This window comes from Brevibacillus sp. HB1.4B (genome assembly GCF_013284285.1).
GTDB lineage: Bacteria > Bacillota > Bacilli > Brevibacillales > Brevibacillaceae > Brevibacillus > Brevibacillus porteri.
Genome location: NZ_JABSUT010000003.1, coordinates 173,014 through 288,356 on the forward strand (window position 1 = coordinate 173,014; position 115,343 = coordinate 288,356).

Annotated in this window: 106 protein-coding genes (2 of these 106 only partly in view); 72 read left to right on the forward strand and 34 right to left on the reverse strand. The window is 47.2% G+C overall.

Going from position 1 to position 115,343, the window contains the following annotated elements:
- Positions 1 to 362 carry the final stretch of a succinate dehydrogenase iron-sulfur subunit gene (sdhB, locus tag HP398_RS08730; protein WP_007722466.1) on the forward strand. Its footprint begins 388 nt before the window's first position, so 362 of the gene's 750 nt are visible here — the last part of the coding sequence; the start codon falls outside the window, past its left edge; the stop codon is at positions 360 to 362.
- A 598-nt stretch (positions 363 to 960) separates the two neighbouring features.
- Here the strand turns inward: sdhB and HP398_RS08735 are convergent.
- Entirely contained in the window at positions 961 to 1,404 is a 444-nt protein-coding gene (locus HP398_RS08735; protein ID WP_017251095.1) for a MarR family winged helix-turn-helix transcriptional regulator, read from the reverse strand.
- A 189-nt stretch (positions 1,405 to 1,593) separates the two neighbouring features.
- Here HP398_RS08735 and HP398_RS31280 point away from each other — a divergent pair, with 189 nt between their 5' ends.
- The 10 genes from HP398_RS31280 to HP398_RS08785 all read left to right on the forward strand — a co-directional run bounded on the left by HP398_RS31280 (position 1,594) and on the right by HP398_RS08785 (position 13,484).
- Positions 1,594 to 5,325: a S8 family serine peptidase gene (locus tag HP398_RS31280; RefSeq protein ID WP_173622396.1), complete on the forward strand. Its 3,732-nt coding sequence runs from the start codon at positions 1,594 to 1,596 to the stop codon at positions 5,323 to 5,325.
- A 70-nt stretch (positions 5,326 to 5,395) separates the two neighbouring features.
- Positions 5,396 to 5,794 carry a hypothetical protein gene (locus HP398_RS08745; RefSeq protein WP_173622397.1) on the forward strand — a complete coding sequence of 133 codons (399 nt, stop codon included), beginning with the start codon at positions 5,396 to 5,398 and terminating at the stop codon, positions 5,792 to 5,794.
- A 177-nt stretch (positions 5,795 to 5,971) separates the two neighbouring features.
- The gene (locus HP398_RS08750) at positions 5,972 to 6,430 is read left to right on the forward strand and encodes a chemotaxis protein CheX (RefSeq protein ID WP_017251098.1); all 459 of its coding nucleotides are present in this window, start codon (positions 5,972 to 5,974) and stop codon (positions 6,428 to 6,430) included.
- 107 nt (positions 6,431 to 6,537) lie between these two features.
- Complete coding sequence (locus HP398_RS08755) at positions 6,538 to 7,029, forward strand: hypothetical protein (protein ID WP_254475980.1); 492 nt, start codon at positions 6,538 to 6,540, stop codon at positions 7,027 to 7,029.
- 20 nt (positions 7,030 to 7,049) lie between these two features.
- Entirely contained in the window at positions 7,050 to 9,143 is a 2,094-nt protein-coding gene (locus HP398_RS08760; protein ID WP_173622398.1) for an ABC transporter transmembrane domain-containing protein, read from the forward strand.
- Between the two features lie 31 nt (positions 9,144 to 9,174).
- On the forward strand, positions 9,175 to 9,696 hold the full coding sequence (locus HP398_RS08765; RefSeq protein ID WP_100169666.1) for a GNAT family N-acetyltransferase: 522 nt from the start codon (positions 9,175 to 9,177) through the stop codon (positions 9,694 to 9,696).
- 355 nt (positions 9,697 to 10,051) lie between these two features.
- Positions 10,052 to 10,915 carry an ABC transporter permease subunit gene (locus HP398_RS08770; protein WP_017251103.1) on the forward strand — a complete coding sequence of 288 codons (864 nt, stop codon included), beginning with the start codon at positions 10,052 to 10,054 and terminating at the stop codon, positions 10,913 to 10,915.
- Positions 10,916 to 10,949: 34 nt separating this feature from the next.
- Positions 10,950 to 11,873 (forward strand): ABC transporter permease, encoded by a 924-nt coding sequence (locus HP398_RS08775; RefSeq protein WP_017251104.1) that lies wholly within the window; start codon positions 10,950 to 10,952, stop codon positions 11,871 to 11,873.
- 44 nt (positions 11,874 to 11,917) lie between these two features.
- Entirely contained in the window at positions 11,918 to 12,841 is a 924-nt protein-coding gene (locus tag HP398_RS08780; protein WP_017251105.1) for an ABC transporter permease, read from the forward strand.
- A gap of 421 nt (positions 12,842 to 13,262) precedes the next feature.
- Positions 13,263 to 13,484, forward strand: coding sequence for a helix-turn-helix domain-containing protein (locus tag HP398_RS08785; protein WP_003387736.1), 222 nt, complete (start codon positions 13,263 to 13,265; stop codon positions 13,482 to 13,484).
- Between the two features lie 1,020 nt (positions 13,485 to 14,504).
- Here the strand turns inward: HP398_RS08785 and HP398_RS08790 are convergent.
- Positions 14,505 to 15,026: a M23 family metallopeptidase gene (locus HP398_RS08790; protein WP_017251108.1), complete on the reverse strand. Its 522-nt coding sequence runs from the start codon at positions 15,024 to 15,026 to the stop codon at positions 14,505 to 14,507.
- Positions 15,027 to 15,106: 80 nt separating this feature from the next.
- Here HP398_RS08790 and HP398_RS08795 point away from each other — a divergent pair, with 80 nt between their 5' ends.
- Positions 15,107 to 15,283, forward strand: a complete 177-nt coding sequence (locus HP398_RS08795; RefSeq protein WP_483297071.1) for a DUF3850 domain-containing protein — start codon at positions 15,107 to 15,109, stop codon at positions 15,281 to 15,283.
- A gap of 113 nt (positions 15,284 to 15,396) precedes the next feature.
- Here HP398_RS08795 and HP398_RS08800 read toward each other — a convergent pair whose 3' ends face one another.
- Positions 15,397 to 15,732, reverse strand: coding sequence for a DeoR family transcriptional regulator (locus HP398_RS08800; protein WP_173622400.1), 336 nt, complete (start codon positions 15,730 to 15,732; stop codon positions 15,397 to 15,399).
- A 140-nt stretch (positions 15,733 to 15,872) separates the two neighbouring features.
- Between HP398_RS08800 and HP398_RS08805 the strand changes: the two genes are divergently transcribed.
- From HP398_RS08805 to HP398_RS08815, 3 genes are all read left to right on the forward strand, one after another.
- The gene (locus tag HP398_RS08805) at positions 15,873 to 16,106 is read left to right on the forward strand and encodes a hypothetical protein (RefSeq protein WP_254475982.1); all 234 of its coding nucleotides are present in this window, start codon (positions 15,873 to 15,875) and stop codon (positions 16,104 to 16,106) included.
- Positions 16,107 to 16,386: 280 nt separating this feature from the next.
- Positions 16,387 to 16,818: a hypothetical protein gene (locus HP398_RS08810; protein ID WP_173622401.1), complete on the forward strand. Its 432-nt coding sequence runs from the start codon at positions 16,387 to 16,389 to the stop codon at positions 16,816 to 16,818.
- Between the two features lie 381 nt (positions 16,819 to 17,199).
- Positions 17,200 to 17,607: a dATP/dGTP diphosphohydrolase domain-containing protein gene (locus HP398_RS08815; RefSeq protein ID WP_254476011.1), complete on the forward strand. Its 408-nt coding sequence runs from the start codon at positions 17,200 to 17,202 to the stop codon at positions 17,605 to 17,607.
- Here HP398_RS08815 and HP398_RS31360 read toward each other — a convergent pair.
- Positions 17,516 to 17,785 carry a DUF1871 family protein gene (locus HP398_RS31360; protein WP_173622402.1) on the reverse strand — a complete coding sequence of 90 codons (270 nt, stop codon included), beginning with the start codon at positions 17,783 to 17,785 and terminating at the stop codon, positions 17,516 to 17,518. The two genes, HP398_RS08815 and HP398_RS31360, sit on opposite strands and share 92 nt — an antisense overlap.
- A gap of 73 nt (positions 17,786 to 17,858) precedes the next feature.
- On the opposite strand from HP398_RS31360, the gene HP398_RS08825 reads away from it, so the two are divergent.
- The gene (locus HP398_RS08825; protein WP_017251113.1) at positions 17,859 to 18,011 is read left to right on the forward strand and encodes a hypothetical protein; all 153 of its coding nucleotides are present in this window, start codon (positions 17,859 to 17,861) and stop codon (positions 18,009 to 18,011) included.
- A gap of 67 nt (positions 18,012 to 18,078) precedes the next feature.
- Here the strand turns inward: HP398_RS08825 and HP398_RS08830 are convergent, their stop codons facing one another.
- The 3 genes from HP398_RS08830 to HP398_RS08840 all read right to left on the reverse strand — a co-directional run bounded on the left by HP398_RS08830 (position 18,079) and on the right by HP398_RS08840 (position 20,950).
- The gene (locus HP398_RS08830) at positions 18,079 to 18,477 is read right to left on the reverse strand and encodes a hypothetical protein (protein ID WP_173622403.1); all 399 of its coding nucleotides are present in this window, start codon (positions 18,475 to 18,477) and stop codon (positions 18,079 to 18,081) included.
- A gap of 376 nt (positions 18,478 to 18,853) precedes the next feature.
- Positions 18,854 to 19,240 (reverse strand): hypothetical protein, encoded by a 387-nt coding sequence (locus HP398_RS08835; RefSeq protein ID WP_017251115.1) that lies wholly within the window; start codon positions 19,238 to 19,240, stop codon positions 18,854 to 18,856.
- Between the two features lie 1,191 nt (positions 19,241 to 20,431).
- Positions 20,432 to 20,950, reverse strand: a complete 519-nt coding sequence (locus HP398_RS08840) for a hypothetical protein (protein ID WP_017251117.1) — start codon at positions 20,948 to 20,950, stop codon at positions 20,432 to 20,434.
- A 326-nt stretch (positions 20,951 to 21,276) separates the two neighbouring features.
- Between HP398_RS08840 and HP398_RS08845 the strand changes: the two genes are divergently transcribed.
- Positions 21,277 to 23,394, forward strand: a complete 2,118-nt coding sequence (locus HP398_RS08845) for a glycosyl hydrolase family 18 protein (protein WP_371736725.1) — start codon at positions 21,277 to 21,279, stop codon at positions 23,392 to 23,394.
- Positions 23,395 to 23,741: 347 nt separating this feature from the next.
- Here HP398_RS08845 and HP398_RS08850 read toward each other — a convergent pair whose 3' ends face one another.
- Positions 23,742 to 23,984, reverse strand: a complete 243-nt coding sequence (locus HP398_RS08850) for a hypothetical protein (protein WP_026043289.1) — start codon at positions 23,982 to 23,984, stop codon at positions 23,742 to 23,744.
- A 220-nt stretch (positions 23,985 to 24,204) separates the two neighbouring features.
- On the opposite strand from HP398_RS08850, the gene HP398_RS08855 reads away from it, so the two are divergent.
- From HP398_RS08855 to HP398_RS08915, 13 genes are all read left to right on the forward strand, one after another.
- Complete coding sequence (locus tag HP398_RS08855) at positions 24,205 to 25,410, forward strand: ROK family transcriptional regulator (RefSeq protein WP_173622404.1); 1,206 nt, start codon at positions 24,205 to 24,207, stop codon at positions 25,408 to 25,410.
- A 152-nt stretch (positions 25,411 to 25,562) separates the two neighbouring features.
- Positions 25,563 to 26,843 carry an ABC transporter substrate-binding protein gene (locus HP398_RS08860; RefSeq protein ID WP_173622405.1) on the forward strand — a complete coding sequence of 427 codons (1,281 nt, stop codon included), beginning with the start codon at positions 25,563 to 25,565 and terminating at the stop codon, positions 26,841 to 26,843.
- Between the two features lie 71 nt (positions 26,844 to 26,914).
- The gene (locus tag HP398_RS08865) at positions 26,915 to 27,874 is read left to right on the forward strand and encodes a carbohydrate ABC transporter permease (protein WP_173622406.1); all 960 of its coding nucleotides are present in this window, start codon (positions 26,915 to 26,917) and stop codon (positions 27,872 to 27,874) included.
- A gap of 30 nt (positions 27,875 to 27,904) precedes the next feature.
- A complete protein-coding gene (locus HP398_RS08870) occupies positions 27,905 to 28,747 on the forward strand; it encodes a carbohydrate ABC transporter permease (RefSeq protein ID WP_017251123.1) in 843 nt (280 codons plus the stop codon).
- A gap of 70 nt (positions 28,748 to 28,817) precedes the next feature.
- Positions 28,818 to 29,807, forward strand: coding sequence for a Gfo/Idh/MocA family protein (locus HP398_RS08875; protein ID WP_173622407.1), 990 nt, complete (start codon positions 28,818 to 28,820; stop codon positions 29,805 to 29,807).
- A gap of 13 nt (positions 29,808 to 29,820) precedes the next feature.
- The gene (locus HP398_RS08880) at positions 29,821 to 30,795 is read left to right on the forward strand and encodes a Gfo/Idh/MocA family protein (RefSeq protein ID WP_173622408.1); all 975 of its coding nucleotides are present in this window, start codon (positions 29,821 to 29,823) and stop codon (positions 30,793 to 30,795) included.
- A 15-nt stretch (positions 30,796 to 30,810) separates the two neighbouring features.
- Positions 30,811 to 31,785, forward strand: a complete 975-nt coding sequence (locus HP398_RS08885) for a Gfo/Idh/MocA family protein (RefSeq protein ID WP_173622409.1) — start codon at positions 30,811 to 30,813, stop codon at positions 31,783 to 31,785.
- 5 nt (positions 31,786 to 31,790) lie between these two features.
- Positions 31,791 to 32,615 carry a sugar phosphate isomerase/epimerase family protein gene (locus HP398_RS08890; protein ID WP_017251127.1) on the forward strand — a complete coding sequence of 275 codons (825 nt, stop codon included), beginning with the start codon at positions 31,791 to 31,793 and terminating at the stop codon, positions 32,613 to 32,615.
- 27 nt (positions 32,616 to 32,642) lie between these two features.
- Entirely contained in the window at positions 32,643 to 33,629 is a 987-nt protein-coding gene (locus HP398_RS08895) for an ROK family protein (protein ID WP_173622410.1), read from the forward strand.
- 152 nt (positions 33,630 to 33,781) lie between these two features.
- A complete protein-coding gene (locus HP398_RS08900) occupies positions 33,782 to 34,612 on the forward strand; it encodes a hypothetical protein (protein WP_173622411.1) in 831 nt (276 codons plus the stop codon).
- A gap of 124 nt (positions 34,613 to 34,736) precedes the next feature.
- The gene (locus HP398_RS08905; RefSeq protein WP_173622412.1) at positions 34,737 to 35,789 is read left to right on the forward strand and encodes a hypothetical protein; all 1,053 of its coding nucleotides are present in this window, start codon (positions 34,737 to 34,739) and stop codon (positions 35,787 to 35,789) included.
- A gap of 133 nt (positions 35,790 to 35,922) precedes the next feature.
- Positions 35,923 to 36,837, forward strand: coding sequence for a cysteine synthase A (gene cysK, locus HP398_RS08910; RefSeq protein WP_017251131.1), 915 nt, complete (start codon positions 35,923 to 35,925; stop codon positions 36,835 to 36,837).
- A gap of 15 nt (positions 36,838 to 36,852) precedes the next feature.
- Positions 36,853 to 38,022 carry an FAD-dependent monooxygenase gene (locus tag HP398_RS08915; RefSeq protein WP_017251132.1) on the forward strand — a complete coding sequence of 390 codons (1,170 nt, stop codon included), beginning with the start codon at positions 36,853 to 36,855 and terminating at the stop codon, positions 38,020 to 38,022.
- 58 nt (positions 38,023 to 38,080) lie between these two features.
- On the opposite strand, the gene HP398_RS08920 is transcribed toward HP398_RS08915, so the two are convergent.
- Complete coding sequence (locus tag HP398_RS08920) at positions 38,081 to 39,265, reverse strand: amidohydrolase (protein WP_069845512.1); 1,185 nt, start codon at positions 39,263 to 39,265, stop codon at positions 38,081 to 38,083.
- A 283-nt stretch (positions 39,266 to 39,548) separates the two neighbouring features.
- Between HP398_RS08920 and HP398_RS08925 the strand changes: the two genes are divergently transcribed.
- Complete coding sequence (locus HP398_RS08925) at positions 39,549 to 40,835, forward strand: ATP-binding protein (RefSeq protein ID WP_238144698.1); 1,287 nt, start codon at positions 39,549 to 39,551, stop codon at positions 40,833 to 40,835.
- A gap of 77 nt (positions 40,836 to 40,912) precedes the next feature.
- Here HP398_RS08925 and HP398_RS08930 read toward each other — a convergent pair whose 3' ends face one another.
- Both HP398_RS08930 and HP398_RS08935 read right to left on the reverse strand, forming a co-directional pair.
- Positions 40,913 to 42,100: an MFS transporter gene (locus HP398_RS08930; protein ID WP_173622413.1), complete on the reverse strand. Its 1,188-nt coding sequence runs from the start codon at positions 42,098 to 42,100 to the stop codon at positions 40,913 to 40,915.
- Positions 42,101 to 42,224: 124 nt separating this feature from the next.
- Positions 42,225 to 42,983 carry a TrmB family transcriptional regulator gene (locus HP398_RS08935; protein WP_017251135.1) on the reverse strand — a complete coding sequence of 253 codons (759 nt, stop codon included), beginning with the start codon at positions 42,981 to 42,983 and terminating at the stop codon, positions 42,225 to 42,227.
- A gap of 397 nt (positions 42,984 to 43,380) precedes the next feature.
- Here HP398_RS08935 and HP398_RS08940 point away from each other — a divergent pair, with 397 nt between their 5' ends.
- From HP398_RS08940 to HP398_RS08965, 6 genes are all read left to right on the forward strand, one after another.
- Entirely contained in the window at positions 43,381 to 45,642 is a 2,262-nt protein-coding gene (locus HP398_RS08940) for an immune inhibitor A domain-containing protein (RefSeq protein ID WP_173622414.1), read from the forward strand.
- 233 nt (positions 45,643 to 45,875) lie between these two features.
- Entirely contained in the window at positions 45,876 to 46,706 is an 831-nt protein-coding gene (locus HP398_RS08945; protein ID WP_069845507.1) for an electron transfer flavoprotein subunit beta/FixA family protein, read from the forward strand.
- Positions 46,703 to 47,725, forward strand: a complete 1,023-nt coding sequence (locus tag HP398_RS08950; RefSeq protein ID WP_173622415.1) for an electron transfer flavoprotein subunit alpha/FixB family protein — start codon at positions 46,703 to 46,705, stop codon at positions 47,723 to 47,725. Before HP398_RS08945 ends, HP398_RS08950 begins: the two co-directional genes overlap by 4 nt.
- Positions 47,718 to 49,013 (forward strand): FAD-dependent oxidoreductase, encoded by a 1,296-nt coding sequence (locus tag HP398_RS08955; RefSeq protein ID WP_017251139.1) that lies wholly within the window; start codon positions 47,718 to 47,720, stop codon positions 49,011 to 49,013. Before HP398_RS08950 ends, HP398_RS08955 begins: the two co-directional genes overlap by 8 nt.
- A complete protein-coding gene (locus tag HP398_RS08960) occupies positions 49,013 to 49,309 on the forward strand; it encodes a ferredoxin family protein (RefSeq protein ID WP_007726971.1) in 297 nt (98 codons plus the stop codon). The genes HP398_RS08955 and HP398_RS08960 overlap by 1 nt, the downstream gene beginning before the upstream one ends.
- Positions 49,310 to 49,325: 16 nt before the next feature.
- On the forward strand, positions 49,326 to 49,514 hold the full coding sequence (locus HP398_RS08965; protein WP_017251140.1) for a hypothetical protein: 189 nt from the start codon (positions 49,326 to 49,328) through the stop codon (positions 49,512 to 49,514).
- Between the two features lie 36 nt (positions 49,515 to 49,550).
- Here HP398_RS08965 and HP398_RS08970 read toward each other — a convergent pair whose 3' ends face one another.
- From HP398_RS08970 to HP398_RS08985, 4 genes are all read right to left on the reverse strand, one after another.
- A complete protein-coding gene (locus HP398_RS08970; protein WP_017251141.1) occupies positions 49,551 to 50,132 on the reverse strand; it encodes a M67 family metallopeptidase in 582 nt (193 codons plus the stop codon).
- A 102-nt stretch (positions 50,133 to 50,234) separates the two neighbouring features.
- The gene (locus HP398_RS08975) at positions 50,235 to 55,640 is read right to left on the reverse strand and encodes a hypothetical protein (protein WP_173622416.1); all 5,406 of its coding nucleotides are present in this window, start codon (positions 55,638 to 55,640) and stop codon (positions 50,235 to 50,237) included.
- A 152-nt stretch (positions 55,641 to 55,792) separates the two neighbouring features.
- Entirely contained in the window at positions 55,793 to 56,983 is a 1,191-nt protein-coding gene (locus tag HP398_RS08980) for a BMQ_0737 family morphogenetic spore coat protein (RefSeq protein ID WP_371736726.1), read from the reverse strand.
- Between the two features lie 120 nt (positions 56,984 to 57,103).
- Entirely contained in the window at positions 57,104 to 57,988 is an 885-nt protein-coding gene (locus HP398_RS08985) for a glycosyltransferase family 2 protein (protein ID WP_017247444.1), read from the reverse strand.
- Between the two features lie 135 nt (positions 57,989 to 58,123).
- On the opposite strand from HP398_RS08985, the gene HP398_RS08990 reads away from it, so the two are divergent.
- Positions 58,124 to 59,509 (forward strand): hypothetical protein, encoded by a 1,386-nt coding sequence (locus tag HP398_RS08990; RefSeq protein ID WP_017247445.1) that lies wholly within the window; start codon positions 58,124 to 58,126, stop codon positions 59,507 to 59,509.
- A gap of 55 nt (positions 59,510 to 59,564) precedes the next feature.
- Here HP398_RS08990 and HP398_RS08995 read toward each other — a convergent pair whose 3' ends face one another.
- Positions 59,565 to 60,641, reverse strand: a complete 1,077-nt coding sequence (locus HP398_RS08995; RefSeq protein ID WP_254475984.1) for a peptidoglycan-binding protein — start codon at positions 60,639 to 60,641, stop codon at positions 59,565 to 59,567.
- Between the two features lie 116 nt (positions 60,642 to 60,757).
- Between HP398_RS08995 and HP398_RS09000 the strand changes: the two genes are divergently transcribed.
- Positions 60,758 to 61,105, forward strand: a complete 348-nt coding sequence (locus HP398_RS09000) for a DUF1360 domain-containing protein (protein WP_017247447.1) — start codon at positions 60,758 to 60,760, stop codon at positions 61,103 to 61,105.
- A gap of 4 nt (positions 61,106 to 61,109) precedes the next feature.
- Here HP398_RS09000 and HP398_RS09005 read toward each other — a convergent pair whose 3' ends face one another.
- A complete protein-coding gene (locus tag HP398_RS09005; RefSeq protein ID WP_017247448.1) occupies positions 61,110 to 62,297 on the reverse strand; it encodes a glycosyltransferase family 2 protein in 1,188 nt (395 codons plus the stop codon).
- Positions 62,298 to 62,420: 123 nt separating this feature from the next.
- Positions 62,421 to 63,269, reverse strand: coding sequence for a DUF1698 domain-containing protein (locus HP398_RS09010; RefSeq protein WP_106836735.1), 849 nt, complete (start codon positions 63,267 to 63,269; stop codon positions 62,421 to 62,423).
- Between the two features lie 207 nt (positions 63,270 to 63,476).
- Here HP398_RS09010 and HP398_RS09015 point away from each other — a divergent pair, with 207 nt between their 5' ends.
- The 6 genes from HP398_RS09015 to HP398_RS09040 all read left to right on the forward strand — a co-directional run bounded on the left by HP398_RS09015 (position 63,477) and on the right by HP398_RS09040 (position 69,248).
- Positions 63,477 to 64,322: a hypothetical protein gene (locus tag HP398_RS09015; RefSeq protein WP_017247450.1), complete on the forward strand. Its 846-nt coding sequence runs from the start codon at positions 63,477 to 63,479 to the stop codon at positions 64,320 to 64,322.
- Between the two features lie 113 nt (positions 64,323 to 64,435).
- Positions 64,436 to 65,839, forward strand: a complete 1,404-nt coding sequence (locus HP398_RS09020; protein ID WP_173622418.1) for a sugar phosphate nucleotidyltransferase — start codon at positions 64,436 to 64,438, stop codon at positions 65,837 to 65,839.
- Positions 65,832 to 66,923 carry a CDP-glucose 4,6-dehydratase gene (rfbG, locus tag HP398_RS09025; protein ID WP_173622540.1) on the forward strand — a complete coding sequence of 364 codons (1,092 nt, stop codon included), beginning with the start codon at positions 65,832 to 65,834 and terminating at the stop codon, positions 66,921 to 66,923. The genes HP398_RS09020 and rfbG overlap by 8 nt, the downstream gene beginning before the upstream one ends.
- A 24-nt stretch (positions 66,924 to 66,947) precedes the next feature.
- Entirely contained in the window at positions 66,948 to 67,727 is a 780-nt protein-coding gene (rfbF, locus tag HP398_RS09030; RefSeq protein WP_173622419.1) for a glucose-1-phosphate cytidylyltransferase, read from the forward strand.
- Positions 67,728 to 67,741: 14 nt separating this feature from the next.
- The gene (locus tag HP398_RS09035) at positions 67,742 to 68,335 is read left to right on the forward strand and encodes an FkbM family methyltransferase (protein WP_017247454.1); all 594 of its coding nucleotides are present in this window, start codon (positions 67,742 to 67,744) and stop codon (positions 68,333 to 68,335) included.
- Positions 68,336 to 68,360: 25 nt separating this feature from the next.
- A complete protein-coding gene (locus tag HP398_RS09040) occupies positions 68,361 to 69,248 on the forward strand; it encodes an NAD-dependent epimerase/dehydratase family protein (protein WP_173622420.1) in 888 nt (295 codons plus the stop codon).
- A 51-nt stretch (positions 69,249 to 69,299) separates the two neighbouring features.
- Here the strand turns inward: HP398_RS09040 and HP398_RS09045 are convergent, their stop codons facing one another.
- The 6 genes from HP398_RS09045 to HP398_RS09070 form a co-directional block, all read right to left on the reverse strand.
- Positions 69,300 to 70,739 (reverse strand): FkbM family methyltransferase, encoded by a 1,440-nt coding sequence (locus tag HP398_RS09045; RefSeq protein ID WP_173622421.1) that lies wholly within the window; start codon positions 70,737 to 70,739, stop codon positions 69,300 to 69,302.
- Between the two features lie 27 nt (positions 70,740 to 70,766).
- Entirely contained in the window at positions 70,767 to 71,873 is a 1,107-nt protein-coding gene (locus tag HP398_RS09050) for a glycosyltransferase family 4 protein (RefSeq protein WP_173622422.1), read from the reverse strand.
- Positions 71,870 to 72,826, reverse strand: coding sequence for a GDP-L-fucose synthase family protein (locus tag HP398_RS09055; RefSeq protein ID WP_173622423.1), 957 nt, complete (start codon positions 72,824 to 72,826; stop codon positions 71,870 to 71,872). The genes HP398_RS09050 and HP398_RS09055 overlap by 4 nt, the downstream gene beginning before the upstream one ends.
- A gap of 30 nt (positions 72,827 to 72,856) precedes the next feature.
- Complete coding sequence (locus HP398_RS09060; RefSeq protein WP_017247459.1) at positions 72,857 to 74,092, reverse strand: glycosyltransferase family 2 protein; 1,236 nt, start codon at positions 74,090 to 74,092, stop codon at positions 72,857 to 72,859.
- Positions 74,093 to 74,134: 42 nt separating this feature from the next.
- Positions 74,135 to 75,106, reverse strand: a complete 972-nt coding sequence (locus HP398_RS09065) for a GDP-mannose 4,6-dehydratase (RefSeq protein WP_017247460.1) — start codon at positions 75,104 to 75,106, stop codon at positions 74,135 to 74,137.
- 125 nt (positions 75,107 to 75,231) lie between these two features.
- The gene (locus HP398_RS09070) at positions 75,232 to 76,098 is read right to left on the reverse strand and encodes a hypothetical protein (RefSeq protein ID WP_254475986.1); all 867 of its coding nucleotides are present in this window, start codon (positions 76,096 to 76,098) and stop codon (positions 75,232 to 75,234) included.
- Positions 76,099 to 76,325: 227 nt separating this feature from the next.
- Here HP398_RS09070 and HP398_RS09075 point away from each other — a divergent pair, with 227 nt between their 5' ends.
- Positions 76,326 to 77,033, forward strand: a complete 708-nt coding sequence (locus HP398_RS09075; RefSeq protein ID WP_017247462.1) for an FkbM family methyltransferase — start codon at positions 76,326 to 76,328, stop codon at positions 77,031 to 77,033.
- 6 nt (positions 77,034 to 77,039) lie between these two features.
- Here HP398_RS09075 and HP398_RS09080 read toward each other — a convergent pair whose 3' ends face one another.
- Complete coding sequence (locus HP398_RS09080; protein WP_173622425.1) at positions 77,040 to 78,776, reverse strand: phospho-sugar mutase; 1,737 nt, start codon at positions 78,774 to 78,776, stop codon at positions 77,040 to 77,042.
- Between the two features lie 76 nt (positions 78,777 to 78,852).
- On the opposite strand from HP398_RS09080, the gene glf reads away from it, so the two are divergent.
- A complete protein-coding gene (gene glf / locus HP398_RS09085) occupies positions 78,853 to 80,004 on the forward strand; it encodes a UDP-galactopyranose mutase (protein ID WP_371736727.1) in 1,152 nt (383 codons plus the stop codon).
- Here glf and HP398_RS09090 read toward each other — a convergent pair whose 3' ends face one another.
- The gene (locus tag HP398_RS09090) at positions 80,005 to 80,826 is read right to left on the reverse strand and encodes a glycosyltransferase family 2 protein (RefSeq protein WP_254475988.1); all 822 of its coding nucleotides are present in this window, start codon (positions 80,824 to 80,826) and stop codon (positions 80,005 to 80,007) included.
- A 202-nt stretch (positions 80,827 to 81,028) separates the two neighbouring features.
- Here HP398_RS09090 and gmd point away from each other — a divergent pair, with 202 nt between their 5' ends.
- The 10 genes from gmd to HP398_RS09140 all read left to right on the forward strand — a co-directional run bounded on the left by gmd (position 81,029) and on the right by HP398_RS09140 (position 95,213).
- Positions 81,029 to 81,997 carry a GDP-mannose 4,6-dehydratase gene (gene gmd / locus HP398_RS09095; RefSeq protein ID WP_017247466.1) on the forward strand — a complete coding sequence of 323 codons (969 nt, stop codon included), beginning with the start codon at positions 81,029 to 81,031 and terminating at the stop codon, positions 81,995 to 81,997.
- A gap of 153 nt (positions 81,998 to 82,150) precedes the next feature.
- Entirely contained in the window at positions 82,151 to 84,619 is a 2,469-nt protein-coding gene (locus HP398_RS31285) for a BMQ_0737 family morphogenetic spore coat protein (RefSeq protein ID WP_173622426.1), read from the forward strand.
- A gap of 358 nt (positions 84,620 to 84,977) precedes the next feature.
- Positions 84,978 to 86,003 carry an asparaginase gene (locus HP398_RS09105; RefSeq protein ID WP_017247470.1) on the forward strand — a complete coding sequence of 342 codons (1,026 nt, stop codon included), beginning with the start codon at positions 84,978 to 84,980 and terminating at the stop codon, positions 86,001 to 86,003.
- Between the two features lie 81 nt (positions 86,004 to 86,084).
- A complete protein-coding gene (locus tag HP398_RS09110) occupies positions 86,085 to 87,749 on the forward strand; it encodes a peptide ABC transporter substrate-binding protein (RefSeq protein ID WP_017247471.1) in 1,665 nt (554 codons plus the stop codon).
- 75 nt (positions 87,750 to 87,824) lie between these two features.
- On the forward strand, positions 87,825 to 89,900 hold the full coding sequence (locus HP398_RS09115) for a sigma-54 interaction domain-containing protein (protein ID WP_173622427.1): 2,076 nt from the start codon (positions 87,825 to 87,827) through the stop codon (positions 89,898 to 89,900).
- Entirely contained in the window at positions 89,897 to 91,330 is a 1,434-nt protein-coding gene (pepV, locus tag HP398_RS09120) for a dipeptidase PepV (protein WP_173622428.1), read from the forward strand. Before HP398_RS09115 ends, pepV begins: the two co-directional genes overlap by 4 nt.
- A 15-nt stretch (positions 91,331 to 91,345) precedes the next feature.
- Complete coding sequence (locus HP398_RS09125; protein ID WP_017247474.1) at positions 91,346 to 92,278, forward strand: ABC transporter permease; 933 nt, start codon at positions 91,346 to 91,348, stop codon at positions 92,276 to 92,278.
- 9 nt (positions 92,279 to 92,287) lie between these two features.
- The gene (locus HP398_RS09130) at positions 92,288 to 93,223 is read left to right on the forward strand and encodes an ABC transporter permease (RefSeq protein ID WP_173622542.1); all 936 of its coding nucleotides are present in this window, start codon (positions 92,288 to 92,290) and stop codon (positions 93,221 to 93,223) included.
- A gap of 20 nt (positions 93,224 to 93,243) precedes the next feature.
- Positions 93,244 to 94,266 (forward strand): ABC transporter ATP-binding protein, encoded by a 1,023-nt coding sequence (locus tag HP398_RS09135; RefSeq protein ID WP_026042967.1) that lies wholly within the window; start codon positions 93,244 to 93,246, stop codon positions 94,264 to 94,266.
- On the forward strand, positions 94,263 to 95,213 hold the full coding sequence (locus HP398_RS09140) for an ABC transporter ATP-binding protein (protein ID WP_026042968.1): 951 nt from the start codon (positions 94,263 to 94,265) through the stop codon (positions 95,211 to 95,213). Before HP398_RS09135 ends, HP398_RS09140 begins: the two co-directional genes overlap by 4 nt.
- A gap of 51 nt (positions 95,214 to 95,264) precedes the next feature.
- On the opposite strand, the gene HP398_RS09145 is transcribed toward HP398_RS09140, so the two are convergent.
- Together HP398_RS09145 and HP398_RS09150 are read right to left on the reverse strand one after the other, a co-directional pair.
- Entirely contained in the window at positions 95,265 to 95,642 is a 378-nt protein-coding gene (locus tag HP398_RS09145) for a DUF3899 domain-containing protein (RefSeq protein ID WP_017247476.1), read from the reverse strand.
- A gap of 18 nt (positions 95,643 to 95,660) precedes the next feature.
- A complete protein-coding gene (locus HP398_RS09150; protein ID WP_173622429.1) occupies positions 95,661 to 96,530 on the reverse strand; it encodes a LysR family transcriptional regulator in 870 nt (289 codons plus the stop codon).
- A gap of 127 nt (positions 96,531 to 96,657) precedes the next feature.
- Between HP398_RS09150 and HP398_RS09155 the strand changes: the two genes are divergently transcribed.
- The 5 genes from HP398_RS09155 (at position 96,658) to HP398_RS09175 (ending at position 100,840) form a co-directional block, all read left to right on the forward strand.
- Positions 96,658 to 97,575 (forward strand): PhzF family phenazine biosynthesis protein, encoded by a 918-nt coding sequence (locus tag HP398_RS09155; RefSeq protein ID WP_173622430.1) that lies wholly within the window; start codon positions 96,658 to 96,660, stop codon positions 97,573 to 97,575.
- Positions 97,576 to 97,785: 210 nt separating this feature from the next.
- Positions 97,786 to 98,319 (forward strand): TlpA family protein disulfide reductase, encoded by a 534-nt coding sequence (locus tag HP398_RS09160; protein WP_017247479.1) that lies wholly within the window; start codon positions 97,786 to 97,788, stop codon positions 98,317 to 98,319.
- Positions 98,316 to 100,100, forward strand: coding sequence for an ABC transporter ATP-binding protein (locus HP398_RS09165; RefSeq protein WP_017247480.1), 1,785 nt, complete (start codon positions 98,316 to 98,318; stop codon positions 100,098 to 100,100). Before HP398_RS09160 ends, HP398_RS09165 begins: the two co-directional genes overlap by 4 nt.
- 15 nt (positions 100,101 to 100,115) lie before the next feature.
- The gene (locus tag HP398_RS09170; RefSeq protein ID WP_173622431.1) at positions 100,116 to 100,676 is read left to right on the forward strand and encodes a MauE/DoxX family redox-associated membrane protein; all 561 of its coding nucleotides are present in this window, start codon (positions 100,116 to 100,118) and stop codon (positions 100,674 to 100,676) included.
- A gap of 2 nt (positions 100,677 to 100,678) precedes the next feature.
- Positions 100,679 to 100,840, forward strand: coding sequence for a hypothetical protein (locus tag HP398_RS09175; RefSeq protein WP_167403182.1), 162 nt, complete (start codon positions 100,679 to 100,681; stop codon positions 100,838 to 100,840).
- 273 nt (positions 100,841 to 101,113) lie between these two features.
- Here HP398_RS09175 and HP398_RS09180 read toward each other — a convergent pair whose 3' ends face one another.
- From HP398_RS09180 to HP398_RS09200, 5 genes are all read right to left on the reverse strand, one after another.
- A complete protein-coding gene (locus HP398_RS09180) occupies positions 101,114 to 101,560 on the reverse strand; it encodes an acetyltransferase (RefSeq protein WP_173622432.1) in 447 nt (148 codons plus the stop codon).
- A 153-nt stretch (positions 101,561 to 101,713) separates the two neighbouring features.
- The gene (locus HP398_RS09185) at positions 101,714 to 102,655 is read right to left on the reverse strand and encodes a DUF4179 domain-containing protein (protein ID WP_371736728.1); all 942 of its coding nucleotides are present in this window, start codon (positions 102,653 to 102,655) and stop codon (positions 101,714 to 101,716) included.
- Positions 102,639 to 103,157, reverse strand: a complete 519-nt coding sequence (locus HP398_RS09190; protein ID WP_048032061.1) for a sigma-70 family RNA polymerase sigma factor — start codon at positions 103,155 to 103,157, stop codon at positions 102,639 to 102,641. Before HP398_RS09190 ends, HP398_RS09185 begins: the two co-directional genes overlap by 17 nt.
- 98 nt (positions 103,158 to 103,255) lie before the next feature.
- Complete coding sequence (locus tag HP398_RS09195) at positions 103,256 to 104,011, reverse strand: Gmad2 immunoglobulin-like domain-containing protein (RefSeq protein WP_173622433.1); 756 nt, start codon at positions 104,009 to 104,011, stop codon at positions 103,256 to 103,258.
- A gap of 213 nt (positions 104,012 to 104,224) precedes the next feature.
- Positions 104,225 to 104,656: a hypothetical protein gene (locus tag HP398_RS09200; RefSeq protein WP_017247487.1), complete on the reverse strand. Its 432-nt coding sequence runs from the start codon at positions 104,654 to 104,656 to the stop codon at positions 104,225 to 104,227.
- Between the two features lie 112 nt (positions 104,657 to 104,768).
- On the opposite strand from HP398_RS09200, the gene HP398_RS09205 reads away from it, so the two are divergent.
- Entirely contained in the window at positions 104,769 to 105,875 is a 1,107-nt protein-coding gene (locus HP398_RS09205; RefSeq protein WP_173622434.1) for a peptidylprolyl isomerase, read from the forward strand.
- 78 nt (positions 105,876 to 105,953) lie between these two features.
- On the opposite strand, the gene HP398_RS09210 is transcribed toward HP398_RS09205, so the two are convergent.
- Positions 105,954 to 106,985 (reverse strand): superoxide dismutase, encoded by a 1,032-nt coding sequence (locus tag HP398_RS09210; RefSeq protein WP_106833333.1) that lies wholly within the window; start codon positions 106,983 to 106,985, stop codon positions 105,954 to 105,956.
- 170 nt (positions 106,986 to 107,155) lie between these two features.
- Here HP398_RS09210 and racE point away from each other — a divergent pair, with 170 nt between their 5' ends.
- The 9 genes from racE to lonB form a co-directional block, all read left to right on the forward strand.
- On the forward strand, positions 107,156 to 107,968 hold the full coding sequence (racE, locus tag HP398_RS09215; RefSeq protein ID WP_173622435.1) for a glutamate racemase: 813 nt from the start codon (positions 107,156 to 107,158) through the stop codon (positions 107,966 to 107,968).
- A gap of 96 nt (positions 107,969 to 108,064) precedes the next feature.
- Positions 108,065 to 109,117 carry a GerMN domain-containing protein gene (locus HP398_RS09220; protein WP_173622436.1) on the forward strand — a complete coding sequence of 351 codons (1,053 nt, stop codon included), beginning with the start codon at positions 108,065 to 108,067 and terminating at the stop codon, positions 109,115 to 109,117.
- A 235-nt stretch (positions 109,118 to 109,352) separates the two neighbouring features.
- Positions 109,353 to 110,114, forward strand: coding sequence for a ribonuclease PH (gene rph, locus HP398_RS09225; protein ID WP_017247492.1), 762 nt, complete (start codon positions 109,353 to 109,355; stop codon positions 110,112 to 110,114).
- Positions 110,107 to 110,700, forward strand: coding sequence for an XTP/dITP diphosphatase (locus tag HP398_RS09230; RefSeq protein ID WP_017247493.1), 594 nt, complete (start codon positions 110,107 to 110,109; stop codon positions 110,698 to 110,700). The genes rph and HP398_RS09230 overlap by 8 nt, the downstream gene beginning before the upstream one ends.
- 30 nt (positions 110,701 to 110,730) lie before the next feature.
- Positions 110,731 to 111,270 carry a metallophosphoesterase family protein gene (locus tag HP398_RS09235; protein WP_017247494.1) on the forward strand — a complete coding sequence of 180 codons (540 nt, stop codon included), beginning with the start codon at positions 110,731 to 110,733 and terminating at the stop codon, positions 111,268 to 111,270.
- 125 nt (positions 111,271 to 111,395) lie between these two features.
- Complete coding sequence (gene tig, locus HP398_RS09240) at positions 111,396 to 112,688, forward strand: trigger factor (RefSeq protein ID WP_017247495.1); 1,293 nt, start codon at positions 111,396 to 111,398, stop codon at positions 112,686 to 112,688.
- A gap of 132 nt (positions 112,689 to 112,820) precedes the next feature.
- A complete protein-coding gene (clpP, locus tag HP398_RS09245; protein WP_007722241.1) occupies positions 112,821 to 113,402 on the forward strand; it encodes an ATP-dependent Clp endopeptidase proteolytic subunit ClpP in 582 nt (193 codons plus the stop codon).
- 20 nt (positions 113,403 to 113,422) lie between these two features.
- Positions 113,423 to 114,688, forward strand: coding sequence for an ATP-dependent protease ATP-binding subunit ClpX (gene clpX / locus HP398_RS09250; RefSeq protein WP_007722243.1), 1,266 nt, complete (start codon positions 113,423 to 113,425; stop codon positions 114,686 to 114,688).
- Between the two features lie 197 nt (positions 114,689 to 114,885).
- Positions 114,886 to 115,343, forward strand: the 5' end (the start) of a protein-coding gene (lonB, locus tag HP398_RS09255; protein WP_173622437.1) for an ATP-dependent protease LonB. 1,240 nt of this gene lie beyond the right edge of the window; the window shows 458 of its 1,698 coding nt (coding positions 1-458); the start codon lies at positions 114,886 to 114,888; the stop codon falls past the right edge of the window.

A 115,343-nucleotide genomic window follows, 5' to 3' on the forward strand; every position in this document is an offset into this window, starting at 1 on the left:
GTACGCATGATCTGGGACCAGGTCCTCGCATGCCGGAAGTTGAGCGTCAATGGGCGTACGAGCTTTCGAAGTGCATGACGTGCGGTGTTTGCTTGGAAGCATGCCCGAACGTGAATGCGAAGGCTGAGTTCATCGGTCCGTTCGCGATTTCGCAGGTTCGTCTGTTCAACCAGCATCCAACGGGTATGATGAACAAGCATGAGCGTCTGGAAGCCCTGATGGAAGATGGCGGTATCGGTGATTGCGGTAACTCGCAAAACTGCGTACAAGCATGTCCAAAAGGTATTCCGCTCACAACTTCGATCGCTCACATGAACAAAGAAACAACCAAACATGCAGTGAAGAAGTTCTTCTTCTCCTAATTGTTTGCAATAGAAAAGGCGTGCACCGGTGATCCGGAATGCACGCCTTTTTTTAGTTTAGGAAAGTTTGTTTAAGTGCTTACTGTATATGTCGCTGTAGTGGAGAGAAGAATATTTCCAGGCTAGGCTCCAGGCTCCGTCCTGCTGGGGGATAAGACTGTCCGCTCCGAAGGGATTTGCGGGGAAACGCAAAAGTGGTAGCCGCTTCGTAGCACGGGCACGTTGCGTTTCTTTTGCCCGCAAATCCCTTCTCCGCTCGGTAGGACTCCACAAGTCGCTACGTCTGGAAATATTCTTCTCTGTTGTAACAGATGAGGTATTTCATTCTTTGAAGGATTTAAAAAAGCGGATCACATGGAAAGATCGTAGAGGAAACAGGAGAAATAAGCGAAGATCTTAGGGACACCGACCGAGACGCAATGCAAAAAGCGAAACACGCTCTTAAGCGTCCACCTCTGAAATACATCCTGAGAGGACAACTTTGGACGCGGTTTCGCTTTTTGCATGGAGTCGTGCAGTCAATCCCCGAGGGGGTGGCCCTAGAAGCAGAGCGTTTTCTCCTGTTTTCTCCCCACCACAACAGCAACGTACAAGGAGTTTATTCACTCGCCTCGATGACCGCCGCCATCGCCAGCTTTTCAAAAAGGAGGACGAAGTGCTGGAGTTCATCTTCGCTGAGGTGAGAGAACATTTTATTTAGTTTTTCTCTTCGATTCTGCTTGGCTACTTGCAGAATTTTTTTGCCAGAATCGCGCAAGCTGATGTAAACCACTCGGCGATCTTCCTCATCACGATCACGGGCGACGAAACCGTGTTTATCCAAACGGTCGACCATTGCTGTGATGGCGCTTGGTTTTACCCCCATTGATTCAGCCAATTCTCCGACTGTGCATTTTTCCTTCTGTTCCAACTGATGAAGAATGTAGAATTGCGGGCCAGTTAAACCAGAGACAGGTTCGGCTAATTGCGTTCCCATCGTGCGCATAATGGTACGAAACGCCTCCTGCAGGCGCTCAAGCGTATCTGTTAAGGGGGAGGGCATGCTCGTATCGTCTCCTTATTTGATCTATTTCTTCGTTATCGGGAATATTTGATATGTAATATTTAACGCACTTAAATATAGGCTGAAAGTACTTCGTTTGTCAACCTTCGCGAAAAGAAGGGAATACCCAAGCGATTCCTAGTGAAAACTGAAAACATAATGGAATGACTTCCAGCAAGGGGGCAAACGATGAAGAAAAAGGTATGCAGCATTGGATTGATATTGGCTTTGCTTCCCGCAACGACTGTCAGCACAACAGCGTTTGAAGGAACAGCGACCATTCGTACGCAGATTTTGCAGGATCTCGCGGAAATGCACGAGCCATTACATACAGGCAACGCGGACAAGGAATATAAAACGAAGGCAGATGAATGGCAACGACAAGAACTGCTACTGCGAGGTGAGCAATTAAAATCTGCGCCTGTCGATTCGCTGGAAATGATTGAGGCAACGAAGGCTTGGGAGGAAGCGGGGGTAAAAGGGGAAGGGATGCTCGTTTCCGTGATCGATACGGGAGTCAATCCGCGCCATCCCGATTTCCCTGTCCCACATGATAAGCGTTCAGCCATGCAAAAGTCAGGCTCTTCCCAGAAGGTGATCCCTGGCTTTAACTGGGCTGACCGTACGCAAACAACGGAAGACGTATCGGAATCTCAGCATGGTATCCATGTGGCGGGAATTATTGGGGCGAACGGAAAAGTAAAAGGAGTTGCTCCTGAAGCCCAGCTCATCAGCCAAAAAGTATTTTCCAATTATCAAAGCGAGGTTCCTGGGCTAGGTGAATCGATTTTATTTGCGATCAATGATTCCATTACGAAAAAAGCAGATGTCATCAACCTGAGTCTCGGTTCCTCAGCGGGCTATGTGGATGAAACAAATGTGGAGCAAATGGCTGTGAAGCGAGCAGTCGATAATGGGATCGTAGTTGTGGCAGCCGCCGGCAATGATGCGTATTTCGGCAGTGATAAGGTACGAGCACAGAATCCAGATATCGCCATGATCGGTTCTCCAGGCTTGAGTCCTGATGCGTTTTCGGTTGCTTCTGTCAACGCTACAGCACTAGCTGGCTATAGCTTCACGGTGCAAGGGGTACCCGGTATGGAGAAAGTCGTGTATTTATCGGGCTATGTGGAAGGCGGGGGTGCGATAAACCCGGTCATGACATTGATGAAGCCGTATCCGCTTGTCTATATGGGGAAAGGGAAGAAGGAAGACTACAATGTTTCCGTAAAAGATAAGGTGGTATTGCTCGAGCGAGGCGACATTTCATTCGACGATAAGCTACGCCTCGCCAAAGAAGCAGGAGCAGTTGGTGCTGTTATCTACAACAATGAAATGGGACCACTCATTATCAGTGCGGAGCATGCCAAGCAAATCCCGGCTGTTTCTGTCTTGAAGCACATGGGCGAGCAAATGGCGCAAGCGATTAAAAAAGGCAAGAAAGTGACGGTCTCATTTAACGGTGAATATGGCCAAAATCCAATGCCTTATCCAGACGGAGGAACGATCTCGGCTTTTTCATCATGGGGACCAACACCCGATTTGCAGTTCAAACCGGAGATTGCTGCTCCAGGTGGAGGCATCTTGTCACTCACGCGAGAGTCTGAATATGCCGTGAAAAGTGGTACGTCAATGGCAACGCCCCATGTGGCGGGCGGGATGGCTTTGCTGAAACAAGGTTATCTCAAGCAAGGGCGGAACCTGCAAGGCAAATCGCTTGTCGATACGTTGAAGGCTGCGGCGATGAATACAGCAGAACCGATTATCGATCCGCAAATCAGCATACCCGCAGCGGATAAAGAGAAAGCAAAAAAAGTTCCTTACAGCCCACGGGTTCAAGGGGCAGGCCTGATGCAAATCGCAAAAGCGATCAAGACGCCAGCCATTGTTGTGAATGCAAAAGGAAAAGCAGGTGTCTCGTTAGGAGAGATTGGGAATTCAACGACCTTTTCTCTATTTATTAATAACAAGTTTGGTAAAAAGCCAATTACGTATCAGCTACAAAATGAGTTTGGTGTCATGACTGACTTACGCAAAAACGGGATCAACATGCTGACAGATACCCTTTTGGAGGGGGCAGAACTACAATTTTCCGCTCCTAAGATTACCGTTGCGCCGGGGAAGTTAGAGGAAGTGAAGGTAACGCTCACGATTCCGACAGGTTCTCCACGTAATCAATTTGCAGAAGGATTTATTTCCTTTCAACCAGATGATAAAGAGCTGCCTACTTTGCGCACGCCGTTTTATGGCTTCTACGGGGACTGGGATGAACCAAAGATAATGGATCAGCCCGTATGGGAGGCAGAAAGTCAGGAAAAACGAACAGGTGTCAAGACGAGCTGGTATCACGATAAACGCAATGACAAATGGCGCTATCGGGATTATCTAGGTGTTACAGGTGTCAAAGCCGATGGCGGTGCGAAAATCGATCCCAATCATATTGCCTTTTCGCCAAACGGGGATGGGCATTACGATGTCGCTGCTCCTTCGATTACTTTTTTGCGCAATGCCCGTCATATTATCGTCGAAGTAACAGATCAGTCAGGCAAGCCGATTCGCACTCTTGTGCGTGATGAAAAGGTGAGCAAGTACGACCAATCCAAGCTGGGGACGCCATACTATTATACAGAAAAGGAAGCGTGGAGCTGGGACGGAAAGATCTTTTCACCACAAAAAGGCGCCTATATACAGGCACCTGATGGACAGTACCAATTCTCTATTAAGGCCAAAATAGACGACCGCAATGCCAATTGGCAAACGATGACACTCCCCATCCGCGTGGATACAAAAGCTCCTGTGATTACAGCTTCTGTGTCAGGAAACCGGGTTCAGTGGAGCAGCCGCGATAAAGATATCCAAGCCTATTTCCTTTATGTAAACGGCAAGAGGGTAGGAGGCCCCTATTCTCCAAAAGTGTCCAGCACACTTATTAATCAGCCAGATAAAAAAATGAGTGTAGTCGCGTATGATTATGCAGGGAATATCAGCGTGGCGCATATTAACGGGAAAAGTGACAGTACTCCGCCATTTGTGGAGTTTCCGGATGATTTGTTTCCTTATCTGAAAATATCCAAGCAGCCGGATGTAGCCTTCAGGGGCAAAGTAACAGGCGAGGATATGATGGACAGAGTCCGCTTATCGATTAACAAAACGCCTGTAAAGCTGGCGACGGATGGATCATTTGAAACCATCCTGCGATTAACGGAAGGTCTCAATTATGTGATGTACAGTGCAATGGATATGTATGGAAACAAGCGCCAATTCACGCAACGGGTCATCGTCGATACGAGTCCTCCGACACTGCAATTGATCAACGATGGCAGTGAAGACGTACAATTCGATGCAGCAACCAAGAACATGCTGGTTCCAGTCCGCTTCATGTACAGAGATCAAACCTATAAAGGTCAGGTAAGTATCAATGGGCAAATCGTGTCCTACTTTGAAGAAGAGCAATTGGAAATCCCTGCGCAAAAATACGTAACGCAAATTTTGAGTATGAAGCAGGGAGAGAATCGCATTTTGCTTGAAGGCAAAGACGGTGCAGGCAATCAAAGCATGTTGCTGGTGTATGCGTATGTCGATGCCAATGCAGGGTCGGTCGTCATAAGTAATGGAGAGCAGCGTATATCCTACAAGGCGCGAACAGTGCCAGCTCCGACGATCCAGCTGCCGAACAAACGGCTAGAAGGGCAGGAAGGTGAAGCGCTGCCCATCGAAGGGAAGGTGACAGGTGCTGGTGCTGTTAACCTCCAAATCAACTATGGATCAAAAAGCTTTCAGACCAACGCGAATGATCGTGGGCTATTTCGCCTGGTGCTTCATGAGGTAGAGGAAGGCAAGCAAAAACTGACGGTTGTTGCGACTGATGCACTGGGTAGGGAAGCCCGAGCGGAGATGAATGTCGTCGGAAAGAAAAAATAGGATAGCGGGCCCGTCAGTAGCAGATAGAAGGCTATTGCCGGGCCAAATTTTTGTGGGAGGATTCTATTTGATGTTTTACCACGGGATCATGTGGGAATATGTTACGAGAGAGTACCCTGTGCTATCACCGAGAAGGACCGCCAGAAGGAAGCGTGTGGCAGAGCAATTGTGGGATCGCATTCATCTGATCGAACAATTCGGTTTGGAGCCCGTTCATTTGCTTGAGGCCGACGAACATTACGATGCTGTCCGCTGTATACAAGAGTGCTTGGCATTTGGAGATACTGTTTTTGCCTTTGATCGCGTCCAGCTTCCGATGTGGCAATTGAGTAAGCATGAGATCGGTGTAGAAATATTAGACTTGCGAACGTGCACGGCCATCTATACCATTCGTCATGAGACAAAAGTAGAGGATTATTTTCCCAGTACTCCCTATTTTCGTGACCTTATGCCTATGAAGTTTTCGTAATCCTATTGCATCTGCCAAAAGTCGACATTATGATAGTCCTATACGAGTACGTCAAAAAGTCGTCTTTTCAGCACCTCTTTCGATGTCGAATAGGCTTCCAGTACTACTACGTGATCAAAAGACGACTTTTTGAACAACCTCTAAGAGTGAATTGCCCGGGAAAGGAAGAGAATGCAGATGATAGTCCAGTACCTTGATCCATTTCTTGAATCAGCTTCGTCCGTGATTCAACAAGTATGCAATGTCGACATTTCGCGTGGAGAGTTAGCTGAAAGAGAATGGAGCCATGTAGAAGGCCATACATGGATTCGAATCGGAATGACAGGTCAATTACAGGGTGAGGTCTTTTTCGGTCTGCAAGAGGAATTGGCTTTGCGCATTGTCTCGGCCATGATGGGCGGCTATCCCGTGCAAGAGATGGATGAGCTCGGAAAAAGTGCCATTTCTGAGTTGGGGAACATGATTTCCGGGAATGCGAGTACGCTTTTGTCCAATCGAGGTGTTCTTGTAGACATTACCCCGCCCTTATTTTTACACCAGCATGACTTGAAAGGCATGGCAGGGACAGCATTGACTGCACCGCTCGATCTCCATGACATGGGCAGACTGGATATTCAAATTATTGTGATAAGATAGAGGCGGCTAATGGCCGTCTTTTTTGTGAAGGATACGTAGCTACACATCATCATTCAAAGGAGGGATGGAAAGAGATGGATCATTACTTCTCGATTTGTTCAGCTGAGATGTATTATGAGAAATACATGGCCTTTTTATTGGAAAACTACGACCAGCTCCGCATGCCATATTCCTTTCCTGTGGCGCTCAGTTTTCTGGCGAGTCCCGTTTTAATGGAGGGGAAAGCATTTCTTTGCTTCAACGATGCCGATGAAGTGATCGGTGCTTTTTCGTACATTTACGGGACAGGTGAAAATCAGTACGAAGACAAGCATATCGTTCAAATTCAGGTGGTCTATTTTTTAGAACAGTATCGCAGCAGTCGCCTTTTTTTACACGCTCTTCAGTATGTAACCGAATATATCGCCTATATGGAGGAGGACGTGAAGGAGTTTCGATTCTGGACTTCCTCGGAAGACTCTTTACGCAAATTGTTTACCAAGATTGCAGAACGAGTAGCTTCTGTGGAAACGGCAAACGGTCCATTGGATGAATATCGCGCATCGTTTTTGGCTTGGCAATCCTATGCAGCCAGGTTTCAACATGAACCATTTTTCTAATCCAAGAAGGAGACGTTACGATGCTGTTCGTCATCAAAAAACTGTTTGGCTACATACGCCCCTATAAGCTCCTGAGTTTCCTTTTTTTCCTCACGCTTGCACTCGATCTGCTTTTTTTATCCTTGGCACCTCTTAGTTTCCAGATGATCATTGACAAAGCGATTGTTCCTAAAAATATGCACATTTTCACAGTCATCATGATCGTATTGGCGATTAGCGGGTTTATCTGTGTCAGTGCTGGAATAATCAGTGATTATGTGCTGGCAAAACTAAATGCACGTGTGCAAAATGATTTGCGGCAAAAACTGTTTGCGCATATGCAGCATTTGCCGGTCAGCTACTTCCACAAAACGCGTTCTGGCGATCTGGTCTCTTCCTTTTCAGTGGATTTGCCTGTCATTGATAGATCGTTGGCCATTCTCTTCACGACGGGTATTCAGTCATTGGTGGTCGTGTCGATTAGTACGATGGTGTTGTTTTACTTGGAATGGGTGATGACACTGTGTATTTTGGTGGGAGCAATCTTGATCTTTACAGGTCCTTATTTGCTTGGCCAACGTGCACACGCAGTCAATGCTGCATACAAAGAACAGCTCGCAGCTATGACGAACGATGTTCAGGAAAATACGAAAGCGCAAATGGTCATCAAGGGATTCAACCTGCAAGATGTCATGATCGATAAATTTAATGGAAGACTCAAATTGCTGTTGATCAGCAACTATCGCAAAAATCTGATGGCAGCGAAGCTGGAACGAATTCCTGCGCTATGCCTACTACTCATCAACTTTACGATCATTGGCTTTGGTTCCTATCTGGCACTCACCGGGCGAATCTCTGTCGGTTCGCTTGTCGCCTTTTTCACCATGTATACGTCGATGGGGAATGCAGTGTTTAATCTGACCTTTACGCTCCCTCTGATTACAGATGCACAAGTCAGTATGGAACGAATCCACAAGGTACTGGATGAACCTAGTGAAAAAGTCGACCATTCTACAGCGGATCCGCTCGATTTGCGTATGACTGAAGTGTCCGTAAAAAATGTTACGTTTGGTTATCAGGAAAATCAGTTGTCTATCAATCAGGTCAGCATGCAGATTCCGGCTCGGACAAAAGTTGCCATTGTTGGCTCCAGCGGGTCTGGAAAAAGCACGATCGTTCAGCTGATAGTAGGCTTTTATGAACCTCGTTCTGGTCATATCGAGATAAACGGCACAAAACTCGATGAATATAATCGGGGAGCCTTCCGCAACCATGTAGGGGTCGTCTTTCAAGATAACTTTCTTTTTCACGGAACCATAGCCGAAAACATCCGGCTCGGCAAACTCGATGCGACCAACGATGAGCTGAGGATGGCTGCACAGCAAGCGGAGATCCATGACTATATCATGAGTCTACCAGACAAGTACGAAACACTTGTTTTGGATGGGGGCAGCAACCTCTCAGGGGGACAAAGGCAGCGCCTTGCCATTGCTCGAGCGATTCTGCGTAATCCTTCTCTACTCATTCTAGATGAAGCAACTTCTGCTCTCGATCCCATTTCAGAGGCTTCTATTAACAAGACCTTTGCGAAGCTTTCCAGCGATCGGACTGTCATTACGGTGACACATCGTTTGTCGACGATAACGGACATGGATCAAATCTTTGTGTTGGAGCACGGGGAACTAGTGGAGCAAGGGACACACTCTCAACTGTTGCAAAAGCGGGGTTATTACAAAAGGCTATGGGAGAAACAAAGTGTGTTGGCCAGCCCAGAAGGTGTTATGGATGTTCTAGGTGTCGACGTGTCTGATATTTTGCATCTTTTCCATACCGAGACGTTTACTGCTGGACAGACGATCATTCGGGAAGGAGAAGCAGCAGAAAAGTTTCATATCCTCGCACGCGGAAAGGTAGAAGTTTCCCAATCATCTGCTGAATTTGAGGAGCCGATTCGACTTGCGATTCTGGAGGACGGCGATCACTTTGGAGAAACAGACCTAGCGGGTGCTTTACAGACAACAACGGTGACGGCTCTCACCTCTTGTGTTGTTTTGACCTTGCCTTTAAAGGTATACCAGTACATCACGTCCCAACACTCGACGATTGGCAAAAACGCCCAACAGCTAATACGCTAACGAACAGAAAAAGAAAGGCAGTGTGCAAAGGATGCATGTCCAATTTAGAAGTTGTACCAGTGACAATGATTTTGCCCAGTTCACGCTATTCTTTATGCGCAATCGATTGGAATTTAGTCGTATGTTTTCCCTTAGTGACACGCTCATTCATATTTTGACGTTCCTCCCGGATTCTCATTTGATCCTGATAGAGGACGAGCGCGGTAAAGTGGTCGGATGGGGCCACTATCAATACATGACAGCAGAAAGGCAACCAAACCCAGAGGGAGAAATTTGCTATATTCATTCTGTCATCGTCGAAGAAAAATATCGAAGGAGCAGGGTATTTCTGAAAGGCTTTCGCCATCTAATCAGACAGGTTCACGCAGAAAATGCACAAGTGAAACAGGTGACCTTTTGCGCTGATGCTGATCATGCCTATCTGAACCGGCTCTATTCGAAATTTGCACAGGTTGCAGGGGAGCAGGAGGGCTATTACGGACAAGAAAACATCTATATGGCCGAAATCAATCAACTAGCTTCCTATCTGGGAGCCGTAATTGACGCTAAATAAGGAAAAATGCTATTCTTAAGAAGATATTGTCAGAAAGGAGGACTATCAGATGATTCCAATGGTACCACGTTTGAAAGACGGAGTAAGAAAACCGTTCACTGCTTCGATTCAAAATCTTCTCATGAAAAATGAGCAGCTGCGTGTAGCTACTTCTTCTGCGAAGTAGTCGATCAGCTATCATCTTTTTCGAATCAACTGTCCCAAGAATGGAGAAGTGGTTGACAGGCTATCCTGCTCAGCCACTTTTTATTTTGTCATTCTATTTGAATAGAATAAAAAAATAAAATATTTTCTATTGTCTGGATGATTTTTAATAGATAGTGTATTGTTGGAAATAGTAAGGGGGTATGAGAGCTTGACCTATGTAAAACAATTAATTGGGATGTTTTTCCTAGTTATCGTCGTTTGCGGTGGGCCGTTCATGCTATATACGCAAAAGGAAGAAATCGTGTTCGAACCGGGAAATATCGTAGTTCATACGGTATATCTGATTCAGCAGATTGCAGAGGGCTCCCTCGGAACCTATTATTCGGGGCAAACGGAAAGGAGCATCGCTGAGGATATCCTCCCATTTGCAATTAGCTCCTTTGAACTACTGTTCGCAAGTGTTGGTGTCGCAGTCCTTGCTAGTATTATTTTTGGATTGCTATTGCAGCGCTTTCGGATTGTACGTCAATTTCAAAAGGTTTTGAATCTGCTTGCCACGATTCCTGACTTTATCCTAATTGTTGTTTCGATTGTGGGTGCTGTCGGATTTTACAAGCTGACGAACATTCGAATTATCACCCTGTCACCTATAAGTGACTCTGAGAGTACATGGTTTCCGATCACGTTACTGTCAATTGGACCAACGATTTTCCTCATGAAGGTTGTCAGCCTGAAGTATGTACAAATCGGCGGCGAAGACTACATTAAAACAGCACTTGCCAAGGGGATGGGGATTTGGCATGTTCTCATTCACCATGTCTATAAAAATATCAAGCCGTTTCTCATTGCTGATTTAAAGAAGACGATTGCCATTACAGTAGCCAACTTGTTTATTGTTGAGTACTTATTAAACGTCGTAGGATTGACTCGCTTTATTTTTAGTAAAGATGGCGGTTACGAATTCAATGCTGCTGTCATGGGACTTTTAGGTATTATTTTGCTATCCATTTTAGTCTATGTATTGATTCGTCTCATTCTGTATGTGATTGAACGCGCGGTTGTGTATAAATAGCCCAGACTTCTTATGGAATGAGTGAGGGTATGGTATGAGGAAACGGTTCAATTGGGCTTTATGGCTAGGTTGTATCTTGGTATTTTTTCTAATAATTATCGGTGTAGCCGGACCTTATTTGGCCCCCTATGACATCGATTACCAGGTGAAAGTTCGCAATGAGATGGTAAACGGGAAGCAAGTGATCATTTCGCCTCCTTTGGCACCTTCAGGCGAGTATTTGTTGGGTACGGATAAATGGGGCTATGATTTGCTTACAAAACTGCTCCACGGGGCACCTTACACCATTTTTATTACGCTCTTGATTGCGTTATTGCGATTATTGCTTGGAGCATGGATCGGTCTGTATATTGGGATATTGGACAAGCAGCAGCGTTGGTGGATTGCGATAGAGAACGCCTGGGGGTACATGCCCATATTTATTCCTGTCTATTTTTTATTGAAAGGAATCAATATCAATCCCGAATTGCCAACGTTTACGCTCGTGTTGTTTTTCGTAGTGGTAGTGGCAGTGCTTGGGACGCCTTCGGTAGCTGCGTCCATCCGTCAAAAAACGGAGCAAATCAAGGAATCCCAGTACGTTTTGGCTGCGACTTCGCTGGGGGCTGGGCGGGATCAGATCATCTTTCGCCACATCCTGCCGCATTTGAAGGAGCATCTGGTCATTGTCCTGGTGACAGAGATGATCGCCACCATGACGTTGATGGGGCTTCTCGGGATTTTTGGTCTGTTTGTAGGCGGCACGACTATGTACTATGACCCTGTTGAGTATCACTCGACCACACATGAATGGGCAGGACTGCTCGGGACTTACCGAAGCTTTGTCTACACGAATTACACGTGGATTTTCCTGATTCCACTTGCTGCTTATATGCTTGCAATCGGTTCCTTTAGTCTATTGGCCAAAGGATTGCGTGATAAATTCGAACAGACGTATAGTCGTACCCCATTTATTTAAGCAGCTGGTCACTTTTCAGCATGAGGGATAAGTGAGGTTTTTTGATGAAAAAACGATTCCATTTTTCTTTATGGCTAGGCAGTATTTTCGTGTTCCTTCTGATCGTGATCGCTGTGGCGGGGCCTTACTTGGCTCCCTATGATCTGGAATATCAAGCGAAGATGCGTCACGAGGTTGTGAACGGTAAACAAGTCATGGTCTCACCGCCCTTTCCGCCGTCAGAGGAACATTTACTCGGCACGGACAAATGGGGGTATGATTTACTGACCCTCTTGCTCCATGGAGCGCCATACACCGTTTTTATTACCCTTGCGATCGCATTTATTCGCGTGTTACTTGGTACATGGATTGGACTCTATATCGGCATCCAAGATAAAGAACAGCGTTGGTGGATGGCGATTGAAAATGCATGGAGCTATATGCCTGTGTTTATTCCCGTGTATTTTCTTTTGCGAGGAATCAATGTGAATTCCGAGCTGCCGACGTTCACGCTCGTACTGATTTTCATTGGGCTTGTCTCTGTTCTTGGAACCCCTTCTGTAGCCTCTTCTGTGCGTCAAATGACCGAACAAATTAAAGAATCACAATACGTTTTGGCTGCCATTGCACTGGGAGCTGGCCGGAATCAAATCGTCTTTCGCCACATCTTGCCACATTTGAAGGAACAGCTCATTATCATCTTGGTGACAGAAATGATCGCCGTCATGACCTTGATGGGGCTTCTCGGTATATTTGACCTGTTTGTAGGTGGTACGAAAATGACCTTTGACCCGGTTCTGTATCATTCTATTACACACGAATGGGCAGGACTGCTCGGGTCTTATCGAGGCTTTATTTACAGTAACTATACGTGGATTTTTCTCGTACCATTGGGGGCATTCATGATCGCCATTGGATCATTTAGCTTGTTGGCCAAAGGCTTGCGTGATAAGTTCGAGCAAACGTATAATCGTACACCATTTATTTAAGTTGTGGTGCCTTTGATTTTTACGAATCAAGGGCATTTTTGGTTGATCCGATTAAAAATAATGGAATGGAAGTCGAATTGTAGGGAGCAGTATATGTGTCGGGTGAATAGACTGGAGTGTCGGGGGCGGTGTTGGCCTTGGGTTCCGATGGCAATCTCATCAGGCGAGGCGAACTCGTCGCGATCTGAACGGGGGACAACTGGCGGCCATCGTCGTCTCGAACGGAAAAATTCACGGCGGATGTCGAAGAGGTTTCTCTGCGGTGTTCGGAACCCATTGCCCATTTTCTGAATAGGATGTAAGGCAAAAGCCTAAAATCCTTGAAATTCCGGCACCATCACCCACCCCCCATCATAGGATAAGGTGACTCTGTAATCCCTCAACCTTGTTCCTGTAGAGCCCACAAGGAGGGGTGGCACGATTGAAGGGTAGCGACCAAACCAAGCCGTTGTTAACGAATCGCGAAAGAGAAGTGTTTGAACTCTTGGTCCAAGATAAGACAACCAAAGAGATTGCCGGACAACTCTTCATCAGCGAAAAGACTGTGCGCAATCACATTAGTAATGTCATGCAAAAATTAGGTGTCAAAGGTCGATCTCAGGCAGTAGTCGAACTCGTTCGACTTGGTGAACTAGAGATTTGAACCCAGTCCACCCAGCCTCCCTTTTCTTCCCTTGGTCGGAAGGGAGGGTTTTTTATGTTCATTTGCGTTTAAATGCCCTTTTAATTACTTTTGTATAAATAGCAAACAAGAAAGAAGTAGAGAAGGCGATGGTCGAAGGGTATAGGATCTGAACGGAGCTTGAATCTCTTCGGCTGTTGGGATGTAATCGGTAATGGCGGGCTGGAGGCTTCGGCCACCACATTATCGGAACCATTCAAAGTTAGATGCCCTAATTGCCAAGGGTGCAGAATTAAAAATGATGAAACGTACAGTGCAGTACATAGGGACGATATACGAAATGAAGATGCACACATGGGGAGAAGAAAAACGTTTTGAAGATACTTTCTACATGGAAACAAAGGATTTTAAATCAGATGTTCCTTTGAAGCGAGACTACATGGAAATCTTCCATACAGAAGAATACCAGCAATTGGTGGGAACACAACGCCTTTCGAGTATGGGGCACAAGCAAGAAGATGTAGTTTGTTCCCGAAGGAGATACTTTTTGTACTAACTAAAATGGCGCTACTTGAAACATTCCTGTTAAAGCAGGATACTTACAACGAATTTTCAAGTGAGTCTTTGATCACTTTGAAATTCATCATCTTTTCCCAACCAACCGAAACGCACAATTGATGAAACTCTTCAAGAGTAGGGGTGCGTTCTATAATCTCAAATGACATATAACTCCTCGCTTTCAAATTTTCTATGTTTGAGGATATAACTTCATTTGAGACACCCCCTGAATGTTGATTAGAAAAAATATTACCATTTTTGGCTTTAAAACCTCAAGTATATGGACTTTCTTAAAGAGCAATTTATCAAAATGTGTACTTTGTTATTATTGGTCTTCGCCAACATAACGACTTTCTCCAGAAATGAATTTATTTAATGAGATCCACCATTTTAGGGAAATGGGCATCAGAAAACAATCAATTGAGATAGTTATTGTGTGGAATTGAAAAAGCCACCAATCCTTGCGGAAGGTGACTAAAATCCTCATTGAGTACTTTGTGGTAAATAATGGGTAGGATTCACTGGAGTTCCTTGTTTGATAACAGAAAAATGCAACATATCTCCTGTTTCGGACGATCCTACTTCTGCTATTTTTTGCCCTTTTTTTACGGTATCTCCGGCCTTCACAAGAAATGAACCAAGGAGAATGTGACCATAGAGAGTACTGAATTCGGAATTGTGCTTGATTATTATAGTTTCTCCAAATCCTTTTAAGCTTTGAGCGAAAAGAATGACACCATCATTTGCTGCAAAGATAGCTGTACCTTTAGCGGTTGCATAGTCCAATCCGTTATGACCTTTTGATTCCTTAGTTTCAGGATTAATTTGCAAGCCGAAATCAGAGGAAATTACATAGGTATCATGAATGGGGGCTTCTAAAAAAAAGTGTGTTTCGTTAATTTTACTAGGCTGACTCGAATTACTTGCCTCCGCTGCGAAAGCTGTTGGGGTTAAAGTAACTGCTAAAGTTAATAGATTCAAAATAACAATATTTCTGATTTTCATATTTCCTCCTACTTCATATAAAGTTGGTTTTATTATGAAATACGAGGATTATGGAAAAATGTAACTGCTAATCAAACTTTATTTTTCTTAAGGTCATGTACGGCACCAAAAAGGCAGAGATACGAAAAAATGATAGAGGCTATAAGGCAGGAGACACACTTTTGCTTCGAGAGTGGGAACCAGAAGAAGAAGAGTACACCGGTCGGATTGTAAGGCGGGTTATCACCCACGTACTGGCAGATGAGCAATTTCTGTAGCCAGGAAAGGTCATGCTGTCAATGGCACTGATTTATCACAACGGTAATGCAAGATAGTCATTTGCAAATAACAAAGAAGTGTCCCAAAGGACACCCTAATTGAACAGCATTATTTATGATCTTGAAAGTGCATAGATTTCAACCAAAAAGTTTTCTTGTGCACCCTTGGGACTCCCAATGTAAAGAGAGCGAGTAGAAACAACATCTGTGATTTTCTCGTTAACTACTCCAGTAAAATGAGTAGGATCATTGCCTCCACTAACATCTTGACTGACAGAAAAACTAATTTGATTAGGATTGGAAACTCCACTTATTACCCATTGAAAATTAACTGTGTCTGGCGGAAGGACTTCCGTACCAATATTTGAGCTAGAACGATGCGATTGACCAGGCAATGGGGAAGGAGCGGAATAAATAGCGCCGATAAACGTCGACTTAAGTGCACTCATGAAAAAACACCCTCTCAGGAAAGTAACTACATGAAGATCATATTTCAAGAAAATGGTAAATATGCAATCGATTTTAAACAACTTACTAGAAGTACAGGGGCATTTTACAAAACACACATTTGTTAAATGGAGGGTTTAGCATGATTAACCTAATCAAGATCGAGAAATTGGAGGAAGTGACAAAGTACGAAGACCCGAAAACGTCTCACATACATCATGGCGGAAAGGATTGGACAAACGGGGTTCCGCTTATTTTGATCAAACGCGAAGGCGGCGTGGTAGTGACTGACCAATGGGTATTTATCAACAATAACGGAGAGTTGGTATACGAAAAGAAAAATAACAAGTGGGCGCGAGTGAATATTACGATGTGAATAAGTCGCACATAAAAGAAGTGTATGTGGTTCGAGTGAGTTAACACAACATTACGGGAGTTAAGAATAAAGCGGAGTTTATCTAGGGATAAGGATTAGGAGTAATTAAATTACCTTCGGTGATTAATTCTTCCGACTGCCTCATCTTTAGAAATCCAAGACCAAATTCATTACAATTACAATCAGTTATCTACTTAGAATGTGCTTAAATAAGATATCTGGTGAAGGAGTTATTTATGGAAGCAATCATTTCAGATGTTAAAACAGAAAGGGGCTCGCTATGATCTGGATTAATCCACCTTATGAAGTAGAAGAAGTATCGATTATTACTGTAACGGAATGGGTTGAAAAACAAGCTAGATATATTAGACAGGCAGGGCCAGACCATTATGCCATCGTTGATTTCGTAATCGAACCATGTCAAGGTCTTATTGGCTTTAAGAATGAAGCATTGATTCAAGATGATTTGAAAGGAAATACAGAGTGGGAACGACTGTTTCCTATATTGATATGTTGCATCTATGACGCTTTAAAAGAGTATATACAATATCAATATCACGAACGAAATCTGGCAATTGGCAATTTCATGTTCAAGCTCATAAGTCTTGAAATCCGTCCTGGAAGTACCAGATTGACAGATTTCAAAATAGCAACACTTATCGGTCTGAAAGAGGTATTTGAAAATAATGAAGCAAAGAGAAGTACAACTTAGCGGTCGGTATTTCGCTTTACAGATGATGAAATGAATAGCTGAATTTGTTAATGATTTTGTGAAGGCTCCAATCATTGGCAGAACATGCCAAGAAACAGTGCGATCAAAACTTCGATTGCGAGGACTGTCCCACACATGGTTAGTCTATTGTTACTTAACAAAAGAGAAAGTAAGAAAACGAGAGCATGATCGCCCTCGTTCACTATGAAAATAGCAATTATCCTCTACTGCAAAGATGAATCCACGGAGGGCAACCCCCCAATTGTGTTCGAGCACATGTGGTGGATGGACGGAGAAGAAAAGCTGTTTTGGGTTAAGTGTGGGTAGGCAGCGGAGCCAAAGTATTTAACACAATATTTCGGGAGTGAAGGTGTGGGAACGATGGTGCCTGCTGGAATCCGAGATAACGGAAAACATAAGACGTTTGAAACTGGAGCAAAACGAGATCGAGCGCTAGGGAAAGGCAGATATGATGTGCTCTCTCCTGTAGCAATGCGCCGAATAGCACAGAGAAGTGAGCTAGGTGAAATCAAATACGGCGATGGACGCAATTGGGAAAAAGGGATGCCGATCAGTGAGTTTATGGATAGCGCTCTGAGGCACATTTTTCAATATATGACTGGCGAAGAGCAATTTATCAAAAAGTGTATGAAGAGAATGGGGGAAAAGGTAGATGTAGCACTTAAAAGGGGCATTGTTAATCGATATCGATTGTTATTAGAATGTGAGCGACATCCAGGCATTCTGCGAACGGACGATCATAAATTTCGTCATCGAAATATTCGATGAAAATGGTTTCTACATGTTTGGCCAACTCTTCAGGGGTGCTGTAGCTAGATTGAAGCAGTGTAATAATCTCATTTATTTCAAATCGGTAATGATCGTGTTCGGGATCTATACTAACTAACCCAATCGGGTCCCATCTATCAATAATGTTTTTTACTTTAGCATAAATCAATTGTTTCACCTCGAATTTGGTCAGTCTAAGTATATTACCATAAAAAAGCGGACGTTAACTGATTAGTTAGGGAGGGGAGGGTATGTTAGATTGCACAAAGATTAAGACGTTTACATCATATTCCTGCTGGTATGGGATCGACGGAACGAACACGATTTTCGAGGACTATCAGATCGTAGTAGAGACCATGCAACAGTGGCAACTCCATCAAATGCCTGAGTTCAATGGTTATTAACAAAACGGTAATTATGAAAATTAAAAAAACACTTCTCACCGAGAAGTGTAAGAAGAGACATTGATTCTTACTCTGTTACATCAATTTCCCAATCTTCTGATCCTATAATATTTCCTTTCTCTACAGAAAATCGAAGGGTATATTTTCCTGATTCTTGGAAGAAAACTGTCCCTTCATATCCATCCTCATAAGGTTGCATTACAATGCTCACATTTTGGTTATTGTCAAAGTAAGTTACTTTTACAAGTGCATTCCGTAACGGCCTATCATTGTAAAACAAATTGCTCGCTACATCAATTGGAGTTTTGGCTACAATTCCATTGGCAGAACCGGCTTGTAAGTTCCATCCAAATTCATTTCTTTGGGCTGATAATGGGTCAAGTAAGAAACTTGCAGGAATTAAAAGTGCAAATAAGAGAGGCAGAACAACTAGTAAGTTTCCGGATTTAAAAAGTTTTTTGTTCAAAATGAATTACCTCCGATTCTAATACTGATCTTGCTTACATTTTAAGGACGAAGTTAATGGTAATTTGTTACAACTTATTTCGATTTTTTTTACAAAACACACGATTAGTTAAATGGAGAGGCTCTGAATACTCTTGAACTGGCCAAAGAGACCTTTCGCGAGTTTGTCCAGAAACAATGAAAACGGTGTGCCCTTTGAACTAAGACACACCGGATGCTGTTTGGCGAATAAAGATATACGGTTTCACTTATTACTGATTGGAATGATCTTATGTGTTTTGAAATCCCATTTGTATAAATCGGTATGAGGCAGAGGCGGCAGGGGGAGGGGAACAAAAAAGTCCTTCTAGATTACTGAAGGACTCTGGTTTCATTTCTTATCGAACACTAAAATAGATTGTCTTTTCTACGCCACCGTACTCAACAGTAAACCATCCAACATCCGATCCTGTAGAATGTGTCGCTTTAACCATGGCATATACAGTTCTAGGCTGTTTAATGTACTCGCATGCTGCTTCCTCAAGTATGTTAACTTCATTTGACACAACCTTAGATGTGCCGTCTGAAAAAAATGCAGTTACCCAAATCGGAGCATAGTCACCAGGATAGAAGTAACGAGGGATATCTTCTTCAATAACAAGCTTCGTGACAGTGACTGGAGCTGTAACATTTGATTGTACGGGATGAGGTGATGCGGCACTCGCTGATGAAACAATGGCAAAGAGTGAAAAAATTGATAAAGCTACAGATGCTAATCTTTTCATTTTCTATCATCTCCTAATATTTCGGTTTATTTAGAGGTTACCTTTATATGACAAAAAATACAATATTTTAAAACTCGAAATATTCTTTCCTTTCGAATGGAGAACAAGTATTAACATATGAGAAATAGGAAAGTAGAAAGACGACCCTATTTTACAAAGGTCGTCTACTGAATTCCTTATATCTGGTGAATATGTATAAGCCCCGTTGGACTGGGGCCTTGAACCTAGCAATTGCAATTGCAAGGGAAAGGAAAGAGGTTTATAACGAAATTTAATGGAATGGTGATGATGGTGAACGTTTCATTGCTACCAGTGTAGACCCGAACGCGAAAACCATTTGGTCCGACACTGAGCAGACAGCCTGTAAATGTATCAAATATTGTTCTTACTACAACAATTCTGTTGATTAATCGGACTGCTTTTCTACGATTCTTTCTTTGTACTTCTAAGGACACTTTTCTCGACGAAGTTGTAACACCTTTTTGTGCTGCCAATTCTGGCACCTCCTTTTAAACGATCTTTAATACTAAATTTGATGTTTTTGTGAGAGAGATTTGCGTATAATTGGCCTCCGTACGCCAGCCACTCTGATACGTTTGAATGGAATGACCACCACGCCAGTTCTCGACATATTAATCAGCTCGTTTCTCTCACATGGTATAGAGAATGCAAATGAGGGAAGCTTGGCAACTGATACGAACCTATGGTAAACGCAAATGTGCTAATTGATTCGCAAATTCATTGAATAAAGGCTTATCCAAATGAACGACAAAGTGTAAAGGGCAGTTATGTAAAAAGGGCAGCTAATAAAGCCGCCCATAAACATTGAAAATTACTCGAAACTGCAAGCAACAATTACACTCATTAATGTCACTCCTTAATTGTGATTGCGGACAAGCCCAAAAGTAAGGTATGTCATATAACGAACTATATAATGGTGTAACTTGTTTTCAAATTTTTGTAAAATATTGATCTATCAACCATTGGAATGATTGCATATGGGAACTTAGCACACGATTTGATAAATGTAAGGGGGGATATGTCATGAAATACGGAATGAAAGCTGGCAAAATATGTACTTATGAAGGAACAGAAGTATTTCATGAAGGGGAAAGACGCAAGAAACGTCAACACACCTCTTAACCAAATGTAAGAGGTGTGTCTATTATCAAACTTTGTTAAAACGTAAATTTAGTTGTCTAGTAGGGAACCATCGGGAAATGCATTCTTTAGAGAGTCAGCAAGTACAATAATTTTACTCCAATCAAAATTGTACTTGTTAAAAACAGATGCGCTTGTGATGCCGCGCTTCACGACTCTTCCATTTTCTTCATCCAAAAGGTAGACCGTTGCACTATTTTGGAACTTTATCAGTTGAGCATTTTCACCAATGACTGGCCCATCGGGAATACTGCTTAGAGACGAATATTCCCGAATACCATCCCAATTATTAAATAATTTAAAATAAACTTCGGCACTAACAATGCCTCTTTTTTTACCATCCATGACCAAATATACAGTTGCACTGTTAGTTTCTTTCACCCGAAAACCATTCAATAGATGTGGATCTATTGCTTTTGCTTGAATGGACTGATTTGATTTTGAAGAATGAGAGGTGGCAGTCGTCTTATTTGATTCAGCATACGATGGTGTAGCCAACATACTAGCTAAAAGTAATGTAGCAGATAGGCAAGACAAAGTTCGCTTCATAAAAAACAGCTCCTTAATTGTAATTTTTTTCCAATTCAATATGAATTTCTTGACTATCAATTGTTTTCCTTTTGATGTATGGAAGGATTTGTTACAAAAATGTGAATACTGAAATTTCGAGGAGTTTTTTCAATACATGGCTGGCGGTAATCTCTAGTGACCCAGCCGCCCTTTTCTTCCCTTGGCCGGAAGGGAGGGGTTTTTTTATGTTCAATTGCGCTCAATAACCCTTTTATTACCATTTATGTAAATGTATTAGCATATCGTGATATAAGTCGTAATAAGATGGATTTGTAACATAATCCATGAAGATCGAGAGGGATACTATGAAATTCAAGAAATGTGTTAGGAATGTACTAATGGTAGGTGCCCTGCTTGTCACTTCCGTATTGCCCATGGCGGCACAGGCGGCGCAAGCAGAGGAAAATCAAGCGGAGGCGACAGCGGTATCCAATTCCAAAATTATTGGCTACTATCCCTCATGGGGAGCTTATGGACGAAACTACAATGTAACGGATATCGATCCCAATAAAGTAACGCATATTAACTACGCATTTGCGGATATTTGCTGGAATGGCAGACACGGCAACCCAGATCCAACGGGGCCCAACCCACAAACATGGGCTTGCCAGGATGAAGTAGGCAATATTAACGCCCCGAATGGTACAGTTGTTCTCGGAGATCCATGGATTGATGTGCAAAAGTCCTTTCCAGGAGATACGTGGGATCAGCCGATCCGCGGAAATTTGAATCAATTGGCAAAATTAAAGCAAAAAAACCCTCAATTAAAGACATTAATATCGATCGGGGGCTGGACGTGGTCCAATCGCTTCTCTGATGTAGCGGCAGATCCGGCTGCACGCCAAGTATTTGCACAGTCCTCGGTAGATTTTATCCGGAAATATCAGATGGATGGGGTCGATCTCGATTGGGAGTACCCGGTTAGTGGAGGGTTGCCTGGAAACAGCACACGTCCAGAAGATAAACAAAATTACACGCTATTGCTACAGGCTGTCAGAGACAAACTCGATGCGGCTGAGGTAACGGATGGCAAACAGTACTATTTGACGATTGCCTCTGGTGCCAGCCCTAGTTATGCCGCAAATACAGAGCTTGGAAACATTGCCCGGGTTGTGGATTGGATCAATATTATGACCTACGACTTCTATGGAGCCTTCCAAAAGCAGAGCGGACATAATGCGCCGTTGGCCTATGATCCGGCAGCAGGAGCAGCTGGTTTGCCAAATGCTCAAACCTATAATATCCAAACAGCTGTAGAGGGTCATCTCCGTGACGGTGTTCCGGCCAGCAAGCTCGTTCTCGGACTTCCGTTTTACGGAAGGGGCTGGTCGGGTTGCGCAACGGCTAACAATGGAGAATATCAAAATTGCACGGGGCCGTCAGTCGGAACATGGGAACCTGGCATGCTTGACTTCACGGATATCCAAAATAATTATGTGAACAAAAATGGCTTCACACGCCACTGGAATGACGCGGCAAAAGTGCCCTATCTCTTCAACCCGGCTTCGAAAACATATATTAGCTATGACGATGTGACTTCAATCGGACACAAAACTTCTTATATTACATCCAAAGGTTTGGCAGGCGCGATGTTCTGGGAATTTAGCGGAGACCGTAACAAAGCACTGCTAGATAAAGTGTATGGCGATCTTCTGGGCGGGCCAGCTCCAGTCGACAACGTACCGCCGACAGCACCAGCCACTCTCCAATCGACTGCAAAAACAGCGACAAGTGTTAGCCTGAGTTGGGGAGCTGCTACCGACAATGTAGGGGTTACTGGCTATGAGGTATACAATGGCACTCAGCTTGCAAAAACGGTAACCGGTACAACTACTACAATTAGCGGGCTTACTGCTGGAACCGCTTACCAGTTCACTGTGAAGGCGAAAGATGCAGCAGGTAATTCCTCCGTAGCAAGCAATGAGGTAACGGTTACGACGGATACAATTCAGCCAGATAATCAACCTCCAAGCACACCAAGCAATCTGGTTATTACAGGGAAAACAGGAACGAGTATCAGTCTGAGCTGGGCTGCTTCTACGGACAATATCGCGGTGACGAATTACGAGGTTTACAACGGAACAGCATTAGCTGCGGATGTAACAACTACGACTGCAACTGTCACAGGACTCACACCTAACACTTCTTATACCTTCTCTGTGGTAGCGAAGGATGCGGCAGGTAATTCTTCACAGAAGAGCGTCGAGGTAGTAGGTGTAACAGATGCTGCAAATCCGGGAACCCCAGCGTGGGCACCAAATGTAAGCTACGTGCCTGGTGATCTGGTCAGCTATCAAGGCAAGGTATACAAATGTTTGCAACCACACACTTCACTCGTGGGATGGGAGCCACCAAATGTAGCAGCTCTCTGGCAAGTTCAACAACAAGCGGCAGTTGAAGGCGTCGAAGGGTTACGTAGATGAGCCAATTGTGGAGGAAACAGACGGTACTGAAGGAACAGAAGGTACTGAAGAAACAGAACAAACACCAGAAACAGAAGGAAATGTAGATACCCAATAAGTAGGGAAGGGGCTGTCCCTCCAGTCATGAAAATGACGGAAGAACAGCCCCTATTTGTTCGTTTGGAAATTAAGCAAAGGCTTTTAACAGTTGGAGGACTAATGGAATAAGATCTCCAATAAAAGTAAGAATCGCAATTGCAGTATTCATAGAAGCCCCTCCTTAAAATTCCAAATTCACTATTATTATATTAATGTTCATAATAGTAATCAAGAAATATTTTCCACTCATGTTGAATTAACTAAGTGGCTTATGTAAAAAAGCGATAGAATGCCTTGATAAAAATAGCGATTTGTAGTGCAACTAGACCAAAAATAATAACAGCCCAGTCTCTGTTCTTTTTCCATTCCAATACACCTTTCGAGGCACAGATAACGACAAGGCCTACCAATGCGAATAGCTGAAAGAAAGCGACACTTGTCAGTAGTGCTAAAATTCCAATGACAATAACAACAGTTGCGGTCGCTTTAAACCAAAAGGGCTGCTCACTCATACTAACGCCCCATTTCCCTTTTTTGTAAATTTTAACATACATAAGAAATAAGCCAAGCCATAAGCAAGAAGAACCTCCTTTGCCAGCAGGTTAAGGGAGGTTCTTTTTCAATCAGAAAAAGTTGATCGAAATATAAGAAAAAACGAAATTGACACAAAATACAAATTTCAGTATGATCACTTTATAAAGTCATTGGAAAAATAAAGGATGAACGAATACGATGCGCAGAACTGGAGATCTGAAACTAATCCAAGAGCTCAATCGCTTTATTATACTCGACACCATTCGCCAGTTTGGGCCCATCTCGCGAAGTGATATCGCCAAAAAGCAGGGCATCAGTCCAACTACAGTCACCTCGGCAGTCAATGAGCTGATCCGTGACGGAATGGTTGCAGAAGATGGAACAGGTGAGTCAAAGGGTGGCCGTAAGCCGATTATGGTTCGCTTCTGTCCAGACGGGAAGTTTTTGATTGGCGTCTCTATTACGAATACAGCGATTACGATTGCCGAAATGAATTTGGAAGCGGCTACAAAGCAAAAGAAAATCTATCCGGTAAAAGCTGGTCTAGTGAGTGAGCTGATCATCCAGTATGTGCTGGATTCGATCGAGGACTTTCTCCAGTCGGTGGATGATGTCAGCCGTTGTCTTGGCATTTCCATCATCGCACCAGGGATTGTCGATGCAGCGAGTGGGGTCATCCGATTCAACTCCAAGCTGCGCTTGCATGATGTTCCGTTAAAAGACATGGCAGAAGAGCGTTTTGGGCTAAAAACTTGGCTCGACAATGATGCCAATGCAATCGCCCTGGCAGAAAAAAACTTCGGTGGTGGACTAAATGCTAATAATCTCCTGTTTGTCACCGTAGGAGAAGGGGTTGGTTCGGGTCTCGTTGTAAACGGTTCCATCTTCCGTGGAAGTCGTGGTGGAGCAGGTGAATTCGGACATACGACAGTCGATCGAAGCGGGATGCGCTGTGACTGCGGCAACGTTGGTTGTTTGGAAAACTACGTGGCGTGGCCAGCCATTTACTCAGGTATACTGTCCGCCGTTACACGCGGAAAAGAAACGCTCGTCATGGATTTGGCAGACGGAGATATGACAAAAATCACATTTGATGTTTTTCGCCAAGCACTGCATCAGGGGGATCAAGTATGCCAAGACATCGTCGACGAAATCGCTTCGTACATGTCGATCGGTATTGTGAATCTGGTGAATTTGTTCAACCCGAGCCTGATCATACTGGGTGGAGAAATGATCCGGGACAATCAAGTGTTGTTTGAGCGCATCCAAAAACAAGTAATGGCTCAAGCGATGGGGACGATGGTCGAAGGGCTGGAATTCCGTCCAACGGTATTGGGGGCTGATTTCGAGGTCAAGGCTGCTGCTGCTGTTTTGTTACAAGATGTTTTTCACTTCAGCTTGTAACATCTTTTTTGCAAACTTAATTTGGTCATTGGAAAAAGAAAGTCAACCCATCAAAAATCGTTGAAAGGGGGCGAGTCGAAAAGGGGAGCGTGTCGTGTTTGGCTATATTTTGGGGGTAAAAGAGGAGAACGTAAATCGAGGAGGGATTTCTGATGAAGAAGTTGGTTTCGATTGCAATGGCTGCTCTCTTGGTAGCAGTGGCAGGATGTTCGGGCGGCGGACAGAGCTCCGCACCAGCTGGAACGACTGGCAGTGCTGCTTCAGGTGAAAAGGTAACGCTCACATATGCGCTGTGGGACAAAAACCAATTGCCTGCGATGGAGGAAATGGCAAAAAAGTTTAACGAAAAGAACCCGAACGTGGACATCAAAATAGAGCTAACGCCTAACAAGCAATACTGGACAAAGATGGAGGCAGCCGCAACGGGTGGCACCTTGCCGGACATTTTTTGGATTAATGGTCCACGTATCATAAAATACGCAGCGAATGACATGCTCATGCCGCTTACAGATCAAATGAAGGCAGATGGCATCGATCTGAACAATTATCCGAAAGCTCTCGTTGATCTTTACACCTACGATGGACAAAACTACGCGCTACCGAAAGATTTCGACACCATTGGCCTTTGGTACAACAAGAAGCTGTTTGACGACGCAAAAGTACCGTATCCAGACGAAACTTGGGATTGGAACAAGCTGAAGGAAGTAGCAAAGCAACTGACTGATGAGAAAAAAGGCGTTTGGGGAATTGCAGCACCTCCTTATGGACAGGACGGCTTCTATAACACGATCTATCAAAACGGTGGCTATATTATTTCGGAAGACAAGAAAACGTCCGGCTATGACAAACCGGAAACGATCGATGGCCTCAAGTTTTGGACAGACCTGATCAACGAAAAAGCATCGCCAACAGCAGCGCAATTGTCCGAAACAGAGGCAACACAGCTGTTTGAATCAGGCAAGATCGCGATGATGTACAACGGATCATGGATGGCATCCGCTTTTAATAAGAATGAGTATACAAAGGACAAAGTGGACGTGACGTATCTTCCAAAAGGGAAAGAGAACACAAGCGTCATTCACGGCCTGGGCAACGTGATTTCGGCTAATACCAAACATCCGAAGGAAGCATGGGAATTCGTGAAATTCTTGGGCTCGAAAGAAGGGGCAGAAATCCTGGCAAAATCGGGTGCTGCGATTCCGGCATTTAACGGAACACAGGATACATGGATACAATCCATGCCGAACTTTAATCTGAAAATTTTTATTGATCAGGCAGCTGTAGCGAAACCGTATCCGATCTCGAAGGACACGGCAAAATGGGCCAAGCTGGAAACAGAACTCATGACCAAGGCTTGGGCTGGACAAATGAGCGTAGAGGATGCATCCAAAGAGCTCGCGCAAAAAATGAACGAAATGCTTAGCCAAGAATAAAAGGTCCATGATGGATGGCTTCGTATCATGGACGAGGCCATCCTTTTTTGAAAAGCTTATGTAAGGAGGGAATGAATGCGATGAGCAGCCAGTTGCAGCCTGAAATGCACGCCGCCGTCCAGCAAAAAACGAAAAAATCGTTGAATCATATGAAGAGAAATGATTGGTTCTGGGCGTATCTCATGATTGCTCCGACACTGATCGGGTTGAGTGTCTTCTACTTATGGCCGATTGTACAAACCATTTATTTGAGCTTTACCAAATGGGGAGGATTCGGCAAGTACAAGTGGGCTGGCTTACATAATTACGAGTTGTTGTTCAAGGACCCTTACTTGTGGATCGCGCTGAAAAACACGCTGATTTATACAGTGATCGCAGTTCCTGTCGGTATCGCTATCTCCATTTTTATCGCTGTGCTGCTTAATCAGAAAATTAAGGGGATTACGATTTATCGCACCCTGTACTTCCTGCCCGTTGTGACGATGGCGGCAGCGGTGGCGATGGTGTGGAGATGGTTGTACAACGCTGATTACGGTCTGATCAATTATTTACTGGGCTTGGTAGGCATTGAGGGGCCACGCTGGATATCTGATCCCGCTATTGCTTTGTATGCGGTGATTATCGTTGCCGTTTGGAGCTCCATCGGATACAACATGGTGATTTTCCTGGCCGGACTGCAAGGCATCCCGAGAAGCTATTACGAAGCAGCAGAAATTGACGGCGCAGGACCGGTTCGCATGTTTTTCAAGATTACGTTGCCGCTGTTGACTCCTTCCATCTTTTTCGTCAGTATCACTTCCTTGATTGGGGCTTTTCAGGTATTTGACCTGATTTATCTGATGCTTGGAAGCAAAATGGGCAATCCAGCTACTGAGCAAACGCAAACGATGGCGTACTTGTTCTTTACCAATGGATTTGAATCAGGGAACGGTGGCTATGCGGCCGCGGTTGCCGTCGTGCTTCTGGTGATGATCCTGATTGTCACGGCTATTCAAATGAAATTGCAGAAAAAATGGGTTCACTATGATTAATCAAAGCTGAACAGACGGGAGGGATATGGAATGAGTGTTTATACGAGTCGGAACAAAATGGGCAAGAAGTTGTTCATTCATCTGCTGTTGATTGCAGGTGCTCTCGTGATGATTGCGCCATTCATCTGGATGGTTCTCACTTCGCTCAAGTCACTGGGCGAATCGACACAGGTGCCTCCGGTCATTTTGCCGACCAAGTATCAATGGGAGAACTACACCCATATTTTTGAGATGCTGCCGTTCTTGGATTTTTATTGGAATACCGTGATCACAACCTTGGCGAAGGTAGTCGGGCAAGTATTCCTTTGCTCACTTGCGGCGTACGCATTCGCGCGAATTGAATTTCCAGGGCGAAACGCCTTGTTCATCCTGTTCTTGACCGTTTTGATGGTGCCAGGTCAGGTGTTTCTGCTCCCGCAATTTATGATTATGAAAGAGCTCGGCTGGCTGAATACGTTGACAGCATTGATTGTACCGGGCTTGTTCAGTGCATTCGGCACGTTTCTACTGCGTCAGTTTTTCATGTCGCTGCCAAAAGAACTGGAAGAAGCGGCGAAGCTCGATGGCTGCAACCATTTTCAGATTTACTGGAGAATTATGCTACCGCTGGCGAAGCCCGGCTTGATCGCACTCGCCATTTTCGTAGCGCTGTGGTCTTGGAACGACCTGATGTGGCCGCTGATCGTCAACAGCACGCCTGATAAAATGCCGCTCTCTGCTGGCTTGGCGTACTTGACAGGCGAGCACACCAATTTGACGAACTACCCGATATTGATGGCGGGCTCCGTTCTTGCCATTTGGCCGATGATTATCGTCTTTATTTTCTTGCAGAAGCATTTTGTCGAGGGAATTACCCTAACTGGGTCCAAATAGTCCAAGTTCAAAAAGTTGGCTTTTTGAACAACCGCAAATAGTCATTTTCGAAAAAAGGAGTGAAACCATTATGCATCATGTTCTGGTAATCGGAGCAGGCACCATGGGGACTGTTCACGCGAAATCGTATGCTGCCATGGAAAACGTCAAGCTGGTCGGGATCGTCGATATCCGCAGCGAGAGAGGAAAAGAGCTAGCAGCCGAGACAAAAACGGAATGGTTTGAGAGTTATGAAGAAGCTATGGAAAAACTGGCGCAGGTCGACATCATAGATGTGTGTTTGCCTACGTACCTGCATAAAACCTATGTAAAAAAGGCAGCGGATGCAGGCAAGCATGTCATTTGCGAAAAGCCGTTGGCTCGTGATAAGGAAGAAGCTCGTTTTATCGTTGATTATTGCCGGGAGAAGAACGTCAAGCTGTTCGTCGGACACGTCCTCCGCTTTTTCCCAGAGTACGAGAAGTCCCGTCAGCTGGTTAATGACGGCGCGATTGGCAACGTTGGTGTGGCACGTACGTTCCGTGGTGGTATCTTCCCGATAGCGTGGAACGACTGGTACGCGGACTACAAAAACAGTGGCAGCCTTGTTTTAGATATGATCATTCACGATTTTGACTTTTTGCGTTGGTGCTTCGGGGATGTGGAGCGTGTGTACGCGAAAGGCTTGCTTGGCCGAGGTTTTGCCCGGATGGATTACGCACTGGTTACGCTTCGCTTCAAGAACGGCATGATCGCACATGTGGAAGGCTCGTGGGCACATGAAGGCTTCGCGATGAAAATGGAGCTGGCAGGCAAGGAAGGCATCATTTCCTACGACAGTTCGAAGGAAAAACCGTTAGTGGCGGTTAATCGCTCGAAGCAAGCGGGTATGAGCGGAGTCGCAGTTCCGGAGAGTCCGTTGCGTGAAAACCCGTATTTCAGAGAATTGAAGCATTTCATCGAATGCATCGACCGTGATCTGGAGCCACTCGTGACGGCAGAAGATGCCGTGAAAGCGGTAGAAATCGCTCGTGCTGCGCTTGTGTCAATCGAAACGGGTAAACCCGTAACTTTGGTGTAGGAGGGGACTGGACATGAAACTCGGAATCATCAGTGTTGCACATATGCATGCATACAGCTACGCAAATGCGGTTGCGAAATTAGATGGGGTTCAATTGGTCGGGGTAGCAGACGAGGATGAAGTGCGCGGAAAGGCGGCGGCTGAAACGTTTGGCGTTCCGTTCTTCTCCGATTATCATGAGCTGCTCGCAACGGATATCGATGCGGTCATCGTCACCTCGGAAAATGCCAAGCACCAAGAGCATACGTTAGCGGCAGCGAAGGCTGGCAAGCACATCTTGTGCGAAAAACCGCTGGCGACAACAGCAGAGGCTGCTCAAGAGATGATTGACTTTTGCCGCGAACAGGGCGTCATTTTGCAGACGGCATTCCCAGTCCGATTCCATCCGGCTGTCGTGCGAGCAAAGCAATTGGTGGAGCAAGGCAAGGTCGGACGTATCATGGCGATCCGGGGTACGAACCGTGGACAAAATCCTGGTGGCTGGTTCGTCGATCCGGAAAAATCCGGCGGAGGTGCAGTGATCGATCACACGGTTCACGTTGTTGATTTGATGCGCTGGTTCATGGACTCTGAAGTGCGTGAGGTTTATGCGGAGGTAGACAGCAAGTTTTCCAATACACCGATTGATGATTGCGGCATTTTGACCATGGAATTTGAGAACGGAGTTTTTGCCACACTCGATTGCAGCTGGTCTCGCAACAAGGCCTTCCCGACATGGGGAGACGTGACGATGGAAATTATCGGGACAGAAGGCACGATCTCGCTCGATGCTTTTTCTCAAAAGCTGGATGTCTATTCCAATGAAAAAGGCTTGAAGTGGGTCAACTGGGGCGATGACATGGACAGTCAATTGGTCAAAGATTTCGTCACCAGCGTGCGTGAAAAGAAAGCACCGTCGATTACCGGTGAAGACGGCTTGCGAGCGGTGGAAGTAGCACTCGCAGCTTATCAATCTGCTGAACAGAAGCAACCAGTCGTATTACGCTAGGGCGGTGAATAACGCATGAGTGTACGTGTAGGCATGATCGGCGTAGGTGGAATCGGGCAGCATCATTTGAAAGGCTTGTTGACGGACGAAAGGGTAAAGGTCGTTGCAGTGTGCGACGTGAACCATGAGGCGGCTGCAGAGACTGCTGAGCGCATTGGTGCGCATGGCTACACCTCTTGGCGTGAGCTATTGGAGGTAGAAAAGCTGGATGCTTTGTTTGTGTGCGTCCCTCCTTTTGCACATGAAGAGATTGAGGAAACGGCGGCGGCGAAAGGCATTCATCTGTTTGTGGAAAAGCCAATTGGGCTGGACATACAGAAAGTGAACGAAAAGCAAGCAGCGATTGAAAAGGCAGGGATTATGACTGCAACTGGCTATTGCCTGCGCTATCTCGATATCGTGCAGGAAGCGAAAGCGTACTTGGAGGGCAAGTCGATTGCACTCGTCCGCGGCCATTATTTGACCAAGTTCGTCACGACGCCTTGGTGGAGGGAAATGGGCAAGTCAGGTGGACAGCTTGTCGAGCAGGCGACACATACGCTTGACATGATGCGGTATTTGGCAGGAGATATCGAGAAGGTCTATGCGCAGATGGCCTTACTCGTCTCGCGTGACATTCCAAACATCGATATTCCGGACGTGACTTCCATCAGTATGGTGTTTCAGTCAGGGGCGCTAGGACATCTGGATACGTGTTTCATCCAGCAGGATCACCGTACGAATGTAGAAATCTTGGGCAAAGATTTCCGCGTCATGATCGACGGAAAGAAAGTAGTGATCTTGGATGAGCAGGGAACACGTACAAAAGAGAGCACGGTGGATATGTACATGGAGCAAGATCGGGCGTTTATCACAGCGATTTTGACAGGGGATCGCAGCTTGATTCTGTCGCCGTATGAATCAGCGAGAAAGACGCTAGAAGTAACGTTGGCAGCGAATCAATCGGCACAAGAAGGGAAGCCTGTCACTATTTTGAGAAAAGGGGAGTGAGCAACATGGCTTTTCAAAAGGGGATCAATGCGTGGTGCTTCCCAAAGGAAACGAGCGTGCAAGAAATGTTTCGCCAGGCGAAAGCACATGGCTATCAAGGGGTAGAACTGAATTTGGACGAGGGAGATGCTCCCTTTCATCTAGAAATGACAGAGCAGGAATTAAAGGGCTTGGCGGATGAGGCTCGCGAGCTCGGTTTGGAGCTGCCAAGCGTCTCTACGGCTCTTTTATGGAAATATCCGTTGACACACAATGAGGAAGCGATCCGCGAGCAAGGCATTCGAGTTGTCGAGAAAATGATAGAGGCGGCAAGCATTTTTGGCTCACGGACCGTTCTCGTCGTCCCAGGTCTCGTAACGGCTGAGGTGTCGTATGATACGGCCTACGAGCGGGCGCGTGAAGCATTGCAGCGCTTGGCAAAAAAGGCAGAGCAGCATCAGGTATACATTGGGGTAGAAAACGTGTGGAACAAGTTTTTGCTCAGTCCACTGGAGATGGCCCGCTTGATCGATGAAGTAGACAGTCCTTGGGTAGGCGCTTATTTTGATGTAGGCAACGTGCTGCAATTCGGTTTTCCTGAGCAATGGATTCGCATTTTGGGCAAGAGAATCCAAGCTATTCACGTCAAAGATTTCAAGACGTCGACTGGCAACATCACAGGTTTCGTGCCGCTGCTTGCTGGCGATATTCCATGGAACCGTGTGGTGGAAGCATTGCGTGAGATCGGGTACGACGGCTACATCATCCCGGAAATCTCGCCTTACAGCCAGTTGCCTGAGCAATTGATCGCGCATACGTCCCAAGCGTTGGACGCCATTTTTCAATCGTGAATGGACAGCAAGGATGTGAAGCGTAAGATGAATCAAGACAAACCATATGCCATCGGGATTGATCTGGGTGGTACCAAGATCATAGCCGCGATCGTCGACCAGCATGGCAACATCCTCAGTCAGGCGAACGCAGCGACCCAAACAGAAGAGGCAGCGCAGACAGTCATCGGTTGTATCGGTGATTTGGTGCAGACTGTCTTAGACGATAGCGGCATCCTTCTCTCTTGCATTCGCGGGATCGGGATTGCAACTGCGGGAATTATTGATACACAGCGCCAAATGGTCATTTTTGCGAGCAATCTAAACTGGAGCGATGTGCCGATTGGTGCGATGCTTCAGGAGCGGTTTGGCGTAGCCGTGCACTTAATCAATGATGCCAATGCAGCAGCGGTAGCAGAATGGGCGTTTGGAAGTGCACGAGGCACGAAAGACTTGATCTATGTAACGGTTAGTACGGGTGTTGGTGCTGGCATTATTAGTGGAGGACGGCTGATGACAGGTGTTGGCGATAGTGCCGGGGAGTTCGGGCATATTTCGCTTGATCCCGAAGGACCGTTGTGCGTGTGCGGGAATAGAGGATGTCTGGAAAATTACACGTCTGGGCTGGCTTTGGCAAGTAGAGCTAGGGAACAGCTTCTACAGGGTGTTACCAGCTCGTTGCTCGTTGAAAATGGGAATGACCTGAGCAGGATAACGGCGAGAGAGGTCGGAGAGGCAGCGGTTCGGGGAGATTTACTCAGCATGACCTTGATGAAGGAAGCTGGTTATTATCTCGGGGTCGGGCTGACTAATCTGATCCATCTGTTCAATCCGCAGGTGATTGTCATTGGTGGCGGTGTGATGAAGAACGGACAGCTGCTGCTTGCGGAAGCGAAGAACGTCATTCGCGAGCGCTCTATCTCCCGGATGGCAAACCAAGCGAACATCCAGTTGACGACGATCGGAGCGGAAGCAGGTGTGCTCGGTGCAGCAGGCATGTATTATCCGTCCGAGCGTGAAATGGTTGAGGTTTAATAGAATGAGAGTTGTGGGGGCCGATGTTTGAATACATCGGCTTTTTCCTATGAAAGCGGACATAGAAGCCTAGACCTAGATTCTTTTCATTTGGTAAAATATAGATTGGAAAAATTTTCGCATGAATAGAGAGAAATAGACGGAGGGGTACCATGGCAGAAGCCAAAACAGCAAAAGCAGCGAAGAAGCCAGGATTTTTCAAAGAACTCATTACTTTTTTGTTTGTAGTTGCCTTAATCCTCGGAATTGCCAGCGGTGCTATTTTCTATTTATCTGGGAAAAATCTTGATGATTTACTAGGTGCTCGACCTGTAGCGAAAAAGGAAGTGAATCAGCCTGCAACTACTCCTGCACCCAAAAGTCCGGCGTCGACAGATCAAGAAGCGGGCACAAATCAGCATTCAAACGCTGTAGCTGTTTCCTCTGAGGGAACTGGTGCAACGGACGTGGCAATGCCAGCGGCCTATCCCGTCGAAACGCCAGGCCAACAAAGTAATGAGCGAGGACAGGTAGCACGAACCGAACTTCCTACTGAAAAGGGAGCACTCAAGGGCACGATTACGTGGCAATATAACGATTTTGTTGGGACGAAGCCGGATGTGAATGCAAGGATTTACCTCATTCCTACTGACTTTGATAAAAATACGATTACAGATCTGGAAGAGGGTATGTTTGCGTATGATACCATTGCTCCAAAAGGCTCGGGATTGTATGCTGCAAAAGCAAATGGGTATGGAAATTACGAGATCGGCAACGTGCCTGCTGGGGAGTATCATATCTTAGTAGTGTCAAAACAAACCATTCGAAATGTGCAGGAACCTGTAGATGACCTTACTGCCTATACGTTAAATCCGTACGTTAGGGATTGGGAAAATTTCGAAGCCGCTACGTTTTTGTTGTATAAACATGAACTTTCAAAAATTACGATTGAAGAAAACCAAACGCTCGATTTTAGCCACGATTTTGGTAATACCTATATTTAAGCTTGTTTTGGCCTTTAGACTCATAGGGTTTTCCCCCGCGATTCATGTATCATAAAACTATGGCACGTTTTGGCAGGAAAAACAGGTCAAACGTAATAGAAATTGTGGGTAAAGGGGTCGCAGCATGAAGGGAAAAAACACAAGCATCATGATCGTCATGGCTCTGGTCATCGTCGCATTGCTGGGATACGCAGGCTATCGATTCTTTGGTCCTGTGACACTGGCGGAAGGGTATTTGTACGAAGACGATACACGCATGCTATACACGAGTGTCACGGTGAATAACGAGAAAGTAAGCGTTGAAATGACGGATTCCATCGTCGAAACAGAAGACAGCATCCCTGTTCTGAAAACTGAGTCGATCTTGCTGGAGGGAACGTTGGAGGGTGAGAAGCTGACTCTCAAAAATCCGGCAACTGGTCAGGATATCATCGGCACAGTGAAGGGTGATGAGCTCCAATTTGACGGTCTGCTTATGGAAGAGAATAAGAGATCGACAAGTCTGGTTGCCACAAACAAAAGCGCGTATGAAAGTAAATTGGCGACATTAACCAAGCGGACCAACGAGGAAGCGGAAGTAAAAAAGAAAGAAGTAGCAGAACAAAGAGTCAAAGAAGCAGCACGTGTCGACTTCGCCAAAAAAGTAGAACAGACAGGAAAGCTAGAGGCTGATCTGATTGAAACGGCAAAGTATTTGGACGAGCTGCAATTTACGGATGAAGCGCAGTTTTCAAACGATCAAATAGCGGAGCTGCAAAGACTGTTGGAAGAGATTCGTACCTATTCGACACAGCCAGGCTTGAGCAAGATGGAATTCGAGGTCATGCAAGGAACACTGGGTAGTATGAAGGTGTTGGTCGATGGGATGAACACGATGGATGGTTCCATCCAGGATAAAAACAAAAACATGCAGGAAATGATCGCCATCATGGAGACCGACTTGAAGGATATCCAAACGATATGGGCGGAAATCAAAGCGAGCGTGCCGGATGCCGAGAAAAGGGAAAAAGCAATCCATGCAGCAGTCAAGACGGCGACCGATTCAATCGCGCAGGCGAAGCAGCGCCAAGGCTCGGTAGACAAAAGCGGACAAGCAAAAGTGAAAGAAACCGCGCACGGCCTGTATCAACAAGCGGTGAATGTACTGAATCAGACAAAAGCAAAGTATGGTTTTTAGACAGGAAAAAGGCTCTCATTCGAGAGCTTTTTCCCATTTGGGCACCCTTGTCGTTTTCAGGTCGAAAAAATTGTATTATTCTTATAGTATTACTAAGAGATAATCATAAGGCAAATTTTCCAGGAGGAGTACGATGAGCGTCTACCAGAACATTACCGAATTGATTGGAAATACGCCGATTGTTCGACTGAGGCGCATGGTTCCTGAAGGAGCAGCAGAAGTTTTTGTGAAGTTGGAGAAATTCAATCCGTCCGGAAGTGTGAAGGACCGCGCTGCCTACAATCTGATTTTGACGGCTGAGCAAGCGGGACTGATCCAACCGGGGGATACGATCATAGAGCCGACGAGCGGAAATACCGGAATCGGCTTGGCGATGAATGCCGCAGCAAAAGGCTATCGCGCGATTTTGGTCATGCCTGACAATATGTCGAAGGAACGGATCAATATATTGAAAGCGTATGGGGCAGAGGTGGTATTGACACCGAGCGAGCTGAGAATGCCGGGGGCGATTGCCAAAGCGCAAGAGCTGCAAAAAGAGATTCCGCGCAGCTTTATTCCTCAGCAATTCGAGAATCAGGCGAACCCGGACATTCATCGAACGACGACAGCTGAGGAAATTTTTACGCAAACGAATGGTCGACTGGATGCTTTTGTCGCCACTGCTGGGACAGGTGGAACGATTACCGGGACAGGCGAAGCGTTGCGGGAAAAGCTCCCGGAGCTGTATATCGCTGTCGTCGAACCAAAAGGCTCCCCGGTTCTGTCTGGCGGAAAGCCTGGTCCACATAAACTGGTAGGCACGAGCCCAGGTTTTGTTCCGCAAATCCTCAATACAAGCGTTTATAATGAAATCATTCAAATCGCAGACGAAGACGCCCTACAAAGCATGAGGCAGCTTGCAGCGTTGGAAGGGATTCTCGTCGGGCCTTCATCGGGTGCCTCGGTCTTTGCTGCCATCACGATTGCCAAAAGGCTGGGAGTGGGTAAGCGGGTCGTTTGCATTGCGCCTGACACGGGGGAGCGGTATTTGAGTATGAATCTTTTCTAATTAGGAGAAAAGGCGATGAGCAACGAAAAACACGCGCTGATCATTGGGGCAGGCTTGAGCGGGCTTGCATCAGCGCTTGCCTTGAAGCAAAAGGGGTGGCAAGTGACGCTTTATGAGCAGGCACGGGAGCATAAAGGAATCGGTGCTGGAATCGTTTTGGCTGCCAATGCGATGAAGGCATTGGATAAGCTGGGAGTTGGACAGGAAGTACGCGAGCTTGGGGCAGCTGTCCGTTCAGCAAGGATTCGCGACTGGAAGGGAAATTTGTTAGTCGAGCTACCTGTCACGGAACAAGCAGAACGGTACGGGGCTGACAGCTACTTGATTCATCGGGCTGATCTACAGCAGGCTCTTTTGGCGAAAATCTCAACGCATGAATTGGTTTTAGGCAAGCAGTTCGTTTCTTTTTCTCAAAAAGAAGCAAGGGTTCAAGCCGCTTTTGCAGATGGGTCAAGTACACAGGGGGCGATTCTGATCGGAGCGGACGGGATTCATTCTCATGTACGAAAGAGACTGTTCGGTGAAGAGTCGATGAGATACTCCGGGTACACGGCGATTCGCGGGATTGCTACTTACCAAGACCCTCGTTATCCACTGGAGTCAGGAGGCGGCTTTGAAGCATGGGGCAGGGGGATTCGTTTCGGGTTTTCCCATATCGGCAACAATCGAATTCATTGGTTTGCCGCCATCAATGCACCTGAGGGAGAAAAGGATGGACCGCTGGGCCGAAAGCGAGAGACTTTGCGCCGACTGGATGGCTGGTATGAGCCAGTACGTGCAGTGATTGAGGCGACAGAGGATGCAGCCATCTTGCGGCATGATATTTACGATCGTGCACCACTCAGGAGATGGAGTGAGGGCCGAGTTACATTAGTAGGCGATGCGGCCCATCCGATGCTGCCGAATCTGGGGCAAGGAGCGGGTCAGGGAATGGAAGACGCACTTGTGCTGGCCAGATGCTTGGCAGAAGCCGATGCGGACTCGGACTGGGCTTATGCTTTGCGTATGTATGAAGAGAAACGGAAGAAGCGGGCGAATGCGATTGTGAAAGGTTCCCGCTTAATGGGGGCAGTCACCCAGTGGGAAAATCCGCTGGCCATCGCGACCCGTCATTTCCTGTTAAAAACGATTCCTGCCCGTATCCAGAGCAGAAGACTGGACTGGATTGTTGGACACGAGGTGTGAATACGGCGGCAGAAAAAAGGCAAGGTGCATGAGGCCCTTGCCTTTCAACTTTATCCGTTTATTGATGACGTGCCTGATAGGCTAGCAACGCTGCAATGAATAACTGACCGGTTTGAATCATGGAGCGCTCATCAACATCGAATTTGGGATGATGATGCGGATACGTCGCCTGAATCTCCGGGTTGCGCCCACCGACCATGAAGAAGGTAGCGGGGCGTTCTTGGGCAAAGTAAGCAAAGTCCTCTCCGCCCATGCCAGGTGGGATTTTCAATACGCGCTCCTCACCAAAAATCCGCTTGGCTTCTGCTACAAAAAGCGGAGTCTCGGTCTCATCGTTCCAAGTAGCTGGGTAGCCGCGTTGGTACATGATTTCGCAAGTAGCGCCGACTGCCTGGCAACTGGCTTCCACGATACGTTTCAGGGATTGCTCAACCGCGACTCTCACTTCCTCGTCATACGTGCGGACGGTTCCCTTTAGCTTTACTTGATCAGGAATGACGTTGAACGCTTCGCCCCCGCCCACGAAGGAGCAAACAGACAGAACGACTTGTTTCAGCGGATCTACCTGACGGCTGGCAATCTGCTGCAAATTCATGACAACCTGACTGCCCAATACGATTGGATCAACGGAGGTATGAGGATAAGCACCGTGTCCGCCTTTTCCGTACAAGACGATCTCAAAGCTGTCTGCTGCTGCCGTAATGTAGCCATGACCGATCCCGACAGTGCCTACGGGAAGCTCGGAGGCGACGTGCGCGCCATACACGACATCGACTCCCTCGAGGCAACCCGCCTCCACCATGGCTTTGGCGCCACCAGGTGGCAGCTCTTCCGCGAACTGATGCAGAAATACCACATTTCCTGGGAGCTCATCGCGAAACTCGCTCAACACTTGTGCGACTCCCAAAAGTCCTGAGGTATGTATATCGTGACCGCAAGCGTGCATAACGCCTGGAATGCGGGACTTATACGGTACTTCTTTTTCATCTTGAATGGGCAAGGCGTCGAAGTCAGCCCGCAACGCAACTGTTTTTCCTGGCTTTCCACCCCGCAAGAGACCGACAACACCCATGCCGCCGACACCGGTTTGTACTTCTATACCAAAAGAAGCCAGCTTGTCCGCAACTTTCTTCGCTGTGTTTTCCTCCTGAAAAGAAAGCTCGGGATACATATGCAAATCACGTCTGAATGAAACAAGCTCTGGATAAATCTCCTGCAGTCGGGCAAACCATTTTTCTTCCATCGAACCCACTCCTTTTTCCTAGGGAAAGAGATTGGTATTTCGTATTCGTCTTATTATAAAAATATTCCGAATCATAATTCAATGTATGATTTTGAGAACTATAATGAAGCGAAATTCATATTATGTAGACATTTCCAGTAGAAATCTCTAGAATATTAGAGAGACATGTTCAAAAGGTCGTGTTTTTAGTACAACTGCGTCATCCACAGACGACTTTTTGAACAGATAGATTGAGGGGATTATGACGAGTTCACATCCAAAAAATCCTAGAGTACTACTCATTATGCTCGTTTCTGGTATCCTTGTTTTGATCTTGACTTGTGTAAGCATCGCGATTTCCTATTTCAATACGATTCAATCCGTCCGACTCTCCATTGCGAATCAAAGCATGAAAGCTGCTTCGGTGGTAGCAGACAGTCTAGATGTTGACGCGTACCAGGAGTTTTTACGAAATCCGGTAAAAGAGACCCCCGCCTATAAACGAATCGAACAGCAATTGAATCAAGCACGTGAGCAATTCGGTCTGCTGTATTTATACACGATTCAAGTCAATGAAGACAGGCAGAGTGGTCGCGCGATGATCGTTGCAAGACCTCCAAGTGCGCAGCAAAATTTTGATATCGGTATGCCTATTGTTCTATCTTCTGAGCACATTCAAATGATTTACGAAGGATCATCAGCGTACTACTCAGATATTATCAGAGATCCAGATTACGGGGTTTACATGTCTGCGGGTGCGCCGCTTAGAGATAGAGAAGGAAGAATCATTGGAATCATCGGAGTAGATACGGACGTAGCCATCGTCGAGGACATTGGAAATGATGTCGTTCGTAACAGCATTCCTGTTTTTGCGATTCAAGGTTTTTTTGTCGTCGTACTGATCTTCCTGGTTCTTTGCATGGAACGCTGGTACCAACGCGCCATCAAGGCAGCAGTTGGCGAGACGGAAGAAACCTATCAGGATGAATTGCGCTCAGTCATTTGTTCGATGCGCTCCATACGCCATGATTTCGTCAATCACATGCAAGTGCTGTACGGATTGATCGAATGCGGATATTATCCAAAAGCACGAGATTACGTGCAGTCGCTGCTGAAAGAAACCAAGCTTCTGGACCTCACCGTGAGGTTTGCGAATCCTGCCTTAATGGTATTGCTTCACACGAAATGGGAGCAGGCTAAATCCAAACAAATCGTAATGCAATTTGAAGAATGTTCTGATCCAATGGATAGTATTCCTTCCATTGATCTGATCAAAATTTTATCGAATCTGATTGATAATGCGATTGAAGCGGCTGAATTAGCGGATGGGGAAAAGCGAATCAGCATTTATTTTTGCTGTGATGAAGAACATATTATTTTCCAAGTGGAAAATACAGGACCGGAAATAACGCCAGAACAACGTGCACGTATTTTCGAGAAGGGCTATACAACGAAAACAGAGAAACAATGTGGCTCGCGTGGAACGGGTCTGACGATTGTAGATTCAGTTGTTCACAAGTACAAGGGGAAAATTGAGGTTGGGTCGGAGCGGGGAATCACGAGATTTACCGTTTGGTTGCCAGTGAAATAGGCAAGTAACGAAAACGATTCTAGGATGATAAAGAAAAAGCCGTCAATGATTTGACGGCTTTTTGCTTTTGTGAGTCGCTATGCATTTTGTGCTGGCGCAGGCTGCGCTACTTGGCTTTCCTGTGCTTGAAATGGACGTGAGATCGAGTAAAAGGCAAACCCGAACGAAAGCAGGACGAACATTGCTCCAACCCAAGGGGTGTAGATGACAGATGACCGCTCGACGACGAGACCGCCAGCCAGAGAGCCAAGGGCGATACCTAAATGTTGGGCAGAAGTATTCAAGCTTAATTGAATGTCTGCGGTAGCAGGTGAGCAGGAGATCAAATAGTTTTGTTGTGCTGGCGAAATAGCCCAGCTAAGCGCACTCCAGATTACCATGATCGGCAAGAACAAATATAGCGAGCCTGTAAAAAACGGCAAGACACACATGATCAAGCCAAACACTGGAATGATGAACAGAATGCTTTTGGTTGCTCCCCATTTGTCTGAGATCCACCCCCCAATACCACCGCCTGCAACGGCAGCAATCCCGAACAAGAGATAAATCCAGCTCAGTGTCGTTCCGTCCACATTCATCGTCGTTTGCAGATAAGGAGTAAAGTATGCATACAGCGTCAAGTGACCTGTCAGCATTAACAAGACGATAAATAAGGCGCTGAATAGCTTGCTGCTACGGAGGGTAGTCATTTGATCACGTAGCGGAATCGGCGGTGCAGTTTGGACTTTTGGCAAAAACAAGAGGATAAAAATCATCGCGACGATACTCAGTGCCGCAATTAGCCAAAACGGGGCACGCCATCCGAAGGCATTCCCCAGAGCCAATCCGACAGGGACGCCGAGTACGAGCGAACCGCTAATCCCCATGAAAATAACGCCAATGGCACGGCCGCGATAAGCAGGTTCCACAAGGCTCGTCGCAATCGTAATCGACAGCACAATCAGGATGGAACTGCTTGCTGCGCTCAAGATGCGCGCCGTCATTAATACAGCGTAGCTCGGACTAAGTGCCGCGAGCACATTACTCAGGAAAAAGGCCGCTAATGCATACAAGTATAGCTTTTTGCGCTCAACACGCCTCGTAACATGCAGGAGCAGAGGAGCGGCAACAGCAAATGCAAGTGAGAATATGGTGATTAATTGTCCGGCAGCGCTAATCGATATCTGAAGATCACGAGCAATCAGATCGAGCGTACCACCGATAATCAATTCCACCGTACCTACAACAAAGGTAGCAATCGCTAAGATGAAGACACGTGGATTCAAAACAATAGCTCCTCTCGAGTAAAAAGGTTACTACCATAATAGTAACCTTTTTGATCATGTGCAACTAGAAATTTCTCCTTACAAATAGAAAGGACTCTGGCCAAAAGCCAAAGTCCAGGTATTGTCAGTATCGGAGGCGAATGATCATCTTGCGGATTTCTTCATCGTCAAAGAGTTGATCCACATATTTTTGGGTGATTTTTGTCAACGCGACATCATGGTAAAACGAATCAGCAAAAAATTTGACGAAAGGTTGACCGCGTGTCTTGATCGCATGCCAGCCCGTGTCCTCCTCGCCTGCAAAAATCATTTCATCTTGGTCCGCTACGATTAGCTGATAGCGCTCCAAGCCTTGATGCTCTTGCACAGGGATAAAGGAATGAACACAGGAGAGCTTGGTGTTAATCTGCCCGATGACCAAGGCTTCGATCTCCACCCCTTCTTTTTCTTTCATCTCCAGTAGGGGTACATACTCCAAAAAATCATTGGACCAGGCAGAGATGCGAATAGACCGTGTTGCTCGTTGGATCAATTGTTTGCATTCCGCGCGGATCGATTCATCAACCTTCAGGCTCCAGACTCGGTCATCACGTACAGTTTTATGAGAAAGGGAGCTGGTCAATTTTTTGACGTCTGTTTGAAATTGGCGGGTCAGCTTTTCTACCAGGCTGTCCAAAGGCAGGGCTGTATACCGCTTTTTCTTTTCCGATACGGTGTCAAGAACCATCCCCTTTTCTACCAGACGATTCAACACCTCGTAAATTTTTGCTTTTGGCACTCCCGAATGCTTCACGACCATTGCTGCATCGAGAGGCTCGCCGCTAGACGCCAACGCTTCATAAACTTTACTCTCATACAGAGAAAAACCAAATGTTTGCAGCATCAAAATCCTCCATGGAAAACACGAGCATTTTTATTCGATCGTACCGATAATCGAGTTGTTTTGCAAGAAAGAGAGGAGGGCGAAAGAAATATATGATAGAAAAATATCGAGTTTTTTCGACAAAATTCAACAAATTTCTATAGGTCTTTAGGATGTAGACACAACGGTAATATATCGAACAGATACCCTTTGAATAAATGATTAGCCGAAAATTCGGCACTTGTCGTAACTAGTTCGATAGCCTTATTGAGCAATTTCTTTTGAACGGGAAGTATTTTTTGTCGAAGAAAAGAATTTGGCAAAAATTACGTATCACGCAATAATTATGAATAGTCGGAATTGGGGGTTTGATTTTTCCGATGCATCACAAATAGATAGAAAAAGAGGGTGAACCGTAGTGAAGAAAAGCAAGAAGCTCTTATCCGTTTTATTTTCCTCCTCACTCGTGCTCAGTACTTTCGTGGCTGCACCTACAGCTGGTTTGGCCAAATCAAAAGAGGACAAGCATGATCTGCATGTAGACTTGTCCACTGTTAACCTGGAGCGACTGATTAAAGGGTTAATGGAGCAAGGAATCATTGATGAAGACGCCGATCAGGATGAGATTGACGAGGCGTTGCTCGAGTACTTGGAAGACAAAAAAGTACCACACGGCGTTGACGAATCGACCTCTTTCGGTAAAGAAGCAAGCAGAGGTCAGCAGGCAGCATTGGCGAAGGCAGCCCAGAAAGTGGCTGAGATGGAGGATGGCGATGAATTGCGCTCTTCCAAACGACTACATACTGATAACATCGTTGTCGCTCTTGTCGAGTTCCCTGACCGGGAGCATAATCAGCTACCAAAAGTGAATGACTCGCTTTGGACGAAAGACTTCAACGAGAAGCACTACAAAGAGATGCTGTTTGATCAGAAGGGGTACGAAACTCCTGAAGGTATCGGCATGACAACGATGGCGAAATATTTCTATCTGCAATCGGGAAAAACGTGGACGGTTGATGGTGTGGTAACGCCATGGCAGATGGCTGAGAATAGCTACAAGTATTATGGCGAAAATTCCAAGGCTGGTGACGATTCCAATCCGCGCGATCTAGTAATCGAGACGCTTGAGGCAGTTGGGGATTCCATTGCCGGGAAAGAGGAATTGTACGATCAGCGCGATCCGTATGACTTCGATGGCGATGGTGATCTGATGGAGCCAGATGGCAATCTGGACAACCTCATGCTCGTTCATGCTGGGATCGGCGAAGAAACTGGGGAAGACGCAGATGCGATTTGGTCCCACCGTTGGACTTTGAAGAGACCTGTAGAAATTCCAGGTACAAGCCTCAAAGCGTTTGATTACATGATTCAACCAGAGGATGGCGCACCAGGCGTATTCACTCACGAATACGGACACAATCTCGGTTTGCCAGACTTGTATGACACGACAAGAGGCGGAAAAGATTCGCCAGTAGGTGCTTGGTCCCTCATGTCGTCCGGTAGCCATACAGGTAAGGTTTTCCAAACAGAACCTACTGGCCTTGATCCTTGGTCCAAAATGGTGCTGCAACAAATGTTCGGTGGAAACTGGATTAATCCGTACGTGCTGGATTACAAGGATGTAGAGAAGCGCAAGAGATCCCTTCGACTCATTGATGCGAGCAGCCTTGAGAAGGACGGCAAGGTCATCAAGCTGAACATGCCAAAGGTCGAAAAGAAACCGCCGGTTGAGCCAAAAGATGGAGGATACGCCTACTTCTCGGATGAAGGCAACAAGCTGAATACAAAAATGACGTCTGATGTGATCGATTTAACAGGGGTCAGCTCCGCAACGATGAAATTCGATTCGTGGAGAAGCATTGAGGAAGGCTATGACTACGTGAGCGTCAATGTAATCGACGCGGATACAGGCGAGAAAAAAGAAGTTCAAAAATACGATGACGTAACAAAAGGCTGGGACAAAGAAGAAATCAGCCTGAACGAGTTCGCTGGTAAAAAGGTACAAGTCGAGTTTAACTATGTAACGGATGTCGCTTTCGTGATGGATGGCTTCTATTTGGATAACTTTGAAGTAGAGGCGGATGGACAAGTCATCTTCGCAGATGATGCAGAGGGTGAGAAGAAGTTCAAATTGGATGGTTTCTCTCACTTCGATGGAAAAGGAAAAATGTTCGATGCGTACTACCTAATTGAGCTGCGTTCTCACGAAGGAATTGACGCTGGTCTGAAGCATTTCCGACGCAACGACTCTTTCTTCACGTATGATCCAGGTATGGTGATCTGGTACTTTGATGGTCGCTATGAAAGAACCCGTGACAACAATACGAGCCTGCATCCAGGCTACGGCATGCTCGGTGTAGTAGATGCCCATCAGGAAGTACGTTACTGGAACAATGATGAAGGTAACAAAAAGGCAATTGCAGACTCCCGTTACCAAGTGAATGACGCTGCGTTTAGCCCGAACGACACTTCTGGAATAAAGCTGGATTACATTATGGGAACCATGGAATACGAGCCGTTGGATGGAGTAACTGAGTTTGAAGACAGTGATGATTACTCGATGCCGGAAGTGCCCGAAGTCGGTAAAATCCTGCCGCAAATCGGTTTGGAAATCAAACTGAAAAGAGTTGCCAAGAAGTTCACGGATGCTACGATTGAACTCTCCATTGATAAAGATTAATTCATAAGTCAAAAGACGCCACGCATCGCTAAGCTGATGTTTGGCGTCTTTTTACGTTTCCATGAAGGCCCCTGATATCTAAATTCAGAGGCCTGTTTTTACTGGTCTAAGCTCGGCTTCATCGCAATAGGCTATAACAATGAACGACAAGCTGCCCGATCTGATTGCGCGTAAGAAAGGCAACCTTTTGTACAGGCATAGGTATCGCGCCCGGCAGCAAGGGGGGATCAATCATGCTGCATATTGTTGCTTGCATTAAGCAGGTGCCGGACACCAAAATCATCAAGATGAATCCGAAGACGAATACGATGGATCGCGCCAGTGCGCCAGCCATTCTCAACCCGTATGATGCACATGCGGTGGAGGAAGCCGTTCGTTTGAAAAATCGATATGGGGGTGTGGTCTCCGTCGTCACCATGGGACCGCCACCAGCGGTGAAGGCTATTCGGAAATGTATCGAGATCGGAGCAGACGCAGGCTATCTGGTAACGGATCGTGCATTTGCCGGAGCAGACACATTGGCGACCAGCTATGCAATTACCAAAGCCATTGAGAAGATTGCAGAAAGCCAGCCAGTCGACCTCGTCATTTGCGGGAAGATGACCATCGACGGTGATACGGGACAAGTCGGACCGGGTGTCGCCAGAAGGTTGGATATTCCGCCGCTCACGTGTGTGAAAAAAGTAGTGGAAATAAACAAAGAACAAGGTTACGCCATCGTGCATCGAAAGCTGGAGGATGGTTATGAAGTCATTCAGTCGACCTTGCCTTGTTTGTTTTCCGTGGAGAAGGAGATTAACGAGGTACCTTATTCTCCGCTGCCTAACATGCTTCGAGCTGCTAAATATAATCCCGTTGTCTGGTCCGTCGATGACTTGGGGGATATCGATCGGACGCAGTTAGGTCTGAAGGGCTCTCCTACCATCGTTGCAAAAGTTTGGCCCCCAGAGAAGCCAAAGGGTGGCGAAATACTCGAAGGAAGCGCCAGCGAGCAAATCGCACGCTTGATGGAAATTTTGCACGATAAACAGCGACTGTTTCGGGTGAAGGAGGAGCAGATATGAATCTGGATGATTTTCGTGGCATCTGGGTGTTTTTAGAGGTGAGTGACGGCCGTATCGCGCCTGTATCACTCGAGCTGTTGGGGGCGGGAAGACAAATGGCTGACAAGCGAGACGTGCCGCTTGCTGGCTTGTTAATCGGAGATGGAATCAAGGAGTTGGCCCACACGGCGTTTCCATACGGTGCGGACCAAGTGTATGTATACGATCAAAAGATTTTTCATGATTACCGAACAGAGTCGTACATGCGAGCTGTTATCGAATGTGTTCAAAAGCACAAGCCGGAAATCATCTTGTACGGTGCGACTTCAACCGGAAAAGATTTGGCGAGCGCTGTCGCGACGGACTTGGAGACAGGGCTGACCGCTGACACGACCATGCTCGATGTGAACGCGGAGACAGGTTTATTGGAGGCGAGCCGTCCAGCGTTTGGCGGTAACATCATGGCGACCATTTTGTGCAAAAAACATCGACCGCAAATGGCGACCGTCCGCCCAAAAGTCATGAAAGCGCTTGAGCCAGACGAGTCACGTACAGGAAAGATTATCGAAGAAAGCATGGAGCTACGTGAAGAAGACATTCGCACAAAAGTACTGAAAATCGTCCGGGAGACGAAGGAAAAGGTGCGTCTGGATGAGGCTGATGTGATCGTCGCTGGTGGCAAAGGACTCGGAAGCAAGGAAGGTTTTGCACTTATTCATCGCTTTGCAGAACGAATCGGGGCAACCGTTGGGGCCAGCAGAGATGCGGTGGAAGCAGGCTGGATCGGTCATGAATATCAGGTAGGGCAGACGGGAGTGACTGTTACGCCAAAAATTTACTTTGCCATCGGCATATCGGGAGCTATCCAGCATTTGGTCGGCATGCGCAACTCGGGATTGATCATTGCCATCAATAAAGATCCGAATGCACTCATCTTCCAGTCTTGTCACTACGGTATTGTCGGTGATGCTTTTGAAATTGTGCCATTGCTCATTGAAGCATTCCAAAAGGAGCCGGACAAGGAGGTAACGTATGGCTGAGAAATTTGATGTAATCATTGTCGGAGCAGGTCCGGCTGGCACAGCTTGTGCTTATACGCTTGCCAAAGCGGGTGTAAATGTTCTGTTGATGGAGCGCGGGGAATATCCGGGTTCCAAAAACGTCATGGGAGGTGTTTTGTATCGTAAAACGATGGAAGACATCATTCCCGAATTTTACAAAGAGGCGCCTGTTGAACGTCCGATCGTCGAACAGCGGTTCATGATGCTCGATAAGGAATCAGCCATCAATTTCAGTTATAAAGGCATGGAGTGGGCCCAGGAACCCTATAACAATTTCACGGTGCTGCGGGCGAAATTTGACCAATGGTTTGCAGATAAAGCCGTGCAGCAGGGAGCACTGTTACTCAATGAGACCGTTGCCTTGCAGTGCATTGTTGAAAATGGCAAGGTAGTCGGTATCAAAACAGATCGACCGGATGGGGATCTATATGCAGATGTTGTCGTACTGGCAGACGGCGTCAACTCCTTGCTGGCGAAATCGTTAGGTTTCCACAAAGAGTTTCGCCCAGATGAAGTAGCGCTCGCCGTCATGGAAGTACTGAAGCTGGATCGCAAAATAATCGAGGATCGCTTTAACTTAGAGGGCGATCACGGTTGTACGATTGAAATTTTCGGGGATTCGACCAAAGGGATTTTGGGGACGGCGTGGTTGTATACGAATAAGGACAGCTTGAACATTGGGGTAGGGACGATGCTGTCAGGTCTGATCAAAAACAAGATCAAGCCGTATGAGTTGTTGGACTATGTAAAGAATCATCCGATGATTCGGCCGTATATCCAAGGCTGTGAGCAGCAGGAATACTTGGCGCACCTGATTCCCGAGGGTGGATATCGTTCCATTCCCAAAGTTGTCGGCAATGGTGTACTTGTCGTAGGAGATGCTGCCCAGCTCGTCAATGCAATCCATCGAGAGGGATCGAATATGGCAATGGCATCTGGTGTCATGGCGGCGGAAACGATCCTGGCGGCAAAAGAGGCAGGGGACTATTCCGAAAAAATGCTCGACGGATACCGAATCAATCTGTTGAATAGCTTTGTCGGTCAAGATTTGAAAAAGTACAAGGACGCAACGCATCACTTTGAAAAATTCCCGCAGTATTTCGAACAGTATATTCCGATGATGAACAAAGCGGCGAGTCAAATGTTTACTGTTGATGGCAGCTCGAAATGGAGCAAGCAGAAGAAAATCTGGAGCGACCTCGGCTCTGCGAAGGACAAATGGAAAATGGCGCGTGACTTGATGAATGCGTGGAGGGTGATGAAGTGATGCAGGATCTACCGAAGGGCCAGTCAATCGAGGAGAAACAGTACCTTGTGCGCTTCAAAGCGGATACGGAGTCACATCTGCATGTGCTCTCCGCAGATGTTTGTGCGACGCAATGCCCTGATAAGCTCTGTACGATCTTCTGTCCTGCGGAAGTATACAAATGGGAAGAAGTGCGGATGCACGTCGGTTACGAAGGGTGTCACGAGTGTGGGAGCTGCCGCATTGGTTGTCCGTACGAAAATATCAAATGGGTGTATCCGAAGGGTGGGCACGGAATCATCTTCAGACTCGGGTAATGGGCGGCGATGAGCGGTGATACAAGTAGGCGATCTGGTCGTATACGTTAAGGATGGTGCAAAGGGAGTCGTTATTCATATTGAGGAGGACCGCTTCCAGGTAAAGTGGGAAGATGATTTTGTCAGCTGGGAGAAAAGGGAATGGCTGCTGCCCAGTTCAATGGAACATGGCGATCTTCAAAAACAGAAAGAACAGCGGGAGTAAATTCCCACTGTTCTTTTGTTTTGAGTGAATTTGACACTAGTTACGGACTGTATAAGGATACACCCGAGCAAAAGGCCCCTCAATTTGAAAACAGCCGAGAACTGGTTGTGGAGAAGCGAGCGAAACGATGAGATACGCGACCTCCGGGTAATGACAGTAAGCAATATCTTCAGGTGACGGAATGGGAGGTGCAGTAGGGTGGGAGTGATAGATCCCGACCAAATGCTCCCCACGTAACGCCATTTTGTGGAAAACGTGTTGGATCTGCTTGGGGTCCATGGCGAAGGCGACCGGGCTTTTCAATGTATTTTCCATACGCCAAACCGTCTGTGCACTCCCATTTCTACCGGAAAGCAATCCGCACGTTTCATTTGGCTTCTTCTCCAGGGAATCTCGGATGATTTCATCCCAGACTGCACGGGTCAAGGAAAAGGGGATCTCTAAAAGATTAGCCCTGCCAACGCCTGCCGCAGCAACCTCCGCTCGTTCTATTCTGGACGGACGGTTGCGGTTGGACTCTGTGAACCGGACCGGATTTTGGCAATGGTGATGGCGGCATTCTCGATGGACGCTGAGCAGGATGGACTTGATGTTGTTGACGTTGCTGATACAGTGCACGCATTTGTTCAGGTGTCATGGTTTTTCCTCCCTTTCTGTACTGTATTATGTTGTATTCAGGATAGATTCACATGGTAACGGCTCTCGCACATTTTCAACTTTTCAACGAAAGGGGTTGAACTCGTTGCCATTTTTGGGATAGGGCATCTGCATCTTTACTGGTGTGGAAGATAGTTGTTGAGTGGAGGGGTCGGAGCTTGGCATGAATTGCGTGCTTGGGTGGAATTGGGTGTTTGGCTGGAATTGAGTACTCGGTTGAAATTGGGCATTATGCTGGAGTTGACTGAAGGCTTTATTGGTTCGAGCTTCTTTTTGCGTGAATTCTTTGATGATTTGCTTGTATTTTTCTTCGGTGTTTTGGAGATCTTTCACCACGTTTTTGAGTCCGGTGATCGTCTTTTTCAATACTTGCTCCTGGGATGTAAACTGCTCAATAGCTTTTTCTTTTTCTGTTAACAGAGAGTCGTATTTTTGGGTAGTTTTCTCCAGTACTTCGTTCCATTTAGTTTTTTGAAGAGAGACGTTTGCGAGCTTTTCGTCGGTTTCCTTGGCTTGTTGCTGAAAAGCTTTGATACGATCCTGTGCCTCCGTTAATTTCTGTTGTGTATTTGTTAACTCCGAGTGGAGACTCTTAACGGTGTTTTGTGTTTGTTGGATTTCTTCGTCGCGTTTTTGGATGCTTTGCTGCAATTCTTGCTCATGCAGGGAATGCGATTCGGCCAGCTTTTTATAGTCAGCGACGAGTTGATTTTTCGTTAACCGAGCTGCTTCCAGCTCAAGGAGAGCTTCTGTTAATTGCTGAGAAGTCTCTTCGTGCTTTGCTGTCCAACTTTGTTCGAGATCTATTGCTTTTTGCAACATATCGTGGCGGGTGGCTTCTAGCTCTTGCTCTTTCGTACGTAAATCCTGTTTTTGCGCTTCAAGTTCCTGCTCTCGGGTGTATCTATCTTGATTCTGCACTTGTAGCTCCTGCTCTCGGGTTTGCAAATCTTGCCTCTGAACATGGATTTCCTGCTCCTGAGAGAGGAGGGCCAATTCCAGTGTATTTAGTTCTTGCTCCCGAGTAAGCAATTCCTGTTCTCGATTGTGTAGGGTATGCCCTTGAGCCTGCAGCTCCTGCTCTTGGTTGTGTAGCTCTTGATCTCGCTCGTTCAGCTCTTGTTTTAGTGTGAGTAACTCTTGCTCGTGGGAGTGGATTTCCTGCTCATGTGAGAGAAGCTCCTGTCCGCGAAGCTGTAGTGCTTGCTCTCGGGATTGAAGCCCTTGTTCTTGAACCTGTAGTTCTTGGCTCTGAGCCAAAAGCGCCTGCTCCTGGGAGAGGTTGGCTTGTTCCCAATCCCGAAGCCCCTGTTCATGGGTCTTGAGCTCTTGTTCTTGAACCTGCAACGCCTGTGCATGAGCTTGTAGCTCTTTTCCTTGTACCTGCAGATCTTGTTCAAAACCGTTTAGTTCTTCTTCCCTTGCTTGAAGGTCTCGCGTCTGCGCGAGAAGTTCTTGATCTCGTGCCTGAAGCCCTTGCTCGAAAGTGAGCAGCTCTTGTTCTTTCGTCTGGAGGTTTTGATTTTGAGAGAGAAGTTCTTGCCCGCGCGTTTGCAGCTCTTGCTCGAGAGTGTAAAGGTCTTGCTCTCGTGCTTGAAGGTATTGCGCCTGGGTGAGAAGGTCTTGCCCCCGAGCTTTAATACCTTGTTCGAGGATGGTTAGTTCTTGTTCTTTTGTTTGCAGATTATCTGCTTGTGTCTGCAGTTTTTGCCCTTGTACTTGGAGCTCTTGCTCAAAATGGAGAAGGTCCTGCTCCCGTGCGTTGAGATCTTGCGTCTGGGAATGTAGATCTAACGCTTTGGAAGTGAGCTGTTGTTCTTGCTTCTGCAAGTTTTGAGTCAGGGATTGAAGTTCTTGGTCTTTCGTTTGAAGTTTTTGATCAAGTTCGAGAAGTTCCTGTTCTCGTGAGTTGAGGTCTTGCGTCTGGGAATGCAGTTCTTGCTCTTTTGATTGGAGCTGTTGTTCTTGCTTCTGCAAGTTTTGAGTCAGGGATTGAAGTTCTTGGTCTTTCGTCTGAAGTTTTTGATCAAGATCGAGAAGTTCCTGTTCTCGTGCGTTGAGGTCTTGCGTCTGGGAATGCAGCTCATGCTCTTTGGAAGTGAGATGCTGCTCTTTCGTCTGCAGGTTTTGAGCTAGGGATTGAAGGTCTTGCCCTTGAGTCTGAAGCTCTTGCTCGAGATCGAGAAGGTCCTGCTCCCGTGCGTTGAGGTCTTGCGTCTGGGAATGCAGATCTTGCTCTTTGGATTGGAGCTGTTGTTCTTGCTTCTGCAAGTTTTGAGTCAGGGATTGAAGTTCTTGGTCTTTCGTCTGAAGTTTTTGATCAAGATCGAGAAGTTCCTGTTCTCGTGCGTTGAGGTCTTGCGTCTGGGAATGCAGTTCTTGCTCTTTGGAAGTGAGATGCTGCTCTTTCATCTGCAGGTTTTGAGCCAGGGATTGAAGGTCGTGGCCTTGAGTCTGCAGCTCTTGCTCGAGATCGAGAAGTTCCTGCTCCCGTGAGTTGAGATCTTGCGTATGGGAATGCAGTTCTTGCTCTTTGGAAGTGAGATGCTGTTCTTTCGTCTGAAGTTTTTGATCAAGATCGAGAAGTTCCTGTTCTCGTGAGTTGAGATCTTGCGTATGGGAATGCAGCTCTTGCTCTTTGGAAGTGAGATGCTGCTCTTTCGTCTGCAGGTTTTGAGCTAGGGACTGAAGGTCTTGGCCTTGAGTCTGAAGCTCTTGCTCGAGATCGAGAAGTTCCTGCTCCCGTGTGTTGAGATCCTGCGTCTGGGAATGTAGCTCTTGCTCTTTGGAAGTGAGATGCTGCTCTTTCTTCTGCAGGTTTTGAGCTAGGGATTGAAGATCTTGCCCATGAGTCTGAAGCTTTTGTTCGAGATCGAGAAGTTCCTGCTCCCGTGCGTTGAGGTCTTGCGTCTGGGAATGCAGTTCTTGCTCTTTGGAAGTGAGATGCTGCTCTTTCTTCTGCAGGTTTTGAGCTAGGGATTGAAGGTCTTGCCCTTGAGCCTGAAGCTCTTGTTCGAGATCGAGAAGTTCCTGCTCCCGTGCGTTAAGGTCTTGCGTCTGGGAATGCAGCTCTAGCTCTTTGGACGTGAGTTGTTGTTCTTGCGTTTGCAGGTTTTGAGCTAGGGATTGAAGGTCTTGGCCTTGAGTCTGAAGCTCTTGTTCGAGATCGAGAAGTTCCTGCTCCCGTGCGTTAAGGTCTTGCGTCTGGGAATGCAGTTCTTGCTCTTTGGAAGTGAGATGCTGCTCTTTCGTCTGCAGGTTTTGAGCTAGGGATTGAAGGTCTTGCCCTTGAGTCTGAAGCTCTTGTTCGAGATCGAGAAGTTCCTGCTCTCGTGCGTTGAGATCTTGCGTCTGGGAATGCAGTTCTTGCTCTTTGGACGTGAGTTGTTGTTCTTTCGTTTGCAGGTTTTGAGCTAGGGATTGAAGGTCTTGGCCTTGAGTCTGAAGCTCTTGTTCGAGATCGAGAAGTTCCTGCTCCCGTGAGTTGAGATCTTGCGTCTGGGAATGCAGTTCTTGCTCTTTGGAAGTGAGATGCTGCTCTTTCGTTTGCAGGTTTTGAGCTAGGGATTGAAGGTCTTGGCCTTGAGTCTGAAGTTCTTGTTCGAGATCGAGAAGTTCCTGCTCCCGTGAGTTGAGGTCTTGCGTTTGAGAATGGAGCACTAGCTCTTTGGACTGGAGCTGTTGTTCTTTCGTTTGCAGGTTATGAGCTAGGGATTGAAGGTCTTGCCCTTGAGTCTGAAGCTCTTGCTCGAGATCGAGAAGTTCCTGCTCCCGTGCGTTGAGATCTTGCGTTTGGGAATGCAGTTCTTGCTCTTTGGATGAGAGATGCTGCTCTTTCGTCTGCTGGTTATGAGCTAGGGATTGAAGGTCTTGGCCTTGAGTCTGAAGCTCTTGCTCGAGATCGAGAAGTTCTTGTTCCCGTGCGTTGAGGTCTTGCGTTTGAGAATGCAACACGAGCTCTTTGGACTGGAGCTGTTGTTCTTTCGTCTCGAGGTTATGAGCTAGGGATTGAAGGTCTTGCCCTTGAGTTTGAAGCACTTGTTCGAGAACGTGAAGATCCTGTTCTCGTGCATGGAGGTCTTGTGCCTGAGAGTGCATTTCTAATCTTTGCGCTTGTAACGCTTGTTCAAGCCCGACAAGTTCCTGATGCCGTGCTTGAAGTGCCTGTGTCTGAGATTGCAGTTCCAGCTCCTTAGCCTCGAGCTTTTGGTCGGTAACAAGGAGCTCTTGCTCAAGCCCGACAAGTTCCTGCTGCCGTGCTTGAAGTTCTTGTATCTGAGAATGCAGCTCCAGCTCCTTAGCCTCGAGCCTTTGATTTGTAACAAGCAGATCTTGTTCTTTCGTCTGCAGTTTATCCGCTTGAGAATGCAGTTCTAACCATTGCGTCTGAAGCTCTTGTTCATGATCGAGAAGTTTCTGCTCCCGTTTTTGTAGGTGTTGCGTCTGAGAATGCAGCTCTTGCCCCTTCGATAGGAGGTCTTGTTCGAGAGAGAGTAGATCCTGCTCTTTCGTCTGAAGGCTACTCGCTAGGGAATGCAGTTCCTGCCCTTGCCCCAGCAACTCTTGCTCAAGATCGTGAAGTTCCTGCTCCTGTGCCGTGAGACTATGCTCAAATGCGTGGAGGTTTTGCTCCCTCACCTGTAGTTCCTGCTTTCGTTGCTCCCAATTTGCGTTTGCTTCTGTAAACTGCTTTAGGTCAGAGAGTGTCTGCTCTTCCCGTGCCCGTGCGTCCTCCAACTGCTGATTCAATGACTCCATTTTGGATAGTTGCTCGTGCTGTCTCATCTGCGCACTTTCAAACTCTTCATTTACATGATCCAAAGCTTGTTTCCATGTGAGCTGTTGCTGCTCCAGATGTTCTATCATGTCTAAATGCTGTTGGCGTTCATGCAGGATCTCCTCGATTTGACTCAGATGCTGCTGATCTTGCTCGTGTAACGTTTTTTGCCATTGTGCCTCTTTTTGTTCGTAACTTTGTACTCGCCGTTGGAGCAATTCTATGTGCTCGCGTAAGTGTGATTCCTGCGCTTGATGTTTTGACATGATTTCTTCAAGCCGTGGACCTTTTCGCTGCTCTCTGATCTCGGTTTGCAAGTTGTCGATCGAACTCTTTAGTTTTGCTTCTGTTTCCTGGTGGTCGGTTATGGCATTTTCCCGTTGTTTCAGGAGATGCTCGTAGTAGTCGAGCTTGCTTTTCATTTCTTGAAGCATGTCTTGTGAATCATTCAAGCGCTGCTTCCATTCTGCCCCTTTGCTGTCCAAATCGTGGAGGTTCTGGTTCAATTGTTCAAGCTGCTCTCTGTATGTTTCATTTTTTTTGGATGTTTCCTCTATCTGCTTCTGTAGGTACCACACTTCTTGCATGAGTTGGTTTGCTTTTTCTTCGTAGTAGTGTGCTTGTTTTTTTAGCAGGAGGAGCTTCTCATTTTCTCTCGACTTGTTCGCATTGGAGATTCTCCTTTTGTACACAGTGTTGTCCTCCTTTTTCCGTCTGGCTTTCCCATATAGACATATGTACGGGGTGGGAATTGGTGCCTGTATTGTAGTGACGGGTTTCTATATAGAAAAAACGGGAGAAGTGCTAGTCTTCTCCCGCCTGATTGGAAACGAATATTTATTTCTTACGGAGTGGTAATGACAATATCCCCAAACGTGATGCAATCGGCAACCAGTAATTGTTCGTCTGGAACGATTGTAATTGTGGCACTGAAGACGAGGACGCCAGAAGAGTCGGTGAGTGTCAGGATGATAACGTCTGGCAGGTTGAGTCCTGTTTCGGCGAGTGTCAGAGAGTAGGTCACCGTTTCTTGTGCGCCTGTTGCTGTGAATGTCCGTACACCAGTACCTGTTACGACCAGACCTGTCACAATTGGCAGGATAGGCAGTACGCTAATGCATGTCGGAGAGCTGATAGTCGTTGGCGAGAAGCTGAAGCTTTGATCGCCAAGGACATCAGGCAGGAGAGCATCAAAGAAGTTAAAGGTAAACGAGCTGCTGGATGGATCGCAACTTGGGCAGATATCCGCGATGAGCTGGATCGTACCGACGGCAATGGCGAGCGGGATACCAATCGATACGGAGACGTTTGGTACCAACGCGTTGACGGACGCCTGGCAATCGCAGTTGCGTACTGGGAAGATTGGTGGGCATTGTGGTGGGAATGTGATCGGCGGGCAACGGAAAGATGGCGTTGGCGATGGAATTGGAATGTTGTTTGGACGTGGAGAGCAGAATTTCGCCAATACTTCTAGTTTGACTTCTGCTTCTACCTGGATTTCTACGCAGACAATGACGTCGAGTTGAACCATGCCACCGAGGAGAACAGTACCGGTTGGTGAGCACTCGAAAGCACTGATTCGGCACAAGATATTGTCCTCATCAAGCGGTTCAGGCAGGCAGAGTACGACTTCCTGATCGAATTGCACTGTCGTTGTGAATTCGCAGAGAGGTGTTCCGTCTGCGAAGACGCGAACGAGCACAGTGGCTCCGAACACGAAGCGAACGACACCGACCCGAACAGTGGTCCCATTGACTACAATGTTCTCGCGGCGAATACTGACGACTCTGCAAGTAGGACCAGGAGAAACTGGCTCAACGCAGGAGATCGTGATATCTTGCCCTGCACGAATGGCAGCGTCTACCAGAGCTTGACAATCGTCGGGAAGGGCAATCTTGTTTCGGTAGCTGTTCGCTAATACTACCCAGTCATACACCTTATTGACGCGAATGCACTCTTCCTGCAGGTTGTTCGATATAGGAGGAGTTGCTGTAGGCGTCGGTGTAGGGAGCTGGCGACCCATAATGGGCTTCACGTGATGTTTCACCGTAAGAATCCTTCCTTTCCTAGGGAGTTTGCTTTGCAGTTACATACTATGTGGGCAACCGGAGTTTGGCATGTTGAGCATGCGCCTATTTTTTAGGTCACTATCTTGTCAGAATGGAATTTGAAATTTTTGAAAGAACCAATTGTCGTCGAATTTTCTTTGGGCAGTGTATCGAACACGCTGAGCGGCAGCCCCGCAAGTCAGCACGTCATCCGCAATTTCACTCGCATTTGCGTAGAGTACAAGTTTTTTCGCTGCCTCAATCCGCTGCTCGTTAAAATGGCTGTACGCCATGCGAAGCATATTGTAATAAATGTGCTCATGTGCAATTGTGTAAGGGTGAACTTGCCTGAACAAATGCAAAATTTTTACGGATGGCTGGACCAGACACGTATATCCAAAGAGCCACATTTTGATGGAAAACTCGATATCTTCAAATCCCCATATGCGAAAACCACGGTCAAAACCCCCGACTTTCATAAAAGCCTCTCTGGTGACCAAGAAGCATCCCCCTGGCAATATCGCAACCGGTGACGGACCTGTTGGCTTTGGATACCAGCTGATCTCAAGCTTTTGATTCAGATTTTGCCCATAACCAATTTTATGTGGCTCCGTCATGGAGGCAATTCCCGGAGCAACTCCATCTGCTTTTTTTGTAAGGATGAGCTCCATCATGCGATCGATCCAAAAGTTTTCAAAAGACAGATGGGCATCGCAAAAAATGAAGTAGTTGCCGCGTGCGTGATTCACGCCCAAGTTTCGTGCAGCAGCAGCACCAATGCCTTCTGTTGTGATTAATTTTATTTTTTCATTTTGCCCGTGGCCTTGTAGAAAGTGACAACCGTTATCAGTTGAGGCATCATCGACTACGATCACTTCATATGGATACGTGGTTCTTGTATTCAAAAGGGAAGTGATGGTAGAACGCACATTGTCCCCCTCATTTTTTACAGGAATGATAATGGAGATTAGGGGCATTTGTGAGGTGGGCATATGACCACTCCTTTCTGTAGCATCGTATGCGCAAAGCGCTTCTTCGGAACAGTCATCGCCAAAAATGTTCACTTTGGACACTAGGCATTCATACAATATCGCGGACTGAAGGAAAGTGCGTGAGGAGAGATGGGAATGGATGTTGAGGTATATTACAGTGGTCAACGTGGCGGGACCATGCCGTACGCGGCTCTGCCAGCGTTTCGTTTATTTTGCAAGAAAAATGGCTTTCAATTGAAGTGGGATTCGACGAATAAAAGAGTTGACCTGGATTCGGGGTTGAAAGGAAAAGTTTGCGTTCTTTTTACAGGCATATCTTCTTCAGGAGGGACCGCCTACGAGTGGGAGGTATTGGGGAACGTTCAAAAATTTCTTTCTGATAGCGGGATGGAGGTTGTCTTAAGCCAAAACAATCCGTCTCTGGCGAAAAATACGGATGTCGCCATACGTTTCAGCTTGAAGGAAATGCGAGTCCTGGAAAAACCGAGACTGATTTTCTTTCAGTCGGAGGATGATAAGCGGCAAGATCTGGTCAAGTGTCTACGTACAGAAATGCAGCAGTCAGGAATCCCGTGTCACTATAAAGTAACCAAAAATCAAAAGCAACCATCGATCGTTCACATCCAGTTGCAGCTGCCGCTTTATACGGAAGTGAGCATGCGTAAGATCTATGCGGAAAAAATTGCGCTACACTTAGCGTCAGGGGTTTTGGAGTATTTCCAAAATGGATTACACATTCAACCAATGGCGTTTTTACCTCCCAATATTTTAAAGCTGTTTTATTCCACGATGCTCTTTACCTCTGATAAGGAAAGTCAGCAGGGAGCAGATGAAAAGCCATTGGCAGAGGAACCAATCACGATTCAGGAAAGTGAACAGCCGAGTGCTGAGGCCAGCGACTCAAATAGTGACTCAAATAGTGAAGTAAACAGCGAATCAAACAGCGAGTCAGACAGTGAACGGGAAGAACTGATGATCTTGGCAGAAGAAGAACTCCTGGAACAGGTAGTGACCATTCATCCGGTCGAAGAAGTGCCTGAACTGGTTGAATTGCGTACAACGGCAGAAGTGTATTTTGATTACACGTTGATTCACTCTGAATCAGTTGAGAAGCCGTACCTGTTGATTGGGACGCTTCAGGTGAAAAATACGGGGAACGTTGAACTGGACAATCCAATCGTTTGCCTGCGTGTCTCGCCTGTCGATTCGATCAAAATGGGAGGGCAGGTATTGCCACCGAAGCTCGTGGAGACGATGGCCGTGCAAGGTACATCGGGCTTAAAAGGATGGAGATACTTGGAAGACGATTGGTTTGCCCAAGCGATGGAGAGAGGGGAATACTGGATAGCGCCGATCCAACCTGTAACCATTGCGCCGGAATCGACGGAATCCTTCCAAAACTTTCAGATTTCATTTATGAAACAAGAAGCGGGGAAGGGAATCGTCGTTGAGGGTGTCGTGCTGTGCAACGATCAGACGGTACACTTTTCGGCAAATAACCGGATTGCTGTGTCTTTCTAATATGGAAGAAAAGCCACCATTTCAGTAGAAATGATGGCTTTTCCGTTCCGCGCCTCTATTTTTTCAAGAACATTTGCACGAATGTTTTCCCGTGCGGACCGCCATTCACGACAGCAATGGCTACGTAGTCGTATGTCGGACTCATGATATTGGCTTTGTGCCCGGAGGAATTCATGAACATTTGATGAGCGCTGCTTACAGAGTAGTTTTGCGCAATATTTTCAGCAGCAGCTATATAGCGAATACCAAAAGTGTCCATCATTTGAAACGGTGAGCCGTAAGTGGGAGAGGTGTGGCTAAAGTAGGCTTTGTTCACCATCTCTTGAGCTTTTACACGTGCAACGTTCACCAACTGCATGTCCACTTGATATGGTGCGAGACCACGGCTGGTGCGCTCTTGATTCACGAGTTGAACCATTTCTTTTTCCTCAGCCGTCAAACCAGCGGGAAGAGGAACTTGTGTGCCGACACCAGGGTTTTGTGGTTGCTCAGGCTTGCTCGGTGTTACGGGAGTCGTTGGATTTGTTGGGACGGTCGGCTTCGTATCTGGTTTAGGCTGTACTGGATTGTTCTTGTATTGTGTTTTTATGGCTGTAAAGGTTTTGGCGTCAGCTTCACCGGTCAAAGTTTGCTTATTACGTGACTGGAATAGCATGACGGCAAAGCGAGTAGATTCATCGTAATAACCCGAAGCAGTTACTTTGTATCCGAGTCCAGCGAGCATTGTTTGCAATTCCTTCACGCTTTCCCCACTAGCACCCAATTTCAGCGTAACGTAATTATTGGATTCTGTGGGTTCAGTAGGCTTGGACGGTGTGCTCGGCGTAATCGGCTTCTCTTGATTGCGTGCTTGGTACACGCTCTTCAGTTTATCGTAAGTGGTTTTGTTTACAATCCCGGTTTGCGCCAGCTTGTATTTTTTCTGAAATGCTTTGACGTTAGAAGCCGTGTAGCTGTTGTATGTCTTGTCCACTACCAGCTTGTAGTCGTAATGAAGTGCATCGAGCATCTTTTCCACTTCAAGCACGCGCGAGTTTTTCATCCCTTTTTTCAAAGAGGTAAAGCTTGTTTTCGCAAATGCAGGTTGTCCGATCATAGTAACGAGGACGGACAGGGAAAGGATCGTTGCCATTTTCTTTATGTTGCGATTCATCACATCACGCCTTTCTCTGATTTGTAGCACCACAATGGTACTAAATGTGGAACAAATGAGAAAAGCACAAAATATTGGAAAGAGGTGGAGGTGGAATGTTTGACCTCTCTTGGATCGACCTAATCATCCTCGTGCTGGCAAGCTTTCGTCTCACGCATTTGATTGTTTTTGATGAGATCACGTCTTTTCTGCGAACCCCATTTTATCAGGTGTTATATGTACCCGATGAGTCGGGGCAAATGGTTCGGGACTTTCAATTTAAAGGCGGGAGGGTGCGCCAATGGATAGGCAGATTGTTGAGCTGCCATTGGTGCGTGGGAATTTGGGTGGGCGCTTTGATCGTTGGGTTGTATATGTATGTGCCAGCCGCCTATCCGTTGTTGCTCCTGCTTGCCATAGCCGGAGCGGCGGCTGTCATTGAGACAAAGCTGTATTCGAGTTGAAAGGTTAGCTCCTCGAAAAAATTTTGTATACGATCACTTCGTCATACGAAAGAGGAATGATCTCTTCGGCCATGTATCCTCCTACGATTCTTTGCTGGACTTGAGGAGTGCTCGGTACACCGATACTGGAAGACGCGATGTCCACACGAACCGTCGGGGCATTCGGATCGAGTGGAATTTCGAGGGCAAAGGTGGGCTTATCAACGGTATAACTTTTTACATTTACGCCATTCACGAGTGCAGTCAAAACAATGGGCTTCGGCAATTTTACGGGGGAGCCAGGGACTTTGCCCTTTACTAACAACATTTGAGCCGGTGCAGAAGGATCTGATTCAACAATCGCGCGCAGGACAGGAGGCGCCCACAAGTCCATCCCCCGATTCATGCTTGTGATTCTGGTTGTATTGGATGGAAAGGACTTGTAGAGCCTCAACAGGTCGAGTACACCCATGCCTTTGTATTGTGGAACGTACGATATCCAATGGCTGGGTATGGACGAATAATTTTTTGCAAGAGATCGTAAGACTTCAGGTACGCCGACGGAATGCCATTGGGTAGCTGATTTGCACGCTGTGTGGATTCGAGCGTTTCCTAAATAGTGAGGCAGATAACCGATGGGGTAAAATTTGGCGATGCGCATCCACAGGTCATAATCCATGCAAAATTGCAATTTTTCATCTACGCCCCCCATGTGCCTGAAGACGTGGGCTCTGATGAAAGCGGATGGCTGGCAAATCACACAGCTCTGATACAACTTCTTGGAATCAGCCTGTTCTGACGGATAGGTGGTGGATACTTGACCGTACTCGTTCATCACATGGCAATTGCCATGAAGCATTCCCCAGGCGGGGTTACTCGCAAAAGCGTGAACAGCCTTCATAATGGCGCCAGGTACATAGGTGTCGTCTGAATTCAGCCAGCCGATGATTTCCCCTCTTGCCAATGCCAAGCCTTTGTTAAGCGCATGAGACTGTCCGCGATCCGGTTCGGAAATAAAACGGAAGCGCGGATCTTTTTGTGCATATTCTTGCAAGATGGAGAGGGTATCGTCAGTCGAGCCTCCATCTACCACGATATGCTCAAGGTTTACATAGTCCTGAGTCAATATGCTATTTATGGTCTCACGAATAAACCGGCCTTGGTTGTAAGAGGGGGTAATGATACTCACTAATGGTTGCTGTGAGTGGGACACGAGATTCACTCCCATCTTTCCATCATAAAAAATGCATGCACTACCATCAGACTATGAAAGAATGGAAAATCGGGTACACAAGCATCGTTGATCTTGTGCACCCGATTTCAATTTACCCGGAGATTACAGGTAGTCCGGAACGATCCCTGGATTGCGGAAGATACGGAGCAATTCCGCGTGGCAGTTAGGGTCGATCTCTTTGCCAGAAATGGCTCTTGCCACGAGGCTGATGCGACCTGCATCGTAATTGTTGATTCTGCCGGAAGGGATGGTCCGAACCGATTCAGGAATGATTTCAAACAGTGTGCCTCGGAGCATCTCCTCGATGCAAAGGACGGACGGCAGCCACCAAGTGGTATCGTCCTTATAAATCCGGTTCATTTGTCCAGGAGCTCCGTTGTAGACCATGATCGATTGGGTTGTATCCAAAATACAGGCAGTTTCCAACAAGAGGTGCCCACCTGGTTTAATCACGCTCCGGCATTGTGACAATGTCCACATCGGATCGCGCAGATGATAGAGCAGACCAAGATGCTGGACGACATCAAATTGATTGTGCCGAATTTGATGTGGGAACGGCAGGGGTTCAATAAAATCGTCCATCAGCAATACTTGCAGCCCTTCCCATAATTTATATGGGCTGGTATTGTACAGCGGCAAAACTTTGCTTTGTAGGATGTTCTTGCAAAACTCAAAATTCAAATAGAGCGGCTGCATACAGTCCGTAGCCACGACAAGACTTGCCCCTCTTTGCTCCGCTTCAAACGCCCACATTCCGTCAAAACTAGCGAGATCAAGGACGCGTTTCCCCGAATATTGGATGTATTCTCTGGATTGTCTCGTCATATTCCATATACCTTCCAGAAGCGTAATCCCGGGTGTGACAATACCGGGTCGCAGCGCGATCTTATGGTACCATCGCCGTTTGCTGATCTCATCGAGAATTTCCTGATCTGTCCAAAATCTTCCCATCGACATGTCCCCCTTCATTGCAGAGTGCTTGCCCTATACGATATGTTCGGACCGTGCTGGGGGAAATGATATAAATGCATTAATTTCGTCCTATTCAGGTCTAAAGTTGCTTGCCAACATGCATGATTTTGGAAAAAAGGCATATGCCCGTTTCTCGTTGTCTGTCACGTACATAAAGTATGGGGAGAAAAAGGAGGCGGAAAAAGTATGGCCTTGCCTATCGTGATCATCCATCGCGGGGACGATGATTATCTCACATACAGCTTGCAGCAAGCAAAAAGAAGCAATCCCCATTCGCCCGTCTATCTGATAGGGAATGGGGGAAACAGAAGGTATGCTATGAACGGCATCATTCACGAGATAATAGACGATTACATGCCTGCCGCTATCGAAATGACGAGAGTCTATAAACATATTCATTTCATGCCCTATGAATACAACCTATTTTGTTTTCAAAGATGGTTTATTTTGTTGGCGTTTATGAAAAAGCATCAGATTCCAAAATGCTGTTATATCGATACGGATGTCATGCTGTTTACCGACGTAAACCATCCGCGCTTTGACAACTTTATGATGGAATTCGTATGGACCAATTTCTTAGATAGGCAGAAGCTAGAACAATTTTGCGAGTTCATGACGTCTCAGTTTGCCAATCCGATTACATTCGCGAAAGTCGTTCATTACACGATGCAGAGAAAGGAACATGTCAGATTCAATCAACCTTTAATTACAGATATGGTGCTGGCCTTGCTATTTCTTTCGCAATTTAAGGATTACCAAATGACGAACGGCTTGTTTCATGATGGCTTTTTTGACGGCAATATTCAGCAGTCTGCTTCGGTGGAGAACTTGTATGGCTTTAAGAAAATTTACTCGATAAATGGTGTCCTGTGCTGCAAGGATAAGGCAACGAGTCAATTTGTCCCGTTGTTTTCTCTTCATTTTCAAGGATACACGAAGCACCATATGAAGTTTTTTACGGCTCCCTATCTCCCCCAAGCAGGTTCTTACATTTTCGATTATATTTCCAATCGATGGATTCAGTTTTTATAGGCTTCTATCATCCCTCGTGTTATTTGACCATTTTCATTGGATCATAGAGCATCGACTGCGACAAACGCATAAGATGGTGCATACAACACGATAAACGGATAGAGGTGGCCTGGGTGAAACTGATATTACTATCGGGTGGTTCAGGGAAAAGGCTGTGGCCGCTCTCCAATGATGTCAGGTCCAAACAGTTCTTGAAGTTGATAGGCAATGCGCATGCCCAACCGGAGGCGATGGTTCAACGAGTGTGGAGGCAGCTAGCCTCCCGCAATTGGTCGGAGCCTGTTTATATTTCAACAGGCCGTTCGCATGTTGACTTGCTTCAAAGCCAACTTGGAGAAGGCGTTCCTTTGATCGTGGAGCCGGAAAAAAGGGATACCTTCCCTGCCATTGCTTTAGCGGTGACCTATTTGTACTCTGCTTTGACAATGGACCCGGATGAAGTCATTGCCATCATGCCTGTCGATCCATTCGTTGAGGATCGCTTCATGGACAGGATCAAGGAGCTGGAGAACGTCATACTCAGATCAGGTGCGAATCTCGCATTAATCGGAGTGAAGCCTACGTACCCATCTACGAAATACGGTTACATTGTTCCAAAGCTGGAATCAGAGTCGGGTCAGGGTGAAAGGCCTCATGCCTATCAAAAAGTAAAAAGCTTCAAAGAAAAGCCGACTCTTGAGCAAGCGCAGGATTTAGTAGAAAAGAAGGCTCTATGGAATTGTGGAATTTTTGCTTTTCGATTGGGTTATCTGATTCGCGAATTGGAGCAAAAAGGATTGCCTACTGAATACAACCGCATGCTTGAGCAATATAGCCAAATGCCTGCCATCAGCTTTGACTATGAGATTGTAGAAAAGGCAGAGAAAGTAGTCGTTCTCCCGTATGACGGAGCCTGGAAGGACTTAGGGACGTGGAATACGCTCACAGAAGAAATGAGCGGGAATGCAATCGGTAAGGTTTTGATCGATGAGAGTTGCACGAATACACACGTTATCAACGAATTGGACATACCTATCGTGTCCATCGGTTTATCGGATATGATCGTGGCGGCCAGTCCTGATGGCATCCTCGTTTCTTCTAAGGAACAAAGCCATATGGTCAAAAATTTGGCTTTGAATTGGACAAAGCGCCCAATGTATGAAGAGCGGCGCTGGGGATGGTATCAGGTTATGCATTTACAGAAGAATGAAGACGACGTGGAAGTATTAACGAAAAGAATCCATGTATACGCCGGGAAAAATTTGAGCTATCAGTACCATCACCATCGTAGCGAAGTATGGATCATCGTAGAGGGCTGCGGCGAGTTCATTTTGGATGATCAGCTGAGCCAGGTTGGACCAGGTGACGTATTGCAAATCCCGGTAGGAGCCAAACATGCAATCAAAGCTACGACCGAGCTGGAATTCATCGAAGTACAGATGGGAAGTCAGCTGGTGGAAGAAGATATCGTTCGACTCGGAATGACGTGGTCAGCGATCCTGGAGCAGTTAGGGAAGCACGGTGATCACGATGATTGATCCAGCGTTTTGGCGAGACAAAAAAGTGTTGATCACAGGTCATACGGGGTTCAAAGGGTCATGGCTGTGCTTATGGCTGCATCATTTAGGGGCGAAGGTAACAGGGTATGCGCTGTCGCCGCCGACGAATCCGAGTATTTTTCAGTGTGCCCAAATCAGCTCATTGGTTGATTCGATCATTGATGATGTCAGATCGAAGGAAAGTGTTCAAAAAGCGATCAACCAAGCAAACCCAGATATCATCATTCACATGGCCGCTCAGCCGCTGGTGCGTCTATCGTATCAATATCCGGCGGAAACCTACGAAATCAATGTCATGGGTACGGTGAATGTACTCGAAGCGGCGAGAGTGGCTGTGCAGAACGGTATGAAAATCAAAGCAATCATCAATGTTACGACGGATAAGGTTTATGAAAACCGGGAGTGGGTGTGGGGATACCGTGAGCAAGATGCGTTGGGCGGCTATGACCCGTATTCCAACAGTAAAGCATGTTCGGAGCAAGTGACTGCCTCCTATCGCAATGCTTTCTTTCACCCCGATCGTTATCACCAGCATGGCGTAGCCATTGCTTCAGCGCGAGCAGGCAATGTAATCGGCGGCGGCGATTGGGCTCTTGATCGCTTGATACCGGATTGCCTGAGTGCCTTGATAAAGGGAGAAAAAATCACCATCCGAAATCCAAAAGCGATTCGGCCGTGGCAGCACGTCCTTGAGCCATTGAAGGGGTATTTAATGCTCGCAGAAAAAATGTGGGGAAATGGCAAGGATTACGCCCAGAGCTGGAATTTTGGTCCGAATGAGGAAGATGCCAAATCGGTAGAGTGGATCGTCCAGCAGTTGTGTGAGCGTTGGGGAGCTGGTGCCTGCTTTGAAGCAGAGCGAACAGATCCACAGTGGCACGAAGCCCAATATTTAAAGCTGGACTGTTCCAAAGCCAAAAGTGTAATAGGCTGGAAGCCCACCTGGTCACTCGAGCAGACCTTGGACAGTATCATTTTTTGGCATAAGGCTTATCAGCAAAAGCAAGACGTAAGGGAAATCTGTTTGGCCCAAATCGCAGCGTATACAGATAGGACCCAATGAAGAACAGAGGAAGGAGGGCAACCAATGAAAGTCGTCATCCTAGCAGGAGGGTATGGCACGCGCATTGGAGAAGAAACGCATCTTCGTCCGAAGCCGCTCATTGAGATCGGTGATTGGCCCATCATTTGTCATATCATGTCCATTTATTCCAAGTACGGTTTCCATGATTTCATCATCTGTCTCGGATACAAAGGCTTCATGATCAAGGAGTACTTCGCGCACTACTTCCTTCACCATTCTGATGTGACGTTTGATTTTCGTAACGACAATCAGGTCACTTTTCACAACCATAATGCTGCGCCGTGGCGAGTCACATTGATTGATACGGGGAAAGACACAGGGACAGGTGGAAGGGTGAAGCGGATACAGAAGTATGTGGGAGAAGAAACATTCATGCTGACGTATGGAGATGGCTTATCCGACATTGATATTGAACAGTTGGTAAAATTTCATCGCACGCATAAAAAACTCGCAACGATCACTACGACTCAACCGCCAGGCCGATTCGGAGCATTGGATATTGTCAATGGGAACACCGTAAGAGGATTCCAAGAGAAGCCAAAGGGGGACGGCGGCTGGATCAATGCTGGTTTTTTTGTCATGGAGCCGGGCGTACTTGACTATATTGCGGGTGATGAGACGGTATTGGAAAAAGAGCCGCTGGAGAGCTTGGCCAAGGCGAATCAACTGATGGCTTTCAAGCATACCGGTTTTTGGCATCCAATGGATACGCTCAGAGATAAAAACTACTTGGAAGAACTGTGGAAATCCGGAAAAGCAGCATGGGCAACCAGCCGAATATGAAGGAGGAAGCAGGAGTGGGTGGATTAAACGAGAACAGTGAAGAGGTTTTTTCTCCAATCGGATACGGGGACATAACGATCGATTGTGGGGCAAATCACGGGCTCATTTCTCAAAAAATGGCGGATAAAGGCGCCCTCGTCTTTGCGTTTGAACCGAATCCATACGTATTTGAGGAATTAAAAAAAAGGGTGGGATCCTATCCCAATGTCATATGTATAAACAAAGCGGTTTGGCATAAAAACGACAAGCTACGCTTGCATTTGCATGATCTTTACCATACGGATCCGGCAGGGTCTGCTTATGCCTCTTCTCTTCTGACTAATCATCCAGTTACGAATCCCGAAAAGTATGTAGAGGTAGAGGTGATCGATTTGACACAGTTTATCCAAATGCTCAATCGTCCGGTCAAATTGATCAAAATGGATATCGAGGGGGCAGAATTTGAACTGTTGGAAAAAATCGTGGAGCAAAATTTACACCTGCAAATAGAAAAAATCGTCGTAGAAAATCATGAATGGCTGATCGAAGACTTGAAAACGAAAGCCGATCACTTTCGGAGGGTCATGCAAGAAAAACGAATTCACAACATCGACTTGAACTGGGTATAAAGCAGGTGAAGGGGAGCGATCCCAAATGAAGATACTTGTGACCGGCGCGACAGGCTTTCTCGGAAGCCAGCTCGTAAAAGCGCTGCGATTGGACGGACATACCGTCATCATTTTGAAAAGGAGCACTTCCGATTGCTCGCGCATCCAGGACATATTACCTGATTTGATTACCTATGATACGGATTGCGGTCAATGGGAAGCTCCTTTTCTCGAGCAGGAGAGAATCGATGCGATCATCCATACGGCAACCTGTTATGGACGCAACAACGAGAGCAATGCCACGATGGTAGATGCCAATGTGACCTTTCCGCTGAAACTACTGGATGTGGCTATGCGCTTTGGCACCCCTGTTTTTCTGAATACAGATACGTTTTCCAGTGCGCCCGTCCGATTATCCAAGCATCTACAACCATACAATTTGACGAAGCGTCAGTTTCGAGAATGGGGAAAATGCCTAGCAGATACATCTTCCCTGCCATTCATAAACGTCAGGCTGGAGCATCTGTATGGTCCTTTTGACAATACGAATAAATTTGTCTCGACTGTCATCAAAAGCTGTCTCGAAAATCAGACCGAACTAAGGCTAACAGAAGGAAAGCAAGCAAGGGACTTTATTTATGTGGATGATGTTGTTTCTGCCTTTCGTGTGCTGTTGGCGCATGCTGCCCGTCTACCCGCAGGCTTTACGGAATACCAGGTAGGGACAGGTACTGCTACTTCGATCCGCGAGTTTGTAGAACTGGTTCATCAGATAACCAAATCAAGCACGGTTCTGAAGTTCGGCTCGATTGCTTATACAGATATGGAAATCATGCATTCACAAGCGGATAATCGACCACTGCAAGCATTAGGGTGGAATCATCAAGTGAAGCTGGAAGATGGATTGAAAAAGGTAATGGCCGATTTCAACTAACAGCGAAACAAAAAACATGGCGAGCCTGCAGCCATGTTTTTTCGTGTGCCCTTAATCGAGGAAGGTCTTGTTCGTGCAGAACAGATCAGCGTGGAAAGGTTTCATTTCGTCTAGTAAATGGTTGTAGTTCTTCACCTTCACCACCGTATTGTCCCGCTTAAACATATAGATATGGGAAAACAATTTCTCCAGCAGTGTGTATAGCACGAGTGGATGTCTCCCGAAGTTTTCCTTGATGCTCTCTGGGTTGAATTCAATGATCACATCCGGGTCCCACTGCTTAAGCGTTCGCATGGCATTTTCCAAGACGATGACCTCCGAGCCTTCCACGTCAATTTTAATGAGGTCGAGACGCGATATCATATTCTGCTCTACCCAGTCATCCAGCCTGACACATGATATGAATTGGGTGGATTTCTCCACGTCTTCTGGCTCATGCGGGATATAAGACCATCCGCCTCCACGCGGGTCGTCATTAAAATGGATGTTCCCGTTCCGGTCTGCTATTCCGAGCTGGAGTGGCTCGACATTGGTGATGTGATTCTCGGACAGGTTTCGCAGGAGATAAGGATAATTGACATCGGAGGGTTCGAATGCGTACACCTTGCCTTGGGGCGCAAGATAGCTCAGAGCGAGTGAGATCGGACCGATGTTCGCACCGATGTCTAGGCAAACATGGTCAGGTTGTACGATTTTTTTCAGAGGAAGGATAACGTAGTCTTCATAGTATCCATTGTAATACTCCATAAAGTACAGGACGCTTTGATCGGAGCCGTCCCCATAGACGGTAAAGGTTTGATTGTCAAACGGTAGGTGAAAGTCAACTTTCTTCATCGAATTCGTTGCTCCTTCAAGTGGATTGTAGATCATGATGATGTCATTTCCTACGACGAATAAGAGGTCGGGACGAATAGAATGAACGAATTCTCGTAGTTCTTGGATAGTGGGATAATCGTTCAACAATGGATTGGGACCAATAAAGCAACGAGCATCATCAATCAAAATGACGTGATTTTGAACATAATGCTGCAGAATGGCAGCCAGCTCATGCAAGATGGGGGTGTCTAGGTCTCCTTTGGCTGCCTCAGTTGAGCGGGGGATGTAATGACCGTCCAGCCAAAACAGGCAAGGTGATGTAACAGAGTGCATCAGGTTGGTCAATACTACTCCGCTGTCACCGTGGAGGATATGGATGTGGCTGTCGCCTGAAAATCTCTCTTTTGCCGCTATAAACAAGGCTTCATCCAGCTCGATGGAAACGAGCAAATCAAAATGGTTTTTCATCGCTTGCAACATGTCGCCCTTAAATGTACCTGTCTCGATCAAGGTGCGTATGCCCATCGTTTTTGCTATATGTTTGATCTTCGACTTTTTCAAATCGGTTGTCGGTGCTTCCAATATCCAAAAATCCCAAGTCTCTTGTTCTGTTAATGGAAACGGGATTCGGCGCTCCTTCCTCCACGTCTCCCGAATTTGCTGCATGCGTGACATACAAAGATGACCTCCTTTCAATTGACATTAGCGTGCGACGGAAGAAAAGACAGCCAGCGTTTCGCGCGCGCATTTCTCCCACGAAAAGTGCTTGGCTTGATGGATGCCTTTGGCAACCAGCTCTGCTCTTGCGTCAGGTGACAAATAAAGATGGGCGAGTTTCACCGCGATATCGTCGGAAATATTCGGATCGAAGGTGAGAGCAGCGTCACCTACCACTTCAGGAATGCTCCCTGCATTGGAGCAAACGATTGGAATGTTGGACTTCATGGCCTCTACTAGCGGTATGCCAAAGCCTTCGAAAAGGGAAGGGAAGCAAAGGAACTGGGCATTCCGATACAAGTAAGGCATCTCTTCCTGTGGTACGTAGTGGAGCCATTTGACTTGGTTCCACAGCTGGTTATTCGTGATGTAATTCATGACGTTCTGATGAGCCTCTTGAGCAAAACCAGTGAAAACCATGGGAATCCGTATATTGTGTTTATCTCGCAAAGTGACGAGTGCTTTGAATACATTCAGGTGATTTTTATGATGCCATGTATTCGCAGGGAAAAAGCCGTAGCCACTGGGCAGCGTATACTTTTGTATGACCTGTTGATTGAGTGCCTCATTATGCGGCAAGGAAAATTCCCGCGAAGCATCCAGGTGGATCGCATGTACTTTGTGCGGAGGAAGCTCGAATTTTTGGAGGATCGTTTGTTTGGAAAACTCCGAGAGAGTCAGCACGGCACTGCAACGCTGTGCAGACGATTGGTAGTTGTCTTTTCGCCAGCGCAAGGAATGAGCATCGAAAAACTCCGGGTAATACTCATGCTGGATATCAGGAATGTTGATAACAGAAGGGATTGTGACATCGGTTGGATTCAAGACAAGCAACGGACAAAACCACAAGTTCAACTGCAAGGAGTTAATCCAGAAATGAAGCATCGCGTGTGCATTTCCGTGGTCGGGGATCATGAATTTGCGCACATTCTTTTGCGCCTCAAAGGTATGGAAATTGTGTGACGATAAAAAAAGAAACCACTGATGGCCGTCCCCAGCATTCATCGAGTAGGCCAGCAAGTTCCTGACATACTGTTCCATCCCGCCGATTTTGCCAGGAATCACTGACATCAGATTGATTCCGACTCTCATGTAGGAATCCTCCCTTGTACGTGAGGATGTGCCATGTACCAAGCGATCGTTTTTTCCAAGCCAGCGAGTAAGGAAGTTTGTGCCACGAAGCCGAACCGTTCTTTTGCTTTGGTCACATCCAGCAAGCGGCGCGGTTGTCCGTCAGGCTTGGTTTTATCCCACTCGATCTCTCCTTGGAAGCCGCTTAGCTGCCTGATGATTTCGGCTAAATTTTTTATGGAAATTTCGTGGCCGGAGCCGATATTGACTGGTTCCGATTGATCATAGCGCTGTGTAGCAGCAATAATCGCCTGTGCCGCATCTTCGACATAGATGAACTCTCTCGTCACGCTCCCTGATCCCCAGAGCACGATCTTCTTTTCACCATTTCGTATAGCGTCCACGCATTTTCGAATGATGGCAGGGATGACGTGAGAGGTTTCCAAATCGAAGTTGTCGCCTGGACCGTACAAATTGACAGGGAGCAAATAAATGGAATTGAACCCGTATTGCTCGCGATAAGCTTGCGATTGTACCAGCATCATTTTCTTGGCTAAGCCATACGGAGCATTGGTTTCTTCAGGGTAACCATTCCATATATTTTCTTCCTGGAACGGTATAGGAGCATGCTTCGGATAGGAGCAAATGGTTCCGATGGCTACGAATTTTTCGACACCGAATAACCGGGATTGCTCTATAAGCTGGGTCCCCATGATCAAATTATCGTAAAAGTATTTTCCGGGATTTTTTTGATTCGCGCCGATTCCGCCGACGACGGCAGCCAAGTGAAGAATGATATCGGGACGGAAATCTTGCAACATCTTGTTCACATCATGTTCTTTGCGAAGATCGTATTCATGGCTTCTAGGGATGAAGATGTCCGTACAGTCCAATTTGCGCAATTGATGAACGACGTGGCTTCCTAGAAATCCTGATCCACCAGTAACCACAATCCGTTTTTTCGCCAGATTCAATTCGTGTCAACCTGCCTTTCTCGTCCGTATTCATGTTCGAGGCGATGGGACTCTGCGATTTACCCATTGTTCGATTTGGGCCTTGCCTTTGGTGAATTCCTGATAAAATTGGTACTCCTCATAGGAAAGCGGGAGGACTTCTTCTAGGTGGTAGCTGATAGATCGTTTGACTTTAGGATTGTTGGGGTGGCTCTGAAGGATCTGCTGGCTGCAAAAAATACTCACTTCACATCGCTGTCCCTCTGAGGTAATGGGAATCACGACTTGAAAACGCTCGTGGGTAACTTGGAATTTGTGTACGAGTTTCCCATTCCTCATGACATGGAAATGCAGGAGAGGGGCGGTATTATGGTTGCTTCCTTTGATAAGCAAAGCGTGCATCGGTCCATGGCTGGCTTCGATGGTCATTCGCAGGTTTTGGGGAGCCCATGCGTCTGAGTAGCGGTTGGATGCAATGATTTGGGGAGAGGGTCCGAACGCATGATACGCTTTGAGCTTGTGGAGAAACCAAAATGCTCCTTGATTGTAATGCTTCTGCGTATAGTGATAGAGCCATTCATTCGAGATGGTGCCATGATGCTTCACGCTTGTTTTCAAAATTTCGGAAAAGCCTGGCTCCAATTCATAAACGTACGTTTTACACGCGCTGTACAAGCGGGAATTGGCCAAAAACTCTGGTATCGTCCCAATCGGATAATGCAGGGAGATCCGGTTCCACAGATCGTAATCCATGCACCAGTCATGCTCCTCATTTACACCGCCAACTGCTTCAAAGGCATGCTTGCGCAAGAACGCAGCGGGTTGGCAAATGAGGTTGAAATTGAACAATTTTTTTCGGTCAAACTCTACCCAAATGTACGGATACTTTACTTTGTCATTTTCATCAATGTGGAGCCCTTTTCCGTAAACCACTCCCCATTCGGGATGCTGCTGCAAGGCTGCGACGGCCTTTCGAATCGCCCCGGGAAAATACGTATCATCTGAATTAAGCCAACCGATGATCTCTCCACGGGCCATTTGTAATCCTTTATTGATGGCATGGGATTGGCCGCGATCTGGTTCGGAAACGTAGCGGAAGCGGTCTTGCAGATGGCTATACTGCTGCAAGATGCCCACTGTACCGTCCGTTGAGGCGCCATCAACCACGATAAGCTCAATATGGGGATAGTCTTGCGTCAGTACGCTATCAATTGTTCGTTTGATGAATTTTGCTTGGTTGTATGAAGGGGTGATAACACTCACGAGAGGAAGGGATTGCATGGACATAGAGGTTCCTCCTGATTTTTTCTAAACATCCACTCGGCGTTTTCAAGAGCTGTTATGTTGGCGTAGCACAGAGCGCCAGTAATTCAATAAATCTTCCATCGTTTGCTGGAAAGAGATTTCGGGCTCCCACCCAGTCTTTTTTCGAAACAGCGAGGAATCGCCCAATACGATGTCTACATCGGAGGGTCTTAGTCGATCAGTGTCGACATGTATTTCCACCTGCACATCTGTCAGCGCCAGCAACGTCTTCAACATGTCCTCGATGGTATAGCGAGTACCAGCGGATATGTTATATACATCTCCTGGTTCGCCACGAGTAAGCGCCAACCAGTACGCCCTGACAATATCACGGACATCTGTGAAGTCTCGAATCGCACTGAGATTCCCGACGTTTACTTTTGGTTCTTGCAGGCCTAGCTCAATCTGGGCTATTTGTTTGGCAAAATTGGAGGTGACATAGCTTTCGCCTCTTCTGGGTCCTGTATGATGGAACGTACGGGTACGGATGATCGCCAGACCGTAACTGTGATGATATTGATACCCGAGATAATCCTGGGCAATTTTACTGACTGCGTATGGATTGAGGGGACGGAGGGGATTGGTCTCCTTGATAGGGATTTCCTCCGGATAGACCAAACCATATTCCTCACTGGAGCAAGCGATTTGAATCTTGCACGGAACAGCATGGTTGCGTACCGCCTCGAACAAATTTAACTGTGGGACAATATTGTTCACCATCGTATCTGCAGGAGACGACACCGAGGTGGGGACGAAGCTTTGGGCAGCTAGGTGAAAAAGGAGATCAGGCTTTATTCTCTGGATGAGTTCATTTACAGATTGGGGATCTTTTAATTCACAGTTTTCCATATGCACGCGGTCCATCAGGTGCCCCAGCTGCTCTTTTTTGGTAAGGGACCGGAATGTGCCATAAACATCCACATCCCCCCGCGACAGTAGATATTCAGCCAAGTGACTGCCGGCAAATCCCGTTACTCCGGTAATCAATGCCTTCATGAGTCGAATCCCCCCTGTCCATGATGCTCATAGCGAAGGATGAATAGCATAACATATTATGAATATGGAAAAACGTGAAAAATGGCACGGCGCACAGCTCGTTTCCAAAGGGAATTTTATTGGGATTAGGGTTCGGCTCGCACCCATTTGCAGGTCGGATAGTCGAAATACATGTAATCATCTGTATTCGGGATGTCTTGTGAGCGAAAATAGGGGATATATCCTTTTGCATGTCCTTGAAAATGCAAGGAATGAGCTGGGAGGTAGTTATTCGTCTCTGCTATTTTGCAAAAGAGCATGCCGTCCTTTTGATAGATCTGTTTCTTCATTTCCAAGCTGTTTGCTTGCGGACAGGATGGGGCAAACGGACAATTGAGATTATGATCGAAAAAGCCGTTTGCAACCAAGCCGTACGTAGCGCCACGGCGAAGCGCGTAATTGTGAAAAAGAGTAAACAATACCATATCTGAAATAGGAACATCACCGATTTCTTTTGCAAAGTGAAGCAAGTTCTCATAGTGAAGAGGATCGCGGAAAAATTTGGTGGTGTATTCGCAGAATTGATCGAGTATATCCAAGTCGCATACTGTTGTCCAGGTAAACTCGAATGTGAAATCGTGGAAATCATTTTCGTTTTGCTTGCTGATGTCGGTGTAGAGCATCACGTCAGAGTCTAGGTAGCAGCAACGATCGATACCCTGACTCCTCATAAAATCGCGTAGAATAAACCAGCGTTGGAAGCAGAACAGATTGTATTCGTAGGAGGTGGGGGAGGAGTGCTTGTAAACAAAAGAGTAAGCTTGGGCGCTTTTGAAATACTTACTCAACAGGTAGTGCTCTATATTTTCGGTACTAAGTTGCTTGGTTTCTGGCTTTCCAATAAGAATGACACGAGAGGAAGGATTGCTGTATTTCGCCTGTTGCACGCATAATCCTACATGCTCTTCAGCCGTTCTGTGAATAAACACGATGGGCAAACTCAAGATACACATCTCCTCTGTCTTACAAAATGTCTGATAGGCTCCTATTGGTAAACTTTCTCCTAATATATGTCCCGAGGAGGGCCTTGAAACGGCAGGCGCCTCTTACGTGGAACATTTTGTATGAGAGACGTGCAAATAGCCTGTTTTGCAGCCTGTTCATTGAATGACCAATCGTATCCGCAAAAAGATAAATAAGATACGTAAAGAGGGATGTTGTGAATGGAGGCATGGCAAGAATGGATGTGTTAAACCAATATGAAAAACGAGTGTATTCCCAAAATGGAGAAGACGGCATCATTGAAGAAATATTTTCGCGAATCGGAGCTACGAATCGCTATTGTGTAGAATTCGGAGTTGGAGATGGCTCGGAATGCATGATAAAAAAACTCGTCACGCAGCATGGATGGAGCGGATTGGCGATGGAAGGCGATCTGAACAGTTGCAATAAAATGTCTGCTGATTATGCTGCCTATCCCCAGGTCATCATCAAGAATGAGTTGATCACGAAAGAAAATATTTCTCGGTTATTCGAAGAAAATGGTGTTCCAAAGGAATTTGATCTGCTCTCCATCGACATTGACGGCAATGATTACTGGGTATGGCAAGCTCTTTCTATTTACACACCGCGGCTTGTTGTTATTGAGTACAATGCAGCTTTTCCACCCCCACAAAAAATGGTGATTGCCTATCAGCCTGATTTTAAATGGGGTGGCACTACCTACTATGGTGCCAGCTTGAGTTCCTTGGCCATTTTGGGAACCAGGTTGGGGTATGCCTTGGTGGGGACAGATTCAAAGGGCGTCAACGCTTTTTTTGTAAGACGGGACTTGCTTCTCCAATCAGGTTTTCCTGAACGAACACCAGAACAAGCTTATCATCCTCCTCGGTACGGAACAGTCGCGGGCGGACATCCTCATCAATCCGGTCCGTACTTGGAAATCTAGTCGTTACTAGAATTCGAGCATCTGCAAGACAGCTTGTTTCAAGGTGAAAAGCCTTTCTTGGCTATCCTGCTTACTCGTTCCTTTCACCCCTAAATAAATTTTGATTTTGGGCTCCGTACCTGAGGGTCTGACACAAAACCACGAATGATCGTGGAAAAAGTATTTGATCGTATCTGAGGCAGGCAAGGTGAGCGGTGTGGATGTACGTGTTTGGCAATCTGTGCGGATTCCGCTGGCATAATCTTCGATGGCTATGACGGGGTGGGAGGCGATTTGGGAAGGTGGCTGACTGCGCAGGGAAGACATCGTTGCCGATATTTTTTGCATGCCATCTCCTCCTTTGCATGTGAAAGAAATCAGCTCTTCCGCATAATAACCGTAACGGATGAATAAGTCATTCAGTGTATGATCGAGGCTTCTGTGCTGTGATTTGTAATACGCGCACATGTCAGCAAGCAACAAAGCAGTTTGTACGGCATCCTTATCCCGGACAAAATCGCCGATTAAGTATCCGTAGCTTTCTTCGTAACCAAATTGGAAGACGTACGCGCCACTATTTTCGTAGGCTTCGATTTTTTCGCCAATATATTTGAAGCCTGTCAAAGTATCTTCTGTCGATACACCGAAGTCTGTCGCAATGGCTCTGCCCATTTCAGAGGTGACGATTGTTTTCAATACAATGCCGTTAGAGGGGAGCTCCCCCTTTTTTTGTTTGGTTTCCAGCAGGTAATGAAGAAGCAAGGCTCCCAGCTGATTCCCTGTCAGGACGCTGTAGTCTTCTGCCTGGTTTTTGACGAGCACACCGAGGCGATCTCCATCAGGGTCCGTCCCCATGATCACGTCGGCATCCACCTGATTGGCGTATGAAATCGCTAATCGAAAGGATTCAGGCTCTTCGGGATTAGGCGAGGTTACAGTCGAAAAGTTAGGATCGGGGACAGCTTGCTCTTTAACGACACTCACTTGTTTATACCCGAACAATTTCAATCCACGTGTGATCGAGTCATGCGTCGTTCCGTGCAGGGGAGTAAAGACGATCTTCACTTGCTCCCGGATCGCAGGAGATAAGTCTGGGTGGACGCGCAATTGCTTTACTTTTTCCAAATACGCATGCAAGAGAGAATCGTCAATGTAGTGGAGAAGTCCATTTTTGTACAGCTCTTGTTCATCGGCTGGGGTGATTTCGAGTTCATTTCCGGCTGCAACGATATGTTCCATCAGTCGTTCGGCTGTCGCGAGCGTAATTTGCCCCCCGTCTGCGCCATAAATTTTGTAGCCGTTATATTCGGGAGGATTGTGGCTTGCTGTAATGACAATGCCAGCACACGCGCAAAAGTGGCGGACAGCAAAGGAAAGCAGAGGGGTAGGAGTCAGTTGATTGAATATACATGTAGTAATCCCATACTGACCGAGAACTTTGGCGGTTTCTGTGGCAAACAATTGTGAGTGTTTCCGTGAGTCATAGGCAATGACGACTTTTTTGACGGACAGATCCGGGTATGTTTCGAGCAAATAAAGAGCTAGCCCTGCACTCGCTTTGCGAATCGTGTATAAGTTGATGCGGTTTATTCCGGGCTCCATGACCCCGCGCATGCCTCCGGTTCCAAATGCAATCGGGGCAGAGAAGCAATCCGCAAGCTGCTTTTTATCAGTGTGCATGGCGGTTAACTGCTGACGAAGCTCTGGATCGAGGGATTCACACTCGTTCCAGCGTGTATAGTGTGCGTGCCAGTTTGCATTCATGTAGAGTTCACTCCCGTGTGTAGAGTACGACATCATTTACTAGGGTATTAACGAAATGGTGAGGGAGTGAGTGGATGTGATTAAGACTGGAGGATGTGAGTCTAACATGAAGGTGGATTGGCTGATAGTCGGAGCTGGATTTACGGGTGCTACACTCGCAGAGCGGATTGCCAACGGGCTTGATCAAAAAGTGTTGGTTGTAGAGGGGCGCAATCATATCGGAGGAAATGCCTATGATTGCTATGATGAGCAGGGGATACTGATTCACAAATACGGTTCGCACACCTTTCATACGAATTCCAAGCTGGTCTGGGACTATTTGTCGCGTTTTACGCAGTGGCGGCCGTACTTCCATGAGGTGCGTGCCTATGTCGATGGCATAAAAATACCATTGCCTTTCAATCTGAATGCATTGTCTGCTTTGTTTTCCCCGCAATATGCGCAGAAACTGGAGAGCTTACTGATCCGTCAATATGGATTCGGGGCGAAGATTCCGATTCTGAAGCTACGGGATAGTGCTCATGAAGAGCTAGGTTTTTTGGCTGATTACATTTATCAAAAAGTATTTCATCGGTATACGATTAAACAATGGGATTTGAAGCCGGAGGAGCTGGATCAGTCTGTTTCCGCAAGGGTTCCTGTGTATGTCAGCAGGGACAATCGGTATTTTCAGGACACGTATCAAGGAATTCCGTTGCATGGCTTTACGACAATGTTTCAACGCATGCTCGACCATCCGAATATAAAGGTGCTTCTCAATACGGACTATCAAGAAATTGCGGATGAAATCAGGTATAAACGTATGATTTACACAGGCCCGATCGATTCCTATTTTGGCTATAAGCATGGACAGTTGCCTTATCGAAGCCTGCGCTTTCATTTTGAGACGCATCAAAAGGAGTGGTACCAAGAAGTGGGGACTGTCAATTACCCCAATGAGTATGATTTCACCAGAATCCTCGAACAAAAGCACCTCACAGGTCAAGTCGTTCCTCACACAACCATATCCTTCGTCTATCCACAGCCGTATTCACCTGGCGAAAACGAGCCTTATTATCCAATTCCTCGCAAGGAAAACAGCCAACGGTACAGCCTCTATAAACAAGAGGCGGAGCAAATACGCGATCAGGTGCTTTTTGCCGGGAGACTCGCGGACTATCAATACTACAACATGGATCAAGCAGTGGCGCGGGCATTGACCTTGTTTAAGCAGATTGTCACAGAATAGTTAAGAAGGCTTTTCTTTCGGAATGAGCTCGTTCACATAGATCCATCCCTCGGGTGTGTAAACAAAGGCAGGCTCGTACTCGTCGCCCCACAGTTTCAAGATTTTTGTAAGGATGTACTTTCTTGCTTTTGTCCATTGCGGCCAGTTTTTTGTGTGAGAATTGTTGCTCTCGTGAATCAAATAATGATAGAGGTTCGTATCGACCCAGTGAATATCACCTGTTCCTATCAATTTTAATAACATGTACTTGTCATGAGAAAACCTTCCCTGCATCGGATCATCACATTCAAATCCACCGACATCACGAACCGCCTGTGTCCGATAAAAACGAGGCCAAACCATCGGAGCTTCCAAGTAATCATACTTATCTTCATAGATCGGAGGCCGCATGATTTCGGACAGTTCTCGCGTGTCACCCACTTCCTTCCAAAAAACGGTGTTGGAGAACACGACGTTCGTGGTTTCGGGCTGGCGTTCCATTTCATCCAACAAAATTTCCAAGGTCTTTTCGTCGAACCAGTCATCCGAATCAAGTGAGACAAAGTAGGGCGTGTCAATCCGTTCAAGAGCAGCCGCCATTGTTTTGCCGATCCCTGAATTTTCAGGGAGTAGCACGTAGTGAATGCGGGGATCATCGAGGTACTTTTCTACGATTGTCGGTGTGTGGTCAGTAGAGGCATCGTCTACAATGAGGAGCTTCCATTCCTTGTGCGTTTGGTTCAACACACTTTCGATGGCTGTCGGAAGATACTTTTCCCGATTATAGGTTGGAATCACGACAGTAATGAGCGACATGGCGGTCGAACCCCCTCTTTTGATCATTTTAAAATATCTGTCACCTGCCTACCTCCTTATTGATCATTGACAACGGTTTGCTTTCATTAGTTTATTACGGACTTTTATTCTTGACCCTCACCCTGACAACTGAACGTATGAACATGGTCCGGCATAAGCTTAAGAGATGCTCAAGGGTACTTACCGGAATGATATTACGGCACAGCCTGAAGAAGGGGAGTAGTAGCGGATGAAAACAGCTTTCCTTACAGGAATCACAGGTCAGGACGGCGCTTACCTGGCAAAATTTTTGCTTGAGAAGGGGTACCATGTGGTAGGACTGGTACCACGCCGTAGCACGGTGGACAGGTGGCGGCTGGAGTATTTGAACATCGCAGATCACGTAGAGTACAAGGATGGCGATCTATTGGATGTGTCGTCGTTGACGCGTGCACTGAAGGCATGTAAACCAGCGGAAGTGTATCATTTAGGAGCGCAGAGCTTTGTCGGTTCGTCGTGGGAGCAGCCTATTTTGACCGCGCAAGTAACTGGAATGGGTGTCCTGCATGTACTGGAGGCGATTCGGGAAACGGACCCCGCAATCAAAATGTATCAGGCTTCATCAAGTGAGCTGTACGGATTAATCCAGGAGCCACAGCAATCGGAGCAAACGCCTTTTTACCCAAGAAGCCCATATGCAGTCTCCAAGCTGTTTGGCTACTGGATGACCAAAAACTATCGGGAAAGCTTTCAGATGTTTAGCACAAACGGCATTTTATTCAATCATGAATCACCTTTGCGGGGGCTGGAATTTGTAACGAGGAAAGTGACACATGCTGTAGCGAGAATTGCCGCGAACAAGCAAAAGGAACTGCGTATGGGGAATATTCAGGCGAAGCGGGATTGGGGCTTTGCCGGAGATTTCGTGGAAGCGATGTGGCTGATGCTCCAGCAGGATAAACCGGATGACTATGTCATTGCGACAGGCAAAACTTCGACGGTGGAAGAGATGTGCAAAATCGCCTTCGATTATGTTGGGTTGAACTACCTGGATTACGTCGTGATCGACCCGGAATTGTATCGGCCAGCAGAAGTGGACATTTTGTTGGGCAATCCGGAAAAAGCGAAAAGAGAGCTCGATTGGACACCGAAAACAAAGCTGGAAGAGTTGATTCACATGATGGTCGAAGCGGATATGCAGCGGGTGGCAAAAGCATAGGGCATCAAAAGGTCTATGACCAAGTGACGAGGCGTCCTGCCTATGGGACGTCTTTTTCTATTCTCTCGCCTATGTCGCATCTACAGTCAACACATATATATAGGAATGGGCAATGATGTGTGTATAACCATGCTTGGAAAGGAATGGTGGGCAATGCCTACACAGAACGTTGGTTTTACTGGCGCCATTCAAACCTTTGTCGTCCCTCCAACGGTTACCTCGTTGACGATCCGGGCGGTAGGTGCCCGAGGCGGTGACGGACTCACAACTGGAGGGCGGGGGGCGTATATTCAGGGCGACTTTCCTGTGACACCAGGTGAGGTATTGTCTATCCTCGTAGGCGGAGCAGGAGGTGGCGATGACTTAACGGCAGGTGGTGGAGGCGGCGGATCATTTGTTTGGCGCACGACGAGTCCCGTTACTGCCGCTAACATTCTGATTGCAGCAGGTGGTGGAGGTGGCGGTACCCAAGGCTCCACAGGCCGCAATGCGAATGAGTCCAGTATATCAGGTCAAGCTGGTAATGAGGCATTAGGTGGCGCAGGGGGAGTGAATGGCCTCGGAGGTGGAGGGGGCAGCGGATTACTAGGGGGTGGAGGTGCTGGAGGAGCTGGTATCGTTGGAAACGGTGCCAACGGCTCCACGGGTGCTGTTGGAGGAACGGCTATTAATGCTGGGGGTGCCGGGGGAGGTACTGGGGGTTTTGGCGGCGGCGGAGCAGGGAGCGCAGGTGGCGGCGGCGGTGGAGGATACAGCGGCGGTGGGGGTGGAGGTGGTACAAACCTTGTAGAATCATTCGGAGGAGGTGGAGGCGGAGGTTCCTTTAATGCCGGACTCAATCAGAAAAACGTTTCCGGTGTGGGAACAGGCGATGGTATCGTAGTCATCACGTTTGCGGCTGTTACACTCAATTTTACGGGCGAGCTTCAGACTTTCGTCGTCCCTCCTTGTGTTACTTCTATGACGATACAGGCAGTAGGGGCGAGAGGCGGAGGTTCACTTGATTTTGGCAGAGGAGCGTTCATCCAGGGGGATTTTTCCGTCACGCCGGGTGAAGTATTGACCGTTTTGGTTGGTGGAATGGGAAATAGTCAGAGTGGCGGTGGCGGTACATTTGTATGGCGGACTATAAACCCGGTGACAGCCGCCAATCTGCTCGTAGCAGCGGGTGGCGGAGGCGGGGAAGCCAATTTACTGCCTGGAAGGGATGCAGCTTTAACCACAAGCGGAACGGCAGGAGCGCCTGGCGGAGCTGGAGGGATCAATGGGTTAGGTGGTGGTGCGGGAGCGCCAGACGATGGAGGAGGCGGTGGAGCAGGCATTGTTGGAAATGGTTCTTCCTCCCCAGGTGGAGGCGGAGGTGGAACCGCGATCAATGCCGGTGGCGCGGGTGGAGCTCCTGATGGTGGAGGCGGAACTGGCGGTTTTGGAGGAGGCGGCGGAGGCGGAGCTAGTGGCGGTGGAGGTGGTGGAGGCTTTAGTGGTGGCGGAGGCGGAAACGGATTAGATCCCTTGTTTCCTCTAGTCGCTGGGCTCGGTGGCGGAGGTGGCTCATTCAACGGGGGGAGCAATCAGCTTAACTTGACGAGGATTGGGCTTGGCAATGGTCAGGTCATCATCAGTTTTCCTTTCGTCGAACCCCCGACCATCACATGTCCCCCTGATATCAGCACCGGTACGGATCCAGGTGTGGATTTCGGCATGGTAACGTACACGGTAACAGCGACAAGTCCTAGCTGCGGTATCGTCTCGATTTCCTGCAGTCCGTCCGGCGTCGTTCACAATTTCCCGTCTTTACCTGTAGCGGAAGTGGTTGAGACCATGGCGTTTCCGCAGGGAATGACAGTGGTGACGTGCACGGCAACGGATGCGGCTGGAAATACGAGCTCCTGTTCGTTTACTGTTACAGTTACGAACGTATTTCCAACTGCCGCGCCTCCGATCCCGAACAATTTGGAGGCTAGATGCATCATGGTTCAAGAGGTATACGACTGGGTAGTCTCTACGAATCGGGAACGGAGCAAGGTATCCATCCCAGATGAATTCCTTCCGTTGGTTGATGAAGCCATACAATCTGGTCAGGACATCTCTATTCAATGCATAGAGCCTGTCGTCCCTCCGCCATTTCCGCTCTTTCAACGCTCACACACGGAATGTGTCTCCGATTTTTCTTGCAGGATCGTCAACGTTCGAAGAGTGCAGATGACAATCAATCAAACGACTTTTCTGGCAGGTATGGTACAGTTTGTTTTTCAGGCAACTGTCCTACTCCGCGTCTTTGCGAACGGAGTCTTTTTGTTCGAATTCCCGGTTGTCGTTTCGTTCGACGATGAAGTGATTCTATGCTTGCCTGAGCCTTTGGACGAAAACAATATAACCTGCCGGATCACAGGTATTGAGTGCACGCCGAATGCACACTTTCTACTTGGCGGAAGGGTCGAATTGGAAGTGATCATCTGCAAGGAGATTCAGGTACATGCGGAAGTCAAAATGGAGGTGCTGGGGAAATTTTGTTCCCCGCGTCCAAATAACATCCCTGCTCCTACTCCTACGCCCTTTTTTCGTTGCCCTTCTTTCGTATTTCCTCGGCAATGCCAATCGATTTTCCCGAGTCAGGATTAGGGGGGACAAAGTAGGATCACAACACGAGCCAAGGGGGCGTTTCATAGGGAACGTCTCTTTTTTTCGTAGCGTGCAAAGCTTTCTGCTAAACGCGGTGGCTCATAGGCTTATGGCAGTGTTCTGATCGTACTCCGTTTTGAAATAAAAACGGAAATGTCACCCTGTTACTTTTTAAGGTGAACCTATTCCTGATAACGAGTTAGCCTGTTCTTTTTCCATTCTAGGGAAAGGGTTGCTCTTTTTCTCTAGAAAATAGCTAAACTCCACCTGTTGCGTATTTGTTTCAATTATTGGCACACTATTTGCTTAGTTAGAAAAGTACAAACATTCAAACTTCCGTACACAAAGGAGACTTGCTATGAACGTCGTTGCCAACGTATACCGGGGAGAACAGGTAGAGAGCTCACATCTCGGACATATCGCAGTCGTTGATTCGCAGGGGACATTGCTCTATTCGTACGGTGATCCCCATCGCCTTACATATGCACGCTCCAGTATGAAGCCGTTGCAGACGATTCCAGTAATCGAGACGGGGACGGCAGATCGGTATGGTTTTGAGCCGGCTGATCTTTCGCTCTGTTGTGCTTCTCATAGTGGAGAGCCACGCCATCGCGCACGTGCGCTCTCTATGCTTACGCGAGCAGGTCAGCCAGAAGCGACATTGCAATGCGGGACACATGTGCCACGTCATGAGGAGAGCTACAAACAGCTGATTCGAGAGGGCAAGCCGCTTACACCTGTATTCTCGAATTGCTCCGGTAAGCACTCCGGCATGATTGCCACCGCGACACATATGGGGGAGGACGTGACTACCTATCATTTGCCTACGCATCCAGTGCAACAGCGGATTCTTGATGTAGTCGAAGACATAACAGGCTACCCCAAAGACAAAATCAACCTCGGGACAGATGGATGTGGGGTTCCCGTCCATCAATTGCCGCTCGCCCATTACGCGTGGGCATTCGCCAAGCTGGCAAGACCAGAGGTGATCGAAAATACCGAGCGACGAAAAGCCGTTCAGCGAATTACGGATGCCATGACCGCTCATCCGGAAATGGTCGGAGGCGAGAATCGATATTGCACAGACCTCATGACAGCCTTTGGTGGTCGTATCGTAGGGAAGGCAGGCGCCGAGTCCGTGTACTGCCTGGGCGATAGAGAAACAGGATGGGGCATTGCCATCAAAATTGAGGATGGAGGACCACGGGCGATCAATCCGGTCGTCAATGAAGTGCTTCGTCAACTGGGAATCGGCATGGACGGTCCTTTGGAAACGCTCGCGGAATATACAAACCCGCCCATTACAAACATGAGTGGTAACGTTGTTGGACGGATCGAGACATCCTTTATTCTCACCAAGACAGATTTTTCTTTACGTGTATAAATGGCATTCCCAGCAGTGCCGTTTATTCATAAAGCAACAAAGGCTAATTGTTGTTTAAAAAAGAAAAGGGGGTCACATGCAATGAACATGCGAAAAGGATGGAAGCTGCTTAGTACCGCTGCACTTGTCACTGTTCTTGCCATTACCGGTTGTAGTCAGTCTGCAACGCCACCAGCAGGGGGAGGTACAGCAGGTCAAGCGTCCACAGATACAGGTGGACAAGCCAATGTCGCTGGAAAACTCAAGCTCAATCTGAAGACGGAACCACCTTCGCTCGATCCACCAAAAGGCTTTGACAGTACTTCAAACGAAGTGTTGAATGCCACAATGGAAGGCTTGGTTCGACTGGACAAGGATCACAAGCCGCAAGCAGCCATGGCCGAGAAATGGGCAGTGAGTGAGGATGGGAAAACGTATACCTTTACACTGCGCGATAGCAAATGGTCGAATGGTGAACCAGTGACAGCGCAGGATTTCGAGTTTGCGTTTAAACGCATTGTCGATCCGAACAATGCATTCCCGTCTGCTTTCCTCGCCTATTACATCGATGGAGCAGAGGCGTTCAACAAAGGAACAGGAAATGCAGACGGCGTACAGGTAAAAGCCGTAGACGAGAAGACGTTTGAGGTGAAGCTGAAGGCGCCAACAGGTTACTTCCTCCATATTCTGACGCAGCCGACCTTCTTCCCGGTGAATAAAAAAGTCGTGGAGAGCAATCCAAAATGGGCGGAAGGCGCTGCAAGCATCGTGACGAATGGACCGTTTAAAATGGAAGATTGGGTTCATGACCAATCAGTGAAGCTGGTGAAAAACGACGGCTACTGGGACCGTGATTCGATCAAATATGCGGGAATCGAGTTTGTCATGGTCAACGATGAAAATACGCAATTCCAAATGTACAAAACAGGTCAGCTCGACATGATCCAGACCGTTCCCAATGATATGAAGAAACAGTTGATCGATTCTGGGGAAGCAAAGGTAGAAACGGAAGCATCCATCTACTACTACCGCATGAACACCACAATGCCTCCATTCACTAACGCCAACATTCGGAAAGCATTTGCGCTGGCCATCGATCGCAAGACCTTGATCGACAATGTCGTGCAAGGGAAACAGACACCTGCCATGGCTCACGTACCATTAGGCTTCCCAGAGCCAGACGGAGCGGATTTCCGCACAAAGGGCGGGGATTTCTTCAAGGATAACGATGTAGAGCAAGCAAAAGCACTGCTGAAAAAAGGGATGGAGGAAGAAGGGTGGACGACCCTCCCGCCTGTCACCATGACGTATAACACCAGTGATGCGCACAAGGCCATCGCGCAAGTTTTGCAGGAAATGTACAAGAAAAATCTCGGGGTAGATGTGAAGCTGGAAAACAAAGAGTGGAAAGTATTCCTGGCTGAACAGCGTGCCCGCAGTCTTCAATTCTCCCGCTCGACGATCCCTGCTGACTACGGAGACCCGGTCAATTACCTGGAGCTGTTCGTGACTGACCATCCTGGAAACCGTGTCAACTACAGCAACAAAGAGTATGACGCACTGGTAGAGAAGATTCGCAACACTGCCGACGAAACAGAGCGCTTCAAGCTCATGCATGACGCGGAGAAAATTTTCATGGATGATATGCCACTCGTACCTATCTATTTCGGGACAAAAGTATTTATGGAGCAGCCAAACATAAAAGGCATCGTTCGCCATCCAGTTGGTACGATTGACTACAAATGGGTAGAAATCGGCAATAAGTAATAAGTAAAATAAGCGAAGACAAGAGCGAATATTCGAAACGTTCTTGTCTTCACTTTACATCTTGGAGCGGCTGATATGGACAAAAAATCGATCATATTTATTGCAAGAATGGATGAGTTTCTACAGTCCGTCGTTAGTCAGTATCATGAATTGGGGATCGGCGATGATATCCATGTCGAGGCGATGCGAGTCGACCAGCTTCCGTTACGCCCGATCACGCCTGGTGCCCTCGTCATTGTATCCACCAAAAGCATTGTCCCACTTGTACAAACGTATGTGCCAAAAGAATCCAGCATCATCATTGCCAAGCGAATGCTGCCATACCATAATTTGCGCGGCATGCTGGAAATTCCGAAAGGCGTGAAAGTGCTTCTCGTCAGTGACACCAAAGAGACTGCTGAAGAAAATGTGGAATTGCTGCGTGCCTCTGGGATGGATTTTGAACTGTATCCCTACTATCCAGGTGCTGACTATCCACCTGACATCGAGATTGCTGTAACGCCAGGAGAGGCAGAGCATGTCCCCCCGCATATTCGCAAAGTTGTCGATATCGGGTATCGGATTATCGATTTATCTACGTGGCTTGCCATCTACTCTCATTTTAAAAACGGCAATTTTCAAAAGGTGACCGCACGCGCCATGCAATCGTTGGTCGATATCACCAAAGAGCTGAACAACGAAATTCAGCATGCGCATCTGTTGAGTAAATATTTGGAGGCCATCGTCAATCGGATCGAGGACGCGGTGATTGCCATGGATGAAAAAGAAAACATTCGTTTTGTCAATCAAAAAGCAATCGATACGTTGCAGTTGGAAGGGAATGAAGTCGTCGGTGAGCGGGCGTCCAATTGCTTGCCTGCGAATTTTTATCAGTTGATCCGGCAGTGTGAAGAGAACAAAGATGTTTTGGTAGATTGGGCGAACAAAACCTACTTTTTCCGCAAAATGCACATCGTCATGGAAGGAAGCTTTCTCGGGAGTCTGCTTTTGTTTCGTCAGGCTGCAGAAATTGAAAAGCTGGAGCACGATTATCGCATGCGCCTTTACAGCAAAGGATTGGTAGCCAAGTACCAATTTGATGATTTCTATGGGGAGAGCGTGCCTGTACAAAAAGTGATTCAGATTGCCCGCAAAATCGCAAGAAGCAACTCCACCGTGCTGTTGTTGGGAGAGACAGGGACAGGGAAGGAATTGCTCGCCCAGGCTATCCACAACGCTTCGCCACGCAGAAGAGAGCCGTTTGTCGGGGTCAACTTCGCTGCCATATCGGAATCTCTTTTGGAAAGCGAGCTGTTCGGCTATGAAGAAGGGGCTTTTACCGGAGCGCGCAAAGGTGGACATATCGGCTGGTTTGAATTGGCCCACAAAGGGACCATTTTTCTTGATGAGATCGGAGATGCCAGCACGGCTATTCAAAACCGACTGCTGCGTGTATTGCAAGAACGCCAGATTATGCGCGTAGGCGGCAGCAAGATCATCCCGACAGATATTCGCGTCATCGCAGCAACGAATCAAGATTTGCAGCGGATGATTGCGGAAGGAGCCTTCCGTGCTGATTTGTATTATCGTCTGAATATCTTGCCGATTCATTTGCCACCGCTGCGAAACAGACGGGAGGATATCCCGTGGTTGGCCCATCAATTTATGAAGAAATATTCCTATGATTTGCGCCGCCCACCGTTTACGTTGACCAATGAAGCCATGCGGGCGCTCCATGAGTACGATTGGCCTGGAAATATTCGCGAGCTCGAAAATGTGATTGAGTATTTAGCACACGTCGTCGAGGATGAAGCGTATCCGTATCATTTGCCGTTTCTGCGGGAAATACCGGAAGCGCCGTTGCCTGTAGATGGTCTAAACAAGGAATGTGAAATCATCGTCACTGAATATAAAAAACGAGGATTTCTGGATGAAATCACGGCTATTTTGCAGGAGCTGGGGCAAGGCAGCGGTGGACGCTATACGCTACTTGCACAGTTACAAGAAAGAGGCCACTCGGTTACCTTGCAACAGCTGCGCTATCGCCTGAAGCTTTTGCAGCAAGATGAGCTGATTCAAGTGGGAAAAGGAAGACAAGGGAGTCAGATTTCCTCAAAAGGTGAATCGTTTCTTGCCTATCTACATCAGATGAAAGCAGGGGAACGCATATGAGCGATTACTGGCGGCAGCAAGCGCTTCTGCAAAGAGAGCAGTACCTGGATGATTTGAAATCCTTTCTTTCCATTAACAGCATCGAAGATATGACGACGGCAAAAGAAGGAAAGCCATTTGGCGAAGGTGTTGCCGCGGCGCTTGAAACAATGCTCGCTCGCGGTGAGCTGGATGGCTTCCAGATCAAAAACCTGGATGGTTTCGCAGGGACAATCGAGTTCGGCGAGGGGGAAGAAGAGATCGGTGTGCTCGTTCATATCGATGTGGTCACTGTGGGAGAAGGTTGGACGACCCCGCCTTTTGAACCGAGCATTCGCGACGGTCGCATCTATGCGCGTGGAGCGATTGATGACAAAGGCCCAGCGATGGCTGCGTACTACGCGTTGAAGCTGGTCAAGGATTCAGGTTTGCCACTGACAAAACGTGTGCGAATGATCATCGGAACAGATGAAGAGAGCGGCTGGCTGTGCATGAAGCATTTTGCCGAGTATGATCGCATCCCGCCGATTGGCTTTTCACCAGATTCCTCCTTCCCGATGACACATGCCGAGAAGGGACAGATCAACCCGACATTGACGATTCCAGTGATCGAACCAATCGAACGAAATGGAGCATGGCAGTTAGCGTCATTTGTCTCCGGTGATCAAGGCAACAGTGTTCCCGAAAAAGCAATCGCTCTTGTACGACTGGACTCTCAGGCACGGCAGGAGGTCGTCCTTTCTCGATTGGCGGAAGAATGGGAAATGTTTCTGAATGAAAACCACACAACTGGTCGTATGGAACTGGTAGGGCTGGGACAATTGCAATTCACGCTCGCAGGAAAGCCGGCTCATGGGATGGCGCCATTCCAGGGCGTGAATGCGGGAACCTTGTTGGCTACTTTTTTGCGCTCGTACCCGTTTGGTGGCTCCTGCTTGTCCTTTCTTACGATGTTGTCTGACGTCCTGCATGAAGATTATTTTGCTCACCATCTACATATGGCTTGCGAGGATGAAGTGTCAGGAAAGCTGACGGTCAACGCGGGAATTTTGCGTTACGATTCCAGCGAAGGGGGGACCGTTCGGCTCAATATCCGTTATCCAGCGACTGTTTCCTGTGAGGAATACGTTGAGAAATTGAAGCAAAGGACGGCAGAGCTGGATTGGACGATTGCCGATTTGCGAACATCCAAGTCGCATTATGTACCAAAAGATCATCCTGTGATCCAAACCTTGTCGCGGGTGTACGAGGAGCACACGGGAGAGCCAGCGACCCTTCTTTCCTCAGGAGGAGCAACTTATGCCAAAATCATGCCGTATGGTGTTGCTTTCGGCCCGCTCTTTCCAGGCAAGGAATCCATGGCCCATCTGACTGATGAATATGCCGAGATTGACGACCTGCTGCGTGCCATGGCGATTTACGCGCAGGCCATTTACGAGCTGGCTAAGTAAACGAGGAGGACTTCCATGTCAAACTATCTGGTAAAACGTATTTTGATGATGTTCGTCACCCTGTGGATTATCGTGACGATGACGTTTGCCTTGATGCATGCCATTCCGGGGAACCCGTTTGCCTCCGAGTCGGATCAGCTGCCAGAGCAAATTCTCAATAATTTACGTGCCAAATACAACTTGGACGAGCCGTTGCCTGTTCAATACGTTTTATATCTGAAAAATCTGTTAATGCTCGACCTGGGCCCATCCATCAAATCAGACTCTCGTGGAGTCAATGACATGATTTCCGATGGCTTTGGTGCATCTGCGTGGTTGGGTGCGCAAGCGATCGGGATTGCACTCCTTTTCGGAATTTCGTTGGGCATCATCGCAGCGCTCAATCGCAACAAATGGCTGGACTACGTTGCCATGGCGCTTGCTGTGTTGGGGGTAGCGATCCCGAGTTTCATTATGGCACCGCTTCTGATCAATTTTTTCGCGATCAAGCTGCCGCTCTTTCCCGTTGCGACATGGGGGACCTGGCTGCATACAATACTGCCTTCACTGGCGCTCGCCTTTGGTCCAGTTGCGGTCATTACCCGCTACATGCGTGCCAGCATGATTGAAGTCATGAACCAGAACTACATTCGAACAGCAGAAGCAAAGGGTATTCCCATGTTTATCATCGTCGTCAGACATGGAATTCGCAATGCGATTCTGCCTGTTGTCACCTTTCTCGGACCTTTGATTGCCAGTTTGATAACGGGGACCTTTGTCGTGGAGAAAATCTTTGCGATTCCCGGCATTGGCAAGTATTTCGTAGACGGTATTTTCAACCGTGACTATCCGGTCATTTTGGGTACGACTATTTTTTACAGTGCGATTCTGATTTTTACCATTTTCCTGATTGATATCGCATACACCCTGATTGATCCCCGGATCAAGCTGACCAACAAGGAGAGATAAACTGTGGCGATGGAGCACAAAGTGGACCCGTTATTTCGCCCGTTGGCGAAAAATACGCAGGCGAATGTCATTGCACGACCCAGTCTCAGCAATGGGCAGCAGGTTATTCGGAAGCTGCTGAAAAACAAGCTGGCTATGCTTGGCCTGTTCATTATTCTCGCTTTGGTTGGCATCGCGATTATTGGACCGAATCTCGTGCCGTATAGTTATTCCGACCAGAGCTTGCTGACCAAAAATCAGGAAATCTCCGCGGAGCATTGGTTCGGTACGGATGAGCTAGGACGTGACATGTTTGCCCGTACGTGGTACGGGGCGAGGATTTCTTTGACGATTGGCATTGTCGCAGCATTGATCGACCTGGTCATCGGAGTGACAGTCGGGGGAATTGCAGGTTATATGGCAGGGCGAGGCAAACGAGGGGATCGCATCGATACGATCACTATGCGTATTATCGAGATTTTGTATGGGTTGCCGTATTTACTGGTCGTCATTTTGCTCATGGTCGTGATGGAGCCGGGAATGCTGACGATTATTATTGCTCTGTCTGCTACTGGTTGGGTCGGCATGGCGCGGTTGGTGCGCGGACAAATCCTGCAATTGAAAAATCAAGAGTTCATTCTGGCTGCCCAAGTACTGGGAGCGAAGTTTTCACGAATTTTGCTAAAGCATCTGATTCCCAACACATTTGGCGTCATTATCGTCAATTTGACCTTTACGATTCCATCGGCGATTTTTGCGGAATCTTTTCTCAGCTTTCTTGGACTCGGTGTACAAGCTCCCGTCGCCAGTTGGGGGACGATGACAAACGATGGCTTGGGCGTTATTTTAACGGGTGATTGGTGGCGACTTTTTTTCCCGGCATTGATGATCTCGCTGACGATGTTCGCCTTCAACGTATTCGGTGACGGTTTGCAGGATGCACTTGATCCACGTCTACGCGATTAGAGACGACAGGGGGAATGAGGATGAATCAGCATTTGCTGACAATCGATAACTTGCGGGTGAATTTCAAGACATATGGTGGTGAGGTTCAAGCTGTGCGGGGAGTGTCCTTTTACGTGGACAAAGGGGAGACGGTTGCCATCGTAGGCGAGAGTGGATGTGGCAAGAGCGTTACGGCTCAAGCGATCATGGGATTAATTCCGAATCCACCTGGAAAAATCGTCGGGGGAAAGGTTGTATTTGAAGGAGCCCAAATCAGTCACCTGCCCAAAAAAGAGCTGCTGGGTATTCGCGGAACGCAGATCGGCATGGTGTTTCAAGACCCGATGACAGCGCTCAATCCGACGATGAAGGTAGGGACACAAATCGTAGAGGGGTTCGTTCGCAGCCACCAAGTATCGCGAGAGGAAGCGCGAAAGCGAGCGATAGAGATGCTTTCACTCGTAGGAATTCCCGATCCGGAAAAGCGAATCGATCAGTACCCGCACCAATTCAGCGGAGGGATGCGTCAGCGTGTGGTCATTGCGATTGCTCTTGCTTGCCAACCAAAGCTGGTGATTGCTGATGAGCCGACGACAGCACTGGATGTGACGATTCAGGCGCAAATTTTGGATTTGCTCAAGCGACTGCAAGAGGAACAGGAGTTGTCGGTTGTGATTATTACCCATGATTTGGGAGTCGTAGCCGAGATCGCTCATCGCATGGTTGTCATGTATGCAGGAATGGTGGTAGAGACTGGGACGGTTGAGGACGTTTTTGCAAATCCTCGTCACCCGTATACATGGGGACTGATGCGCTCTCTCCCTCGTTTGGATGAAGGTGAAAAGCAACGGCTGATTCCCATCGAAGGCAGCCCTCCAGATTTGTTCAATCCGCCCGTCGGCTGTCCGTTTGCTGCCCGCTGTGATTTTGCGATGGAGATATGCGAACAGCAGATGCCCGTGACGAGCGAATTCGGGCGTGGACATCAGGCAGTTTGCTGGCTCCACGATCCACGGGCACCGCGAATAGAGGAGCTGGTGGCAGCAGGGAGGCAGGGAATATGACAGAAGCTTTGCTTGATGTTCGCGATTTGAAGAAGTATTTTTCGCTTGGAACGGGATTTGATTTGAAAGCAGTCGATGGTGTTTCGTTTACGATCAACAAAGGGGAGACGTTCGGTCTGGTCGGCGAAAGTGGCTGCGGGAAGTCTACGCTAGGCCGGACCATTATTCGCCTATATGATCATACAGATGGGGAAGTGCTGTTCAAAGGGAAGAATGTTCATCAGCTTCGCGGAAAAGAAGCGGGGCAGTTCAATCGGGATGCCCAGATGATTTTTCAGGACCCGCAAGCCAGTCTGAACCCGCGTATGACCGTGGAGGATATCATTGCAGAGGGCTTGGACATTCATCATTTGAGTCGCGGGATGAGACGAGAGCGTGTGGCGGAACTGCTCCATCTAGTGGGTTTGCATAAGGATCATGCGCAGCGCTTTCCGCATGAATTCAGTGGGGGACAGCGCCAACGGATCGGAATCGCGCGGGCGTTGGCAGTGGAACCGGAATTTATCATTGCTGATGAGCCGATCTCCGCACTCGACGTCTCGATTCAAGCGCAAGTCGTCAATTTATTAGAGGATTTGCAGCATGATCGCGGATTGACCTATTTGTTCATCGCACATGACCTGTCCATGGTCAAACATATTTCCAACCGGATTGGCGTCATGTATTTGGGAAAAATGGTTGAGCTTGCATCGAGCTATGAGCTGTACACTCGTCCGTTGCACCCCTATACGCAGGCGTTGCTTTCTTCTGTGCCAGTGCCTGACCCGACGGTGAAGCGGGAGCGTATCGTTTTGCAGGGAGATTTGCCGAGTCCAGCCAACAAGCCGAGTGGTTGTGGTTTTCGTACGCGCTGCCCACTCGTACAACCTCGCTGTGCGGAAGAAGTGCCGAAGTGGCAGGAGGCGCAGCCCGGGCATTGGCTGGCTTGTCATTTGATAGAGTCGTAAGAGAGGAAGAAGGGCTGTTCCCGATCGGTGGGACAGCCCTTTCTCGTGAGATTATAAATAGTAGAAACAGGTAAGAATGATCGAGAAGACAATCAGTCCAGTGCCCGACGTGAGAAAAAACGAGGTTCCGACTCGCACGAATGACTCTTTCTTTTCCTCGAAAGCAGGGTCGTTTGCCTGAACGATGTCACTGTCCATCATGCGCGGCTTGCGAAAGAACATCCCTTTCAGCTGTTTGAATCCCCGTAGAAATATAGTGAAAAATCCAGAGCGTGTAACGACGGCAATACTCCCAACGATCAATAGGAAAAGACCGATTAAAAAGCTCTGGTTAATCAATGGAACCAACGTACCTGCTTGAATGGTAATTCCTAAAATCACACTGCTGATCACGGAGAGAGCGAGTAGTAGAATGAGCCATTTTGTCAACGAAGAAGCACGTCCTTTTTATAGTGTGGGTACAATGCGCTCTGCTTCCCGCAAAAAAGCTCGAACGGCAGGTGGGGCTTCACGAAGCGAGCGTACAGCCAAGCCGATTTGCCGAGAGAGAGGCGGTGTGATTTCTATGACAGCGACATCGGGTAGTTGCGCTGGTAGAGTCAGTGACGGAACGACTGTCACCCCAACACCGCTTTCTACCATTGCGAGTATCGTTGTATTATCCGCGATTTCATAGGAAACATTTGGCGTAAGTCCAGTCTTGGCAAACTCCGCGCCTATCAACAAGTGACAACCAGCCATGGGCATGAGAAACGATTCGCGGGCTAATTGCTCCAAGGTAAGAGAGGGCTCTTTTGCCAGAGGATGATGGGCTGGCACGACAGCATGCAGGGCGTCTGTCGTCAGTAGAATTCCCTCTAGCTCGTCATCGGGCCACACATGAAACCCGACATCGACAACCCCAGAGCGAACCCATTCTTTTATTTCTTGATAGCTTCCTTCATATAACTTTGTTTGCATATGCGGATAGTGACTCTGCATTGCTTTTAGCAATTTTGGCAGGAGCTGAGCGGTTACGCTGGGAAAAGAAGCAATCCGGAGCGTCGCCTCCAAATGCTCGCTTGATTCGGCAGCTATCTGTTTAATCAACGAGACGTTTTCCAATATGGTCCGAGCAGAGGCGACGATTTTTTCGCCAGCTGCGGTCAGCTTAACACCGCCACGATTTCGGATGAACAAGGAAATACCAAGCTCTTTCTCCAGTGCGCCGATGGTATGACTCACTCCTGACTGGCTCAATCCGATTTGTTCTCCAGCTCGCGTGAAATTACCAGCGTTCGTGACAGCCACAAGGACTTCCATTTGAAACAAAGTCATGGAGCTCCTCCTTTCATGAAGTTTTTATCATGGTTGGTATGCGAAAGCTTCATTTTACAGCGCGGTTGCATCACTTTAAGATGAAAAGTAAGAGAAGCATTCGTTTAACAAAAGGAGAGAAATAACCATGAATCATGTGAGCGTATACCATGTGGACGCCTTTACGAGAGAGCCATCTGCAGGCAATCCCGCAGGCGTCATCCCGGAAGCAGGTACTTTGACTTTACAACAAATGCAGAAAATTGCCAATGAGTTGAATCTTCCTGAGTCTGCCTTTTTGATGCCGTCCGACCATCCAGAAGCAGATTTCCGTATTCGCTACTTTTCTCCTTCGGTTGAAATCGATTTCTGCGGTCATGCGACAGTGGGTTCTGCTTGGCTATTGGCAACAGAGCGCGGATGGTTGGAAAAGGGTAGCCGTATTGTGTTTGAGACCAACGTCGGGTTGATACCTGTTCAATTGGTGATGGAAGATGGTCAGTTACAGCGAGTGGAAATGACCCAAATCAAGCCTTCTGTGAAGGAGATTGATTTCGACAGAGAAGAGGTAGCGAGGCTGGTAGGCATAACACCCGCTGATCTGGACGATCGCTATCCAATGAAGCTCGCTTCCACTGGCAATATGCATCTACTCGTTCCAGTCCGCACCAGACAGGCGATTGATGCAGCGCGGCCACTGCTCTCTTCGCTCGCAGAAATGAACAGGGAACACAGCATCACAACAACCCATTTGTTTACGTGGGATGCTCCTGAAGGCTATGACTTGTATACGAGGGATTTTGCGCCTGCGATCGGAATTGCGGAAGATCCCGTAACAGGTGCTGCAAACGGGGCACTGGCTGGCTATCTGGCATTGGAAGAAAGACTGCCTGCTGGAAAAGTGACACAGCTTGTCGTAGGGCAAGGACATGCGATTGGTCGACCAGGAAAGCTGTATGTAACGGTTGATCGATCTGGAGAGGAGCCTGTTATTCGAGTAGCAGGTGAGGCGCATTTGACGATTGCGGGGCAGATATGTGGGTTAACACAATCCAGACAGAAATAGAGATTATGATGTATGCAAAAAAGAGTTAAACCTCAAGCGAGTAGTAAAATACTTGTTTGGGGTTTCTTTTTCTCACCAAAATCTTTTCTACCAACAAACATATTTGAAACATAAAACAATGACAAAACTAGAATATTATGGTATTTTCTCTGTAAAAATATGTTACGCCTCTCGTATAATCTCGAGTCGCATGGAAGGGGATCGATAGATTTGCTCATAGCCTTAAACCTGATCTTTCTACTTATCTTTGCCTTTATATTGGCAAAACTTCTCACCCTATTAAAACAAACCCAGAGACAGGTCCATCACTTCCACCCTTTCATCCCGGAAACAGGACCGGCAATCGGCACCAAACTACAATCACTACCTTTCCGCACGCTAAACGGCCAAGAGCAACAACTAAACCATTTGCCCCGCCCACTGATCGTAAACTTCACACATACAGGCTGCGGGCACTGTGCCAATCATGTGCACGAACTATTGTCAGAGGGAGGGGTACTCACAGATGCATCCGTTATCATCTCAACAGAATCCGAGCACATATCGACTTCCCAATGGCTGCGAGAAAACAACATATCCGGCATCCCTGTACTGATTGGCAACGAACCGATGCTTGAAACCTACCAGATCAATCATTTCCCAAGCGTTTTTGTGATCGACGAACAGGACGTCATTCGTGCCAAACCAATAACCGCCGTGGAAACCAAAAATAAGCTCCTGGCGCTAGCAGGTGAGGCAGTATGACGCGTTCCTATTTTACAAAAACGGTTCGATTGATTTGGGCACATGGCAAGCTATGGCTCATTTGTTCCATTGCCCTCAGAATCATCCTGGCATTTTCCCCGTTGGCTACGATCTGGATCATGAAAGAAATGGTGAACGAGGTTACAGCCATTGCGTTAGATCAGACGGATAATTACCAGCCATTGCTATGGCTGCTTGCGGGATTGTTTTCCGTGACGCTGGTGACCAATGCGTTGGAAACGGTCTTGCGCATTCTCGATGCCCACACGGAGCAACGACTGGAATATCATTTGGAGCATATGGTAGCAAAGAAGGCAGCATCTGTTCCGCTCTCTTATTTCGATGATCCGGAATTTTACAATCACCATCACCGCATCCGGGCAGAGGCAATGGGGGAACGCTTTCTGGACCCAGTGGAAAGGGTGTTGGATCTCGGGAAAAATCTGATTACTCTGATTTCCTATGCGGTGTTTTTGCTTAGCATTCACTGGGGATTGGCAGTGATGAGCTTGCTAGCTGTGATCCCGCTGCTCATTGTCCAAATCAAATTTGGTATGTCGGAATACTTTCTCGCAAGGCTCCAGACGCCAGAGATACGCGAAGCTTCTTATATCAGTTCAATCCTGAATGAGCGCGACAGCTCAAAAGAGGTCCGACTGTTTCAGCTAAAGGACTTTTTGCTAGGCAGATGGTCTCGCCTGTATTTGAAAAATATGAAAGAGGTACTTCGTCTGCTCCACCGCAGGGAAAAAGCACTGATTCTCTCAGGGATTTTTACCTCCTCGATGTATATTGGCTGCTTGGGATTGGTCGTATCGCTACTTCGTGCGAGCGCCCTGAAGGTAGGGGATTTTGTAGCCATTGCACAAGCAGTACAGAATACGCAGCAGCTACTTTCGCTCATGACCTTTAACCTCGCACATATCGTCAACAGATGCTTGTACATCGCTGATCTGTTTGACTTTCTGGAATATGAGGATAAAACGATTCCGCAGCTCACTGGAAAAGCTGAGTTTCCCACGAAGCTGCAATCTGGTATTACTTTTGATCGGGTTTCGTTTTGCTATCCCAAAATGGAGCGCAATGTGATCAATGAAGTTTCCTTTACGATTAAGCCGGGGGAGCGTATTGCGATTGTTGGCGATAATGGCTCAGGAAAAACGACGCTCGTCAAATGCTTAATGGGGCTTTATCCGATCCATTCGGGTAATATTCTGTTTGACAATCAGTCGATTCATGAGCTCGATATTTCCGACCTGCAACGAAATATTACGGTCATTTTCCAAGACTTCATTCGGTACAATTTCACTGCTGGAGAGAACATCACCATTGGGAGAGTGACGCAGGAAATCAATCCCGCGCAGATGAGACAAGTAGCGGTTGAAACCGGTGCAGATACCTTTATACGCAAGCTTCCCAGTGGATACGATACGATTTTGGGTCGGACGCTACAGGACGGCGAAGACCTGTCAGGCGGACAGTGGCAGAAGATAGCCTTGTCTCGGGCTTTGTACAGAAGAGGAGAGATTTTTATTCTGGACGAGCCTACGGCTGCACTTGATCCGCAGGCAGAGCTGGAAGTATTTCAGCAGTTTGATTCTCTCACACAGAACAAGACGGCGATTTTTATTTCCCATCGGATGGCTGCAGCACGAATGGCGGATCGGATTTTTGTCATGAAGCAAGGTCAGCTGATCGAAGTAGGGCATCATGATGAGCTAATGGATGCAAACGGAGAATATTCGCGTATGTACCGCATGCAGGCGAAATGGTTTGCGTAACGTAGGAGGGGTGTTATGGAAGAGCTTGGTCTGCTGTTTCGGCTGATTCTCGCCTTTTTATTTCTCAGCACGTTTGTATCAAAAATAAGCGATATGGGCACGCATTTGTCCATTGTGCGCGCCTATCAGATCATACCTTATTCGTGGTCAAAAAGCTTTACGTATATGGATCTGGTGCTGCAAGCCGCTGTAGCGATTTCCTTGTTGATCGGTCTTTTTACAACGCTGGGACTGTCCTTGGCGGTTTTGTTGCTGGGGGCGTACACACTTGCGATCAGTATCAATCTAGCAAGAGGCAGAAAGAAGATTTCATGCGGATGCGGCGGAATGGCGGGAAACCATTTTTTATCGTGGAAGCTCGTTTTGCGTAACCTGGTATTCATCAGTATGGCCGTCTATGTAGATCAATGGAGCGGGGGCTGGGCGAGTGTTGACCATTATGTATTATCTGGCAATTTCGGATTTGCTAACTGGGTAATCGCTATCTTCTTTTCGAGTGTGTGCATCTCACTGCTCATGGCTATTAGCGGAGAAATCAGTACGTTCCAACATATTTTGCGAAAAAGGCAGGGATGAACATGTCTACAGGCTGGGTGATTGGGTTTGCGGTATTATGGGTGACGGTCATTGCGATTTTGGTTGTCCTGTTTCAAGTATTAAAGGTACTCGGGACATTCATTAACAAAATGGAAGCAGCAGAAGAGAATAGTAGAAGAAGCGACAAAAATATTACTTCTTGAAATTTCAGAAAACGCTTTCGATTTTCATATAAGTATTGTATTATATTCCTGATGATACAAATTATGTAAAAAAAGAGGTGATAAGCATGTTCAAGAAATTACTTCAAAAGCTCGGAGCAAGTGCGTTTGCAGGATGCCAAAAAGGGTGCGTAAGAAATGGCCCTTTGTGTGAATGCCCTTGGTAGTATTTCAGGCAAATAAGTAGAGCAAGACTGTCTCGCAAGTAGAGAATTCTACTACAGGAGACAGTCTTGTTTTTTGAACAAGCGAAAATTAACGTTGTAAATCTAAATGAAGCAAAGGAAACGGCCTTCCCGAACCATCCAGTTCAGATCGTCCTGTTTGCACAAACCCATACCGTTTGTAGAAAGCGTGAGCGCCTTCGTTTTGCTCGTTGACATCTACTTTCAGATTAGGGCCATACTTGCGTTCCGCATGTTCGAGTAATCTGCTGCCAATCCCTTTTCCGTGGTATTCTGGATCAACGAACAGCATTTCGATTTTCGCTCCATCGAGGCCAATAAAGCCTACAGGCTCTTTCTTTTCGTTTACTTCCATCCATATCTCAACGGCAGATAGTGCTTCATTTTTTACCATGTTTTTATAAAACTCAATATCTTCTTTCGTCAAAAAATGGTGAGTACGGCAAACAGCACGATACCAAATATCTACCAATTGATCACGATAGCTGGCTTCATAAACAACAGTTTTGGTATTCATCATGAAACCTCCCGATTCAAACTAGAAAACAAAAAAGAGCGCTCTTGAGAGCTTATTATATAGAGTCGCTAGGAACTTTTCTATCATGTTCACAGCTTTTCTATCCTCCCAGAATAATCTGACGATTGATAAGAGGGAAGGGGGAGGGGAACCCTACCTCGCCACAATCCCCCCAGGCACCTCCAAATACTCTCTCTTCTCCACGAACAGCGGCTCTACAACCCCAAACTCATGCTTTAACTGCTTCATTTTCTCCTGAGCCTCCGCTTCCGTCCGATAGTACCCCGCCTCGACAAAGTATCCACCTTGCTTGTCCTTCAATACCCGCATATTGTCCGCGACCAGCAGAGATTCCTCCATAGCCCCGAGCGTCTCTCCATACGGCACGGAAGCAGTGCGCACCGCGTACACAGGCTGCTGCTTTTCTGGCGATACTTCTACTGGCGAAATCGTGATCACAACCTGTGCGGGTTGCTTATACTCTTTCACTTCATAAGCAATCGCTTCTTTAAAAGTCACATTAAACCGCACCAGAGAATCGTCCAATGAAATGATCTCGTAGGCGTCTTCGATATACGGGCTTTGCTTCAATGTCTCGAAATCTTTGACAGCCGAAAATCTTCTCGCACCGCCAACAGCAAACGTCATCGTATTCGGATATTCTGTAAAACTTACGTGGAAGGAGCTGGCGTTCTGCTGTACCTCATTATTCTGGGTAAAGTTCAAGATGATGCTTTCCCGGTCTCCTTGCTTCTGTACCGTAATGAAGCTAACATCTACGGCATCCTGAGGAGTACCGCCGCCTGCACTGCCTTTATTGAATTGTAATATTTTCACCAGCTTGCCCAGACCAGGTACGTTTTCCAAAGCACTTGCAAAAGCGGGCATCGTGTTCACGCTGACCGTGAAAAGAACAAAAACAGCGGCTGCGCTTACGCCAGCGTGCTTTACCCAACGCGTTCTTGCTTTCACGCGTTTTCGATGCAGCTTGCCACGTTCGATGGCTTGCTCGGTGACTGCCGCCAACTCTTCGGGAATTTCAATATCGTGATAGGCTTGTTTATAATCGTCCAGCTTTTTATCCAAGAGATTCACGCTCCCCAATGTTCACTTTCAATTTCTCCAGTCCGCGGTAAATGATCGACTTTACGGAACTGAGGGGTATGTCTAGCACATCGGCAATGTCCTTGATGGGCATGTCTTCGAAATATCTCAGCATAATGACCGTTCTGGATTTTTCATCGAGCTGGCCTAAGGCATCATGCAAGTCGATGACATCTTCTCGCGGTTTCTGCTCGTAGCTGCCTTCATGTTCTTTATCCATATAAACGACTTTTTTTGCTTTGCGTATGTGATCCAAGGCGCAGTTGACGGCAATTTTGGTCAGCCAGGTTTGAAAATATTGCGGCTGCTTCAATTTGTGTACGGAGATAAAGGCGCGGTAGACAGTCTCCTGCACAATTTCCAGCGCGTCTTCCTTGTTTCGTACATAAGTAAAAGCCATGCGATATATTTTTTCTCTATTCTCTTGGATCAGAAGAGTAAAGCTGTCTTCATCACCGGAAATGGCTCTTTGTGCCAGTTCAGTTTGATTCACGATGCTGCACACCCTCCTTACTGAATACGTTAGGTTCTTCCTTACTTCTCGAAAATAATCCCGCAGCGCGAGACACACTGCGGGAGCGTAGATCCTTTTTATCCTTGCTGCAATGGAAGTACCATTTTATTTTTCATTTCGCCGCTTTCTTGATCGATTTCAAACAGTTCGAGGGTGCTTGGCTTATTTTTAGATAGATTGCTCAGCGGAATGACAATCTCCTGAGAGAATTCACCCCATTCCGGGCCGCCTTTCGATGCTGTTCCAAAGCCTTTGGCAATTACTTGTTCGCCTTGCTTCACGGCATATTGATAGGTGCCTTCGAAAACACTAGCTTCGCCAGATACTTTGTACACGACAGTTGTTGCCGCAAGCTTCAGGTTACGAAATACGTTATTGTTTTTTACTTTATCGGAGCTATCTAATGGAATGGAAAGCTTGTTGATGATCGCGCCGTTCTCTTGGTTGATTTCAAACATCTCGAGCATCAATGGCTCGTTTCCGATCAGTTCGCTTGTTGGAATCTTAATCGTTTGCGCAAAAGTTCCCCATTCCGGGCCACCTTTTGAAGCTGTGCCGAATCCTTTTGCCAAGACGTGTTTCCCTTGCTTGACTGCGTATTGGTATGTTCCTTCAAAAACACTCGCTTCCCCTTGTAAGGTGTACAGTAGAGCAGGCTCCGCTAGTTTGATATTCCGGAACATAGTTTGCTTGGCAGCTTCGTTTGTTTTTGTTTCTTGCTGCGTGGTTACTGGGGTAACAGCTTGGTTAGCCCAAGTAGTGCCGAGAGCTCCAGCAAAAACAGAGCAAGTCAAAATAGAAGCAGCAAATACAGTGATGGTTTTTTTATTCATGGTATGTCTCTCCCTTATATGGCATATGGCTGTCATGATTGATTGTTTTTAGTTGTAGCTTCATGAAGTTTACATGGGTTAGACGGGGGAGGGATGCAAAAAGACGCAACAGATTTTATGGAAAAAAACAGAAAAACCGTCGAACTCGGTTTAACCGAAATACGACGTTTTTATCATTTTATCAAGAAACAAGGTTGCGAGTGGGGAGGTGAATCATATCATGCTACACACCTGTCCGACGGCTACCGCATTTGGTAGGTTACCTACTGGAATAGAAGTGATGATGGTGTTGGTTATGGTATTGATGACGGATACGTTATTACCAAGGTTGTCGAGAGTACCTGAATTCGTCACATAAGCGTACACCCGACAAGTATAGATGGAACTGATCGCACAAATCGGGATCATACGTGTGCCAAAATCCCCAGTAAGAATCACACTGCCTTTATCGACTCGGAAAACACTTCCTTGTAGTCGCTTCAGTTTCTTCCGTAAATCTTGAAAGCAGTTTGGGCTACCTGATTCAGATGGCACGGTGAATTTTTCAACCTTCATTTCCACTTTCTCTGCTTCGATCTTGATTTCATCTGCATATAGCTTGTCTCTGTCTGCACCTTTTTCTGGATCGTTCCGTTCATTCGCCATACATACGCACAACGTTAATGACTGAATATTAAAAATGTTATCGTCAATTGAAATCAGATTAGGCTATACTATTCTTGTGTAAAAATCTTCTAATTTAGTGGGGGCGGAAAGAATGAAAAAACTCGTTTCTCTGGCAGTCGTTGCAAGTATTGCGATCCCGTTACTGAGTCCGACTTTTGTCCAACATGCTGCTGCAAACCCTATTCATGACTATCGTAACGAAGTTCAGGTCAACCAGTTCCGCCCACATGGGGGAGATAAGCAGGAAGTAAATGATTTCATCGCATCCCTGGTGAAGCAACGATCCAAACCTGCTGAGGTAGCAAAGCTGGTAGTAGGTGACTCCATGACGAATTTTGCGATGAAAACCTATGTGGAAGGATTGGCGAAATACAAAAACATTCAGGTGATCGAAGCAAAAGTGGACAAGCTGTACACCGTCACGAAAGAGGATGCCTACAATAACTACCGCGCGATTGTGAAATTTAAATACGTCGGGTATACCGCAGATAACAAGGCCATTGAAAAAACGGATTATCTTGGCTTGGCCAGACTCGGGACAGACCCGGTGAACTGGAAGGCGTGGGGCGTCATTTGGCAGGACTCTGGCATCGATGTGTCAGATGTGAAGCTGATTCAGTTGGAGAAGCCACGCAAAGGCGAAGAAATATGCGTGATCACGACTGATGCCGGTGTGATCAAGCTGAGACTGTTCCCGAACAAAGCTCCAAAAGCGGTGGGAAACTTTAAGACTCTGGCGAAAAAAGGGCAATACAACAATATGATATTTCACCGTGTGATCAACGATTTCATGATTCAGGCAGGAGATTTGAAAGGGCCGGATGGGAAGGAGCTGCCGAGTATTTACGGAGAGTCTTTTGAGGACGAATTTAGCCGAGATCTGTTCAACTTCAGAGGAGCGCTCAGTATGGGGAACGCGGGACCAAATACGAACAGCACACATTTCTATATTGTACAGAGCCCCAAGGTAGATCAGGAGTATCTCGATTTGTCGGCGCTGCCGTTGAATGCAGAAGCGAAGTATAAAGAAATTGGCGGACGAGCTTACCTCGACAATCGCCACACTGTTTTTGGTCATGTATTTTCCGGGATGGAAGTCGTAGACAAGATCGCTGCCCAGAAAACAGATGAGAACGCCAAGCCCATCCAAAATCCGGTCAAGGTGCAAAAGATCGAATTTGTCCCGTATAACGAATAAGCTTAGCCAGCAAAAGCCCCCTCTCATTCCTGTCATTTGGGATGACGAGGGGGTTTGTCAATGAAGGGGAGATACAAGTTAATACGGCTCCCAGCGTAGTTTTCGTGCTTTCTCGAATCGCTCTTCCACATATGGCCAGTTGACGATATTCCACCAGTTTTCTACATACTTGTCTCGCTGGTTTTGATACGCCAGGAAATAGGCATGCTCCCATACGTCCAGAGCCAGTAGCGGAATCACATCCCATTGTGACAGGTTCTGGTGCTTTTCGGCTGTTAGAATCTCTAGATGATGTGCTCGCGGGGACCAAACAAGGATTGCCCACCCAGGACCTTCTACCTTTTCTGCCGCCTGACTAAATTGTCTCTTAAAGGCGTCGTACGAACCGAAATACCGATTGATTGCCGCTGCGAGATCACCGGAGGGCGTGCCACCCCCATTTGGACTCATGGATGGCCAAAAGATCGTATGCAAGTAATGACCGGCCCCATTAAAGGCTAGCTCGCGTGCCCAATGGCGTACGAGATCGAAGTTGCCACTTTCTCGCGCCTCTGCCAGCTTCCGCTCTGCTGTATTGAGATCGTCTACATACTTTTGGTGTAGCTTGTTGTGATGGATTTGCATGGTAGCTTCATCGATGTACGGCTCCAAAGCGTTGTAGGCATAAGGGAGCGGCGGGAGGGTATGTCGGCCGACAGCCACGGGGCGTGCCGCACGGACTGGCTCACGTGCACCGGGATAGGAAACGGGTTCTGGCTCTACAGGCACTTGTACTTCTTCCGCCACCGCTGGCTGTGCATTCATTGATTCCTGAACAGGTTCCCTCACCTCTCCTTCCAGATGCTCATCTTCACTCAACTGAGCCAGTCGTAAAAAGTGATGGAATTGCTCCTGTACCTGTTCTGCGCGAGTGATGAGAACAGGGAGTTCGTCGCTTTCTGTTGTCGAATCAAGCTTCGAGGCTTGCCTTCCGATCACTGTAAATGTTTCTTCGAATTTGTGCAGATGCCGTTCGAGTTCTCGGTTGAGGGTCTTATGTCTTCGCAAATGCTCGATCCATTGTCGGCCCCATTGGCTCCAGTCCAACAAATTTTTGGCTTCTTCTACCAAAAGATTCTCCTCCTCGTGGGCACATCATCTCTCCCCACATTATGAAAGGCGCCTAGAGAAGGTGCGACATTTGCGGAGTACAAGAAATTTCATCTCCGCATATGGTAGTAGCACAAATGTTTGAGTGGTATGCTGTACTATATTCATTTCAACAGGGGAGACACATTAGCATGAGTAGAGAACGAGCGATTGCCGTTATTGATTCAGGAGTGGGAGGATTAACTGTTGCGAAGGAAGTCATGCGTCAGCTACCCGAAGAACGGATTGTTTATGTAGGCGATAATGCCCGTTGTCCGTATGGCTCCAAATCGCCGGAAGAGATTCGTGCCTACAGCTTTCAAATGGTCGAATATGTGATGCGTACACCGTTAAAAGCATTGGTGATCGCCTGTAATACTGCTACTGCCGTCGTGCTGGAGGAAGCGATGGAGGATTTGCCACTGCCCGTCATTGGGGTGATTGAGCCAGGGGCACGTGCGGCTGTACAAGTGACGAAAAACGGAAGGGTCGGTGTCATCGGGACAGAAACGACTATTCGTACCAAGGCGTATGAGCGTGCGCTTTTACGGATTCAACCGGATCTGTACGTCTCAGGCATGGCTTGTCCCGCATTTGTGCCACTGGTGGAGAGCCACATGGCGAACTCGGAGGAAGCAAGAAGAGTCGTAAAAGAAACGCTCGCCCCGTTCTTGCACGAAGATTTGGACACGTTAATTTTGGGTTGTACACACTATCCATTGCTCGCACCGGTCATTTCGGAAGTGATGGGAGATCGAGTACGCTTGATCAACTCCGCAGAAGAGACAGCGCGAGAATTGTCCATGCAAATTGCGACGGACGCCGAAAGCAAGCAAATAGAGCGTCCGGAACATCTGTTTGTGACGAGTGGGGACGCCCACAAATTCCGGACCATTGCAGAAGAATGGCTGGATTGCAAAGTGAACGTCCAGCACAACTCATTGGAAAAAACCGTCCATCCCTGATGGAAGACCTTGTCTAGCGAGACAAACTTTCAACGCATAAACCCAAGCCTAGCTCGTATACATGGTAGTACAAAGTGTCTGGAGGAGGCTGGGGTAATGAAGATAAGGCACATCGGGAAAATGACGGCCGTGCTGGGGGTTAGCGCAGTGCTTTTGTCGGGCTGCGGTCTCTTTGGCCCGGAAAAGGAAACGATTCGTATTGATGCACCACCACAGTCAGAGGTATCAGTTGATTTGCCAAACGGCACGCCGACCCCGGATGCTGCAAAAGAAGGTGCACAACCGGTCGTTCAGGAGACCGGAGAGAGAATGGTGTATTTGCAGGATGCTAACGGATACATCGTTCCTGTCTCGATGACTCTTCCGAAATCAGAAGGTCCTGCCAAACAAGTATTGAGCTACATGGTAAAAGGTGGTCCGGTAGAGAGCATGCTCCAGGGTGGCTTCTCCGCTGTCTTGCCGAAAGGGACAGAAGTAAAAGGACTTGTCATCAAAAATGGCGTAGCCACTGTCGATTTTTCCAAAGACTTCAAAACGTACGAGGAAAAAGACGAGAAGAAAATTGTCGATGCAGTCACCCGGGCGTTGACGGAATTTAGCAACGTCAAGACTGTACAAATTTGGGTGAACGGAACGCCGTTGACGGAAATGCCAGCAGCCAAAACACCGATAACGCTATTAGACCGGAATCAAGGAGTCAATCTCGAATTGGGCGATGGGGCGGTACCAGGAGATACCTCCAGCATAACGGTTTATTTCCAAGGACAGCTGGATGATACACGTACGTATTATGTCCCAGTCACTCGCCTGGTTCCTGAAACGGCTGACATCGCCAAGGCAACCGTTGAAGAGTTGATCAAAGGACCGAAACAAGGGTCTCAGCTCTTTAGTTCCTTGCTGCGTACGACACGTGTTCTGGATGTGAAGCAGGAAAAAGAGTTGGTGACAGTCAATTTGAGCAGTGACATCCTCAAGTATGACGATGGTAAGGAAGCGAGCCCAGAAGCTCTGCAATCACTGGTCTTGTCATTGACAGAAACGACAGGAGCCAAGCAAGTGCAGCTGCTGGTGGAAGGAAAACCGCTAGCCAGTGGTGAGTTTACCAAGCCAGTGAGCCGCCCGGTTCAGCTCAATCCCATACAGATGTAAGGAACGAGCCACGCCCGTATTAACGAGCGTGGTTTTTGTTCGCCACTTGCTTGCTTGTCACCAGCGCTTACAGTCCTCCAGCCGCCAAGGAGCAACCGATGTCTGCTTGAAATTTTTATTCAAGAATATTTGCAATTAACGTAAATAAGGAAGAGGCGTTTGTGCAGTGGCAGATCGTTTCCCGCCTCTGGTATAATGAGCGGAGTGTAACAAAGTGATTTAGGAGGAACTTGGAATGAGAGTGGATGGCCGTGCCCATGATCAATTGCGTCCTGTAACCATTACGCGCAATTACATTAAACACGCAGAAGGATCGTGCCTAATTGAAGTCGGAGACACAAAGGTGATTTGTACGGCGACTTTGGAGGACCGGGTGCCGCCTTTTATGCGTGGTGGCGGGAAGGGCTGGATCACAGCCGAGTATTCCATGCTTCCCCGAGCAACAGCGACCCGCAACGCGCGTGAGTCGTCCAAAGGAAAAGTCGGTGGACGCACAATGGAGATTCAGCGTCTGATCGGACGTGCTCTGCGATCCGTTGTGAACCTTGAAGCAATGGGTGAACGCACCATTTGGTTGGATTGCGATGTCATCCAGGCAGACGGAGGTACGCGGACAGCTTCGATTACCGGAGCCTTCGTGGCAATGGTAGACGCGATGCAAAAGCTGGTGGATAGTGGCACCTGGAAGCAGCTGCCGCTCAATGACTTCCTGGCAGCGACCTCAGTAGGGGTTGTCGGTGAGGAAGCAGTGCTCGATCTCAACTACAAAGAAGATTCTACAGCGATTGTCGACATGAATGTCGTCATGACGGGAAAAGGAAAGTTTGTCGAGCTGCAAGGAACAGGGGAAGATGCTCCGTTTTCACCTGAACAGCTACAAGAAATGATTGCCCTTGCAAAAGTTGGCATTGACAACTTGATTAACAGTCAAAAAGAGGCGCTCGCTGATGTTTCGCTCTCTTTTGCACAATCAGTAGCGGAGGAAAGTCATGCCTAATCGAAAAAAAGTCGTTCTTGCAACACGTAACCAAGGAAAAGTGAAAGAATTCAACAGGCTGTTCGCAGATGCTGGCTGGGAAGGAATTAGCCTCGCTGAATTTGACGGTGTGCCCGAGGTAGTAGAAGACAAGGACACCTTCGAAGGAAACGCGCTGAAAAAAGCAATCGAAATCTCTACATACTTGAAAATGCCAGCCCTCGGTGACGATTCTGGTCTGGAAGTAGATGCGCTGGAAGGACGCCCAGGGGTTTACTCCGCACGCTTTGCCGGGGAAGAGGCAACAGACGAGCAGAATTGGCGTAAATTGTTGAAAGAGCTGGAAGAGGTGTCGACAGAGGAACGCACAGCCCGCTTTCGTTGTACGTTGGCGTTGGTGATTCCTGGCGAGGAGCCAATCATTGCCACTGGCGCTTGTGAGGGTGTGATCGCGCGTGAGTCAAAAGGGACAAACGGCTTCGGATACGATCCGGTATTCTACATTCCATCGATGGACAAAATGATGGCTGAACTCATGCCAGAAGAAAAGAACCAGATCAGCCACCGCGCTCGTGCCATGCAGCAGCTGCTTGAAGTCATCAAGTAGACAAGAGAGAAAACAGGAGAGTGAGGCGTGATGGGAATTCTCATCATGAGCGATAGCCACGGCTTGGTTCGGGAAGTAAGCCAGGTCGTCAACCGACATCATGTCGAAAAAATTTTGCATTGTGGCGATTTTTGTGTCGACCATAAGCGCGAGCCGTTTTCCAACATGACGCTTGTCCGAGGCAATTGCGATTCGACACAAGAGGTGCCGACTGAGCAAGAGACCGAATGGCGCGACCTTCACATCCTGCAAACGCACGGGCATCTTTTCGGAGTGAAAGGCTCTCTTCTGCGCCTTCATTACCGTGCAGAAGAGGTAGGAGCAAATGTAGTTGTATTCGGTCACTCTCATGTACCTGTCTGTGGCGTCGAGAGAGACATCTTGTTTCTGAATCCGGGCAGCTTGCAAATGCCGCGAGGTTTTCACGTACCGACATATGCTCTTTTAGAAGAGACAGGAACGAGTCCGACAGAAGTTTACATATCCGTGGCGTTTTATGATCATTTAGGCAACCCGGTTCCACAATTGGGAGGGAACTATTCTGTTCGTCGACCAATGAGGTCTTCTTGAAAACTAAAAGATTTGTGCTATACTAGAATGGTTATAATGGCTAGAATATTATCATCCGAGCCTGCGAAGATACCATGGCGCGGCTGGCGATGTTCTGTTGATTCGATTTAGGAGGGGAAGTTTACGTGGCAGCAAATTGGGAAAAGGTAGAGAATAACCAGGGAGTCCTGACGATTGAAGTAGATGCTACGCAAGTAGACGCAGCATTGGATCAAGCGTTTAAAAAAGTGGTTCAAAAAGTTCAAGTTCCAGGATTCCGTAAAGGAAAAGTACCACGCAAAATGTTCGAATCCCGTTTTGGTGTAGAATCTTTGTACCAAGACGCTCTTGACATTCTGCTTCCAACTGCATACGGACAAGCTGTTCGTGAAGCTGGTATCGAGCCAGTAGATCGTCCAGAAGTAGACGTAACGCAAATGGAACAAGGGAAAAACCTGATCTTCAAAGCGACTGTAACTGTGAAGCCTGAAGTGAAGCTGGGCGACTACAAAGGTCTGTCCATCGAAGATAAAGACTTCTCTGTAACTGAAGAGAGCGTTGACGCTGAACTGAAGCGTATGCAAGAGCGTCATGCTGAGCTCGTAGCAGTAGAAGAAGGCGCAGCACAAACAGGCGATATCGCTGTAATCGATTTCGAAGGCTTCCAAGACGGAGTAGCTTTTGAAGGCGGTAAAGCGGAAGATTACTCTCTGGAACTGGGTTCCGGTACTTTCATCGCAGGGTTCGAAGAGCAACTGGCTGGCTTGAACATCGGCGAAGAAAAAGAAATTACCGTAACTTTCCCTGAAGAATACCACTCTCCTAACCTCGCTGGTAAAGAAGCGGTATTCCAAGTAAAGCTGAACAGCCTGAAGCGCAAAAACCTGCCTGCTTTGGATGATGAGTTTGCCAAAGACGTGAGCGAGTTCGACACGCTGGAAGAGCTGAAAGCAGACACCAAGAAAAAACTCGAAGAAAAAACAGCGCAAGAAAAAGATCAATATGTTCGTGAGCAACTCGTTCTGAAAGCAGCTGAAAGCGCTGAGATCGATTTGCCAGCAGTAATGGTTGAGCATGAATTGGATCAAATGGTAAATGAATTTGGTCAACGTCTGCAATACCAAGGCATGACGCTGGAACTGTACTACCAGTTCTCCGGCATGGATGAGAGCCAACTGCGTGATCAATTGCGTGCAGACGCAACATCCCGCGTTCGCACTTCCTTGACTTTGGAAGCAATCGGCAAAGCAGAAAACATCGAAGCAACAGAAGAAGATGTAACTGCAGAACTCGAGAAACTGGCTGGCGTATACGGCCGCCCAGCAGACGAGCTGCGCAAAATCTTCTCCGCACAAGATGGCATGGCTGCTCTGTACCGCGATGTGCAAACTCGCAAAACAGTAGATTTGCTGGTTGCAGAAAGCAAAGTAACAGCATAAGCTTAGAAGAACGCATGATTGGTCAGTGGGCAGGCTAACCCTGAGCGCTGGCTGTCAAGACCACAAGGCACGAGTGTATCGTGCCTTGTTTTTCCACCATTGACTTTTTTCGGCAAAGGAGGAAAATACATAATGTTAATCCCTATGGTCATCGAGCAAACAAGCAGGGGCGAGCGCTCCTATGATATTTACTCGCGCCTCCTGAAAGACCGGATTATTCTCTTGGGCACCGAGATTGATGATGAAATCGCCAATCTTGTTGTTGCTCAGCTGCTTTTCTTGCAGGCAGAAGATCCGGACAAAGACATATCGCTATACATAAACTCTCCAGGTGGTTCTGTTACAGCAGGAATGGCCATCTATGACACCATGCAGTACATCAAACCGGATGTGTCCACGATTTGTGTGGGCATGGCTGCCAGCATGGGTGCTTTCCTGTTGGCTGCTGGTGCAAAAGGCAAGCGCTTCGCTCTGCCAAATGCCGAAGTAATGATTCACCAACCGCTCGGTGGTGTGCGTGGGCAAGCAGAAGACATCCGTATTCATGCGGAATGGATTATGAAAACGAAGCGCCAGCTAAATGAGATTTTGTCTGAGCGGACAGGTCAGCCTTATGAACGCGTAGAGCAAGATACAGATCGCGATAATTTCATGAGCGCAGAAGAAGCAAAGGCCTACGGATTGATTGACTCTATTATCGAACGCAAAAACTGACCCGTTGTGAGGTGAAGCGCATGTTTAAGTTTAACGACGACAAAGGCCAACTGAAGTGTTCCTTCTGCGGCAAGTCCCAGGAACAGGTGCGCAAGCTGGTAGCTGGTCCTGGTGTTTACATTTGTGACGAATGTATCGAACTGTGCAATGAAATTGTACAGGAAGAACTGGGCACTGAAGAAGAAATCGATATGAAAGAAATTCCAAAGCCAGTGGAAATTCGCAAAATCTTGGACGACTATGTCATCGGTCAAGATATGGCGAAGAAGTCCTTGTCTGTAGCGGTGTACAACCACTACAAACGGATTAATTCCGGGGCGAAGATCGAGGATGTGGAACTGCAAAAATCCAACATCATGCTGATCGGTCCGACTGGTAGCGGAAAAACGTTGCTCGCGCAAACATTGGCGCGCATTCTGAATGTACCTTTCGCGATTGCGGACGCAACTTCTCTGACAGAGGCAGGCTATGTGGGTGAAGATGTTGAAAACATCTTGCTCAAGCTCATCCAGGCTGCTGACTATGATGTTGAGAAGGCTGAAAAAGGAATCATTTACATCGACGAGATTGATAAGGTAGCCCGCAAATCGGAAAACCCATCCATCACGCGTGATGTATCTGGTGAAGGCGTTCAACAAGCGCTTTTGAAAATTTTGGAGGGGACCGTTGCGAGTGTGCCACCACAAGGCGGACGCAAGCATCCTCACCAAGAGTTCATCCAAATCGACACGTCGAACATTTTGTTCATCTGCGGCGGTGCATTTGATGGCGTCGAGCAGATTATCAAGCGTCGTTTGGGTAAAAAAGTCATCGGTTTCGGTGCAGACTTCGGCGATGGCGTAAAAGGCGATCTAAAAGCCGGAGAATACCTGAAATACATTTTGCCGGAAGACCTGCTGAAATTTGGTCTGATTCCGGAGTTCGTCGGTCGTTTGCCAGTGCTGGCTACCTTGGAGCCGCTGGATGAGGAGACGCTCGTGCGTATCCTGACAGAGCCGAAAAACTCTTTGGTGAAACAGTACCAAAAACTGCTGAGTCTCGACGGTGTTGAGCTGGAGTTCGATAACGGTGCGCTCATGCAAATCGCGAAAGAAGCGATTAAGCGCAACACTGGTGCGCGCGGCCTGCGTGCGATTATCGAACAAATCATGCTCGATATGATGTATGAGCTTCCTTCCAGAGAAGACGTCAACAAGTGCGTGATTACCGAAGAAACGGTTCGCGACAAAGTGAAGCCGCAATTGTTGACCAAAGAAGGCCAGGAATTGCACGAAGAAACAGCATAAGTATTGTCTACACAAACCATCTCGTTATAGGCGAGGTGGTTTTTTTGTTGTTGGTTTATGTCTACGCTTGCGGGGCAATACTACTTGATATCGTTCAAGAGAAGCTTTACATATGCACAAAACGGTCAGGAACGTGTTCCCCTCTCTTCGGGGGACAAAAGTTGACCGCAAGCGAAGACGCATGGGAGGGACTGCATATGGACTATACGACATTGGTCATTGCTGTCATTGAAGTGGTTGTTGGTATCGTGATCGGCACCTACTTTTGGAACTTGCTGCGAGCGCAGAGAAACACGAAAACCTCAACCGAAAAGGAATCGCGTAAGGATCTTGATTCTATTCGTAAAATGAGAATGGTTGCATTGACTGAGCCTCTGTCAGAGAGAACAAGACCAGCGACTTTGGAAGAAATTGTAGGACAAGAAGATGGGCTTCGTGCGTTGCGTGCCGCTTTGTGTGGTCCCAACCCACAGCATGTCATTATTTATGGACCGCCTGGTGTAGGCAAGACCGCAGCGGCTAGGGTCGTGCTGGAAGAAGCGAAGAAAAATCAGCTATCGCCGTTTTCTTCTGATGCCAAGTTTATTGAAATCGATGCGACGATTGCTCGTTTTGATGAGCGCGGGATTGCTGACCCGTTAATTGGCTCTGTACA

Bases quoted from the DNA above. Each gene is read 5' to 3' on its own strand.
- HP398_RS08735 (WP_017251095.1), bottom strand. From the start codon at position 1,404: ATGCCCTCCCCCTTAACAGATACGCTTGAGCGCCTGCAGGAGGCGTTT.
- HP398_RS31280 (WP_173622396.1), top strand. From the start codon at position 1,594: ATGAAGAAAAAGGTATGCAGCATTGGATTGATATTGGCTTTGCTTCCC.
- HP398_RS08745 (WP_173622397.1), top strand. From the start codon at position 5,396: ATGTTTTACCACGGGATCATGTGGGAATATGTTACGAGAGAGTACCCT.
- HP398_RS08750 (WP_017251098.1), top strand. From the start codon at position 5,972: ATGATAGTCCAGTACCTTGATCCATTTCTTGAATCAGCTTCGTCCGTG.
- HP398_RS08755 (WP_254475980.1), top strand. From the start codon at position 6,538: ATGTATTATGAGAAATACATGGCCTTTTTATTGGAAAACTACGACCAG.
- HP398_RS08760 (WP_173622398.1), top strand. From the start codon at position 7,050: ATGCTGTTCGTCATCAAAAAACTGTTTGGCTACATACGCCCCTATAAG.
- HP398_RS08765 (WP_100169666.1), top strand. From the start codon at position 9,175: ATGCATGTCCAATTTAGAAGTTGTACCAGTGACAATGATTTTGCCCAG.
- HP398_RS08775 (WP_017251104.1), top strand. From the start codon at position 10,950: ATGAGGAAACGGTTCAATTGGGCTTTATGGCTAGGTTGTATCTTGGTA.
- HP398_RS08780 (WP_017251105.1), top strand. From the start codon at position 11,918: ATGAAAAAACGATTCCATTTTTCTTTATGGCTAGGCAGTATTTTCGTG.
- HP398_RS08790 (WP_017251108.1), bottom strand. From the start codon at position 15,026: ATGAAAATCAGAAATATTGTTATTTTGAATCTATTAACTTTAGCAGTT.
- HP398_RS08800 (WP_173622400.1), bottom strand. From the start codon at position 15,732: ATGAGTGCACTTAAGTCGACGTTTATCGGCGCTATTTATTCCGCTCCT.
- HP398_RS08805 (WP_254475982.1), top strand. From the start codon at position 15,873: ATGATTAACCTAATCAAGATCGAGAAATTGGAGGAAGTGACAAAGTAC.
- HP398_RS08810 (WP_173622401.1), top strand. From the start codon at position 16,387: ATGATCTGGATTAATCCACCTTATGAAGTAGAAGAAGTATCGATTATT.
- HP398_RS08815 (WP_254476011.1), top strand. From the start codon at position 17,200: ATGGTGCCTGCTGGAATCCGAGATAACGGAAAACATAAGACGTTTGAA.
- HP398_RS08825 (WP_017251113.1), top strand. From the start codon at position 17,859: ATGTTAGATTGCACAAAGATTAAGACGTTTACATCATATTCCTGCTGG.
- HP398_RS08835 (WP_017251115.1), bottom strand. From the start codon at position 19,240: ATGAAAAGATTAGCATCTGTAGCTTTATCAATTTTTTCACTCTTTGCC.
- HP398_RS08840 (WP_017251117.1), bottom strand. From the start codon at position 20,950: ATGAAGCGAACTTTGTCTTGCCTATCTGCTACATTACTTTTAGCTAGT.
- HP398_RS08845 (WP_371736725.1), top strand. From the start codon at position 21,277: ATGAAATTCAAGAAATGTGTTAGGAATGTACTAATGGTAGGTGCCCTG.
- HP398_RS08850 (WP_026043289.1), bottom strand. From the start codon at position 23,984: ATGAGTGAGCAGCCCTTTTGGTTTAAAGCGACCGCAACTGTTGTTATT.
- HP398_RS08855 (WP_173622404.1), top strand. From the start codon at position 24,205: ATGCGCAGAACTGGAGATCTGAAACTAATCCAAGAGCTCAATCGCTTT.
- HP398_RS08860 (WP_173622405.1), top strand. From the start codon at position 25,563: ATGAAGAAGTTGGTTTCGATTGCAATGGCTGCTCTCTTGGTAGCAGTG.
- HP398_RS08865 (WP_173622406.1), top strand. From the start codon at position 26,915: ATGAATGCGATGAGCAGCCAGTTGCAGCCTGAAATGCACGCCGCCGTC.
- HP398_RS08870 (WP_017251123.1), top strand. From the start codon at position 27,905: ATGAGTGTTTATACGAGTCGGAACAAAATGGGCAAGAAGTTGTTCATT.
- HP398_RS08875 (WP_173622407.1), top strand. From the start codon at position 28,818: ATGCATCATGTTCTGGTAATCGGAGCAGGCACCATGGGGACTGTTCAC.
- HP398_RS08880 (WP_173622408.1), top strand. From the start codon at position 29,821: ATGAAACTCGGAATCATCAGTGTTGCACATATGCATGCATACAGCTAC.
- HP398_RS08885 (WP_173622409.1), top strand. From the start codon at position 30,811: ATGAGTGTACGTGTAGGCATGATCGGCGTAGGTGGAATCGGGCAGCAT.
- HP398_RS08890 (WP_017251127.1), top strand. From the start codon at position 31,791: ATGGCTTTTCAAAAGGGGATCAATGCGTGGTGCTTCCCAAAGGAAACG.
- HP398_RS08895 (WP_173622410.1), top strand. From the start codon at position 32,643: ATGAATCAAGACAAACCATATGCCATCGGGATTGATCTGGGTGGTACC.
- HP398_RS08900 (WP_173622411.1), top strand. From the start codon at position 33,782: ATGGCAGAAGCCAAAACAGCAAAAGCAGCGAAGAAGCCAGGATTTTTC.
- HP398_RS08905 (WP_173622412.1), top strand. From the start codon at position 34,737: ATGAAGGGAAAAAACACAAGCATCATGATCGTCATGGCTCTGGTCATC.
- cysK (WP_017251131.1), top strand. From the start codon at position 35,923: ATGAGCGTCTACCAGAACATTACCGAATTGATTGGAAATACGCCGATT.
- HP398_RS08915 (WP_017251132.1), top strand. From the start codon at position 36,853: ATGAGCAACGAAAAACACGCGCTGATCATTGGGGCAGGCTTGAGCGGG.
- HP398_RS08920 (WP_069845512.1), bottom strand. From the start codon at position 39,265: ATGGAAGAAAAATGGTTTGCCCGACTGCAGGAGATTTATCCAGAGCTT.
- HP398_RS08925 (WP_238144698.1), top strand. From the start codon at position 39,549: ATGCTCGTTTCTGGTATCCTTGTTTTGATCTTGACTTGTGTAAGCATC.
- HP398_RS08935 (WP_017251135.1), bottom strand. From the start codon at position 42,983: ATGCTGCAAACATTTGGTTTTTCTCTGTATGAGAGTAAAGTTTATGAA.
- HP398_RS08945 (WP_069845507.1), top strand. From the start codon at position 45,876: ATGCTGCATATTGTTGCTTGCATTAAGCAGGTGCCGGACACCAAAATC.
- HP398_RS08950 (WP_173622415.1), top strand. From the start codon at position 46,703: ATGAATCTGGATGATTTTCGTGGCATCTGGGTGTTTTTAGAGGTGAGT.
- HP398_RS08955 (WP_017251139.1), top strand. From the start codon at position 47,718: ATGGCTGAGAAATTTGATGTAATCATTGTCGGAGCAGGTCCGGCTGGC.
- HP398_RS08960 (WP_007726971.1), top strand. From the start codon at position 49,013: ATGCAGGATCTACCGAAGGGCCAGTCAATCGAGGAGAAACAGTACCTT.
- HP398_RS08985 (WP_017247444.1), bottom strand. From the start codon at position 57,988: ATGCCCACCTCACAAATGCCCCTAATCTCCATTATCATTCCTGTAAAA.
- HP398_RS08990 (WP_017247445.1), top strand. From the start codon at position 58,124: ATGGATGTTGAGGTATATTACAGTGGTCAACGTGGCGGGACCATGCCG.
- HP398_RS08995 (WP_254475984.1), bottom strand. From the start codon at position 60,641: ATGGCAACGATCCTTTCCCTGTCCGTCCTCGTTACTATGATCGGACAA.
- HP398_RS09000 (WP_017247447.1), top strand. From the start codon at position 60,758: ATGTTTGACCTCTCTTGGATCGACCTAATCATCCTCGTGCTGGCAAGC.
- HP398_RS09010 (WP_106836735.1), bottom strand. From the start codon at position 63,269: ATGGGAAGATTTTGGACAGATCAGGAAATTCTCGATGAGATCAGCAAA.
- HP398_RS09015 (WP_017247450.1), top strand. From the start codon at position 63,477: ATGGCCTTGCCTATCGTGATCATCCATCGCGGGGACGATGATTATCTC.
- rfbG (WP_173622540.1), top strand. From the start codon at position 65,832: ATGATTGATCCAGCGTTTTGGCGAGACAAAAAAGTGTTGATCACAGGT.
- rfbF (WP_173622419.1), top strand. From the start codon at position 66,948: ATGAAAGTCGTCATCCTAGCAGGAGGGTATGGCACGCGCATTGGAGAA.
- HP398_RS09040 (WP_173622420.1), top strand. From the start codon at position 68,361: ATGAAGATACTTGTGACCGGCGCGACAGGCTTTCTCGGAAGCCAGCTC.
- HP398_RS09045 (WP_173622421.1), bottom strand. From the start codon at position 70,739: ATGTCACGCATGCAGCAAATTCGGGAGACGTGGAGGAAGGAGCGCCGA.
- HP398_RS09050 (WP_173622422.1), bottom strand. From the start codon at position 71,873: ATGAGAGTCGGAATCAATCTGATGTCAGTGATTCCTGGCAAAATCGGC.
- HP398_RS09060 (WP_017247459.1), bottom strand. From the start codon at position 74,092: ATGTCCATGCAATCCCTTCCTCTCGTGAGTGTTATCACCCCTTCATAC.
- HP398_RS09065 (WP_017247460.1), bottom strand. From the start codon at position 75,106: ATGAAGGCATTGATTACCGGAGTAACGGGATTTGCCGGCAGTCACTTG.
- HP398_RS09070 (WP_254475986.1), bottom strand. From the start codon at position 76,098: ATGTGTATCTTGAGTTTGCCCATCGTGTTTATTCACAGAACGGCTGAA.
- HP398_RS09075 (WP_017247462.1), top strand. From the start codon at position 76,326: ATGGATGTGTTAAACCAATATGAAAAACGAGTGTATTCCCAAAATGGA.
- HP398_RS09080 (WP_173622425.1), bottom strand. From the start codon at position 78,776: ATGAATGCAAACTGGCACGCACACTATACACGCTGGAACGAGTGTGAA.
- HP398_RS09090 (WP_254475988.1), bottom strand. From the start codon at position 80,826: ATGATCAAAAGAGGGGGTTCGACCGCCATGTCGCTCATTACTGTCGTG.
- gmd (WP_017247466.1), top strand. From the start codon at position 81,029: ATGAAAACAGCTTTCCTTACAGGAATCACAGGTCAGGACGGCGCTTAC.
- HP398_RS31285 (WP_173622426.1), top strand. From the start codon at position 82,151: ATGCCTACACAGAACGTTGGTTTTACTGGCGCCATTCAAACCTTTGTC.
- HP398_RS09105 (WP_017247470.1), top strand. From the start codon at position 84,978: ATGAACGTCGTTGCCAACGTATACCGGGGAGAACAGGTAGAGAGCTCA.
- HP398_RS09110 (WP_017247471.1), top strand. From the start codon at position 86,085: ATGAACATGCGAAAAGGATGGAAGCTGCTTAGTACCGCTGCACTTGTC.
- HP398_RS09115 (WP_173622427.1), top strand. From the start codon at position 87,825: ATGGACAAAAAATCGATCATATTTATTGCAAGAATGGATGAGTTTCTA.
- pepV (WP_173622428.1), top strand. From the start codon at position 89,897: ATGAGCGATTACTGGCGGCAGCAAGCGCTTCTGCAAAGAGAGCAGTAC.
- HP398_RS09125 (WP_017247474.1), top strand. From the start codon at position 91,346: ATGTCAAACTATCTGGTAAAACGTATTTTGATGATGTTCGTCACCCTG.
- HP398_RS09130 (WP_173622542.1), top strand. From the start codon at position 92,288: ATGGAGCACAAAGTGGACCCGTTATTTCGCCCGTTGGCGAAAAATACG.
- HP398_RS09135 (WP_026042967.1), top strand. From the start codon at position 93,244: ATGAATCAGCATTTGCTGACAATCGATAACTTGCGGGTGAATTTCAAG.
- HP398_RS09140 (WP_026042968.1), top strand. From the start codon at position 94,263: ATGACAGAAGCTTTGCTTGATGTTCGCGATTTGAAGAAGTATTTTTCG.
- HP398_RS09150 (WP_173622429.1), bottom strand. From the start codon at position 96,530: ATGACTTTGTTTCAAATGGAAGTCCTTGTGGCTGTCACGAACGCTGGT.
- HP398_RS09155 (WP_173622430.1), top strand. From the start codon at position 96,658: ATGAATCATGTGAGCGTATACCATGTGGACGCCTTTACGAGAGAGCCA.
- HP398_RS09165 (WP_017247480.1), top strand. From the start codon at position 98,316: ATGACGCGTTCCTATTTTACAAAAACGGTTCGATTGATTTGGGCACAT.
- HP398_RS09170 (WP_173622431.1), top strand. From the start codon at position 100,116: ATGGAAGAGCTTGGTCTGCTGTTTCGGCTGATTCTCGCCTTTTTATTT.
- HP398_RS09175 (WP_167403182.1), top strand. From the start codon at position 100,679: ATGTCTACAGGCTGGGTGATTGGGTTTGCGGTATTATGGGTGACGGTC.
- HP398_RS09180 (WP_173622432.1), bottom strand. From the start codon at position 101,560: ATGAATACCAAAACTGTTGTTTATGAAGCCAGCTATCGTGATCAATTG.
- HP398_RS09195 (WP_173622433.1), bottom strand. From the start codon at position 104,011: ATGAATAAAAAAACCATCACTGTATTTGCTGCTTCTATTTTGACTTGC.
- HP398_RS09200 (WP_017247487.1), bottom strand. From the start codon at position 104,656: ATGGCGAATGAACGGAACGATCCAGAAAAAGGTGCAGACAGAGACAAG.
- HP398_RS09205 (WP_173622434.1), top strand. From the start codon at position 104,769: ATGAAAAAACTCGTTTCTCTGGCAGTCGTTGCAAGTATTGCGATCCCG.
- racE (WP_173622435.1), top strand. From the start codon at position 107,156: ATGAGTAGAGAACGAGCGATTGCCGTTATTGATTCAGGAGTGGGAGGA.
- HP398_RS09220 (WP_173622436.1), top strand. From the start codon at position 108,065: ATGAAGATAAGGCACATCGGGAAAATGACGGCCGTGCTGGGGGTTAGC.
- rph (WP_017247492.1), top strand. From the start codon at position 109,353: ATGAGAGTGGATGGCCGTGCCCATGATCAATTGCGTCCTGTAACCATT.
- HP398_RS09230 (WP_017247493.1), top strand. From the start codon at position 110,107: ATGCCTAATCGAAAAAAAGTCGTTCTTGCAACACGTAACCAAGGAAAA.
- HP398_RS09235 (WP_017247494.1), top strand. From the start codon at position 110,731: ATGGGAATTCTCATCATGAGCGATAGCCACGGCTTGGTTCGGGAAGTA.
- clpP (WP_007722241.1), top strand. From the start codon at position 112,821: ATGTTAATCCCTATGGTCATCGAGCAAACAAGCAGGGGCGAGCGCTCC.
- clpX (WP_007722243.1), top strand. From the start codon at position 113,423: ATGTTTAAGTTTAACGACGACAAAGGCCAACTGAAGTGTTCCTTCTGC.